We start from the raw sequence: 110,356 nt of genomic DNA on the forward strand, positions 1-110,356 counted from the left end.
TGGGGTGAACAGGTAGAGCAGGGAGCTCAGCCCCACCCCCAGCCGCTCGCCGTAGGCATCCCACGCCGCCAGGGCCTCCGGGTCACCGGCATCGGCACGGCGGCAGAGCTCGTGCGGCTCCAGGGCGCTCAGGCGGGCCAGGCCGGCGATGCTGCAGTAGCTCTCCAGGGAACCGCGGTTGCCGCTGTTGCAGGGGGGGCCATCGGGCTGGAGGCCGATCAGGCCCGGCTCGGCGGCGGCGCCGCGGTGGCCGGTGAACAGCCGCCCGCCCAGGAGCACGGCCCCGCCCACGCCGGTGCCGAGGGTGAGCAGCACCACATCGCCGGCGCCGCGGGCCGCCCCGTGCCAGAGCTCACCGATGGCCGCGCAGTTGGCGTCGTTGGCGCAGGTGACGCGGCGCTCCAGCAGCGCCTCCAGCCAGTCGGCCAGGGGCACGTCCCGCCACCCCGGCAGGTTGATGGCGATGCGGGCCACGCGGCAGGCACGGTCGCTGGGCCCCGGGTGGCCCACCCCCACCAGCGGCGCCCGGCGGTGCGGATCGAGCCGCTCGACCGCCTCGCTGATGGCCACCACCACCGCTCCGGGCATGGCGGGCCGGGGGGTGGCCACATCCAGGGCCTCCAGCAGCGTGCCGTGGCGGTCGAAGCGGCCGAGCTTGATCGCCGTGCCGCCCAGATCCACGCCGATCACCTGATCCGCCACGCCGGCCACCGTCGCCGCCGCCAACGCCATCTCAGAACCGGAAGAACACCTGCAGCTGGGTCTGCCAGGCGCCTTCGGTGTCCACCGACCCCTGCAGGTTCACCAGGTCGGAGGCGCGCCAGGTGAGGGTGAGCTGGGGGGGGATGTCGGTGCGGTTGGGCGCCGTCAGCACCGAGAAGTTGAACTGCTCGCTCACGTCCACGCCCACCTCGGTCGCCAGCACCAGCTGCGGCGGCACTCTGCCCGAGCGCTGTTCCGACCTCCGGCTCACGGCCGGGTTCACGTAGGTGGGGTAGAGGGCGAAGCTGAGCCGTTGGCCGAACGCCTCCCCCAGGGTGCCGAGCACCGGCGAGAGCAGGGTCTGACCGAGCACGGTGGCCAGGGCGGCCCCGGCGCCGGGCCCGGTGAGGCCGGCCAGGGAGTTGCCGCCGATCAGCGCCAGCAGACGGTCCTCCGGCAACGCCGGGGTGCTGCGCAGGGAGATGCCGTCGGCCAGGCGGTCCGCAGGCCCGCTCACCGACAGGAACACCTGCACCAGATTGAGCTGGTTGAGGGAGCTGAAGCCGTTCTCCAGCTGCGCCAGGGAGGGGGCATAGCTGGAGGTGGCCTGGCTGCCGCTCACCACCCCGCCGGCCGTGATGGTGTCCGACACCCGGCTGCGCAGGGTGATGTCCAGATAGGGCACAAGCCCCAGCGAGGGGGTGAACACCGCCACGTTGGGAGTGTTGCGGTCGAGCACGAAATTGGTGGTGAACAGGCTCAGCCGCCCCCCCTCCAGGCGCACCACGCCGCGGGCCTGGAGGTCGGGACTGAGGGGCCCGTCGAAGCGCAGGCTGCCGACCGTCCTGAAGTCGGCCAGCCGGGGCACCACCACGCGGAAATCGGAGCCCAGGCCGATGCGCAGGGCGTCGAGGCGGATGAAGCGCACGTTCGGGATCAGGGCGCGCAGCTCCTCGCCCGTCTGGCTCTCCAGTTCGGGCCCCAGGAGCACCAGGGGCCGCTGGAAATCCCAGCGCTGCTCGGCCACCTCCTGCACCGTGGCCGCCGTCTCGGTGGCGTTCTCCTCCTCGGCCAGCCGGCCGGGCTGCACATTCAGCGAGCCCTTGGCCATTTCCAGGCTGCCGCCCACCTCCAGGGCGGTGAGGCTGCCGCCCACCTCGAGCTGCCCGTCGATGCTGGCCTGCAGACGGGGCACCCGGAAGGGCAGCTTGTCCACGGAGATGGTCAACCGGGCCGGCTCCCCCTCCGCGCTGGTCTGGGCACGGAAGAGGCCAAGACTGCCGCTGCCGCTGAGCTTGCCGCTGCTGCCGACCCTGGCGCTGAATTCCTGCAGGAACAGCTTCTCGAAGTCGAACAGCACGGTGGCCTGGAGGTCCTCCACCTCCTGCTCCACCAGCCGCAGCTGACCGTCCTGAAGGCGCAGGAAGCCGTTGGCGATCGGCTCCTCGAGGCTGCCGCGCACCAGCAGCTGCAGGTTGGCGCTGCCCTCTTCCCACACCAGCGCCGGCTGGGCCAGGCGGCTGAGGAAGATCAGGCCGTCATCGCGGCTGGTGACGCGCAGTTCGATCCCCTCCTGCGCCGGATCGAGGGGAACGGTGCCGGCCAGTTCGATGCCACTGGCGGCCCCGTCCGCCCGCAGGGCCAGGTCCACCTGCATGGTGTTCTCCACCAGTTCCAGCCGACCCCGCTCGAGCAGCAGTCCGGTCTCCCCCAGACCGGCATCGGTGAGGGCCAGCTCCAGCGCCAGCTCCGGCTGGGCGGCGAGCCGGTAGCGGCCCCGGGAGGCCAGCGTGCCGCGCAGGTCGGCCGGCAGAGGGGTGAACAGCGCCAGCAGGGAGAGGGGCACACCGCTGAGGCCGAAGCTGCCTGACCCCAGCCGCACCGGTCCCTGCAGCGTGGCCCGCAGGGGCTCGCCGGTGAGGGCTTCATCCCGGTCCTGCCCGGGAAACCACAGATGCCCCTCCAGGGAGGCGTCGATGTGGGTGTCCGCCAGGCGCGGGCCGCGCAGCTCGGCCTCGAGATCGAAGCGGGCCGCCACCCGCTCCAGCCGTTCAGCCGGAGTGAGCCGTTCGCGCTGATCCACCAGCGCCTGGCGCAGGCGGGCGCGGGCCTGGTTGAGGGCCAGCAGCTGGCCATCGAGGCTGCCGCCGAAGGTGTCGATGAGCAGGGTCCCGAGATCGGCGGCGCTGCCGGGGTCGATGCCGGGCTCACCGCGCCAGCGGGGCCAGGCCTCCAGCAGGCGCCGCACGAGCCCGTCATCCAGCCCGCGGGCGCTGATGCGGGCCACATAGGCCCCCCGCCACACACCGCTCCAGTCCAGGTCGAGATCGCCGCCGCCGTCGGCCGTCACCTGGCCGGTGGCCTGGTAGCGGCGGTTGCGGTAGCTGCCGTCGAGCTCCACCCGCCGGGCCGTCACCCCCAGCACGGCGGGCCGGTCGAGGTCGACGCGGCCCCGGAAGGCCAGCGGCTGCAGCTCCAGCACGCCCGATCCGGAGAGACCACCCTGCAACGGCTGGAACTGGCCCCTGGGTCCGAGCGCCAGGCTGAGGCCGGCCAGGGCGAAGCCATCGGCGCTCCAGGCGTAGGCCCGCGGCGACCCGTCCAGGCGCAGCACGCCGCCGTCGCGCTCCAGCGTCACCGCCACCGGCACCCAGCTCCGGTCCAGGCGGGCCTCCAGGAGCCCGCGGGGGTCCTCGCCGCGGCTGGCCATGCGCAGCCGGCCGCCGCCGGCCGGGTCGCCGGACCAGTCGCCCTCCCAGGCCTCGGCCAGCAGCAGGGGGCCGGCGCCGGGCTGATCGACACGCAGCCGGAACTCCGGCGTCAGACCGCTGAGCGGACCACGGATCGTGCCGCTGGCGTCCGCCAGGCCCTGCAGTTCCGCCCCCAGCAGCGTCGAGAGCCGCGCGAGCGGGTAGCGGGTCAGCTGCAGACGCAGATCCAGGGGGCCGCTGCGCAGCCCCTGCGGCGCCGTCAGGGCGAGGGGCAGCGACCCCTGGGCGGAGAGGTGGGCGCTGGCGAGACGGTCGAGCAGCAGCCGCTGGTCGCGCCAGCGCAGCTGGGCATCCCAGGGACCCAGCAGGGGGTTGCCGGCCTGACGCAGCTGGGTGAGCAGCTCCGGGCGGCGCCAGGATCCGCCGAGCCGGAAGCTGCCGGTCAGGGCCGAACCGGCCAGCTCGGGCGAGATCGGCCGGTTCACGGGGATGTCAGCCGGCTGCAGCCGCCAGGTGCCGCTGAGGGCAGGGTCTGGACTGACCCGGCCGCTGGCGCGCAGCCAGGAGTCGCGGGAGCTGAGCTCAAGGGTCTCCAGGGCCACCGCGTCCGGCCGCCAGCGGGCCCGCAGACCCAGCTCACCGCGCTGCCGGTCCCAGCGCCAGCCGCTGCGGGCCAGGGTGACGGCGGTGCCGTCGCAGGCCAGCCGCGGACGCTCCAGGATCAACGGCTGCTCACCGGCACGGGGCCGCCAGCCAAGCTGGCGCAGCCGCAGCTCGCCCTGGCAGTCCGGCTCACCCTGGCGCCAGCTGAGCCGCAGCTCGCCGTCGAGGCGGCCGTCGAGCTCGCCGCCGAGCCCCAGCAGCTGCGCCGGCCAGCCCACATCGAGGCTGCGGCTCAGCAGCCGACCCTGCCAGCGGCCGCTGCGCCAGTTGCCGCCTCCGCGCAGCTGCAGCTCGCCGGCCCCGGCCCTGCCCGCCGCCCCTGGACGAAGCTGCAGCAGGGCGGAGGCCTCGCGGCGGTGGGGCTCCAGCATCACGCTGCCGCGCAGCGCCAGATCGCCGTCCAGCGGGGCGATGCGCAAGCGGGCGGGCTGGCCCAGGCGCAGGCGGACGGCCAGGCGGGGCGGCTCCAGGTCCGGATCGAGGCTGGGCAGACGCCAGTAGCTGCCGTCGGCGTTGGGCCGCAGGTCAGCGTCCACCCCCGTCAGGGTCACCTCCAGCACCGGCAGGCGGCGGCGCAGGCTGGCCAGGGGATCGAGACGCAGGCCGATCCCCGCCATCCGCACCCCGGACGGGTCAGAGGGCAGGGGCGTCAGGCGGCTGGGCCCCAGCTGCAGTCCCGACCAGCCCAGCCCGCGGTAGGGCCCGAGTTCGAGCGGATGGCCCAGCACGCTGCCGAGCTGGGCCTCCAGGCGGGGCCGCTGCCGCTCGTAGAGCCCGGCGACCAGGCGGTCGAGGGAGACGAGCGAAGCGGCGGCGCCGGCACCGGCCAGGGACGCGGCGATCAGCGCCGTGCGCACGGCCCGGCCGGAGAAGCGGCCCGCCGGTGGCCTGCCGGGGGGATGGGCCTGGGGAGCGGGGTCCCCGGCGGGGGGCTCAGGGGTTGCCGGTGGCGGGCCCAGGGGTGGCAACTCCGCCATGAACCTGGAGAACCCAGACGCGCCAGGGCCGCAATATAAGGGCCTGGTCCAGGTGCTCAGGCATCCCTGCGCACCCGCACATCAGCGCCCCAGCATCAGCACCCGACCACGACCAAGACCACGACCACGACCACGACCACGACCACCCGAGCATGCGCAGCCAACGATGAGCACCGATCCGATCCTGTTCGTGGCCGGTGAATGGCTGGGGGCCGCCAGCGGCCTGCTGGCGCTGCTCACCCTCGCTGCCTTCCTGCTGGGCTGGGGCACCCGCTTCCGCCTGGTGGGCGTCACCAGCTTCACGGCCCTGCTGGCCATCTCCTGCCTGGCCTTCGCGGTGAGCTATCGGCCTCGGGTCACGGTGGAGGGTGCGCTGAGCGTGCCGGTGGTGTTCGACAACGGCACCGATCTGGTGGTGGCGGCGGCACCGGGGACACTCGACCCAGCCACCGCGGCCGCCAGCGTCAACCAGCTGGCCCTGAATCTCAGCGGCAGCGGCCGCACCACCCCGGACGGTCTGGTGCGGGTGCGGCTGCGCCATGTGGAACGGGTGGGTCCGGGCCTCAGCCGGCCGGTGGTGCTGGCCGAAGCCATCCGCGACTTCGCCACCGACACCGTGACGCTCACGCCGTGAGCCTTCCGGCCTGGCGGCTGCCAGGACACGCCCGCGCCGAGGCGGAGGTGCTGCGCGCCCAGGGCGTGGCCAGCTGGCCGGCCCTGGCCGCTCTGCCGGACGGGCTGGTGCGGCAGCTGGCCGGCTCGACCGGGGCCAGCGAAGCCACCCTGCGACGGCTGCGCGGCCAGGCACGACTGGTGGTGCAGGTGGGTCTGGAACCCGAGCAGGCGGCGTTGCTGCTGCATGCCGGCATCGCCGATGCCCGGGGCCTGGCCCGTGCCGACCCGCAACAGCTCTGGGTGCAGACCGGCCGGCTGCAGCGCCGGCTCACCGGCGAGGCCGTGGCGCCGCCGGATCTGCCCACCCTGCAGCGCTGGATCGCCCGGGCTCGCCGGGCGGCAAACTGACCCCACGACGGCCAGGGGATGGGCGAGCCCATCTGGAATGGAAGCAGACGCGAACAGGTCGTGGCGGCTCACCAGCGATTCCTGACGCCGATCCGGCGCGCAGACCGCAGGCCTGGCGCGCTGCTGCTCTGCGCCCTGGCGGCAGCGGTGGCGCTGCTGCCGGCGGCTGGAACCCTGATGGCGATACCGGCTCCGGCGCTGGCCCAGTCCAACCTGCTGCAGTCGGTGCGACGGGATCCGGCCCGCGCCAAGGCGCTCTGCAACCAGCTGCGTGAGATGAACCGCCAGGGCATGTCCGCCACCAGCAAGGAGGCCACCCGCAGGATCGCCGCCCAGGAAGGGCTCAGTCCGGTGGACGCCGAGGTGCTGATCACCTACGTGGTGGGGATGCACTGCCCGGAGGTGCGCTGACGGCCGCGCCGGTGTCCTGGCGGGATGCCTGGCTCTGCTGCCGCGACGGCGTGCGGCTGATCAGCCGGATCTGGCAACCGCCGGGCGAGGGGCCCTGGCCGGTGCTGCTGATGCGCCAGCCCTACGGCCGGGCGATCGCCTCCACCCCCACCTACGCCCACCCGGGCTGGTATGCCGCCCAGGGATTCCTGGTGGTGGTGCAGGACGTGCGCGGCCAGGGCGATTCGCAGGGCAGCTTCGCCGGCTTTGCCCAGGAGGCCCGCGACAGCACCGACAGCGTGCGCTGGGCCCGGCGGCTGGAGGGCTGCAACGGCCGGGTGGGCCTGTACGGCTTCTCCTACCAGGGCCTCACCCAGCTGCTCAGCGACGCCGGCGACGCGGAGGGGCTGCCCGACTGCCTGGCGCCGGCGATGGCGGGGCTGGATGAGCGCCGGCACTGGGCCGGCAGCGGCGGTGCCCACTGGTGGGCCCTGGGGCTGGGATGGGGTCTGCAGCTGGCGGCGCTGCAGTGCCGCCGCCGCGGCGACCGGGAGGGCTGGCGGCGCATCCGCTGCAGCCTCGATTCGGGCGCCTTTCTGGAGGAGGGGCCGGCGCTGCTGGAGGAGCTGGATCCCGAAGGCATGGGCCTGCGCTGGCTGCGGCAGGATCCCGCGCTGGCGGAGGGCTGGCGGGTGCATGAGCCGCCGGCGCCGCTGTGGCGGCGGCCGATGCTGCTGATCGGCGGCTGGCACGACCCCCATCTCGAGGGCGTGCTGGACCTCTGGCGGCGGGCGCGGGCCGCCGGGGGCAGGCCCCTGCTGCGCATCGGCGCCTGGACCCACCTCAACTGGGGCGACGGGGTGGACGGGCTGCTGGCGCGCTTCTTCCGCCGGCATCTGCAGGATCCACCCGGGGAGGCGTTCGCCGAACCGGAGGTGGCGGTGCAGAGCGGGCGGCAGGGCTCCTGGTGGAGCCTCCCTGCGCCGGCCGCCGATGCCATTGCGGAGCCGACTGGCGACGCCCCGGCAGGGCGACGCTGGTGGCTGCGGGGAGTGGAACTGCTGCCGGCCGGTGGCCCCACGCCGAGCGGGGCGGAGCGGCGCTGGATCGTGCACGATCCCTGGCGGCCGGTGCCGGGGCGGGGCGGGCACCTGGGGCTCGACGCCGGACCCTGCCAGCGAGGAGATCTGGACCAGCGGCGCGACGTGGCCTGTTTCACCAGCGCTCAGCTGGAACGGACGCTGCGCCTGCTGGCCCGTCCCCGCCTGCGGCTGCGGGTGAGCAGCGACCAGCCGGGATTCGACCTCTGCGCCGCCCTGAGCCGGATCACCCCGGACGGCGGCGTGGAGCAGCTCAGCACAGGCGTCAGCCGTCAGCTGGGCGCCGGCTGCCGGGAGCCGGCCTGGCGCGAGGTGCAGCTGCAGCCCCTGCTGCTGGAGCTGCAGCCCGGGGAGCGGCTGCGGCTGTCACTGGCGGCGGCGGCCTGGCCCCAGGTGGCCGTGAATCCGGGCACAGGCGAGCGGCCCTGGGGGGGCAGCGGCCCGGAGCATCGCGTGATCACCCTGGAGCTGGACAGCCAGGACGCGGTGCTGAGCCTGGAGACGGTCGAGGGACTGGATCCTGGGGCAAACTGTGGCCTGCCGTGCCCGCCGCCGTGATGCCACGCTCCGCTCCGCTGCTGCTGGGTCTGTGCGCGGCCCTGACCCTGGGCGGCGCTCCCCAGGGCCTGCGGGCCCAGGGCACGCAGGCCGCCGCAGCCCCCCGGTCCACTCTCACGGTGGCCGAGGCCCGGGCGGCGGCCAACCGCTTCCTGGAGGCAGCGAAGACCCGCGATGCCGACCTCCGCTATGCCCAGTTCTCCCCCGAACTGAAGGCGATCAGCAGCCCGGCGATCGTGGCTGAGCGCATCCGCAACGAACCCGTGCTGCGCGGCTGGACCCTGCTGAGCGTGCGCGGCGGCCTCAGCACCACCACGGTGGAAGCGACGCTGGACACCGCCGAGGGAACCCGCGACCTGTTCATGGTGCTCAACGGCCGGGGGGAACTGGAGGGATACCACTTCGACCTCACCGACGCCGACACCGCCAAGGTGGCCAGGGATTTCGTGGTGGCGCTGAGCGCCGGACAGTTCGTGACCGCGCGCAGCTTCCTCAGCCTGCCCAAGCAGGAGGAGTTCAGCGCCGCCGCGCTGCGCACCAAGTGGCAGGAGCTGCAGCGCCAGACCGGTGCCTTCGTGAAGGTGGGCCGGGTGCTGGAGGTGGACCGGGCCGAGGACACCCGCCTGGTGCTGGTGAGCACCGAGTTCAGGGAGGTCACCGATGCGCTGTTCGTGATCCTCAACACCAACAACGAGATCGTGGCGGTGAACTTCCCGCAGGATCCGGTGCGGCCGCGCAAGTTCTCCCCCAGCTCGCGCTGAATCCACGGCGCCGCACGGGAGGCGGCTGCCACCGGGAACCGCCCTAAGCTCGCGGCGCCCGTGCTGCCTTGCCATGCCCGTCCCCACTCTCGACTGGATGGTGGAGGACGCAACGCGGCTGGCGGAATGCCGCCACGACCATCCCTTCGCGGTGCTCGGCCCCCAGCCCCTCGAGGACGGCCGCTGGGTGTTGCGGGTGTGGATGCCGGAAGCGGAACGCGTGGAGCTGCTGCTCGGCGCTGAGAGCATCGCCACCGCCACGCCCCACCACCCCTGGATCTTCGAGGCGGAACTGGACCACAACCCCGGCAGCGGCTACCGGGTGCGGGTGCTGCGCGGCGGCATCACCCATGAGGCCCACGACCCCTGGGCCTTCCGCCAGGAGTGGATGGGCGAGCTCGACCGCCACCTGTTCGCCGAGGGCAACCATCACCACGTGTGGCGGCGCCTCGGCGCCCACCTCACCGAGCTGGACGGGGTGGCCGGGGTGATGTTCTGCCTCTGGGCCCCCAACGCCCGCAGCGTGGCGCTGCTGGGTCCGTTCAACAGCTGGGACGGCCGCCACCATCCGATGCAGAGCCGCCTCGGCGGCCTCTGGGAACTGTTCATCCCCGGCCTGGAGGCCGGCGCCATCTACAAGTACGAGATCCGCACCCAGGCCGGTCACTGCTACCAGAAGGCCGATCCCTACGGCTTCCGCCACGAGGTGCGGCCGGCCAACGCCTCGATCGTGGAGCCCCTGGGCGGCTACGGCTGGAGCGACCAGGCCTGGATGGCCGAACGCGACAGCCGCAATCCCCTCGACCAGCCGGTGGCGGTGTACGAGATGCACCTGGGCAGCTGGATGCATGCCAGCGCCGATGCGCCCTACATCGAGCCCGACGGCACGGCCCGCCCGCCGGTGCCGGCGGCCGACCTCAAGCCCGGCGCCCGCCTGCTCACCTATCCGGAGCTGGCGGAGCGGCTGATTCCCTACGTGAAGGCCCGCGGCTTCACCCACATCGAGCTGATGCCGGTCTCCGAGCATCCCTTCGACGGCTCCTGGGGGTACCAGGTGACGGGCTGGTATGCCCCCACCAGCCGCTTCGGCACGCCCACGGAATTCCGCGCCTTCGTGGACCGCTGCCACGCCGAGGGCATCGGCGTGATCCTCGACTGGGTGCCCGGCCACTTCCCCAAGGACGCCCACGGCCTGGCCTTCTTCGATGGCGCCCATCTCTACGAGCACGCCGACCCCCGCATCGGCGAGCACAAGGAGTGGGGCACGCTGATCTTCAACTACAGCCGCAACGAGGTGCGCAACTTCCTCGTGGCCAACCTCATCTACTGGTTCGAGGAATTCCACATCGACGGCATCCGCGTCGACGCGGTGGCCTCGATGCTCTACCGCGACTATCTGCGGCCCGACGGCGAGTGGCTGCCCAACGAGCACGGCGGCCGGGAGAACACCGAAGCCGTGCGCTTCCTGCAGCAGGCCAACCACGTGCTGTTCCAGCACTTCCCCGGCGCCCTGTCGATCGCCGAGGAATCCACCACCTGGCCGATGGTCACCCAGCCCACCCACATCGGCGGCCTCGGTTTCAACCTCAAGTGGAACATGGGCTGGATGCACGACATGCTCGATTACTTCGAGCTGGATCCCTGGTTCCGCCAGTTCCACCAGAACAACGTCACGTTCTCGATCTGGTACGCCTACACCGAGAACTTCATGCTCGCCCTCAGCCACGATGAAGTGGTGCACGGCAAGAGCAACCTCCTTCACAAGATGCCGGGCGACGACTGGCAGAAGTTCGCCAACGTGCGGGCCCTGCTGGCCTACATGTGGACCCACCCCGGCAAGAAGACGATCTTCATGGGGATGGAGTTCGGCCAGCGGGCCGAGTGGAACGTATGGGGCGATCTGCAGTGGGATCTGCTTCAGCACGAACCCCACCAGGGACTGCAGCACCTGGTGGACGACCTCAACGCCTTCTACAGAAGCGAGCGGGCGCTCTGGGGTGACGACTTCAGCGAGTTCGGCTTCCAGTGGATCGACTGCAACGACAACCGCCACTCGGTGATCAGCTTCATGCGCCGGGAGAGCACCACGGGGCGCTGGCTGGTGGTGGTGGCCAACTTCACCCCCCAGAGCCACTCCCATTACCGGGTGGGGGTGCCGCTGGAGGGCTTCTACGAGGAGGCCTTCAACACCGATGCGGCCCGCTACGGCGGCAGCAACCTCGGCAACCTGGGCGGCAAGTACACCGACGAGTGGTCGATCCACGGCTACGAACACTCCCTCGATCTCTGCCTGCCGCCGCTCTCGGTGCTGGTGTTCCGCCGCGACGAGAAGCGCAGCCAGGCCCCGCTCTGTGACGAAGGCGCCGCCGCCGCCGCACCGGCGGCCTGATCCCGCGGGGTGGTCGGGTAGGTTCGCCCCTGGCCCGGTTGTCTGCCCTGATGTCCACCTCCGCTCCCCTGCTGCTGCGCGCCGCCCGAGGTGAGCAGGTGGAGCGGCCGCCGGTGTGGATGATGCGCCAGGCGGGCCGTTACATGAAGGTGTACCGCGACCTGCGCGACCGCCATCCCGGCTTCCGGGAGCGCTCGGAGAACCCCGATCTCTCCTACGAGATCTCGATGCAGCCCTTCCACGCCTTCCGGCCCGACGGCGTGATCCTGTTCTCCGACATCCTCACGCCGCTGCCGGGCATGGGGATCGACTTCGACATCATCGAGAGCAAAGGGCCGATCATCGAGCCCGCCATTCGCACCCAGGCCCAGGTGGATGCCCTGCGGCCCCTGGATCCGGCCGCGGCGCTGCCGTTCGTGGGCGAGGTGCTGGGCCGGCTGCGCGCCGACGTGGGCAACGCGGCCGCCGTGCTCGGCTTCGTGGGCGCCCCCTGGACCCTGGCGGCCTACGCCGTGGAGGGCAAAAGCTCCAAGACCTACTCGGTGATCAAGGCCATGGCCTTCCGGGAGCCGGCGCTGCTGCACCAGCTGCTGGGCCACCTGGCCGACTCGATCGCGGCCTACGTGCGCTACCAGATCGATTCGGGTGCCCAGGTGGTGCAGCTGTTCGACTCCTGGGCCGGCCAGCTCAGCCCGATCGACTACGACGTGTTCGCAGCGCCCTACCAGAAGCGGGTGATCGACCAGGTGAAGGCCACCCACCCCGACACCCCTCTGATCCTCTACATCTCCGGCAGCGCCGGGGTGCTGGAGCGCATGGGCCGCACCGGCGTCGACATCGTGTCGCTGGACTGGACCGTGGACATGGCCGACGGCTGCGCCCGCCTGCCCGAGCACGTGGGCGTGCAGGGCAACGTGGACCCCGGCCTGCTGTTCGGCACCCCCGAGGCGATCCGTGAGCGCATCCTCGACACGGTGCGCAAGGCCCGCGGCCGCCGCCACATCCTCAACCTCGGCCACGGCATCCTGCCCGGCACGCCCGAGGACAACGCCCGGGTGTTCTTCGAGACCGGCAAGGCGGTGAACGAGCTGCTGGGGGCCACCGTTTGACGGCTGCCGGCGGACCCGGCGACGGCATCCCCGGCCCAGCCCGGCCCCAGCGGATTCTGATCACCGGCGCCTCGGGCTGCGTCGGCCAGCACATCGCCCATCTGCTCCTGCGCGAGAGCGACGCCGAGCTGCTGCTGCTGCTGCGCGATCCCGCCAGGCTCACGGCCGTGCCGGCCGACCATCCGCGCATCACCCTGCTGGTGGGCGACCTGCGCGATCTCACACCCCATGCCGGCGCCATCGCCACGGCCACCCGAGTGGTGCACACCGCCACCGCCTGGGGGGACCCGGCACGGGCGATGGCCGTGAACGTGGTGGCGGTGAAGCAGCTGCTGGCCTGCTGCAGCCCCGAGAGACTGGAGCAGGTGCTGTATTTCTCCACCGCCTCGATCCTGGACCGCGACCTGCAGCTGCTCCCCGAAGCCCTCAGCGAAGGCACCGAATACATCCAGACCAAGGCCCTCTGCCTGCAGCAGCTGGAGCACCATCCCCTGGCTGAGCGGATCGTGGCCCTCTTCCCCACCCTGGTGTTCGGCGGCCGGGTGGATGGCAGGGGAGTGGATGGAGATGGCCAGTTCCCCACCAGCTACCTCACCGCCGGCCTGAAGGAGGCCTGCCGCTGGCTGTGGCTGGCGACATGGCTGCGGGTGGACGCCAGCTTCCATTTCATCCACGCCGGCGACATCGCCCGGGTGTGCGCACACCTGCTGAGCGAGCCCCACGGGAGCGCAGCCGGACGCCCCAATCCCGAGCCCGGCCAGGGGCGGGTGCGGCGGCTTGTGCTGGGCCAGCCGGCGGTCACCGTGAACGACACGGTGCGGCGGCTGACGCGCTGGCGCGGCGGCTGGATGCCGCCCGTGGGCCTGGCGGTCACCCCTGCGCTGGTGGAGGTGCTGATCAAGCTGCTGCGCCTGGAGGTCACCGCCTGGGACCGCTTCTCGATCCGCCAGCGCCACTTCGTGCACGAGCCGATCAGCCCCCCGGAGCGCTTCGGCCTGGTGAGCCAGGCGCCCACCCTGGAGGCGGTGTTCGAGCAGGCCGGGCTGCCGCGCCGGCGGCCGCTGGCGAAACGGCTGTGGCAATTGTTTCGAAGCTGAGCATCACGGGGCACCGGGGCCCAGGGGGCGCCTACGTTTGCGGGGCTATTGCGTTGCGAAGCGCCTTTCCATGCGCCGTCTCCTTTCCCTCATCGCTCTGTGCCTGGCGTTGGTGCTGGGCGCCGCCCCCAGCTATGCGGCCGACGTGGCCCATGGCGCCCAGATCTTCTCGGCCAACTGCGCCGCCTGCCACATGGGTGGCGGCAACGTGGTGAACGCCGAGCGCACCCTCAAGCAGGATGCCCTGGCGGCCTATCTAGCCGACTACTCCAGCGACCACGAGGCCGCCATCGCCTACCAGGTGACCAACGGCAAAAACGCCATGCCCGCCTTCGGCGGCAAGCTCAGCGCCGGCGACATCGCCGATGTGGCCGCCTACGTGGAGGACATGGCCGGCAAGGGCTGGGCCTGAACTGCTGGCTGGGCCTGATCCACGCCGATCGGCCTTCTCCACCAGCACCCCTGAATCCTTCGACCCCGGCCCCTGGGCCGGGGTTTTTTGCTGCTCAGGCCAGCGCCCGGCGCGCCTCCAGCACCGCCAGGTAGAGCTCCTCAGGCACCTCGCGGATGTCGTACTCGCTGGGCAGCACGCCATGCACGTGGCGGTGCACCGCCAGCCAGCAGTTGCGCTCCGGATCGGCGCCGGTGGCGTCGAACTCGAGCGAGCTCTCCGCCAGCTGCCGCACCAGATCGCCGTCCATCGCTTCGCCCATCGGCCACCACCCTTGCGCGGCCCATCATGGCCAGCGGTCCCGGTCGCTGGGGCGGAGCGCCGTACACGAACGTTCGGCCTGCCGGGGGTGTCAGGGCCGCGAGGGATCCATAGCTTGAGATCAACCCAAACACCGCCGCCGCCGGGAGGTTTCCGCATGCATCCCACCGCCGAACAGTTCACCGAGAAAGCCTGGGGCGCCGTCGTCGCCGCCCAGCAGCTGGCCCAGCAGAAGCGCCAGCAGCAGATGGAGAGCGAGCACCTGTTCGCCGCCCTGCTGGCCCAGCAGGGGCTGGCGGGCCGGATCCTGGAGAAGGCCGGCGTCAACGTGGGCGGCCTCAGCCAGAAGATCGACGCCTTCATCGCCGGCCAGGCCAGCCTCAGCGCGCCCCCCGAGAACGTGTATCTGGGCAAGGGGCTGAACGCGGTGCTCGACCAGGCCAATGAGCTCAAGGGCAGCTTCGGCGACAGCTACATCGCCATCGAGCACCTGCTGCTGGCCCTGGCGATCGATGACCGCTGCGGCAAGCAGCTGCTCAGCCAGGCCGGCACCAACGCCGACAAGCTGCGCCAGGCCGTGGAGGCGGTGCGCGGATCGCAGAAGGTGACGGACCAGAACCCCGAGGGCACCTACGAGTCGCTGGAGAAGTACGGCCGCGACCTCACCCGCGAGGCCCGCGACGGCAAGCTCGATCCAGTGATCGGCCGCGACGAGGAGATCCGCCGCACGATCCAGATCCTCAGCCGCCGCACCAAGAACAACCCGGTGCTGATCGGCGAACCGGGCGTGGGCAAGACGGCGATCGTGGAGGGCCTGGCCCAGCGGATCGTGAACGGCGACGTGCCGGAGGCCCTGCAGAACCGCCAGCTGATCGCGCTGGACATGGGCGCCCTCATCGCCGGGGCCAAGTACCGCGGCGAGTTCGAGGAGCGCCTCAAGGCCGTGCTCAAGGAGGTGACGGCCCCCGAGGGGCAGATCGTGCTGGTCATCGACGAGATCCACACCGTGGTGGGGGCCGGCGCCACCGGCGGCGCCATGGATGCCAGCAACCTGCTCAAGCCGATGCTGGCCCGGGGCGAGCTGCGCTGCATCGGGGCCACCACCCTCGACGAGCACCGCCAGCACATCGAGAAGGATCCGGCCCTGGAGCGGCGCTTCCAGCAGGTGTTCGTGGATCAGCCCACGGTGGAGGACACGGTCTCGATCCTGCGCGGCCTCAAGGAGCGCTACGAGGTGCACCACGGCGTGCGCATCGCCGACAACGCCCTGGTGGCGGCGGCGGTGCTGAGCAGCCGCTACATCGCCGACCGCTTCCTGCCCGACAAGGCGATCGACCTGGTGGATGAATCGGCGGCGCGGCTGAAGATGGAGATCACCTCCAAGCCCGAGGAGATCGATGAGCTCGATCGCCGCATCCTGCAGCTGGAGATGGAGAAGCTGTCGCTGGGCCGGGAATCCGACGCCGCGAGCAAGGACCGGCTGGAGCGGCTGGAGAAGGAACTCGCGGATCTGGGCGAGCAGCAGAGCGCCCTCAACGCCCAGTGGCAGGCGGAGAAGAGCTCGATCGATGAGCTCAGCGGCCTGAAGGAGGAGATCGAGCAGGTGCAGCTGCAGGTGGAGCAGGCCAAGCGCAACTACGACCTCAACAAGGCCGCCGAGCTGGAGTACGGCACGCTGGCGGGGCTGCACAAGAAGCTGGCGGCGAAGGAAGCCGAACTGGCCTCCGGCAATGGCGCCGGCGAGAAGACGCTGCTGCGCGAGGAGGTCACCGAGGACGACATCGCCGAGGTGATCGCCAAGTGGACCGGCATCCCGGTGGCCAAGCTGGTGCAGAGCGAGATGGAGAAACTGCTCCACCTCGAGGAGGAGCTGCACACCCGCGTGGTGGGCCAGGGTCAGGCGGTGACGGCCGTGGCCGATGCCATCCAGCGCTCCCGCGCCGGCCTCAGCGACCCCAACCGGCCGATCGCCAGCTTCCTCTTCCTCGGCCCCACCGGCGTGGGCAAGACGGAGCTGAGCAAGGCCCTGGCCGCCCAGCTGTTCGACAGCGAGGAGGCGATGGTGCGCATCGACATGAGCGAGTACATGGAGAAGCACGCCGTGAGCCGGCTGATCGGCGCGCCTCCGGGCTACGTGGGCTACGAGGAGGGCGGCCAGCTCACCGAAGCGGTGCGGCGCCGGCCCTACGCCGTGATCCTGTTCGACGAGGTGGAGAAGGCCCACCCCGACGTGTTCAACGTGATGCTGCAGATCCTCGATGACGGCCGCGTCACCGACGGGCAGGGCCGCACGGTGGACTTCACCAACACGATCCTGATCCTCACCAGCAACATCGGCAGCGCCTCGATCCTCGATCTGGCCGGTGATCCGGCCCGGCACGGGGAGATGGAGAAGCGGGTGAACGAGGCCCTGCGGGCCCACTTCCGCCCGGAATTCCTGAACCGGCTGGATGAAACGATCATCTTCCACAGCCTCAGGCAGGAGGAACTGCGCGAGATCGTGGAGCTGCAGGTGCAGCGGCTCGCCAGGCGCCTCGAGGAGAAGAAGCTGGCCCTGCAGCTCAACGCCGACGCCCTCGACTGGCTGGCCGGGGTGGGCTACGACCCGGTATATGGCGCCCGGCCGCTCAAGCGCGCCATCCAGCGCGAACTGGAGACGCCGATCGCCAAGGGCATCCTGGCCGGCACCTTCACCCCTGACCACACCATCAGCGTGGATGTGGAGAGCGAAGGCGAGGCGCGCCGCCTGCGCTTCCAGCAGACCGACCCGGCCAAGCTGCCGGTGCTGGTGTGAGCGGCGGGCGGCAACGGTCAGCGGCGATAGGTTGAGGTTGATGGCAGCTGGAGGAATCAGCCATGGATTCCCTCATCCCACTCGGCCACCCCGCTGGCAGCGGCGATCGCGCCCCGTCCCGTCCCGGGGCCGTCCCGGCCCCGCCCCTGCTGCTCTCGGCCGGCGTCGACGCCGACCCCGCCCGGGCCGCTGATGGGGCCCTGGCGGCGCTGCTGGAGTGGCGCCGCGTCCAGCTGCAGCGGATCCTGGGCGAGCGCATCGGCCTGCTGCGCCGCCCCTTCAGAGGGGCTGGCCGCAAGGCCAGGGCCGACGACCGCGAGCAGGTGCACCAGCTGCGCACCGGCCTGCGGCGACTGCGCTCGATGGCCGAAGCCTTCCCCCGCCACTGGCGCGGGCCCTCGGCAAAAAGCCTACGCAAGCTGGCCCGCGCCGCCGGCGAGGTGCGCGACCTGGATGTGCTGCTGGAGACCCTGGAGGAGCACCAGCGCGAGATGGGCGGGGGCGAGCGGCGGCGGTTGGGGCGCCTGATCGACCGGCTGCAGACGGTGCGCTGCCGGGGGCGCCGCCAGCTCAGCCGGCGGCTGCGCCGGCTGCCCAGGGGTCTCGCACCCGCCCCGAAGCCGCCGCAGAGCCCGGAAGCCGCCAGCGACGTCCATCAAGGCGCCCTGCCGCTGCTGCGGGCCGGCCTCATCCGCCAGCTGGCGGAGCTGCGCCTGCATCCGGGCTGGGGGGATGGCCGCCGGCCGGCCCGCGGCAGCCGCCGGGAGCGGGATCAGCACGAACTGCGCAAGGCCTTCAAGCGGCTGCGCTATCAGCTGGAGGTGCTCGAGGCCCTGGAGCCGGCCCTGCGCGACCGGCTGGTGCTGCTCAAGCGCACCCAGGACAGCCTGGGGCTGCTCCAGGACCTGGTGATCTGGCGGCCGCTGCTCAAGCAGCACCTGGAAGGTCGCCTCAAGCGCCGGCTGCCGGCCCTGGCCGCCCGCTGGCGGCGGCAGGCCGATGGCGCCTGGGCCGACTGGCTGGAGCTGCGCCGCCAGTGGCTGGATCCGGCCACCGGCCTGGAGGCCTGGCAGCGCTGGCTGCTGGAGCTGGAGAGCACCGCCGCCTGACCTCGGCCCAGCCACCCCGGAGCGTCCACGAGCAGCATCGGCCCGAGGCTGAACGATCAGTCGAACAGGTCGGGTTCGGTCACGATCACGTCCTCCCAGAGGGTCTGGAAGTTGAGCCAGCCCGCCTGCGGCGTGGCGGTGTGCTCACGGGTGTATTCCGCCCACTCGCGGCGGATCAGCTGGGGCGTGCCGGCGGCTTCGGCCAGCAGCTGGCACTGGCAGGCGCGCTCCATGGCGATGAACCAGTAGGCCGCTTCCTCCACGGTGTGCCCCACCGTGAACAGGCCGTGGTTCTGGTGGATCGCCGCCTTGCCGCGGCTGAAGGCGGCGGCGAAGCGCCGGCCGGCCTCCTCCTCCAGCACCACCTTGCCGCCGTCCTCTCGCACCAGCACGTGGTCCTCGAAGAACATGCAGCTGTCCTGACTGATCGGATCCACCAGCCGCCCCAGGCTGGCGAAGGCCTTGCCGTGGGGCGAGTGGGCGTGGGCGGCGGCCTGCACCTCCGGCCGGCTGGCATGGAGGGCCGCGTGCAGCACGAAGGCCGCCCGGTTCACCGGCCAGTGGCCGATCACCACCTCGCCGGCGTGGTTCACCAGCAGCAGATCGCTCACCTTCAGGCGGCGGAAGCAGCGGGCGAAGGGATTGACCCAGAAGTGATCGGGAAATTCCGGATCGCGCACGGTGATGTGGCCAGCCACCCCCTCGCCGAAGCCCAGCCGGCCGAAGATCCGCAGGGCCGCCACCAGCCGCTCCTGGCGGTGGCGGCGCTCCAGCTCCGGCGTTTCGAACACCGGCGGTGCGAGCGTCTGCAGCGGTTTGGGGGTGAGCGGCACGCCGCCGATGCAGGGAACCGCTGCGGACGGGCCGGCGGCGGCGGAAGGGCTGTTGGCGACGGTCACGGGGCGGCGCTCACCCGGAGGGGCCCATGCTGACAGAGCCGAACCGGCTTGGCAGACCGCCCGCACCGCCACCGATGCTCACAGGGGTTCCATGGTTGTGGCTGACGCTCGGCACCGCCCTCGGTGAAACCGTGCGCGACCTCTGCCTGCGCACGGTGCTGCGCCGCTCCGGCTGGAGCACCCTGCGGGTGATCGGCATCAGCAGCGGCCTGGCGGGCCTGCTGCTGCTGCCGCTGCTGCTCAGCCGGCCGCCGGTGGTCAACCTGCCCGCGTTCGCGGCGGCCCTGCTGCTGGGCGGCAGCCTCAACGCCCTGGCCTTCTGGTGCTACGGCCGGGCCATCGCCCTGGAGGATCTCAGCCTGGTGCTGCCCCTGATCAACCTCTCGCCCCTGGCCCTGCTGCTGGCGGGGTGGTGGGTGCTGGGCGAACGGCCCGGTCCGCTGGCGGTGCTGGGGGTGGCCCTGCTGGTGCTCGGGGCCCTGCTGCTCGGCCAGCCCCGCAGCCGGACGGGAGCGGAGGGCTGGGGCCTGGCGCGTCTCTGGTCCAGTCCCGGCTGCCGCGCCATGCTGCTGGTGGCGTTGCTCTGGGGCATCGGCGCCAGCGTCGACAAGCTGGGGGTGAGGGCCGGCGGCAGCGTCGCCTGGGTGCTGGCCCTGCAGCTGAGCATCGGCAGCAGCCTGCTCGCTCTGTCGCTGCGGGAACCGCGCCGGCCATCCCGGAGCCGCAGGCCGAAGCCGGCGGGGGCAGGCCCCCTGGCCGTGGCGCCGGTGATGGTTGTCGCCCTGGTTCTGGCGGCCCTTGCCCTGGCCGCCGGAACGGTGCTGCAGATGGAGGCGATCCGGCAGACGGCGGTGGTGCACGTGATCGCCATCAAGCGGCTGAGCACGCTGCTGGGCAGCGGCGCCGGCGTGCTGGCCCTGGGCGAGGCCGATGGACTGCGACGCCTCACGGCCGCCGGCCTGATGCTGCTCGGCGCCGCCACGGTGCTGCGGGGCGCGATGGGCTGATCCCCAGCCAGGCTGGAAGGCCCTCTCCCACCACGGACCTCTGCCGCCTGCCATGCCCTCCCTGCCCCGGCCCCGCCGCATCCTGATCACCGGCGCCAGCTCGGGCATCGGCCTGCAGGCGACCGCGCAGCTGATGGTTGCCGGCCACCGGCTGACCCTGCCCTGCCGCGATCCGCAGCGGGCCGCTGCCACCACCGCCCGCCTCATCCCCCGCCTCGCCGACGCAGCCGGCGGCGGCCCCGAGCCCCAGGCGCCGGTGTGCGACCTGGCCGATCTGGAGAGCGTGAACCGCTGCGCCGACGCCCTGCTGCGCAAAGGCGAGCCGATCGACACCCTGGTGCTCAATGCCGGCCTGCAGTACACCGGCGCCCGCGAGCCACAGCGCTCGGCCCAGGGGCATGAGCTCACCATCGCCGTGAACCACCTGGCCCACCAGCTGCTGGCGGTGCGCCTGCTGCCCCTGCTGCAGGGCGGCCGGGAGCCGCGGGTGGTGGTGACGGCCTCGGAGGTGCACGATCCCGTCAGCCCCGGCGGGCGGGTGGGTCGGCCCGCCGGCCTGGGCGACCTGAGCGGCCTGCGCCGGGGGCCCGACTTCGCGATGGTCGATGGGGTGTCGCCCTTCGATGCCGACAAGGCCTACAAGGACAGCAAGCTCTGCAACCTGCTGTTCGCCCGGCGGCTGCAGCAGCGGTTGCAGGAGCAGGGACACCACTGGCCGGTGATCGCCTGGAGCCCGGGCCTGGTGATCCCGCGCGGCAGCGACGGCTTCTTCCGCTACAGCCGCCGGCACAACGAAGCCGGCCAGCGCCTGTTCGCCCTGGTGGCGCGCGATCTGCTGCGGCTCACCGAAACCGTGGAGCGGGCCGGGGCGCTGCTGGCGGGTCTGGCCACCGATCCGGCTCACGCCGAGCCGGGCTTCCGCTACTGGAGCAACCGGGTGCTGGGGCCGGGCCGGCGCCGCTTCGAAGCGGTGGATCCCAGCGCCGAGGCCCGCGACGACGCCCTGGCCGCCAGCCTCTGGGAGCTCAGCGCAGGACTGGTGGGACTGGCCTGAGCCCTCAGCCGGCCAGCTGGTCGATGCGCTGGGCCAGTTGCACGTCGAGGTTGGAGAGACCGCCGGTGTCGTGGGTGGTGAGATCGATCGTCACCCGGTTCCACACATTGCTCCACTCGGGATGGTGGCCCAGGGTCTCGGCCGCCAGGGCCACCTTGGCCATGAACCCGAAGGCCTCGGTGAAGTCGGCGAAGCTGAGCTGCCGGTGCAGCTTGCCCTCCCTGAGGCTCCAGGCTGGCAGGGAGGAGGGCAGCGCGTTGATCTGCTCGGGGGTGAGGGGCGTGGCGGCCATCGTCGGGCGGAACACGGAGCGGCGCCATGGTGGCGCATCCGCCGGCGGGGCTGACCGCGGCTGCCGGCCCGGTGCTCAGAGGCTCGGCCCGAACAGGATCGGCCGGCCGGTGAGCGCCGCATCCTTGGCGGTACTCCAGCGCACCCGGCAGCGGAAGCTGCGCTCAGCAGGCTCCCCCAGCCGCTCGTAGTGCATGGTGGTGACGACGGCGCCGGCCGGCCGCTGAGCCTGGGCCCGGTTGCAGGCATCCACCGGCGAGATCAGGGAGCTGACCTCCACCTCCCCGCTCTGCGCAGCGGGCGCTTCCTCGGCCCGCAGCGGCAGGGGGCTCAGCAGCGACGCGGCACAGATCAGGACGGCAGGCACCGCTGCGGTCCGGGGTGTTGACAGGGGCGGGGAAGCCATCGGCCGGCGGCAGGAAGGCATGACCCTAGGCATAGCGCCTCCGGTGAAGGGCACCTGGGGCCATGGCCAGCCTGGGGCCATGAGAGCGACCACTCCGCGGGCCAGGTCCGTCGGTGGTCGTTCCTGTCGGTGGTCGTTCCTGTCGGTGGTCGTTCCTGCCCTGGCGATCCCTGTCAGGCTGTCTCGCGGATCAGGACAGACGCCCTCTGAGGGCCGGCATGTCACTGCCGAGCACCTCCTCCAGCAGCCCCTGGATGTGGTGCAGGTCGTTGCGCAGGTCGGTCGCCAGATCGCGGATGGAGTCCTCGCTCTCCTCGTCGAGATCGCGGCTGTCAAATCGCTCCACCCTCTGCTGGGCGGTCGCCCTGGCCTGCTCGAGCCGGCGCACGATCTCCTCGAGCAGATCCTGGCTCACGGACGTGGATGACATGGCCGTCGGGGATGGACATCCCTCCACTGTGCCTCGCCCACGGTGTCTGGGCCCACGCTGGCTGGCAGGCCGTTGCTCCGGATTGAGCAGCCCTGCAGCACTGGCTGCAGTCGGCGGGACGTTGACAGCACAGGGGTTTGGGGTATGGCGGAAATAACGGATGCGCTCACGCTTCCGATCCAAATTACACACTGGACCATCACGCTGCGCACCGATCGTCTGTGGCGATCTGCGCATCAATGCTGGACCAGGGAGTGCATCGGGCACCTTCTGATTTCGTCCGGAACCGGATAGCAGGCCCGTTCAAGTCGGACCGTGCCTGGCCGTATCCGCCGTTGTATTGAAACTGTATTCAAGGAGTAACGATCATGAACACCAGCACAGAGATGTCTGTGGCCCGTAGCGAGCAGGAAGAGCTGCGCCGGGCCAATGAACAGCTCCGCCAGGCCATCCTCGACAAGAAAGAGGCGCAGATCCAAGCCTGGTCTGCCCAGATCGAGCAGGTCCAGCAGAGCCTGAACAGCGTTGCCGAAAGCGTTCGCGACGAAACCGGGAAACGACTTGCCGAGCTGCGCCAGGCCCGTGATCAGGCCCGCGCTCAGCTCGACACGCTTCAGCAGGCCTCCCAGGACAGCTGGGCATCCCTGCTTCAGCAGAGCGACGGTTTCTTCCAGGAGCTGTCCAGGCACTTCCACGAGTTTGTGGTCGAGCACACCTGAGAGGGTGCCGAACGCTTTCCAGGTCATCAACATCCAGGTTTTCAACTTCCAAGTCCCGAACACCCGTTTACTCAACACAGGTTCATATCGCCTCGATCAGATATGCATTTAATCCCCATTCAGACTGAACATCATGACAGTGTGTTTGACTGCTACCAGGCCCTGCGCAGTCCATCCACACCCCGTAGTCCGGCCGGCATCACCGAGGCCCTCCTGCCGGAGATCAGCAATTCGTTCTGGCTGCTGGTGACCAGCAATGCGGTGATCGACGCTCAGGACACCCAGGCCCTGCGGATGATCCTTGCTCGGGCGCTCCCCAGGGGCGTCTCGGTGGCTCTGGATGTGACCTGGCAACCGCAGCGCTGGAGCCTGCCCGAGCGGAGCGCACCCACCGCCGAGGTGCTGCGCCGCTTCCGGCCTCTGTCGCAGGCTGCCCAGCTGATCCGCTGCACACGCGGGGAAGCCGAGGCCTTCTTCGGCAGCGACGATCCGGTGCGGGTCCATGAAACCCTGGCCCAGCGGCCGGCCGTGCTCATCAGCGGTCCGGCCGGCGGTCTCGACTGGTGCATCGGCGGACGCCGGGGGCGCCTGGACCCCTCGATGCTGCAGGACCACGCTGTCTTCCTGGCGCGTCTCCTGGACAACCTCTGCACCCAGCCCCAGCTGCTCGGCAGTGCCGGCCCCGGCATCGATGCCGTCGCAGACCCTGACGGACTTGCCGAGCAGCTGCTCATCGCAGCCGGATGCGCCAGCTGAGCCAGGGCCTGCAACCGCTTGGGATGAGGCCCCTGGCCGTCAGGGCGCGGTGAGGGGCGGTTGCTTCCCCTCCCACGTCCTGCGCAATTCGGCACTGGTGACTTGGGCCTCGCGCAGGCGTCCCTGCCCGCGCAGGCTCCTGGCCAACCCATCCAGAGACCAGCCGTTGGCAGGGAAGCGCTTCAGATCCTCACGGAAGATCCGTTCAGCAGCGGCATCCTCACCCACCTCCAGAAGAAAGACACCGAAGTCCTGGCGGACGGGAACCGTCCATTCCGGTGGTTCGCCATAGACCATCCCGTCCTCCAGCGACACCGCATGGATGAAGTGCCTCCTGGCCGAACGGACATCCCCGTCCGCTGCGGCGAGATGGGCCTCCAGCACATCGGCGGCGATGGCCAGCACGGTGCCGGAGGTGTTGAATTCCAGGCGCTGGGCTGACAGCTCGGGATCGCCAGCCAGGGCCCGCAGGTCCGCCAGCCGTCGGCGGGCCTCCTCCAGCTCCCCCCGGGCGATGAGCGCACGACCGCGGGCATAGGCCCAGAGCCCGCGGGCATGTCCGAGGTCTGCCGCAGGGGCCGGTTCGGCCAGGATCGACTCCCATTGCGAGAACCGCACCTTCATCTGCAGATGCCGGGTGCGGTGATGCTGCAGGAAGGTCATGCCCGGGGCGCGCAGCATCTCCTTTGGGGAGAGGGTGCGCATCGTCTCGGTGGCGGCAAGGGCCTGGTCGCGCAGGCCGATCATGCTGGCCGCGAAGGCCAGGAAATCATAATTGTGAGGATAATATCCCGCCAGGTACATTCCGAAGCCAGGCCGTTGATCGCGGATGTAGGTTTCGTCGGCATGGATGGCGTGTTCATTGGCCGTGATCGCATCGCGATACCGCCCTACCCTCACATAGATGTGGCCAGGCATGTGCACGATGTGTCCTGCCCCGGGCATCAAGCCCGCCAGGCGTTCGGCGGCTTGCACGGCCCGTTCGGGATGCACCTCCTCGATGGCATGGATATAGAAGTGATTGGCTCCAGGATGGTTGGGTGCGGTCTGCAGAACGGTCTCGAGTTGCTGCAGGATCTCTCCCGTGGTCTCCCGCGCTGAGCCGTCTTTGTTCCAGTAGTGCCAGGGGCTCAGATTCATCAGCGCCTCCACATGGAGCGTGCGGAGATCCATGTCGTCGGGATACCTGCTGACCAGCTGCCGCAGGGCCTCGGCCCAGGCGGCATCAAGACTGCTCCGTTCCTCCGCAGGATCGGCCACGTAGCGCACGGAGAGGGCCTGGATCAGATCCCGCTCCTTCGCGGAGGCCGACGCCAGCGTCGCGCGTGCCCGCTGCAGGGCGGCCCAGGCCATCAGCCCCGCCTCGCGGTCCATCGGCAGATTGATGTTGGGGCCCCATGCCAGCGCTTCGCCCCAGTGGCAGAGCGCACAGGAGGGGTCGAGGGCGGCGGCATGGCGGAAGGCCCGGATGGCTTCCTGGTGGTTGAACGCGTAGTAGAGACGCAGCCCCTGATCGAAGTAGGCCTGAGCCCGGGGATCCCGGATCGAGAGGGGGTAGTGGTGCGAGCCGAGGTTGTCGTAGAGGGGGGGCTCCTGAACCTGGGCGAGGCTGAAGGGTGCCGCCAGGACGAGTCCCGCCAGCAGGGGCACCAGCGTTCTGAGCGCCACCGGAGGGGCTCCCGTGTTGCCACTCCGCAGGATCTCGTCTCCACTCAGCAGGATTTCTGGCTTTTCTGCGTGCACCTGCATCCTCTGTCCTCCCGAGGCTGCAGGTCACTCCGCAGCTCTCTGCATCCGTCTATGTCTCAAGGCTGCACTTGTCCCTTGAACGGATGCACCTGATGGCTGCAGTGGACAAAAATCTTCACTCCACCGGCTGCCACCCTGATCACGGGGGAGGACTCATGAGGACTCATCTTCTGAGCACTTCTGCTCATGATTCCCTGGGGTGCCGCCTCCGGGCGTGGACACTGGCCGCTCAGGCCTTTCCGGAGGCTTCGAGCCGGCTGGCGACACCCCGGCAGCCGCCCGGCAGGGTGCGGCGGGAACGGGCGCCGCTCCAGGCGGCCAGATAGTGCTGGGCCTGGGGGTCGAGCTGACGCACGCCGCTGAAGTTGGCGTTCTCCACGATCGCGCCGGTGCCGTGACCGCTCTCGTGATCCACCGGGCCTGGGGCCCCGGCCGGACTGGCGGTGGCGACCCGGCCCAGGAAGAACAAGGTGCCATCGAGCAGGGCACCGTCCAGATCGGCACCGGCGAGGTTGGCCCCGGCCAGGTTCGCCTCGCGCAGGTCGGCGCCGGCGAGGTTCGCGCCCCTCAGGTCGGCGCCGTTGAAATCGACGCCGCGCAGGTCGGTGCCCGAGAGGTCGGCTCCCTTGAGCACCTGCTGCAGCCGGATCACGGGAACGCCCTGGCGGCGGTCCTCCTCGTAGTTCCCCTCGCCGTCGAGGATCGCGCGGCCAAGCCGCAGATCCCGGCGCAGCGGGGTGAGCAGGCGGGCATGGGAGAGGAAGCGCAGGATCCGCGCCCGGCCCTCCCGGTCGATGCTGCCCATCACCGCCGCCAGCCGTCCCTCCGCCAGCATCCGCTCCAGGGGCCAGTCCTCCAGCAGGCCCTCCTCGTCGACGATCAGCTCGGAGATCCCGTGGATGAAGCTGTCGATCGTCTGGGCCTGGGTGATGCGGTTCTGCTGACTGGTGAGCCGCTGGTCGATCATCACCTGCCGCCAGGCGATCGCCAGGGCCACCAGCGCCACCAGGATCTGGCCGATGGCACCGATCACCCCCTCGCCGATGGCGCCGATCGCCTCCCAGTTGCGGCTGCGGTAGATCTCCAGCAGCGGGTCCCACCAGCCCAGGGCCAGCGGCACGGCCAGGGCCGCCACCAGCAGGCCCAGCACCGCCAGCACGCGGGTGGTGGGCACGTCGTCCAGACGCCCGGCGAGCACGCGCCAGAACGGAGGCAGCAGCTGCGCCAGGGCCAGGGCGATGGTGACCAGGGCGGCGGGGAGGGCCAGCCAGCGCCAGTGCAGCAGCAGGGCCGCCAGGGTGGTGACGCTGGCGACCAGCAACTGCAGGGAGGCCGACTGGTTGAGACGGCTCAGGCGGCTGCGGGACTGGAAGGGGGGCACCGCAGGCGTGTCGGCCGGGGAGGTCATCCGATGCCAGGAGCCGGGGGCTGCTTGTGAGGGCCGTTCAGCATGATCGAGATGGGCCTAGGCCAGCGCACCGGTCTGGAAGAAGAACCCTGCCGCCAGGATCACGTAGGCGGCCAGCAGCAGGGCCCCCTCGAGCCAGTCGGAGCGTCCGTCGAGGCTCACCAGGTTGCTCACCACCACGGCGGTGATCACCGCCACGAGCTCATAGAGATCGAAGCGCAGATCCAGGGGATGGCCGAGCCAGGGACCCACCAGCACCAGCACCGGCACCACCAGCAGGGCCACCAGCAGGGTGGAGCCAAGCGCCACCGACACCGCCAGATCCATCTTGTCCTTGCGGGCCATCGAGACGGCCGTGAGGTACTCCGCCACGCCGCCCAGCAGCGGCAGCAGGATCACGCCGGTGAACACGGCCGAAAGCCCCAGCCTGCCGGTGACGGTCTCCACCACCCCGACGAACAGCTCCGATTCCACGGCGATGCCCACCGTGGCGCCCGCCAGCACCGCCAGCCAGGGCAGCAGCGGCGGCCGCCGGTGCTCATGCTCCGGGGCCTCCGGCTCCAGGTCCGCTTCCGCCACCTCGTAGAGGGTGCGGTGGGTGCCGAGCGAGAACAGCAGCGTCAGGCCGTACACCACCAGCATCACGCAGGCCACGAACAGCGAGAACTCCTCACGGCCCTCGGCGCCGCCCAGGGTGGCCAGGCTCGGCAGCAGGATCGCCAGCACGGCCAGGGTCATCGCCGATCCGTTCACCCGGGCCACCACCGGCTGGAAGCGCTGCTCGCTGCGGCCGACGCCGCCCACCACCATCGCCAGGCCGAGGGCCAGCAGCAGGTTGGCGGTGATCGTGCCGGTGATGCTCGCCTTGACGATGTCCACCAGGCCGGCTTTGAGGGCCACCAGGGCGATGATCAGTTCGGTGGCGTTGCCGAACACGGCGTTGAGCAGGGCGCCGATCGCAGGACCCAGGGTGATCGCCAGCTCCTCGGTGGCGGTGCTCAGCCACACCGCCAGGGGAACGATGGCGGCCACGGAGGTGAGAAACACGGCCGTTTCTCCCCACTGCAGATGCTCCGCCGCCAGTGACACGGGCACCATCACCAGCAGGCCGATGGCCAGGGCGTTGCGGGCGGACATGCGGGAGCACGGCACTGGCCACCATTGTGAGCCGCGCGGATGAACGGGCCTGCACGGCTGCCCTGCGCCATGCATCACGACTGCATCCCTGAGGTGATCCGATGGGGCCGTGAACGGAGCCGATCCGGCCGGACCCCTCAGGCTCCCATCAGGTGCAGGCTCAGCCGGCGGCGATGGCTGCGGGCCCGGTGCTCCCAGAGGTACACCGCCTGCCAGGTACCGAGCAGCAGCCGCCCGCGCTGGAAGCTCAGCTGCAGGCTGGTGGCGGTGAGGGCGGTGCGGATGTGGGCCGGCATGTCGTCGGGCCCCTCGTCATCGTGGGCATAGCGCTGCCGCTCCCCTTCGCCGCTCAGCGAGCGGAAGCCCTGTGCCGGCACCAGCGCGCGCAGGTAGGCGGCCAGGTCGTGGAGCACACGCGGATCGGCGTTCTCGTTGATGGTGAGGGAGCAGCTGGTGTGCTGGCAGACCAGCGTGGCCACCCCTAGATCCAGCCCGCTGGCTGCGATCTCCCGGTTCAGGGCGGCGGTGAGGTCGGTGAAGCCCTCGGCGGAGGTGGTGACCTCGAGCAGGTGCAGGTTCTGGCACAGCATCGCGACAGCGCGGGCAGCCCCCATGGTGATGCTCCCTAGCATCACTCCAGCGTGTCGTCGGCCCATGCTCTCCATCGCCAACAAGGTCGCTCTCGGCCTCGCCGCCACCGCTCTGTCCCTCATGGCCACCCCGGCCCTGGCCCAGCGGGAGGTGCCCAAGCTCGGCATCATCTGCCCCCTGGGCTACGTGGATCTGCTCAACGGCAAGTGCAGCACCCTGGGGCTGGCGAACTACACCGTGCGGCCCACCTACGGGAAGGCATGCCCCGAGGGCTGGATGAACGTGGGCGGCCGCTACTGCCGCAAGAAATGGTGATCTCCTGCGCCCCGATGCGGCCATGACGCCCCAGCTGCGCATCCTCTACGACGGGGCCTGCCCCCTCTGCCTGCGGGAGGTGCGCGTTCTGCGGGAGCGCGACCAGCGGTTGCACCCGGACACGCCGCAACTGGCGTTCGTGGACATCAACGACCCGGGCTACGACCCGGCGGCCCACGCCGGCGTCGACTACCGCTCCGCCATGGGCCGCATCCACGCCATCAGCGCCGACGGTGAGGTGCTGCGCGATGTGGCCGTCTTCCGCCGCGCCTACGCCCTGATCGGCCTGGGCTGGCTCTATGCCCCCAGCGCCTGGCCCGGTCTGCGCCAGCTCGCCGACTCCGCCTATGGCCTCTGGGCCCGTTGGCGGCTGCGGCTCACCGGCCGGCCCAGCCTGGAGCAGCTCTGCAGCGACCGCTGCCGCCCGCTCCCATGACGCCCACGCCATCCCGCGGCGCCGCCGATCCGGATCTGGTGGTGGTGGGCAGCGGCCTGGGGGGCCTCTGCGCGGCGGCCCTGGCCGCCCGCCACGGGCTGGAGGTGCTGGTGCTGGAAGCCCACGACCAGCCCGGCGGAGCGGCGCACGGCTTCCAGCGGCGCGGCTTCCACTTCGAGTCGGGCCCGTCGCTGTGGTCGGGGCTGGGACGCTGGCCGAGCGGCAACCCCCTGGCCCAGGTGCTGCGGGCCGTGGGCGAGAGCGTGCCGGTGGCCACCTATCAGGAGTGGGGCCTGCTGCTGCCCGAGGGACAGCTCACGGTGGGCGTGGGTCTGGAGCCGTTCCTGGCGGTGGTGCGGGAGCTGCGCGGCGCCGCCGCGGCCGAGGAATGGACGGCCTTCATGGCCTGGCTGCAGCCCTACTGCGAGGCCGCCCGGGCCCTGCCGCTGCTGGCCCTGCGGCCCGGACTGGGCCTGGCCGCCACCCTCGGCCGCCAGGGGCTGGGACTGCTGGGCCAGGCCGGACGGCTGGCGGCCCTGGGCGGCGCCTTCGGGCCGATGGCGCGGCGGCACCTGCGCGATCCCTTCCTGCTGCACTGGGTGGATCTGCTCTGCTTCCTGATCTCCGGCCTGCCGATGGATCAGACCAGCGCCGCCGCCATGGCCACGCTGTTCGGGGAGTGGTTCGAGCCCGGCGCCTGCCTCGACTACCCGATCGGCGGCAGCCCCGCGGTGGTGGCCGCCCTGGTGCGGGCCCTGGAGCGCCAGGGGGGCGCCCTGCGCACCCGCAGCCCGGTGGCGGAGGTGCTGGTGGAGCGCAACCGGGCCGTGGGCGTGCGGCTCGCCGACGGCCGGCGCATCGGCGCCCGCCGCGGCGTGATCGCCAACGTGAGCCCCTGGAGCCTGCCGGAGCTGCTGCCGGAAAGTGCCACACCGGCCCGCTGGCGGCGGCGCCAGGCGGACACGCCGGCCTGCCGCAGCTTCCTGCACTGGCACCTGGCCCTGCGCGGCGACGACCTGCAGCACCTGCCCATCCACCACGTGTGGGTGGGCGACTGGCGGCGGGGCATCGACGCCGAGCGCAACATGGCCGTGCTGTCGATGCCGTCGCTGCTCGATCCTTCCCTGGCCCCGCCCGGCCACCAGGTGCTGCACGGTTACACCCCGGCTAACGAACCCTGGGATCTGTGGCGGGATCTGGAGCGCGGCAGCCCGGCCTACGCTGCCCTCAAGGCCGAGCGCTGCAGCCTGTTCCACCGGGTGCTGGCCCCGCTCATCCCCGACTGGCGCGAGCGGGTGGTGCTGGAGCTGCAGGGCACGCCCCTCACGCACCGGCACTACCTCCGCATGCCCCAGGGCAGCTACGGGCCGGCCTGGCCGGCCGACGCGAGGCCGTTTCCGGGGGGCGGCACACCGATCGACGGGCTGGTGCTCTGCGGTGCCGGCACCTTCCCGGGCATCGGCGTACCGCCGGTGGCGGTGAGCGGCGCCATGGCCGCCCACCGCTTCGTGCCGGCCCGCCAGCAGCGGCAGCTCCTGGAGGAGATCGGTCTGGCGGTCCCCTGACGGGCCTTGGGAGCGGTCCGCGCCCGCGGTGTCGCCGGGCGATCAGAGTGGAACGCCATGGCCCCTCCCCCGGACCGGCGATGACCACCATCTCCTGCCGCTACGACGGCGGCCTGCGCTGCGCCGCTGAGCACGGCCCATCCGGCAGCGTCATCGACACCGACGCTCCGCCGGACAACGCCGGCAAGGGGGAGTGCTTCTCCCCCACCGACCTGGTGGCCACGTCCCTGGCCACCTGCCTGCTCACGGTGATGGGCATCGTGGCCGAGCGCCACGGCTGGCCCCTGCAGGGAGCCGCCGCCCGGGTGGAGAAGACGATGAGCGGCGACCCGCCCCGGCGCATCGCCGCTCTGGAGGTGTGGGTGAGCCTGCCGGCGTCTCTCGATGAGCGCCAGCGGCGGGTGCTGCAGCGGGCGGCCGAGAGCTGTCCCGTGAAGGCCAGCCTGGAGGGAGCCGTTCCCATGACCCTGCACTGGGAGGTGGACTGAAGCAGCCGAGGGTGGTTCGGCTCGTTCATGCAGGTGATCAACCAGGTCAGCCTGCTGTCACAGCTGCTCGACGAAGCGGCGCCGGTGCACCCTGGCCTCAGGAACTCTGCTGGTAGAGCTGCTCAAGCCGCTCGCGGCTGAGATCCACCACCATCACCAGCTCACCGGGTTCGGGCGCTTCCGGATGGCGGCGGGGACCGGCGGCGGAGCGGAAGCCCTGAGCCATCAGCGAGAAGGCCCCCACCAGCAGCAGGACGAAGCAGAGGAGATAGACCGCGGTGAACACCATGGCGCCGGGAGCACAGGACCCTGACCCTAGTGTGAAGAAGTATTAACCGCGACGCGTCGATCAGATCCCCTGCGCCGCAGCAGATGTCACCCGAGGCCGAATCCCAGGACGAGCCTGAAGCGGGCAGATGAGCAGCCCTGTTAACGTTCCGTTACATCCACACCGGGCCAGCGGCCATGACCGTCGGAGAGCTCTTCCTCGAATCGATCGCCACAGGCGTGATCACCCCCGCCGAACTCAACTGGATCACCACCCAGCAGCCCCGCTTCTCGCGGGTGGAGGAGGCCGCGGCCCTGCGCCTCGGCCGCCTGCTCGATCAGGGCGACATCCAGCTGGGCTGCCGCCTGCCGGCGGCCAGGGTTCAGCACGACAGCGTGCGTGAGCACTGGATCGAACCGCTGGGCCGTCGCCGCCGCCGCCGGGGCAGCCCCAACGCGTTCACAATCCTTTAAGATCGCATCACGTTTCGTAACGTCACCTCCATGTCCGACTCCACCTCCCGCTTCGGCTTCGTGGCCTTCGCTGAAACCTGGAACGGCCGCCTGGCCATGATGGGTTTCGTGATCGGCCTGGCCACCGAACTGCTCACCGGCCAGGGCATCCTCAGCCAGATCGGCCTGGGCTGAAACCGCTCCCCGGGGCGTCATTCCGACGATGTCCAAAGCCCTCGGTTTCCAGCCGAGGGCTTTTTGCTGAGGGGGCCTTGCGCCGGCGCTCAGGCACGGGCGGCCACCGCGGATCCCAGGTGCGCCTCCAGCCTCGTCATGCTGGTGCCCAGCACCTCACCCTGTGATGTCCCAGCCGGGAAAGGCTCTCGATCGGCTGCAGAGCCACCTGCACCACACCCGTCTGCTCGGCTCCATCAGCAGCACCCTCTACTACGACCAGAACACCGTGATGCCCCCGGCGGGGGCCGCCTGGCGTGGGGAGCAGCTGGCCCTGCTGGCCAGCCAGCTGCACGAGCGCCAGAGCAGTGAGACCTACGCCGATCTTGTGGCCGCCGCGGAGGCCGAGGTCAGCGCCGACGCGCCCCTCCCCCTGCGCCGCAACCTCCAGCTGCTGCGCCTGGAGCTGGAGCGCCAGCGCTGCCTCGATCCGGCCCTGGTGCAGGCCCTGGCGATGGCCCAGTCGCGCGGCAATGCGGTGTGGCAGCACGCCCGCAGCCGCAACGACTTCCCGGCCTTCGCCCCCGCGCTCGAGGAGCTGATCGATCTGCGCCGCCGCCAGGCGGCCCAGCTGGCGGCGGCCGAGCCGGTGGCCCGCAGCCCCTGGGAGATCCTGGCCCAGCCGTTCGAGCCCGACGTGAGCAAGGCACGGCTGCAGGCGCTCTTCGACCCGCTCGAGGCGGCCATCCCGCCGCTGCTGGAGCGGGTCGCCGCTGCCGAAGAAGCTGGGCCCGCTGGCGCAGTGCCTGCCGGCACGGACGGATCCAGCGACCGCACTGGTTCGCTCGATCTTCCGGAAAGCCTGCAGGAGCAGCTCTGCGCCGAGCTGCTGGAGAGCTGGGGCTACGACGCCAGCCGCTGCCAGCGCTCCCGCTCCGCCCATCCCTTCTCCTGCACGGTGGGGCCGGCCGACTTCCGCATCACCACCCGGGTGGTGCCGAACCAGCCCTTCTCCGCCTTCCTGGCCACCGCCCACGAGTGGGGCCATTCCCTCTACGAACAGGGTCTGCCCCGGGGGGACGACCACTACTTCCCCTGGCCCCTGGGGGAGGCCACCTCGATGGGCGTGCATGAGTCCCAGTCGCTGTTCTGGGAGTGCCGGGTGGCGCGGGGCCGCGCCTTCGCCGAACGCTGGCATCCGCGCTTCAGCGCCGCCCTGGGCCGCGATCCCTGGGGCGGCGCGGCGTCGTTCTGGCGCCAGCTCAACCCCCTGCGGCCCGGACCGATCCGGGTGGAGGCCGACGAGCTCAGCTACTGCCTGCACATCGTGCTGCGCTTCGAGCTGGAACTGGCGCTGCTGGAGCAGGACATGCCGGTGGCAGAGCTCCCGGATGCCTGGAACCGGCGCCTGCAGGAGCTGCTCGGCATCAAGCCGGCCAGCGACGCTGAGGGCTGCCTGCAGGACATCCACTGGGCCGAGGGGTTGTTCGGCTACTTCCCCTCCTATGCCCTCGGTCACCTGATCAGCGCCCAGCTGGCCGAGGCGCTGGAGGCCGGGATCGGCCCCATCGATGGGCACGTGGCCGCCGGCGATGAGGCGGCGCTGCAGGCGTGGCTGGCGCAGCAGGTGTGGCCCCTGGGCCGCAGCGTCAACGGCGAGGAGCTGGTGGAGCGCGTCAGCGGCAGAGCCCTCGGCGCCGGGCCGTTTCTCGCCTATCTGGAGAACAAGGTGGGCCGCCTGCTCGAGGGCGGCTGAAGCCGGCGGCGGCAGGGAAGAAAGCGCGCCGGCGCACTCCTTAGGATGCGCCGCTCCCCACGACCCGCTTCATGGCGAACATCGACCACGCACCAAGCCGCACGATGCTCAATCTGCTGCACGTGCTGCCGGCCTTCGCCGATGAAGCGGACCTGCGGCTGAACGCGATCGTCGAGCTCAACTCGATGACGATCAACAAGTACGAGCTGATCACCGAAACGGGCCACCTCAAGCTCGACCGCGTCGGCTACTCGTCCCTGGCCTACCCCTTCGCCTACGGCTGCATCCCCCGCACCTGGGACGAGGACGGCGACCCCCTCGACATCGAGATCGTGGGCGTGACCGAACCGCTGATCCCCGGCTCCCTGGTGGAGGCACGCATCATCGGCATCATGAAGTTCGACGACGGCGGCGAGGTGGACGACAAGGTGATCGCCGTGCTGGCCGATGACAAGCGCATGGACCACATCACCAGCTACACCCAGCTCGGTGAGCACTGGCTGAAGGAAACCCAGTACTACTGGGAGCACTACAAGGACCTCAAGAAGCCCGGCACCTGCCGCGTGAACGGCCTCTTCGACGCCGACGAGGCCGTGCGGGTGATCAAGACCTGCGAAGCCCGCTACAACAGCGAGATCGACCCCAAGCTGGTCGACGGACCCACCGCCTGAGGCGGCCTTCTCAATCCGATCCCACCCACCAGCAGCGCCATGGCCCGCCGGACCTTCCGCCTCCAGCCCCGTCTGACGCCCCTGATGGCCCTGCTGCTGGGGAGTGCCCTGATGGCCGCGGGACCCGCCGGGCATGCTGCCGACGAACCGGCAGGGGCAGGGGCCGAAACGGCCGCGGCGCCCGCTCCACCGGCGGTGCTCAGCCGGGAGATCGTGCTGGAACTGGGCCGGCGCCAGATCTCCCTGGTGGAGGAGGGGAAGGTGCTGGGCAGCTGGCCCGTGGCCATCGGCGACCCGCGCACCCCCACCCCCACGGGGCGCTTCGTGGTCGAGAACAAGGTGCTGAACCCGATCTACCAGAGCACCTCCAGCGGCAAGGTGAACAACAAGGTGGGTCCCCAGGCCCCCCTCGGTGACCGCTGGATCGGCTTCAAGCAGAGCGGGCTCAATCAATACGGCATTCACGGCACCCCCGACGCCTGGTCCTGGACCGTCACCTCCAGGGCGGCGGTCTCCAACGGCTGCGTGCGCATGCTCACGCCCCACGTGCGCCAGCTGTTCGATCAGGTGGAGGTGGGTACTCCGGTGATCGTCAGACCCTGATCCGGGAGCTGCACCGGGAGCGGATCGCCAAGCCGGTCCTTCCGGTTTGTTTCACAACCCGGAAGACTTCCTGCAGTCCGCCGGCCTGACGGTTGTGGTGGGACCTGCAGCCCTTAGCTTTGCCCCTTCAACGCCCAGCACCGCTCCGGCATGGTCAGCGACCAACCCCACCACCACGAGGGAGCCGCCACGCCCAGCACGGTGCTGAAGTGGTCCAGCGACGGCGAACTCTCCGCCATCGACCTGCAGCGGCTGGTGGATCGGCTGCAGCAGACCGATCCGGTGGCCGAAGCCCTGCTGCATCCCTCCCACTTCGCGGCCCTCAATCCCGGGTCCTGCTGACCCGCCGGGCCAGGGCCCGCGCCAGTCCATCGCGGCTGGCCAGACCGCACAGGGCGCTCACCGGCAGGCCGCCAGCCGGCAGTCCGTGGGGCAGCACCGGCACACCTGCACCGGGGAGATCGAACACCGGCAGCTGGCGCAGACCACTGGGACGCAGCTGATCTTCGAGCTGCACCAGATGGGCGGCCAGGGGCAACCAGATCAGCTCCGAGCGGCGGCAGTCCCCCAGCCGGATGCCGGAGCCGGTTCCGTCGTCGCTCGGCCCGTCGTCCCGGGCCGAGAGCAGGCGCTGCAGATCCGGGAGGGTGACCAGGGCCACCACCCGGGACCCCTCACGCACCAGCAGACAGTGGCCGCGGGCCTCCACCAGGTGGTCGAGGGCTTCCAGAGCGGCGCAGTCGCTGGGCAGCACCAGCGGCTGCTCGGGCTCCAGCGCTTCGGCCAGGGGCACCGCGGCCAGCTGGCGGCGGCGCCGCTCCTCGGCCACGTCGGGACCCAGCAGGCCTGGGTCGCTGAGGCCTTGCCAGCGTTCCACCAGCGCCGCGCTGAGCCCGGCTGCGGCCATCAGCGGCAGCACGATGCGGATGTCGCGGGTGAGCTCGAACAGCAGCAGCAGCGCCGAGAGCGGTGCCCGGGCACTGCCGGCCAGCACCGCCGCCATGCCCACCATGGCGTAGGCGGGCGGTTCCGCCACCGACAGACCCAGGCCGCCGTCCCCCAGCAGCTGGCCGTAGCAGTTGCCCAGCACGGCGCCCAGCACCAGGGCGGGCGCGAAACCGCCGCCCACGAACCCGGTGGCGGAGCTGATGGCGGTGGCCAGCAGTTTGGCGCCGAGCAGCAGCAGCAGCCCCAGCAGCGGCACGCCGCCATCGCGCCCCAGCAGGGCTTCGATGGTGTCGTAGCCCACCCCCAGCACCTGGGGAAAAGCCAGGGCCAGCACGCCCACCACGGCACCACCGAGGGCGGTGCCCACGCCGGCAGGCAGCAGCGCCAGCCAGCGCTGGAAGCGGGCGCTGCGGCCCAGCGCCAGAGCCAGCAGCAGCAGCAGTGAAAGGCCGCTGGCCAGCAGACCGAGCCCCAGGTAGAGCGGCAGCTCCAGGAGGGAGCGCACCTCATAGGCGGGCAGGCGCAGGATGGGCGCATCGCCCAGCAGCAGCTGCGTCACCAGGGTGGCGCTCACGGCCGCCACCAGCACCGCCCGCAGGCTGGGCCGCCCCTGGATCGTGCTGAAGCTGCCTTCGAAGGCGAAGAACACCCCGGCGATCGGGGCCTTGAACCCTGCCGCCAGGCCGGAGGCCACCCCGGCGGCCACCAGGGCCTTCTGGCTCTGGGGGGCCAGACGGGCCCGCTGCGCCAGCCAGAGGCCCACATTGCCGCCGCTCTCCACGCTGGGCCCCTCCGGCCCGAGGGATGCGCCGCTGCCCAGGCTTACCGAGGCGGCCAGCAGGCGCTGGAACGGCAGCCGGGGCGCGGCCGGCGCGGCCCCATCCGCCATCGCCATCAGGCTGGGAAGGCCCGGACCCAGATCAGGGGTCCAGCGGCGCAGCACACCCACCACGAGTCCCCCCAGGGTCGGCACCACCAGCACCGGCCAGAGCTGGAGCCAGTCGGGCAGGCCCGAGGCGGGCGGCGGCAGTTCAGGCAGGGCCGGTGGGGGCGGCAGATAACCCAGACCGCCCAGGCCGATCTGGAGCAGAACCGCCAGTGGTGTGCTGCGCTCCAGCGGCGGCAGCGGGGGCGGAGCGGGGGGGGGCTGCGACTGCCCCAGCGTCAGCAGGGTTTCCACGAACGGCCCGAACAGGGCGCTGTTGATCAGTCCCACCAGCTCGTGGAAGGCGACCACCGCCAGGCCGGTGAGCAGGCCCACGAGCCCGGCCCAGGCCAGCAGGTTCCACTGGAAGGGCAGCCCGGCCGCAGGGGCGGGCGGCTCAGGCCTCGGGCCGGACGCTGGCAAAGATCTCCTCCAGGATCTCCCCGGCGCCCTGCTCCCGCAGCTTGCCGGCCAGGGCGATGCCGATGGCCTCGGGATCGCCCTCGGGGCCCCGGGCCTCGTCGCGGATCAGGCGCAGGCCATCGAGGCTGGCCACCATGCCGGTGAGCACCAGTTCGGCCGTCTCACCCTCGCCGTCGAAGCGGGTGTTCACGCCGATCGGCACCTGGCAGCCGCCCTCCAGCTCGCGCAGGAAGGCGCGCTCCGCCAGGCAGCGGCGGGCGGTGGGGATGTGCTCGAGCACCTTGATCTGTTCCAGCACGGCGGCGTCGCCGTCGCGGCACTCGATGCCCAGGGCACCCTGGCCCACGGCATGCAGGGAGATGGAGGGGTCGATCAGCTCATGAATGCGGTCGCCCAGACCCAGCCGCCCCAGGCCGGCCGCGGCCAGGATCAGGCAGTCGAAGGCGCCGGAATCGAGCTTCTCGAGACGGGTGATCACGTTGCCGCGCACGTCCTTGAAGGTGAGGTGCGGGAAGTGGTGGCGCAGCTGAGCCAGGCGCCGCAGGGAGCTGGTGCCCACCACCGAACCCTCCGGCAGGGTGGCCAGGGTCTTGTCGCTGTGCTTCGCGTGCACCACCAGGGCATCGGCGGGGTCTTCCCGTTCGGTGATGCAGCCCAGCATCAGGCCCTCGGGCAGGTTGGTGGGCAGGTCCTTGAGGCTGTGCACGGCGATGTCAGCCTGATCCACCAGCATCTGGGCCTCCAGCTCCTTGGTGAACAGACCCTTGTCGCCGATCTTGGCCAGGGCCACATCGAGGATCTTGTCGCCCTGGGTGGCCATCGCCTCGATGCTGATCTGCAGGCCGGGGTGGGCCTTGGCCAGTTGGTCGCGCACCCAGTGGGTCTGCACCATGGCCAGCTGGCTGCGGCGGGAGGCGATTCGCAGGGTCGGTGCCATGGCAGGCGATTCACAGCCGGCCAGCCTAAGGAGCCGCTCGCTCATCCCTGGCCGCCGCTGTCACAAAGAGGCGGTGGGCGGGGCGCCGGCCCCGGCGAACAGGTCCAGGGGCAGGGGACCCCAGGTGTCCTCGACATCGGGGTCGGCGGGACTGTGGCCGGTGATCAGCAGACCAACCCCCAGGCCGGTTTCACGCCGCACCAGAAAGCGGCGGGTGGTCTGGTTGCCCTTGAGGAACACCGGTCCCTCGATCGTCTGCAGCGCCTCCCCCGCCGGATCGAGCTGCAGCGGCGCCCAGCCCAGGGCCGTCTCCAGCTGCCGCAGACAGAGCACGGCAGCCTCTGCCGAGGGCGCCATCACCCCCACGGTGAACCAGTCGCAGCGTGCCAGCAGCGGCTGGAGCTCGGCCCGCAGGCCGGCACGGGCGGCGGCATCGAGATCCGGTGCGCTGCGCAGGCCCCGCAGGGCCGCCAGGCCCTGACTCACTTGATGTACTCCTTGAGCACGCCGTTGCGGTTGGGGTGGCGCAGCTTGCGCAGGGCCTTGGCCTCGATCTGGCGGATGCGCTCGCGGGTCACATCGAAGATCTGGCCGATCTCCTCGAGGGTCTTCATGCGGCCGTCATCGAGGCCGTAGCGCAGGCGCAGCACATCGCGCTCGCGGGGGCTGAGGGTGGCCAGCACGCCCTCGAGGTCTTCCCGCAGCAGGTTCTTGGCCACGTCCTGCTCGGGGTTCTCGATGTCTGCCTCGATGAAGTCGCCGAGGCGGGAGTCCTCCTCCTTGCCGATCGGCGTCTCCAGGGAGATCGGCAGCTGGGCGCTCTTGGCGATGAAGCGCAGCTTCTCGATGGTCATCTCCATCGATTCGGCGATCTCCTCCTCGGTGGGCTTGCGGCCGAATTCCTGGGAGAGGGTCTTGGTGGTCTTCTTGATCCGCGAGATCGTCTCGTAGAGGTGCACCGGCAGGCGGATGGTGCGCGACTGGTCGGCGATGGCGCGGGTGATCGCCTGGCGGATCCACCAGGTGGCGTAGGTGGAGAACTTGTAGCCCTTCTCGTGGTCGAACTTCTCGGCGGCGCGGATCAGGCCGAGGCTGCCTTCCTGGATCAGGTCCTGGAAGCTCAGGCCCCGGTTCATGTACTTCTTGGCGATCGACACCACCAGGCGCAGGTTCGACTGCACCATCTTTTCCTTGGCCCGGCGGCCGAGCATCAGGCGGCGGCGGAACTTGATGGTGGGCATCTCCACCAGCGCCGCCCACTCCTTGGTGTCGGGCTGGCGGCCATGGTCGGATTCGAACTGGGCGGCGATCTCCTCGAGCTGCAGCAGGTCGGCGATCTTGCGGGCCAGCTCGATCTCCTCGTCCGGGCGCAGCAGGCGGATGCGGCCGATCTCCTGCAGGTACACCCGGATGGAGTCTTCCGTGTAGACGCCCTTGGGGCCCACCTTGATGCTGGCCAGGGCCTTGGCGGCCTTGTCGTCGTCCTTGGCCGCGGCGCCGCCCACCTCGTCGCCGGCGGTGGGCGCCGCAGCGGCCTGCGCCAGCAACTGATCGGCAGCCTGATCAAGATCGGCCGGCGACCCCGCCGCAGCGTCTGCGGCCTTGGCCCTGGTGGCCCTGGTGGCCTTGGTGGAGGTGCTGGCGGCCTTCGCGGGCTTGGCGCGGCCCGTGGCGGCCTTGCCGGCGGCAGGCTTGGCTTTCGGCGTCACCACAACCTCATCACCGGCCGCCGTGGCCACCTTGAGGATCTCAACAGCGGACTTGGACTTGGTGGCGGCAGGGCTCATCGAAGAAGGAGACAGACGGGGGGACAAAGACGCAGGCGGAGCACGCTCGCTGGCGCAGGGATCGCAGGGTTCGCACCCTGGTCAGAAGCTCAGGCGGTGCGCTGGCTCACGCATTCGCAGGCGGAACTGGGCCGCCCGGAACCGGAGTGTTCTGCCGATCCTGCGCCCGGGACGGTTGCAGAACCCTGGAACAGACGCAGAAAACCTGAGAACGCTGGAGAGCCTGGAGAACGGGACAGGGGGGTGGCGGTGGCCGCGACAGGATCGGCAGGGGTGGTCGCAGACCGGAGATGCTGGACGCCAGCAGAGGCCATGGGCGGCCTGAACCTGACGAATTCTTCGGGTCTTCCCTCTGGACGGAACTCTGTCGGGTTCCGACGGCAGTGATTGAACTGCCCAACGCCCCCATCCTATGAAGCGATGGTGAGCACCGCAAGCACATCCACGCCCGGCTGGCTCCAGATCTGGGTGGAGGCGGGCCGGGAAGGCCAGGTGTTCACCTACGCCAATCCCGCCTGTCTGCCTCTGGCCATCGGCGATCTGGTGGAGGTGGGTCTGCAGGGCAGGCGCCACGCGGGCCTGGTGGTGGACGCGCTCTGCGCATCGCCGCCGGAGATGGCGGGCCGGCGCCTGCAGCCGGTGCACCGGCTGCTGCAGCCGGCCGCCGTGGACGGCAGCTGGCAGCGGCTGATCACGGCCGTGGCGGATCGCTGCCACACCAGCCGCTTCCGGACCCTCAAGAGCGCACTGCCGCCCGGCTGGCTGGGCCAGCGGCGCCCCGGCCATCGCACCGCCCCGGCCCCGATCTGGTACCTGCGGGTCCGTGAACCCCGGCCTGCCGGCAGCGAGGAGCACCTCAGCCAGCGCCAGCGGGATCTGCTGGCGCACCTGCGCCGGGCCGGAGCCCCCCTGCCGCTGCGCAGCGTCTGCGGGCGCGAGGGCTTCAGCCGCTCGGTGCTCCATGCGCTGGAGCGGCGCGGACTGGTGGACCGGGAGCGGGGGCCCGCCGAGCCGGCGGGCGTGGAGGGATGGAGCATCGGCGCCAGGAACGGCAACGCCCTGGCGCCACCACCGCCCCAGCCGGCGGTGCCCCCCCGCCAGCTCACGGCAGCCCAGGAGGAGGCTCTGGCGGCGATCGACAGCGCCCCAGCCGGCCAGGCGCTGCTGCTCTGGGGCGTGACCGGAGCGGGCAAGACGGAGGTGTATCTGCAGGCGGCGGCCCGCAGCCTGGGGCGGGGCCGCAGCGTGCTGATCCTGGCCCCGGAGATCGGGCTGATCCCCCAGCTGCTGGACCGCTGCCGCGAGCGCTTCGGGGCGCGGGTGGTGGAGTTCCACAGCGGCATGGGCGATGGTGCCCGGGTGGCCACCTGGCGGCGCTGCCTGAGCGGCACCCCGCTGCTGGCCGTGGGCACGCGCTCGGCGGTGTTCCTGCCCCTGCCGGCCCTGGATCTGATCGTGCTCGACGAGGAACACGACAGCTCCTACAAGCAGGAGAGCCCCATGCCCTGCTACCACGCCCGCGACGTGGCACGGCTGCGGGCGCGCCTGTGCGGCGCCCGCCTGCTGCTGGGCAGCGCTACCCCCGCACTGGAAACCTGGCTGGCCTGCCGGGACCCGGACGCCGACACGCGCCTGCTGCGCCTGCCCCAGCGCATCGGCGGGCGCCCCCTGCCGCCCGTGCGGGTGGTGGACATGCGTCAGGAGCTGGCCGAGGGACACCGCCGGCTGCTCAGCCGGCCGCTGCTCGATCGTCTCAGCGCCATCCGCGCGCTGGGGGAGCAGGCCGTGGTGCTGGTGCCGCGCCGCGGCTACCACGCCTTTCTGAGCTGCCGCAGCTGCGGCGAGGTGGTGCTCTGCCCCCACTGCGACGTGGCCATGACGGTGCACCGCTCGCGGGGCGGGCGGGAGTGGCTGCGCTGCCACTGGTGCGACCACCGCGCCGAGCTGGGCGAACGCTGCGGCCACTGCGGCTCCACCGCCTTCAAGCCCTTCGGCGCCGGCACCCAGCGGGTGATGGACCAGCTGATGGCGGAGCTGGAGGGCCTGAGGGTGCTGCGCTTCGACCGCGACACCACCCGCGGCCGGGACGGCCACCGCCTGCTGCTGGAGCGCTTCGCCGCCGGTGAAGCGGATGTGCTGGTGGGCACCCAGATGCTGGCCAAGGGGATGGACCTGCCCCGGGTGACGCTGGCGGCGGTGCTGGCGGCCGACGGCCTGCTGCACCGGCCGGACCTGCGGGCCGGCGAGCAGAGCCTGCAGCTGCTGCTGCAGCTGGCGGGCCGGGCCGGCCGGGGCGAGCGGCCCGGAGAGGTGCTGGTGCAGACCTACAGCCCGGAGCATCCGGTGATCCGCCATCTCGTCGATGGCCGCTACGACCGCTTCCTGGCGGAGGAACTGGAACTGAGGCGCCACGGCGGGCTGGTGCCGTTCAGCCGTGCCTGCCTGCTGCGCTTCAGCGGCCCCAGCGCCTCGGCCACGGCCACGGCGGCGGCGTCCGTGGCCGAGAGCATCCTGCCGGCGGCGGGGCGGCAGGGCTGGTGCGTGATCGGACCCGCCCCGGCCCCCGTGGCCCGGGTGGCGGGCCGCAGCCGCTGGCAGCTGCTGCTGCACGGTCCAGCGGCGAGCACCCTGCCGCTGCCGCCGGAGGCGGAGCTGCGGCGGATGCTGCCGGCCTCCGTGGGCCTGGCGATCGACCCCGACCCGCTGGTGCTCTGAGCCGGCTTCAGGCGGGCAGCTCGGGCCAGCCGAAGCCGAGGCGCCTGCGCAGGCCGGCCAGCAGCAGCACCAGGGCAAGACCCAGGCCGATCGCCACGGCCCCCAGACCCAGCGGGCTCCAGCGCCAGCAGCGCAGCTGCAGCTGATTGAGCCGGCCCGGACGCAGTGGCCAGCGCAGCTCCGGACCCGGCTGGTCGCGCACCGCGGGCAGCACCTGCACCGGCTCCGGGACGGCCCACCGCACGGCCTGTCGCCGCAGGGGGCGGAGATCCACGGCCAGGGCCACGCCGGGCACCGCGCCGGCGTCCCGCAGGTCGAACTCCAGCGCCAGCTCCTGGCGGACGCCCACCAGCCAGTTGGTCTCCCGCCACTGCCACAGGGGTGGTGGCAGGGACACACCGGCCAGCCGGGCCGCCGCGGTGGCGCTGGCGGCCAGGGTCTCCAGCGTGTCGGCGGCCGGCTGCATGCGCCCCTCGAGCCGGTCCACGCGGCCCTGCCGCCCGGAGGCCAGGGCCGGCCGCAGTCCCAGCTCCTGCAGCAGCCCGGCGAACTGGCGCTGCCACGGTCCCGGCGACTGCCCCTGCGCGGGGCTCAGCTCTTCCACCAGCTGCAACCGCCCGGGAGCCCCGAACTGCAGCTCGGCCCGCACCTCGACGCAGCCGGCCAGCAGCAGGGTGAGCAGCGTCAGCACCAGCACCACTGCCGCGAGTCCCACCGGAGCCCGGGTGGGGCCCACCGGCGGCGGCGGTGGTGGTGGTGGTGGGCCTGCCGGTCCGGCGCGGCGGGAGCGCTGGCGGAGGGAGCCGGCGATCGGAGCCGTCTCACCGAGCTGCGGCAACGTCAGCGACCACTCCCGCGGCCGCTGGAGGGAGGGTGCCTCGAGCACCTCGAGCAGCTCCCGGGCCTGCAGCCGCAGGGCAGGGTCGGCGCAGCGCCGGGCCTGGTGGCAGCAGGCCAGGGCGGCGGCGCTGTTGCCCTGGCCCATGCAGGCGGTGGCCATCAGCAGCTGCAGCTGGCCGCCCTGGGGGGTGGCCGGCGGATGGCGGCTCACCAGGGGCTCCAGCAACCGCAGCACCGTGCCGTAGTCACCACGGTCGAGGGCCTCGCGGGCGTCGGCGAAGGGGTCGGCGAAGAGATCCGGAGAGGGTTCAGCGGGGGAAGGCTCGAGATTCATCGCGCGCGCACCGGCTCTGCTCAGGTCCGTCTACTCCGTCCCGTCTACTCAGTTCCGCAGCCAGCGTTCACTGCCCACCACCATCGTGCCGATGCCGGCATCGGTGAACACCTCCAGCAGCAGGGCATGGGGCACACGGCCATCCACGATGTGCGCGGCCCCCACCCCCTGGGCCAGGGCACGGATGCAGCACTCGGTCTTGGGGGTCATGCCGCCCTCCACCACCCCCTCGGCGATCAGATCGCGGGCGCCCGCCAGGGTCACCTGGCGGATCAGCGAGGCGGGATCGTGGCGATCGCGCAGGATCCCCGGGGTGTCGGTGAGCAGGATCAGCTTCTCGGCCTGCAGGGCGGCCGCCAGCTCGCCGGCCACCGTGTCGGCGTTGATGTTGTGGGCCTGGCCCTCGCGGTCGGCGGCCACGCTGGAGATCACCGGGATGTAGCCGGCATCCAGCAGCGGGAAGAGCACGGCCGGATCCACGGCCTGCACCTCCCCCACCAGGCCGTGGTTGCCGTCGTCGTAGGTGCGGGCCACCACCAGGGAGCCGTCGCTGCCGCAGAGGCCCACGGCGCGGCCGCCGACGGTGTTGATGCCGTTGACGATGTGCTTGTTGACGCGGCCCACAAGCACCATTTCCACCACGTCCATGGTTTCGGGGGTGGTGACCCGCAGGCCCGCCTTGAACTGGGGCTGGATGTTGAGCCGACCCAGCCAGTCGTTGATCTCCGGACCGCCCCCATGCACCACTACCGGCCGCACCCCCACCGAGGCCAGCAGCACCAGATCCCGGTAGACGGCGTCGCGCAGGTCGGCCCGGGCCATCGCCGCCCCGCCGTATTTCACCACCACCCGGCGGCCCGAGAAGCGCTGGATGTAGGGCAGGGCCTCACTGAGCACCGAGACGCGCAGGGCATCGGTGCGGCTGATGGCGGGATCGGAGCTCAAGGCAGCAGGGGGAATCGGGGGGTGATGGGCCCATGATCGGCCCCGCAGGCCCCGCGGCTCAGCCGGCGGGCGCCGGGACCGGCTGGGGCAGCAGCGTGAGCTGGAGTCCGTCCTCCCCCAGGGGCTCCAGGTCGGCCACCAGGCCGGCACCGAAGAAGCGGCCGAGGCGGTCGCGACGCTCCTGCCAACGCTCGTAGGACACCGCGCCGCAGCGGAAGCGCAGACGCAGGCCATAGCCCCCGTCATGCTCCAGCTCCTCGACGCTGAGCAGCTGGGGAGGGTTGTCCTCGTCCCAGAGCTTGAGCACCTCCAGGGAACTCTCCAGGTGGGCCTTCTGGCCGTAACGCCAGCGCAGCACATCGGCCCGCAGCTTGCGCAGGGGCTCGCTCGCGGGCAGCTCCCGCAGGGTGCGGAAGCGATCGGGGGGCGTGAGCCGCTCGGGTGGGGGCAGTTCGGACGACTTCAGCGCCAGGCCACCGAGCAGGATCGGGATGCCGTAGAAGATCGTCGGCAGGCTGAGATTGGGGTTGCCGCTGGCGTAACCGATCCAGCCGATCACCGAGAGAACCGCACCGGCCAGCGTGACCAGGCTGCCGGGCGAGAGAAGTGCTTGCATGACGTCATCTTCCTGCATGCCCATGGCCGACGCGACCCCACCCGAGGCGACACCTGGGGCCGCCTCCAGCGCGGCGGAGCTGGTGCGCCAGCTGCAGGCCGACCGCCTCTGGCTGCTGCGTCACATCGACAGCGGCGCCTGGCCCCAGTGGCGGCTGGATCTGGCGGCCCTGGAGCGGGAACTGGGCGAACTCCTCGACCGGGTGGGGGAGCATCCCCAGGCGCAGGACTGAACCGTGGCCGGCGCCGCCGCGCGATCAGAAGGGAATCTCGTCCTCACCCTCCGGCAGGTCGGGCACCAGGGGAGCGGCATTCCAGCTGGGGGCGGGGCTGGGACTGGGGCTGGCCAGGGGCTGGGGTGCGGCGGATCTGGCGGGGGCCGGAGCGGTGCCGCCCGCCTGGGCCGCGGCCGTGAATGCCGGCGCGGACAGGGGATGCAGCCGGGCGAGGGTGAACTCGGCCCGCTTCTCCTTGATGCCGTCCGCGCGGGTCACGGTGTTCATGCGCAGACGGCCTTCCAGCACCAGGCGCTGGCCGGGCTGGACGCGGTTCTGGAGGTCCTGGGCCAGGTTGCCCCAGCCCACCACCTTGAGCTGGCCCGGCGGGTCGTCGGGCCGGAGCCCCTCCACCTGCACGAGCATCTCCGCCACCGGCGTCTGGTTGTCCTGGGTGTAGCGGACCTGGGGCGCCTCGAGCACGTCGACTTCCAGAAGACAGTGATTCACGCCCGCTGACCCTCGCAACGCCGCCCATCCTGATGCACGATCCCCCGGCCCGGCCGCAGCCCGGGCGGCTCTGGCTGTTCAGCGGCACGGGAACCGGCCCACCGCTGGCGGCGCGCCTGCTGGCCCTGGGCTGGCGGGTGCGGGTGAGCGTGGTCACCGGCGCCGCCGCCCGGAAGTATCCCGACGATCCGGCCCTGGAGCTGCAGGTGGGGCCGCTGGGCGGAGCCGCCCGGCTGACCGGCGAGCTGCAGCGGGCCCAGGCGCAGGGGCAACCCTTCCGGGTGGTGGTGGACGCCACCCATCCCTTCGCCAGCCGCATCCAGCACGAGCTGGCCGAGGGCAGTGCCGCCGCGGCGGTGCCGCTGCTGCGGCTGGAGCGGGACATGGAGATGGCGGCAGCGGAGCCGGCCGGGCCCCATGGCGGGGACTGCCGGCTGAGCGGCGGGGGAGTGGGCGGTGGAGGCGCGGTTGAGGAGCTCGCCGATCTGGGGGCCCTCAGGGCCGTGCCGCTGGCCGGCAGCCGGCTGCTGCTGGCGATCGGCTCGCGCCACCTCGCCGAGGCCCTGCGCTGCAGCCCCGGCGCCCTGCATCACGCCCGGGTGCTGCCCCATCCGCAGGCCCTGAGGCTGGCCCTCGCAGCCGGCGTGCCCCCCCACCGCCTGGCCCCCCTGCACCCCCGACCGCCCGGCGAGCCGACGGAGCGGGATGAGGGGGGCGTGGAGGCGGCGCTGGTGCGGCGCTGGGGCATCGCGGTGATCCTGGCGCGGGCCTCGGGGCCACCCAGCGAAACCCTCTGGCGCCGGGTGGCAGCCACCGAGGGCTGCCGGCTGCTGCTGCTGCGCAGGCCGCAGCTGCCGCGCACCACACCTGGTCTCGATGCCGAGGCCCTGCTGCGGACCCTGGCAGCCTGGAACGACTGATCCACGCAGCCGTGATGCCTGAGGACGCCGATCTGGTGCTGGTGCTCACCACCGAGGCCGATCAGGAGCGGGCCGAAGCTCTGGCCCGGGCGGTTCTGGAGCGGCGGCTGGCGGCCTGTGTGGCCCTGCAGCCGCTCACCTCGCTTTACCACTGGCAGGGTGAGCTGCAGCGCGGCGCCGAGGTGCAGCTGCTGATCAAGACCCACCCCGCCAGCCTGGAGCCCCTGCGGCAGGCGGTGGTGGCGCTGCACAGCTACACGACACCGGAGTGGATCTACTGGCCGGCGCGCTGCAGCGGCGGCTACGGCGCCTGGCTGGCCGAGGGCTGCTGCCAGCCCAGGTGACGGCAGGCCAGCTCGCGCAGGTCCACCTGGCTGCGGGGGCCGAGCTGGGTGACCACCTGGCCGGCGCAGAGAGAGGCCAGCCGGCCGCAGCTGAGCAGGTCCCTGCCCTGGGTGTAGGCGTGCAGGAAACCGGCGGCGTAGAGGTCACCGGCACCGGTGGTGTCCACCAGGGGGCCCAGCGTCACCGCCTCGATCGGGTGGCTCTCGTCACCGGCGAGCACCAGCGATCCCGCCTCGCTGCGGGTGAGGGCGGCCACCCGGCAGCGGCCGCGCACCTGCTCCACCGCCTCGGCGAAGCTATTGGCGCGGTAGAGGGCGGTGATCTCCATCTCGTTGGCGAACAGCAGGTCAACGTGACCGTCCACCAGCTCCTGGAAGCTCTCGCGGTGCCGCTCCACGCAGAACGCGTCGGACAGGCTCAGGGCCACCTCACCGCCGTGGGCCCGGGCCACCTCGGCGGCCGCGATGAAGGCCCGCTTGGCGGCATCGCTGTCCCAGAGGTAGCCCTCCAGATAGAGCACCCGGGCTCGGGCCACCATCTCCAGATCGAGGTCGGCCGGATCCAGACCCACAGAGGCCCCCAGGTAGGTGCACATGGTGCGCTGGGCATCCGGCGTGACCAGGATCAGGCAGCGGGCCGTGGCGGGGCCGGCCGTGGCGGGCGGGGTGTCGAAGTGGGCTCCGGTCGCGCGGATGTCATGGGCGAAGATTCCGCCCAGCTGATCGTCGCGGACGCGGCCGATGAAGCCGGCCCGGCCGCCCAGCTGGGCGATGCCGGCCAGGGTGTTGGCGGCCGAGCCGCCCGAGGTCTCCAGACCCGGCCCCACGCTCCCGTAGAGCCGCTGGGCCTGCTGCTCGTCCACCAGGGTCATGGTGCCCTTGGTGAGCCCGTGGTCGCCCAGGAAGCGTTCCTCCGCGTGCACGAGCACGTCGACGATGGCGTTGCCGATGCCGACGACGTCCAGGTTTTTGGCGGTCATGGAATGGACTGGGCAGGGTGGATCAGGCGCTGAGCAGGGCCCGCTTGGGTCCGTGGATGGGATCCTCCACCACGATCGTCTGGTCACGGCCAGCGCCCAGCGACACGATCGCGATCGGCACCTCCATGAGCTCGGCGAGGAAGCGCAGGTAGCTCATCGCCGTGGCCGGCAGATCCTCCAGCGCGCGGCAGTCGGCCGTGGAGGACTGCCAACCGGGGAGGGTCTGGTAGATGGGTCGGCAGCGGGCGAAGTCCTCGGCGCTGCTGGGGAAGTGTTCGATGCGGCGGCCATCGAGCTCGTAGGCCACGCACACCTGGATCTCGTCGAGTTCATCGAGCACGTCCAGCTTGGTGATGGCCAGACAGTCCAGACCGTTCACCTCCACCGCATAGCGTCCGATCACACCGTCGAACCAGCCGCAGCGGCGCCGGCGGCCGGTGGTGGTGCCGTACTCGCCGCCCCGGTCACAGAGGTGGTCGTTGAGGCTCCCCTCCAGTTCGGTGGGGAAGGGCCCCTCGCCCACCCGGGTGGTGTAGGCCTTGGCCACGCCGATCACCCGGTCGATCAGGGTGGGGCCCACGCCGGCGCCGATGCAGGCGCCGCCGCTCACCGGGTTGGAGGAGGTGACGTAGGGATAGGTGCCGTGATCGAGGTCCAGGAGGGTGCCCTGGGCGCCTTCGAAGAGGATGTTCTTGCGGGCCCGCGCCGCTTCGTGAATGGCCCGCGTGCAGTCCACCACGTGGGGCGCGAGCCGCTCGCCGTAGCCCACGTACTCCGCCACCACCGCCTCGAAATCGATCGGCTCGAGGCCGTAGAGCTTCTGGAGAATCTCGTTCTTCTCGGCCAGGGGGCCGGCCAGGCGCTCCCGCAGCCGCTGCTCGTCCAGCAGGTCGATGATGCGGATGCCGTTGCGCTCCGACTTGTCGGCATAGGTGGGACCGATGCCGCGGCCGGTGGTGCCGATGCGCCGGGCGCCGCGCCGCTGCTCCATCGCCTGATCCAGCAGGCGGTGGTAGGGCATGGTCACGTGGGCGGTGGAGGCGAGCCTCAGGCCCGTCACCTCGATGCCCAGCTCGAGCAGCATGTCGAGCTCGCTGAGCATCACCCGGGGATCGACCACCGTGCCCGAACCGATCAGGCAGGTGGTGTCGGGGTAGAGGATTCCGGAGGGAATCAGGTGCAGCTTCAGCACCCGGTCGTCCACCACGATCGTGTGGCCGGCGTTGACGCCGCCCTGATAGCGCACGACCACGTCGGCCGAACGACTCAGGAGATCGGTGATCTTGCCCTTGCCCTCGTCACCCCACTGCGCACCGATGACGACGACGTTGGCCAAGGACACGGCGGCCCGAAGCCGCTTGTGAGCACAAGCGAAGAGCCTCTCATCCTGCGGGGGAGTTCGTAAAGGGCGGCGGGATCAGGCCCCGCGCACCACCCCGCGCTCCGCCTTCTGCAGCTCCTTGGTCACCCGTTCGCGCAGGGCCTCGGGGACGGGGCGGTTGGGGTAGTTGGCGTAGTGCCCGGCCAGGGAGTTGAGGGCGGTCTGCATGGTGGTGAACGACGCCAGTCCATTGACCGCCGGCCGGGGGCGGTAGCGGGCCATGTAGTCGTTGATCAGACCACGGGCGCGGGTCTCCGCCTCCCCCCGGCCCGGGTCGTCAGCGCCCAGGGCGATGGTGGCGATCAGGCTGTCGGCGACGGCCACGGTGTCGTCCACGTAGTTGCCGCTCAGGCTGGAGGCACCGCTGCAGGCCCCGAGCAGCAGACAGCCCACCAGCGCCAGGGCCGCCAGGGCCCTCCCCCAGCGCTCACACCACTGCTGGAGCGACAGGGAGAGGGCGGCGGCCATGGCAACGATGCGGGTGCCTGGATCCTAGGGATGGTGCCTGCCGGCGGCCTTGCGGACGGGTCGGCTCAATCCTCGAGCAGGCCGCGCCTCTGGCGCCGGATCCGGGGCAGCAGATGGTCGACCAGGGCGTCGGCCGGCAGATCCAGAGACCCCTCCCCGGCGCGCTCCACCAGTTCGACACGCCCCTCGGCGGCGCCGCGGCCCACCACCACCCGCCAGGGGATGCCGAGCAGGTCGCCATCCTTGAACTTCAGCCCGGCGCGCTCGGGCCGGTCGTCCAGCAGCACCTCGACGCCGGCCTCCTCCAGCCGGGCCTGGAGGTGCTCGGCCAACTCCGCCTGAACCGCATCGGCAGCGTTGGCCGGCACCACCAGCACCTCGAAGGGGGCGATGGCCAGGGGCCAGCAGATGCCGTTGGCGTCGTGATGCTGCTCCACGGCCGCCTGGGCCAGCCGCGACACCCCGATGCCGTAGCAGCCCATCCAGAACGGCTCGCTGCTGCCGGTCTCGGTGGTGAAACAGGCCTCCATGGCGGTGGAGTACTTACGGCCCAGCTGAAAGATGTGGCCCACCTCGATGCCCCGGGTGGCCTCCAGCCTCTGGTCGGCGTCGTGGCAGCAGCGATCCCCGGGCTGGGCCGCCCGCAGGTCGACCACATCGGGCTGCAGCTCCAGGCCGCTCCAGCTGGCCCCCACCAGGTGCTGATCGGTCTGGTTGGCCCCGCAGACGAAGGCCTCGAGCTCCGCGGCCGTGGGATCCACCAGCCGCAGGAAGCCCCGGGCCCAGCTGCGCCCGCCGGCCAGCAGCCGGTCGTCGAGCTGAGGGCCCAGGTAGCCGAAGGGGAGCTGGGGCAGGTCCTGGGCCGCGAGGAGCTCGGGGGTGATGGCAGACAGGTCCAGCAGCGCCCCGTGCTCCGCCCCGAGGCGGGCGCTGACGGCGTTGGCCAGCTTCACGTCGTTGAGCTGCTGATCGCCGCGCAGCGCCACCAGCAGGGGCTGGCCGGCACCGTCCTCGAAGCGCGCCAGCAGCAGCAGCACCTTCACCACCTGGCTGGGATCGAGGCCGTGGCCGGCGCAGAGCTGCTCGATCGTGGCCTCACCGGGGGTGGCCAGGGGCTCGCCGGCGCCGCCGCGGCGCAGACCACCGGGCAGAGGCCGGGCAGCGGTCGGCAGCGACACCGCCCGCTCCTGATTGGCCGCATAGCGGCCATCGGGACTGGCCAGAATCAGATCCTCACCGGCTTCGGCGGTGACCATGAATTCCTGGCTGGCGGAGCCGCCGATCGCGCCGCTGTCGGCTTCCACCGCCACCGCCCGCAGGCCGCAGCGGGCGAAGATGCGACGGTAGGCGCGGTCCATGGCCGCGTAGGCCTCCGCCAGGGAAGCCTCGTCGGCATGGAAGGAATAGGCATCCTTCATGATGAATTCGCGGCCGCGCATCAGCCCGAAGCGAGGGCGGATCTCATCCCTGAATTTGGTCTGAATCTGGTAGAGATTCACCGGCAGCTGCCGGTAGGAGCGCAGCAGATCGGCAGCCAGGGTGGTGATCACCTCCTCGTGGGTGGGCCCCAGGCCGAGCTCCCGTCCCTGACGGTCCTGGAGGTGAAACATGATGCCCTCGCCGGCGGTGTAGCCGGCCCAGCGGCCACTGCGACGCCAGAGGTCGGCCGGCTGCAGCTGGGGCAGCAAGGTTTCCAGAGCGCCGGCGGCGTCCATCTCCTCGCGCACCACCTGCGACACCTTGCGCAGCACCCGCCACATCAGCGGCAGATAGGCATAGATCCCAGGCGCCAGACGGCGGATGTATCCCGCCCTCAGGAGCAGCTTGTGGGAGGGAATCTCGGCTTCCGCCGGATCCTCCCGCAGCGTCACCAGCATCAGGCGGGAGACGCGCATGGGGGGTTGCGGCAACGGAGCGCGGAAGCTACCACTGCCTGGGAACCGGCCTCAGCCGACACCACCGGGAAAGCCCGAGCCTGCTAGGTTCGGACGCTGATCCCAATCGTCTCAATCGCGTCTCATGGCCACCAGCCCAGGCTTCTTCGATCCCCTGGGCCGCTCCCCGCATCTTCAGCCCGTTCCTGGCCAACCCCAATCCGTGCCTACCGCTCCATCCGGCAATGGCCACCAGTCCCCGGCCATCCACGCGGACAACGCCGCTGCATCGGCAGCGCGACCCACGGATGCCGGCACGGAAGGCTTGATCCTGACGCCGTCGGTGACCGCCGGCTCCGGTGAATCGGCCACCAGCCTGCTGGGCATCGATGAGGTGCAGAAGGCACTGAGCCGTTCGCGGGCTTCGGTGTACCGCTACACCAACACCGACCCGCGCAATCTCAACCCGGCGTTCAACCCGCGCAGGCTCAATCCCGAGTACCGCAGCGACCAGAAGGACCCCCTGCTCTTCCACCCCAACGAGGTGGCCCGCTTCGCCCGGGATGTGCTGCGCATCAAGGAGGTCACCGTCGAGGTGCTGAATTCACCCTCCACGGCCACCCAGCAGCTTCTCGGCGCCATTCTCGGCGAACTGCAGGCGATCCGGCTCCGGCTCGACCAGCTCGACCTCGACGCAGAGACCAGGTCCGCCGCCTGAGCCGGCCGGCGCTGCCCGGCCGGCAATCCGATGGTGCAGGCCCAGGTTGCGAGTGGCAGGATGGGTGGGTCTTGATGATCCGGATCCACCGGTTGTCCGGTGCCGCCACGGCCGCCGCCTTCCACGCGGCGCTCAGGCACCCACCCCATGACCATCGCCCTCAACCGAGACCACGCCGTGCCTGAGCGGTGCGGCAGTGATGCCGAGCCAGGCGCGCCTGAGTCACCCAGTGCCCAGACGGAAGACCCTTTCAGTCCGGGCCTGCTTCCCCTCCTGCACGCGCTCGGTGGCCTCATCGGCGTAATCGCCATCGTGCTGCCCTTCGCCACCGTTCTGGCCGCCCGACCTCCGTCCCCGGGACCCCACAGCCTTCATGGATCTGAGCCAGCTGCCGGCATCCCCAGCGCCCGGGCTCGTGAACCTGGTGGTGGAGATTCCGGCGGGCTCGCGCAATAAATACGAATACAACGCCAGCGCCGGTGTGATGGCTCTGGACAGGATCCTGCACTCCTCGGTGCGCTACCCCTTCGACTACGGGTTTGTGCCCAACACCCTGGCCGAGGACGGCTCCCCCCTCGACGCCATGGTGATCATGGAGGAGCCCACGTTCGCCGGCTGCCTGATCCGGGCACGGCCGATCGGCATCCTCGACATGGTGGACAGCGGGGCACGCGACGGCAAACTGCTGTGCGTGCCTGAGGCCGATGTCCTCAACCGGCAGGTGCGCTCGATCCGCCAGATCGGCAACACCCAGCTGGAGGAGGTGGCCGAGTTCTTCCGCACCTACAAGAGCATCGAAGGCCGCGTGATCGAGATTCTCGGCTGGCTGGATGTGGAGGCGGTGCCCGCCCTGCTGGAGCGCTGCGGCGAGGCTGCCACGCGCGACCAGGGCGGCTAGGCGGGCCGCTGCAGCAGGAAGCCCTCGTAGCCCAGGGCCTGGAAGATGCGGGCCGGGTCGCCGAATCCCGCCGCGTTCACCAGCGCCGTGAGCCGGGCCACGCCGATGGGATGCAGACCCTGGCCGAGGGCCGCCTGCCGGCTCGCCTGCTCGCTCAGGCCACTGGCCCGTTGAAAACCAAGCCAGGCAGCCTGCACCTGAGCCTGCAGCGGCGAGCGCTCCGGCGCCATCAGATCCACGAGCACAAGCTGACCTCCCGGCTCGAGGCTGCGGGCCAGGGCGGAGAGAAAGGCCAGCTTGGTGCCGTCATCGGGCAGGGACTGGAGCACCAGCACCGAGAGCGCACCGGCGTAGCAGCCTTCGGCGTGCAGCTCCTCCACGCGCGCCTGCTGCCACTGGATGGTGCCGTCGCCGAGGCGCCGCTGGGCCGCCTGCAGCATCGCCAGGGAGGGGTCGATGGCCGTGATCCGCCAGTCCGGCCTCTGGGCGCGGGCCTCCACCAGCTCGGCGCCGGTGCCGCAGCCCGCCACCAGCACCGCGGCGCCGTCCCGGCCGGCCCGGGGAGATGCCGTCAGCAGGGCCACCGAGAGACGGGCCAGGCTGGCGTACCCGGGGATCAGCTGCTGCACCACCAGGTCGTAGCCCTGGGTGTCGCTGAGCGGCGAATCGATGGCGGCGCCAGGGCTGTCGGGGCCACCGGGGGAGGGGGGCTGGGGCAGCGTCTGGTTCTCTCCCACGGGCTCGCAACAACTGGCGGCGATGCTAGGCATCGCCCCCCCTGAGGGCCTAAGTTTGGCGGCGCGTTCACCCCCCACCGGCCGTGCCCACCATCCGTTTCGAACAGGAAGGCCAGCAGGTCGGTTGCATCGAAGGCGCCAATCTCCGCAAGGCGGCCCTCGATGCCGGCATCAATCCCTACAAGGGTCTCAACAACCTCAACAACTGTGGCGGCCTCGGTCAGTGCGGCACCTGCGTGATGGAGGTGCTCGAGGGCATGCAGAACCTCTCACCCCGCTCTGATGTCGAAGAGGTGTATCTGGCCGATCGTCCCGCCAGCTACCGCCTCAGCTGCCGCACCAGCGTCAACGGCGATGTCACCGTGCGAACCCGGCCCGACGATGGAGTGGGCAAGGGCTCCAACAGCCTGGTGGGCGCCCTCAAGGCCCTGGTCGGACGCAAATGACGCCGGGCCTGGCCGGCCGCTCCTGACCGCTGGCCGTCACAGCCTCCCCTCGAAGCGCCGTTGAAGCTCTACAGCTATCCCCGTTGCGGAACCTGCCGCAAGGCCCTCGCCTGGTTGCGCAACCAGGGGCTATCGGTCGATCCGATCGACATCATCGACATCACCGTCCAGCCGCCTGAGCTCGAGGAGCTGGGCCTGGCACTCCAGCAGCTGGGCCGCCGGCGGCTGTTCAACACCAGCGGCCAGAGCTACCGCGCCCTCGGTGCCGCCGCCGTGCAGGCCATGGATGACGAGCAGGCACTGGCGGCCCTGGCGGCTGACGGCAAGCTGGTCAAGCGCCCCTTCCTGATTCACCGGGACCGGGTGCTCACCGGCTTCGATCCCGAGGAGTGGCAGCAACTGCTGCTGAGCTGAGGCCCGCTTTCAGGTCGACCGCGTGGGCTGACCGTCCGCCTCCATCCCAGCATCCATCCCATCCGCTCCTGCCGGCGGGGCGGCGGCCATGAGCTGGTCGAGTTCGTCGATCAGGGATGTGATGCGGGCCCTGCTGATCTGACTCAGGTAGGTGGACTTGAGGCCTTCGATCAGTGCGCAGACCAGATCCTGGGTGCGCTGCAGGGCAGGGCCGGTCTCCAGCGACAGGGCCAGCTCGTCCCAGAAGCGGTCGATGCAGCGCTGCAGCATCTCCAGCTGCACGTCGTCGGTGCGCGCCAGGCGGGTCCCCGTGCTGCGCGAAAGGTCCAGCAGGCTGTCCACCATCCCTCCGGCCAGCTGGGTGCTCAGACCGGCTTCCACCTGCAGCAGCGGTGCGAGCTGGCGCAGGGGCGGCGGCACCACGGTGCGGTCCAGGCTCTGGCGCAGGCTGTAGGCCAGCAGGGTCTGAAGTTCGGGGGCCAGCCGTGGCGCCACCTCGGAGAGCAGCAGTGGCCCCCAGATGCGCGCCAGTTCCAGCAGCTGACGCTCATCCTCGCTGCGGATCACCGTCTGATGGCTGCGCAGCGAGCGGATGCGCTGGGGCCAGCGGGGCGAACGCACCAGGCCCTGGAACCCGTCCATCAGCTGCAGGGCCAGCACCTCGAACAGCTCCAGGGCCAGCAACCCCACCACGCCCCGGCTCACCACCGCCCGCAGAGGCTCGAAGTTCACCAGGGCGGAGGTCTGCAGCCGCTCCACCACCGGCACGATCCGCAACCAGCGCCAGAAGGGCAGCAGCAGCGGCAGATCGGACCAGCGCCGCAGCAGCGCATCCCGCCAGCGCAGCCCGGGGATGCGGCGGCGCAGGCGGATCAGGCGCTGCAGGATGTCGAGCAGGAACACCCACTGGAACAGCAGCAGGTCGATGCGCCAGGCGTGATCGGTGGGCTGGGCGTTCTCGTCGATCGAGCGCCAGTAGTTGATCTCCACCAGCGGCAGCACCTGCTCGCGCCAGAAGCGGCGCTCCTCCTGCCAGCCGCGCTCGGCTAGCCAGGCGGGGCTGAGCAGCCGGGCGGCGGCCTGCTTGGCCGAATCCTCACCGGCGCGGTCGCGCAGCCGGTTCTTGATCTTCTCGAGCGAGCCGCTGAGGCCCGACCCCTCGAAGGGGTTGGTGTCGATGATCTGCTCGGTGCGCTGAAGCTGCTCCTGCAGCAGGGCCTGCTGGGCAGGGGTGAACGGTGCGGCGGCGCCGCCAAGGGCGGCGTCCAGGCGCTCGAAGTGGTCCAGGAAGGCCTGGGTCTCGCGGTGGGGCTCGATGCCCTTCACCGGGTCCACCCAGGGGGTGATGTCGGGGAGCACCTGCAGGGGCACCGAGAGGGGCACGCCGGGCAGGGGATGGAGGTTGCGCTGCAGCCAGAACGACCGCAGGGGCACATAGCTGAGATCGAAGGCCACCCAGGCCAGGTTGAGCGTGGCCCAGACCGCCACGAAGCGATTCCAGCCGCGCTCCAGGGCACCCCGGGAGGGAACGGGGGGGCGCTGCCAGCGGGGACGGACCATCGGGCCGGGGCGCGGTGGGGGCCTGCCTAATCTGCCCTGGCCGCGGCGCCCGGTTGCGGCGATCCAGGAGGAGACCCCAGTCCTTGAGCGAGCCGAACCCGAAGGGTCACGCCCACCATCCCGACAATCCCTGGGCCTTCTGGCGAAGCGTGGCCATCACCCTGGCCGTGGCCCTCGGCATCCGCCAGGTGGTGGTCGAGGCCCGGTACATCCCCTCCGGCTCGATGCTGCCGGCGCTGCAGATCCAGGACCGGCTGCTGGTGGAGAAGCTCACCTACCGGCGCAGGCCACCGCAGCGCGGCGAGATCGTGGTGTTCCGCTCCCCCCACCGCTTCGATCCGGTGCTCGCCAGCGGCAGCAACGGCAATCCGCTGCGCTGCCTGCTGGTGAACCTGCCGGTGGTGGGCAGCCTGCCGGGCCTGGCCAACCCCGCCTGCGACGCCTACATCAAGCGGGTGGTCGCCCTGCCGGGGGAGCGGGTGGTGGTGGATCCACTGGGTCAGGTGAGCATCAACGGCCGGCGGCTGGACGAGCCCTACGTGCAGAACCTCTGCCCGGTGGACGCCCAGGGGATGGGACCCTGCCGCACCATCAATGCGGTGGTGCCTCCGGATCACGTGCTGGCCCTCGGGGACAACCGCGCCAACAGCTGGGACGGACGCTTCTGGCCGGGAGGCCCCTTCATCCCCACCGACGAGGTCATCGGCCGGGCGTTCTGGCGTTTCTATCCCTTCAACCAGGCAGGCTCCCTGGTGCCGCAGACTCCCCGTCCCACGCCGCGCTGAGCCCGCTGGCCAGCACCCGTCCGCTGATCCGCTCGCCCAGCAGGGGCTGGTTGGCGGCCAGGGAGAGCGACTCGGCCCGTGTCCAGGTCCACGGCGCCCTGGGATCGAACAGCAGCCAGCGCCGGCTGCCGGCCTGCAGACGCTCCGGCGGCAGTCCCAGCAGCCTGGAGCCGCCCCAGCTGAGCAGCTGCCAGAGCTGCTGCAGCGAGCAGCCGCGGCGGTCCACCAGTTCCCGCCAGAGCAGCGGCAGCACCAGGCCATGGCGGGCGCCATGACCGGCGAGGCCGGGACGGCGCTGGTCGAGGGGGAGCAGTTGCTCCTCCGCGTCCAGGGGCAGGTGGTGGACAGCCACGGCGGAGATCAGGCCCTCCACCGCGGCAGAGAGCAGCGCTTCGCGATCGCGGGGAGCGCCGAGGGAGGGCACCAGGCGCCAGCCCACCCGCGCCGGCTCAAGACTGCCGCTGTCGGCGAGCAGGTGCCACCAGCTCACGGTGCAGGGCAGAGGGCTCTCCAGTGCACGCAGCCGCTCCAGCGCGGCCGCCGTGGACAGGTTCATCAGCACCAGCCGGGCTGCGGGTCGGGCGGCCGCCACCGCCAGCAGGGACTGGAGCGGCAGCGTCTCGCTCAGCACCGGATCGGGGGGCCAGCCGGCGCGCAGGGTCTCCACCGCCTCGCGCACGAAGCCACCGGCACAGAGCCCCGCGCTGCGGGGCGACACGAGCACAGGCCGCAGGCCCATCTCCCCCAGCAGCAGCCCCCGCTCCAGCAAGGGCAGCGGCGGGATCTGGTCGCCGGCGCTCAGCCCGATGGCGCCGGCCAGCAGCTGGTCGCGGTGGGGAGCCAGCTCGGCATCGCCACCCTCCGCGCTGAAGCTTCCCCACAGCACCAGCTGCAGGGGATCGGGCCAGGCCATCCCCCGCAGGCGCTCGGGCCGATCCCGCCAGGGACGGGCCCAGGGCAGCAGCGCCACGGTGCCGTAGCCGCCGGCGGCCGCCGAGCGGGCCAGGCTGTCGAGGGTCTCGGCCACGCCGTCCCAGGGCTGTTCCAGCACGCTGTGGGGATCCACCAGCACGGGGGCCAGCAGCCAGCCTTCGGCCGGCACGGGATCGAGCCCCAGCTCCTCGCCCTGCCTCGCGGCCCCCTCGCCCCACACCTGCAGGCGGCCGCGGGCGTCGATCAGGGCATCCTGGTGGCGGGGTGGTTCACCGGGACCGGCGAGCACCTGCACCCGGCGCAGCCAGAGGGGGGTGGCCATGGGGCCTAGAGCGCACCCGCGGCGGTGCGGTCGAGCACCCCGCCGAGGTGGCTGGTGAGGTTCATGGCCGCCACCACGGGGATGCCGCCGGCTCCCTGGGGGTAGTCGACCACGGTCACGCCGCCGTTGCCCTGCTTGATCGTCCAGATGTCCGCCGGCGTGAGCCCCAGGAGATCGCAGAGGATCGTCTTGTTGACGGCGTCGTGGGCGACCACCAGGGCGGTCTCCTGGTCATCGAGGCTGGCGGCGATCGTGGACCAGGTGTTCAGGGAGCGGCTCCACACCTCATGGATGGTTTCGCCTTCGGGCATCTCCACCGTGTGGGGAGCGCGCTTCCAGTCGGCCAGGAGCTGGGGCCAGGATTCGGCGATCTCGCGCTCCAGCCGGCCCTCCCAGAGGCCGTGACCGATCTCCACCAGTCCCCGGGTGGCGGTGAGCGGCACGCCGGGGTGGGCCGCGAGGATCACTTCGGCGGTCTGCCGCGGCCGGGCCATGGAACTGGTGTAGGCCCGGTGGATGCTGGCCGAGGCCAGGAACGAACCGGCGGCCTCGGCCTGGGCCAGCCCGTTGGCGTTCAGGGGGATGTCGATCTGCCCCTGGAAGCGCCCCTGACGGTTCCAGTCGGTCTCGCCGTGGCGCACCAGCAGCAGCCGGGGGCCAGGACCGCGCGGAGGCAGAGGCGCACCCAGGTGGGCGGTGCCGTTGAGCGACTCCACCTGCACGCTCTGAGTGCCGGCCGCAGCACCACTGATGTTGAGCACGGAAATCGAGCCGTTGTCCACCCGCAGACGGCGGAAGCCCTGGGCGTCCAGGCCCAGGAGGGTGAGCACCAGGCAGCGCAGGATGGCGTTGTGGCCCACCAGCAGCACGCTGCTGTCTGCACCGTCCACGGCCGCCGCATGGCTCTCCAGAAGCCGGCGGCAGAACCGGGCCGCCTGCTGCATCAGCTCCGGCAGGGGACGGTAACGGCTGCCGTCCCGACGCTCCAGCTCCAGGCTGTGCGGTGCCGCCCGCCAGACGGCCTCCTGGGCGGGGAAGCGCTCCCGCAGCTCCCGGCGCTGCAGGCCGCTCCAGGGGCCCAGGTCGATCTCCAGCAGGTCCTCGTCGAAGCTGGGGGTGAGCCCGCGGCCGTGGACCTCGAGCAGATGGGCGGCCGTGTCGCTGGCCCGCTGCAGGGGTGAGCTGTAGACCGCGTCGAACCCCACATCGGCCAGCGCCGCACCCGTGGAGCGGGCCTGGGCCACGCCCACGTCGGTGAGGGCGGACAGGTCGTCACGTCCCTGGATCCGGTGCTCGACGTTGAAGCTGCTGAGCCCGTGGCGGACCAGCACAATCCGAAGCGACACGGACCCAGGGCTGCTCGCGGTCATCGTATGGGAGCAGCCCACAGGCGCCGCCCGCCGCCCAGGGGTGGCGCGGCAGGGGGAGAATCCAGGCCATCGCCCAACCGCAGAGGAGCGTTTGACCGTCCCCACCACCCGGCCCGGGCAGCGGCCGGGCCCTCCTCCACCCGCGCCGGCGCCGCCCTGGAAGCTGCTCCTGGCAGCGCTCAGCCTGCTGCTCTGCCTGCTGCTGTGGCTCAACGGACTCCTGGAGAGCCTGAACCGACCGTCGGTGGTCGATGCCCTGGAGCTGCGCCAGCGGCAGCTCCAGGCCCTGGCGGCACCGGCCCTGCCGGAGCGGCTGCGACCCTGGCTGGCGGGGGAGGAGGCGCTGGCGGACCTGGCCGACCAGCTGGAGCAGGGCCTGGCGGACGGCCCCGGTCCCGGCAGCCCCGACCAGCTGCTGCAGCTCACCCTGCTGAGCCGCAGCCAGGGGCATCCACGCACCGCAGCCGTGCTGGCTGAGCTGGGCCGCCAGGTCCCTCCGGAGCGTCGGCCCCTGCTGGAACTGCTGGACAGCGGCAGCAGCGGCATGGCCACGGCGCCGGCGCAGCTCGCGCGGCTCAGCGCCCCCTGGGAGGGAGAGCTGAGTCCGCTCACCAGCCAGCTCCTCTGCCAGGCGCTGGAGCCGGAGCGGCCCGACTGCGGCGATGCCGCCGTGCAGCGCCGGGCCCTGGCGCGCCTGCTGGCCGTGAGCTGGCTGCCGGGGATTCTGCTGCTGCTGGGCGTGGTTCTGCTGGCGCGGGAGGGCTGGCTGCTCTGGCGGCGTCGCGGCACCCCCCTGCCGCCGCTGGTGGGCCCCCAGCTCGACCTGGTGGACGTGACCCTGCTGATCGCCGGAGGGTTCGTGGTGCTGGGGGAACTGAGCGTGCCGCTGGTGCTGGAGCCGGCCCTGCGCCCCCTGCTGGCGCCCCTGCAGTCCACGCCCGTGCGGCAGCAGGGCATGCAGGTGCTGCTCCTCTATCTGGGGCTGATGCTGCCGCCGCTGCTGATCCTCAGGGCCCAGCTGCAGCCCATGGCCGCGCGGCGGCCGCCCGCAGGCTGGCTGCAGTGGCGCTGGAGGCCCCCCGCTTCGGCTCTGCGCGGCGCCCTCGGCCACATGCTGATGGTGTTGCCGGTGGTGGCCTTGACGGGCTGGCTGGTGGACCGGCTGGTGGGTGATCCGGGAGGCAGCAATCCCCTGCTCGAGCTGGTGCTCACCGCCCGCGATCCGGTGGCCCTGAGCTGCTTTGCGCTGACGGCGATGGTGCTCGCGCCTCTGTTCGAGGAAACCCTCTTCCGAGGCGTGCTGCTGCCCGTGCTCGGCAGCCACTGGGGTGGGGCGGCCGGGGTGGTGGCCAGCGCGCTGGTCTTCGGGCTGGCCCACCTGAGCCTGGGCGAGCTGGTGCCCCTGGTGATGCTGGGCCTGGGGCTGGGGTGGCTGCGGCTGCGCAGCGGGCGGCTCGGCCCCTGCGTGCTCATGCACGGCCTCTGGAACGGTTTCACCTTCGCCAATCTGCTGTTGCTGGGGGTTTGAAGGCGCCGCTCACCAGCCTTGCTGCGGGACGGACAGGGTGGTTCACTGGCGAAGCATTCGGCTCCCTTCCGTGGTCGCCTCCAAAACAGCAGGGCGGGCCGCGCGGCGCCTCATCGGCCTCGAGACCAGCGACCGTCCCCGATTCCGCCTGGACACCGCAGCCGCCCCGCTGCAGGTGATCAACGGATCCCTGTCGGGGCGTGCCGGGAGCCATCGCCGACCCTGGCTGCAGAGCCTCCACCGCACCGCAGACGGCACCCTGGCGGGCCTCGGGCTGTGCATGCTCGCCCTGAGCGGCCTCACCCTCCACTGGCAGAACGAGTGGGCGATGAGCTTCCGCAAACTGGAAGCGGCGCAGGTGCTGGAGCACCGTCTGCAGGAGGCCTCCGCTCAGCTGGAACGGCACCACCTCGGCGTGGTGGGCCAACCCGGCCAGCTGGTGCCCACCAGCAGCGACAAGCTGATCTTCGTGGCGCCGCCGCCGCGGCGATCCGGGCCTGCCCGGGCAGCGCTGGTGCCCGCACTGCGCTGGCGGGAGGCAGCGGCCGGCTACTGAGCAGCCCAGGCCCCACCATGGGCCGCCGCTGCCCCATCCCACCCCATCCCTTCCCTCCGCTCCCCTGACCGGCTTCATGGGCACGACCCCGCTGCAACGCTCCCGCCGGCCGGTCGTGCAGCACCGCACGGGATCCGGCCGCGAGCAGCGGGTGGTGCCGCTCCAGCCCCCCAGCAACGGCAGGCTTCTGGCCGTCTACGGCCTGCTCAGCCTCGGTCTGCTGGGCCTGGCGCTGCGCCTGGCCTGGCTGCAGGTCATCGACACCGGCAATCTCCAGGCCAAGGCGCGGGCGATCCAGACCCAATCCCAGCAGCCCCTCGGCAAACGCCGCACGATCGTGGATCGCAACGGCCGTCTGGTGGCGCTCGACGAGGAACGCTTCACGCTCTGGGCCCACCCCCGCTTCTTCAACTTCCCCGGCGACGATCCCCAGAAGCTGCGCAGCCGTGAGGAGGTGGCCGAGCGTCTGGCGGGGGTGCTCGCCCAGCCCGCCCAGGTGCTGCACGAGCGCATGGCAGGCCGCCCCAGTGGCGTGAAGATGGCCACCGAGATCGATCCGGAGACCGCCGAGCGGATCCGCCGTCTCGGCATCAGTGGCCTGGACCTGGAGGCCTATCCCCAGAGGATCTACCCCCAGGGATCCCTGTTCGCCAACGTGGTGGGCTTTCTCAACCTCGAGCGCGTCCCTCAGGCTGGGTTGGAGCAGAGCCGCGACGGCGATCTGCAGCGCCAGGAGACCACCATCACCATGCGCCGCGGTGCCGACGGCACCCCCCTGCCGGAGGGGCTCAAGGCCGGCGCCCTCTACGGGGACGACCTGCGCCTCCAGCTCACCCTCGACGCCCGCCTGCAGCACGTGGCCCAGCAGGCCCTGGCCAGCCAGGTGGCGAAGTGGAAGGCCAAGCGCGCCGCCGCCCTGGTGATGGACGTGCGCAACGGCGAGATGCTCGCCCTGGCCTCCTACCCCACCTACGACCCCAACCAGTTCTGGAAATTCAACCCGGGCCTGTTCCGCGAATGGTCGGTGCAGGATCTCTACGAGCCCGGCTCCACCTTCAAGCCCATCAACCTGGCCATCGCCCTACAGGAGAAGGCGATCGACCCCAAGGGCACGGTGAGTGACCCCGGCCAGCTGACGATCGGCGGCTGGCCGATCTTCAACGCCAACCGCCAGGGCAACGGCGTGATCGACTTCCCCACCGTGCTGGAGGTGTCCAGCAACGTGGGCATGGTCAATGCCATGGCCCAGGTGAAGCGCGAGCGCTTCTGGGAGTGGCTGAACAAGCTCGGCATCGACACCCGGCCGGACACCGATCTGCCGGGCGCGGTGGCGGGAGAGCTGAAGCCCCGCGGGGTGTTCACCGGCCACGCGATCGAGCCGGCGGTGGCGGCCTTCGGCCAGGGCTTCTCCCTCACCCCCCTGAAGCTGGCCCAGCTGCACGCCATGCTCGCCAACGGCGGCCGCCTGGTGAGTCCCCACATCACCCGCGGACTGCGCTCCGGTGACGCCCTCGCCCAGACGCCCGGCAACACCGGCCTCCAGGTGATGGACCCGGCAGTGACGCGCACGGTGCTGGGGTGGATGGAGCAGACGGTGGCGCGCAGCAAGAGCCTGGGGATCCATGTGCCGGGCTACCGCATCGGCGGCAAGACGGGCACGGCCCAGAAAGCCGACCGCGGCGTGTACATCCCCGGTGCCCTGATCACCAGCTTCGTGGCGCTGCTGCCGATCGACGAACCCCGCTACGTGGTGCTGGTGGTGGTGGATGAACCCCAGGGCGGCAATGCCTACGGCTCCACCGTGGCCGCGCCCGTGGCCCGGCAGATCATCGATGGTCTGCTGGTGCTGGAGCAGATCCCTCCCTCCAAGCCCCTGCCGGCTGCGGCCAGGCCGGCGGCCCCGCAGGGCTGATCCCTGGCCGCTCTGTGGCCATTCGCGCAAGCACCGCTGCAGAAGGTGGGGCCCCGCGCCTGCACTGGCTAGCGTTCAGCCAACCGGCTTCCCTGCCAGCCATGGCCAACCTGCTTGACCAACTCGCCGCCATGACCGTGGTGGTGGCCGACACCGGCGACATCGACGCGATCAAGCAGTTCACCCCCCGCGACGCCACCACCAACCCCTCGCTGATCCTGGCGGCGGCGCAGATCCCCACCTATCAGGAGCTGATCGACCGCTCCCTGCGGGAGTCCCGGGAGCTGATCGGCAGCGATGCCGGCGCCGACGCGGTGGTGCGTGAGGCCCTCGACGAGATCTGCGTGACCTTCGGCAAGGAGATCCTCAAGATCGTGCCCGGGCGCGTCTCCACCGAGGTGGACGCCCGCCTCAGCTACGACACCGAAGCCACCATCGCCAAGGCCCGGCGCATCATCGAGCTCTACGGCCAGGCGGGCATCGGCAGGGAGCGGGTGCTGATCAAGGTGGCCTCCACCTGGGAGGGGATCCGCGCCGCCGAGGAACTGGAGAAGGAGGGCATCCACTGCAACCTCACGCTGCTGTTCTCGTTCGCCCAGGCCGTGGCCGCTGCAGAGGCCGGCGTCACCCTGATCTCCCCCTTCGTGGGACGGATCCTGGACTGGTACAAGAAGAGCACCGGCCGTGAGCACTACCCCGGAGCCGAGGATCCGGGGGTGGTCTCGGTGACCCAGATCTTCAATTACTACAAGACCTACGGCTACAAGACCGAGGTGATGGGGGCCAGCTTCCGCAACACCGAGGAGATCATCGAGCTGGCCGGCTGCGACCTCCTCACCATCTCACCGGCCCTGCTCAACGAACTGCGCAGCACCGACGGCGTGCTGGAGCGCAGGCTCAACCCCTTCGATCCGGCGCCCACCGAGGCCCAGATCCATCTCGACGAGGAGCGCTTCCGGGCCATGCTCGCCGCCGATCCGATGGCCACCGAGAAGCTCGACGAGGGCATCCGCGGCTTCTGCAAGGCGATCGAGACCCTCGAGGCCCAGCTGGCCCACCGGCTTGCGGAACTGGAGGGTGGCGCGGCCTTCGGCCACGCCGTGCACGAGATCTTCCTGCTCAACGACCTCGACGGCGACGGCTGCATCACCCGCGAGGAATGGCTGGGCAGCGACGCCGTGTTCGACGCCCTCGACACCGACAAGGACGGCCGGCTGGCCCCGGACGATGTGCGCGGCGGGCTGGGCGCAGCCCTGGCCGTCAGTGCCCCCTGAAGCCCGGCAGGCGCGCCGGCGAAGGCTCTTAATCGCCTCTTGAACTGGGCGTGCGGCGGCTCGTCCACACTGGATCACCGGTCTGACTGATCCCTCTTGCCTGCTGTGAACGCTCTCGACACCATGCGCGCCCTCGCCAGCAGCGGTGAGGTGATCACCGTGGAACCGGGCGAGCTGATCTTCCGATCCGGCGAACCCGGCGACTGCATGTTCGGCCTGCTGGAGGGGGAGGTGCAGCTCAACTGGAACGGCGATGCGGGCCATGAGCAGATCCATGCGGGCGACGTCTTCGGGGCCGGAGCGCTGGTGACCAGCGAGCACCGGCGCTACGGAGATGCCAGGGCGATCACCCCCTGCCGGTTGCTGGTGATGAACCGCGAGAAGTTCCTGTTCGCGGTGCAGGAGTCACCGATGTTCGCCATCGAGCTGCTCGGCTCGATCGATCAGCGGCTGCGCAATCTCAAGGACTGCACCCGCCTTTGAGGGCAGACCCCTTCAGCCGCGCTGAAACAGCAGCCTGCGGATCGCCCGCTGGGCAATGTCGCCATAGCCCATCTCGCCGGAGAGGATCTGGGCGATGCGCTGGGGGGCCGTGGGGCGCTTGATTCCCAGCTGGTAGCCCACCCGCGGCACCCGGTAGAACACGCTGGCGATGCGGCGCCCCCAGGCCATCGACTCCCCCCAGGCGCGGCGGATGCCATCGCTGTAGTGGCTGAGAGCCGCCGCGTCGCCGGACAGCCAGAGGTCCATGGCGGCGGCGGCGCGGCAGCCGCTGAGCAGGGCCGGCCGCAGTCCTTCGGCCAGGAAGGGATCGCACAGGGAAGCGGCGTCGCCGGCCACCACCACCCCCTCGCCGTGCAGGGGATGGTGACCATCCCAGACGCGCAGCCGCGAGGTGGTGCGCTGACCCGCATCGACGGCGAAGCCGAGGCTGGGCAGCAGCCGGGCCAGCACCGCGTCCGCTTCGGCGCGGGCGAGGGCGGGATCGACGGGACGGCCGATGAAGCTGCCCAGGCCGATGCTGTAGCCCCCCTGGCGCGGGAAGGCCCAGCAGAAGCCCTGGGGAACCAGCCCGAAGCCGAAATGGGCCGTGGCGGGATCAGCCACCTCCCCCTCCAGCTCCACCGACACGGTGGTGGCGAACCGGGGCCGCTGCGGCCCCAGCCCCAGGCCAGCCACCAGCCTCGACCCGGAGCCATCGGCGATCACCAGGCCCGGAGCCTCCAGCGATCCACCCCCGGGTAGGGCATCGGCGCCGGCGGCCAGGGTCAGCCGCCAGCGCTCGCCGTGGCGCTGCACCGCCTCCACGGCCGCGCCGCCGAGGAAGCGCGCCCCGGCGGCGGTGGCCTGCTCCAGCAGGAACGCATCGAGCCGGGAGCGGCGCACGATCCAGAACGGCGCTTCCCCGGGCAACTCGGCCACCACCGGATCGCCCAGATCCCAGGTGAAGCGCACCCGTTCGATCACGGCCTCCACCACGGGGGTGAGGTCGCAGGGAAACCAGGCCTGCACGGAGGCGGCCATGCCGCCGCCACAGGGTTTGGCGCGGGGAAAGCGGGCCTGATCGACCACCAGGACGCTGCGGCCGGCCCGGGCGAGGTGAAGGGCGGCCGCCGCACCGGCCGCTCCCGCACCGACGACGATCACATCCCAGGACTGGGGGCCTGAACCACTCAAACCTTGAGGATCTCGGCCTCCTTGTCGGCCAGGTGCTTCTCCAGTTCGGCGATGAAGCGGTCGGTGAGCTTCTGCACCTTCTCCTGCTCGTCGCGGCTCTGATCCTCCGAGAGCTCGCCGTCCTTTTCCTGCTTCTTGATCCGGTCGATGCCGTCGCGGCGGTTGTTGCGCAGCGCCACCTTGCCCTCCTCGGCGTACTTGGCGGCGATCTTGCAGAGCTCCTTGCGGCGGTCCTCGGTGAGGGGCGGAATGTTGATGCGGATCACCTTGCCGTCGTTGTTGCAGGTGAGACCCAGATCACTCATGGCGATGGCCTTCTCGATCAGGCCGATGGCGCCGATGTCGAAGGGCTGGATCTGGATGGTCTGGGAATCGGGCGTGGTGAGACTGGCCAGCGACTTGAGCGGCGTCTCGGCGCCGTAGTACTCCACGCTGATCTTGTCCAGCAGGGAGGTGTTGGCCCGACCGGTGCGGATGGTGTTGAAGTTGCGCAGGGCGGCGTCCACCGACTTGCGCATCGCGGCTTCCAGATCCATGGCGTTGGTATCAGGCTGGGGCTCAGGGGTGAATGCGGGTGCCGATCGGCTCACCGCGCACGGCCCGGCCGATGTTGCCGGGACCGAAGAGATCAAACACCACGATGGGGATGGCGTTGTCCTTGCAGAGGGCGATGGCGGCGCCGTCCATCACCTCCAGTTCGCTGCTGAGCACCTCCAGGAAGGAGAGGGTCTCGTAGCGCCGGGCATCCGGGTAGCGGGCCGGGTCGCGGTCGTACACGCCGTCCACCTTGGTGGCCTTGAACACGACGTCGGCGTTGATCTCGGCGGCGCGCAGGGCAGCGGTGGTATCGGTGGTGAAGAAGGGGTTGCCGGTGCCGGCGGCGAAGATCACCACCCGTCCTTTTTCCATGTGGCGGATCGCCCGGCGGCGGATGTAGGGCTCGGCCACCTCCTGCATCGAGATGGCGCTCTGCACCCGGGTGGGCACGCCGGCCCGCTCCAGACCGTCCTGCAGGGTGATGGCATTCATCACCGTGGCCAGCATGCCCACGTAGTCGGCAGTGGCCCGGTCCATGCCGGCGGCGCTGCCCTTGAGGCCCCGGAAGATGTTGCCGCCGCCCACCACGATGGCCAGCTGGGTGCCGTCGGCCACGCAGGCGGCCACGTCGGCGGCGATCGACTGCACGATCGCTGGATCGATGCCATAGCCCTGCTCGCCCATCAGTGCCTCGCCACTGAGCTTGAGCAGCACGCGCCTGAAACCCATCGCCCCCCGCCGATCTGCGGCACCGTAGCAATGGCCGCAGCGGGCGGCCTCAGAACTCGATGCCGCGCTGGGCCTTCACCCCCTGCTCCCGGAAGGGATGGCGCACCAGCTTCATCTCGGTCACCAGGTCGGCCCGCTCCAGCAGGGCCGGGGGGGCGCCGCGGCCGGTGAGCGCCACATGGGTGAGCTCGGGGCGCAGGGCCAGGCCCTCCAGCACCTGCTCCACCGCCAGGTAGCCGAGCTTCAGGGCCACGTTCACCTCATCGAGCACCACCAGATGGCGGCCGGGATCGGCGAGGTAGGCGCAGGAGCGCTCCCAGGCGGCCTGCACCAGGGCGCGGTCCCGCTCCCGGTCCTGGGTGACCCAGGTGAAGCCCTCCCCCAGGGCATGCCAGGCCAGGGCGTCGCCGAACAGCTCCAGGGCCCTGGCCTCGCCCGGCTGCCAGCCGCCCTTGATGAACTGCACCACCGCCACCCGCTCGCCGTGGCCGAGGCTGCGCAGCACCAGGCCGAGGGCGGCCGTGGTCTTGCCCTTGCCCTCGCCGGTGAACACGAGCACCAGCCCCTTTTCCTGGGACCGTTCACCCACGCGCTGCCGCTGCACCTCCTGGCGCCGGGCCATGCGGCGGCGGTAGGCCTCCCGATCGCGCTCGGGGGCCAGATCGCCCCCCGGTCCAAGTTCGGCGGCCTGCCGGTCAAGGTCCCTCTCCAGGGCTGGATCGAGCTGGCTGTGGGGCATGGCGGGCGGGCGTCACAGGATCGCCACTCTGGCGGCCTCAGGCCACCCGCTGGCCGGTCGGGCGCTGCCGGGCGAGGGCGGCGTCCACCGCCTGCTGCTGGTCGCGGCGGGTGATCCAGTGGTGGTAGGTGCGGGTGTGGATCGCCACCGAGTGACCCATCATCCGCGCCGCCACGGTGTCGGGGAGGCCGATGTGGATGGTGCGCACGGCCCAGGCGTGGCGCAGGTCGTAGGGGGTGATCGGCAGGCCGTAGCGGCGGAACTGCTCGGCCACCCGCCGGCCCACCTGCTGCAGGGTCGTGCGGCCCAGATCGGTGCACACCGGCGGCAGCAGGTCCGGCATCCCCCCCAGCGCCTCGAGGCCGAAGTGCTCCACCCACTCCGGCAGGAACGGCCACACCTGGTGCTCACCGGTCTTGGTGGCGGGCAGCACCCGGATCACCCGGTCGCCGCCGGGGGCCAGGGCCGAGAGGTCGCAGAAGAACACCTCGTGGTTGCGCAGGCCGTAGGTGGCCATCAGGCCGTAGACGAGCCGCCAGGCGCGGCTGGGAATCAGCTCCAGCAGCTGCAGGATCTGGCTGTCGCTGGGCAGCCGGCGGAAGCGGGCCACGTGCAGGCCGTAGCCGGCGGCCCGCTCGCCCCAGTCCGGCGGCAGGGGGATGCCGCCCTGCCGGGCCAGGGCCGCCAGGGCGATGCCGCACTGCTGGCGGCTGCTGCTGGCCGGCTCGTAGCTCTCCAGCACGCGCTCCAGCAGCTGGCTCAGCGCGGCAACCGGCAGGGGGTGTTGCGGTTCCCCCAGCTGCAGCAACCGGCGCAGGTAGGGCCGGTAGGCGGCGGTCCAGGTGGTGCGGCTGCCGGCGGGGTTGCGGCGCCGCTGGTGATCCTGGAAGAAGGCGCGCTCGAACTGTTCCACCAGGGCCGCGGGATCCAGGGCCGCCGGAGCGGCGCCGCCATCCGGGCAGCCATCCGGACTGGAGCCGGTGTCGGCGCCGGCGGCAGGGACGGGGGTGGCGGGCGATCGGCTCCAGCGGTCCCAGCTGAAGTGGTTCTGTTCCAGCTGCCGCAGCACCTCGCGCAGCTGCTCGCGGGCCTGCTCCAGGCCCGTGGCGGTGGCGGGCAGCCCGAGGCTGAGGCGCTGCACGCTGCGGCGCGGACCGCCCCGCCTGCAGGGCAGGGGGCCCCGCAGACCCAGCCTGGCGCCGCGCCGCTCGATCCGCAGGGCAATGCCGATCGCCGCCAGGCGGGCGTTGTGATCGGCCAGGGCGGCATCCAGTGCCTCCCCGGTGCCGGAAGCGGCGGGGCTGGGGGCCACGGCCTTCGGGGCAATGGTCGCCATGAACCTATCGATGCGCCGGCAGGGGCGCTAGGGGAGGGCGGCCAGCGTTACGCTCACCGCGGTGCGCCAGATGGAACGAAGGCATGGCCAAGGTGGGCGGCAAGGTGGGCGTGCTGCTGCTGAACCTCGGAGGTCCGGAACGGATCCAGGACGTCGGCCCTTTTCTCTACAACCTCTTCTCCGACCCTGAGATCATCCGGCTGCCGAATCCGGCCCTGCAGAAACCCCTGGCCTGGCTGATCAGCAGCCTGCGGGCCGGCAAGTCCCAGGAGGCCTACCGCTCCATCGGCGGCGGCTCGCCGCTGCGCCGGATCACCGAGCAGCAGGCTCGCGAGCTGCAGAGCGTGCTGCGCCAGCGGGGCATCGAGGCCACCAGCTACGTGGCCATGCGCTACTGGCATCCCTTCACCGAATCGGCGGTGGCCGACATCAAGGCTGACGCCATCGACGAGGTGGTGGTGCTGCCCCTCTACCCCCACTTCTCGATCAGCACCAGCGGCTCCAGCTTCCGGGAACTGCAGCGTCTGCGCCAGAGCGATCCGGCCTTCGCCGGCCTGCCAATCCGCTGCATCCGCAGCTACTACGACGATCCGGGCTACATCGGCGCGATGGCCGAGCTGATCGCCAGCGAGATTGAGGCCTGCCCCGACCCGCCCCGCGCCCACGTCTTCTTCAGCGCCCACGGCGTGCCCCGCAGTTACGTGGAGGAGGCGGGCGACCCCTACCAGGAGGAGATCGAGACCTGCGCCCGGCTGATCATGGAGCGCCTGGAAAGCGACCTGGGCCACGCCAACCCCTACACCCTGGCCTACCAGAGCCGGGTGGGGCCGGTGGAGTGGCTCAAGCCCTACACCGACGAGGCCCTGGAGGAGCTGGGACACCAGGGTGTGAAGGATCTGGTGGTGGTGCCGATCAGCTTCGTGAGCGAGCACATCGAGACCCTCGAGGAGATCGACATCGAATACCGCGAGCTGGCCACCGAGGCCGGCATCACCAACTTCCGGCGGGTGCCCGCCCTCGACACCACCCCGTCCTTCATCGATGGGCTGGCCCACCTGGTGCAGCAGGCCCTGGAGGGCCCGGAGGTGAACCTCGACCAGGCCGCCGCCCTGCCGAGGAAGGTGAAGCTCTATCCCCAGGACCGCTGGGCCTGGGGCTGGAACAACAGCTCCGAGGTGTGGAACGGGAGGCTGGCGATGCTCGGTTTTTCCGCTTTTCTGCTGGAATTGATCAGTGGCAGGGGACCGCTGCATGCTCTGGGGCTGCTCTGAGATCGCCACCCGCCGTACAGGCGGGAGTGGATTGCCGGCGGTCGCGCGGATGCGCCTCCGGGAGCGTTTCCCGCGGCGCCTTCCCCTGGCGATGGTCACCGCCCTCGGCGCCGTCACGGCCGCTGCGGTGGCCCTGCATGGCGCCCTGCTGCAACTGCAACCCGCCCAGGCCCGCAACATGTGGACCCGGGGGGTGTTTCCGGTGGTGAGCTTCGCCGGCTACACCAGCCATTTCGGCACGCGCACGGGCCCCTGGGGCGCAGCGGAACCCCACTACGGCCTCGACATCGCCGCCCCCATGGGCTCGCCGATCCGCAACTGGTGGGGCGGCGTGGTGGACAGCGTGATCAACGACGGCACCTGCGGCCTGGGGCTGGTGATCCGCTCCGGGGAGTACGAACACATCTATTGCCACCTCTCCGGCTCGGTGTCCGGCGGGGTGTACCGCAGCGGACCGGTGGCGATCCGCGCCGGCCAGGCGGTGCGCACCGGCGAGCTGATCGGCCATGTGGGCGTGACCGGACGCAGCACCGGCCCCCATCTGCACTGGGGCATGCGCTTCCGCGACGCGTGGGTGGATCCGGCCCTGGTGCTGCGGACCATGGCCCGGGCCCGCCAGGGGGCCGTCTGAGGCCGGCGATCCCAGGCCTCAGACGGCCATCCAGCGCCTAGGGTGAGCGCAGTTCTCCACTGGCCAGGTGCTTGGCCGCCGCAGCCGTGACGCTTTCGCCCCTCACCTCTGCCGCCCAGACCAACACCACCGCCAACGAACCGACGCACACCGGCAATGGGGCCGCAGGCAGCCGCGCCCAACGGGTGAGCGGGGGCTACGCGCTCATGGACGCGCTGCACCGCCATGGGGTGAAGCACATCTTCGGCTACCCGGGCGGCGCGATCCTGCCCATCTACGACGAGCTGCACAAGGCCGAGGCGCGCGGCTGGCTGAAGCACATCCTGGTGCGCCATGAGCAGGGCGGCACCCACGCGGCCGACGCCTATGCCCGCGCCACCGGCCAGGTGGGCGTGTGCTTCGGCACCTCCGGGCCCGGCGCCACCAACCTGGTCACCGGCATCGCCACCGCTCACATGGATTCGGTGCCGATGGTGGTGATCACCGGCCAGGTGCCGCGGGCCGCGATCGGCACCGACGCCTTCCAGGAAACGGACATCTTCGGCATCACCCTGCCGATCGTGAAGCACTCCTGGGTGGTGCGCGACCCCCGGGACATCGGCCGGATCGTGGCCGAGGCCTTCCTGATCGCCGCCAGCGGCCGCCCTGGCCCGGTGCTGATCGACGTGCCCAAGGACGTGGGCCTCGAGGAGTTCGACTACGTGCCGGTGGAGCCGGGCACGGCCGTGCCCAAGGGCTTCAGCCTGCCCGCCGCCCCCAGCCCGGAGGCCATCGATGCGGCCCTGGCACTGATCCGGCAGGCGCGCAGGCCCCTGCTCTACGTGGGCGGCGGCGCCATCAGCAGCGGCGCCCACGAGGCCATCCTGAAGCTGTCCGAACGCTTCGGTCTGCCCGTCACCACGACGCTGATGGGCAAGGGCGCCTTCGATGAGAAACACGCCCTGGCCCTGGGCATGCTCGGCATGCACGGCACGGCCTACGCCAACTTCGCCGTCACCGAGTGCGATCTGCTGATCGCCGCCGGCGCCCGCTTCGACGATCGCGTCACCGGCCGGCTGGATGGCTTCGCGCCCCGGGCCCAGGTGATCCACATCGACATCGACGCCGCCGAGGTGGGCAAGACCCGCATCCCGGAGGTGGCCGTGGTGGGCGATGTGCGCCAGGCCGTGGAGGCGCTGCTGGCGGCCAGCGAGGGCGACAGCGCAGAGGGCCGCACCGACGCCTGGCTGGACCGCATCGACACCTGGAAGCACCACTACCCCCTGGTGGTGCCGGCTCCGGAGGGTGACATCGCTCCCCAGGAGGTGGTGGTGGCCCTGCGGGAACTGGCGCCCGACGCCTTCTACACCACCGATGTGGGCCAGCACCAGATGTGGGCCGCCCAGTTCCTGCACAACGGGCCGCGCCGCTGGATCAGTTCCGCCGGCCTGGGCACCATGGGTTTCGGCATGCCCGCCGCCATGGGCGTGCAGACCGCCTTCCCCGGGGAGCAGGTGATCTGCGTGGCCGGCGACGCCAGCATCCTGATGAACATCCAGGAACTGGGCACCCTGGCCCAGTACGACCTGCCCGTGAAGGTGGTGGTGCTCAACAACGGCTGGCAGGGGATGGTGCGCCAGTGGCAGGAGAGCTTCTACGGCGAGCGCTACTCGGCCTCGGAGATGACCGGCGGCATGCCCGACTTCGAGCGTCTCGCCGAGGCCTTCGGCGTGCGCGGGGTGCTGATCACCGAGCGCGCCAGTCTCAGATCCCAGTTGCGCGAAGCCCTGGACCATCCCGGACCGGCCTTCATCGACGTGAAGGTGCGCCGCAACGAGAACTGCTACCCGATGGTGCCCCCCGGCGCCAGCAACGCCCAGATGGTGGGCTTGCCGAGCCATCCCGAACTGGCCATCGACACCACCCGTCAGTGCGGCCACTGCGGCGCCAGCACCGCCAGTGCCCACCTCTTCTGCCCCAGCTGCGGCGCCAAGCTCTGAGCCCCGCCCGCCTGCTGCTGCCGCTGTTGCTCGCCGTGCTGCTGCTGCCGCTGGCCCTCCTGGGCCCCGGCGCCGCCGCGGCCGCTGAGGTGCTGCAGGTGCGCAGCGGCACTCTGCTCCAGGTGGGCGACAGCAACCGCAGCTACGCCGTGGCCCTGGCCTGCGTGGCAGTTGAAGCGGAACAGGAGGAAGCAGCCACCCATTGGCTGCGGGACCGGGCACCGCGGGGAACGCGGGTGAACCTGCGGCCGGTGGGGCAGCGCGATGGTGTGCTCCTGGCCCGGGTGCGGACCCTGGCCGACCGCAGCCATCAGGTGGTGCTCGACCTGGGTGACGATCTGGTGGCCCAGGGGCTGGCACAGCACCTGATCGATGCCGATCCCCAGGCCTGCGGCACCCCATGAGTCTGAACCGCACCGCCAAGGGCATCGTGCTCGTGCCCTCCCTGCTGCTCGGGGGGGCGTTCCTGGCTGCGGCCGTCTGGGGCGGCGATGGGCCCGCCGCCGGGAACCGCACCCTGGCGCTCGTGCTCGGCGGCGTGCTGATGGCTGCAGGACTGCTCGCCCAGCTGCTGCCGGAGCGGAGCCCGGACGGGGACGGATGAACCGAGGCTGAGCCGGAGCCGAGGCTGAGCCGGAAAGGTGCCGGACCGCTGAAGCCCGGTCACCTTCCGATCAGCGGCCCGATCAGCGTCGCTGGCCCTGGCCCTGGCTCTGCACCGCCTTGTTGTACTCGCTGATGATGTTGTCGACGAACTTCTTGTCCGCGGCGTTGAGCTTGTCGTAGCAGCCCTGACGCACCCGGCCGATGATCTGGATGATGCTGCCGTTGGCGATCTGCTCGGGCTGGAGCCTGCCGGCGTTGGCCACCTGGGAGCCGTAGCGATTGGTGACCACGTAGGTCATGGCCTTGGCTGCGGAGAGCACCGTCTTCTCAACGGCCACCTTCTCCTCCACGGCCATCTCGCAGACGCTCACCGCGGCCGCCAGGGCCATGTCGTTCATGGCGTCCTGAGAGATGGGGCGGGCCGCGGCGGCAGGTGCCTGGCCCTGGGCGGAGGCAGGCAGGCCCAGAGCCGTCGCCAGGGTGAATGCAGCCGTAGCGATCCAGGCGTGGGGAGAGCGGAGCACGAGGCGGGGCTGAGGAACAGACGCTCCACTGTGCCACCCATCCGCCGTTCCACCCAGTGCATCGTGCCGTTCACAGTTGCGGCCGCTACCTGGTTGCAGAGCCAGAGTCGGATTGGTCGCCCGCGCACCATGCTTCCAGCCGATCCCCCCCGCGGCCAGCAGGCCGAACCGCTGGTGCTGCCCTTCAGCGCCGTGGGCATCGATGCCGTCGGCCGGGTGGGGGGCAAGAACGCCTCCCTGGGGGAGATGATCCGCGAGCTCGCCAGCCAGGGGGTGCGGGTGCCGGACGGTTTCGCCACCACCGCGGCGGCCTACCGGCACTTCATCGCCAGCGGCGGACTGGGCGATCGGCTGCACGCCCTGCTCGACGATCTGGACAGCAGCGACATCGCCGCCCTGCAGGCCGCCGGTGCGGCCGCCCGCTCCCTGCTGCTGAGCGCGCCGCTGCCGGACGATCTGCAGAGCCAGATCCTGGCTGCCTACCGGCAGCTGGCCAGCGACAGCGGCCTGGGAGCGGCAGCGGAGCTGTCGGTGGCGGTGCGCTCCAGCGCCACCGCCGAAGACCTGCCCGATGCCTCCTTCGCCGGCCAGCAGGAGACCTTCCTCAACGTCCACGGTGAGGCGGCCCTGCTGGCGGCCTGCCGGCGCTGCTTCGCCTCCCTGTTCACCGACCGGGCCATCTCCTACCGGCAGATCAACGGCTTCGACCACTTCGAGGTGGCCCTCTCCATCGGCGTGCAGCGCATGGTGCGCGCCGATCTGGCCGCCTCCGGGGTGATGTTCAGCATCGACACCGAAACCGGCTTCCGCGACGCCGTGCTGCTCAACGCGGCCTGGGGGCTGGGGGAGAACGTCGTCCAGGGAACGGTGAACCCCGACGAGTACCTGATCTTCAAACCCACCCTGGAGCAGGGGTTCGAGCCGATCATCCACCGCCGGCTGGGCAGCAAGGCGATGCGCATGGTCTACGCCGAGACCGGCTCCGGGGCTGGCCGCAACCACGAGCCCGGTACGGGCAGCACCCGCAACGTGCCGGTGCCGCAGGAGGATCGCGACCGCTTCGCCATCAGCGACGCCGAGGCCCTGCAGCTGGCCAGCTGGGCCTGCACGATCGAGCGGCACTACAGCGAGCGGCGGGGCACCCCCACGCCGATGGACATCGAGTGGGCCAAGGACGGCCAGAGCGGCGAGCTGTTCATCCTTCAGGCCCGCCCGGAAACGGTGGAGTCACGGCGCTCGGCCACGGTGCTGCGCAGCTGGCACCTGGATGCCCACCAGGAGGAGCCGATCGTGCGTGGCCGGGCGATCGGCGCCTCGGTGAGCAGCGGCCGGGCGCGGATCATCCGCGACCCGGGCGAGATCCGCCGCTTCAGCCCCGGTGATCTGCTGGTCACCGAGCGCACCGATCCGGACTGGGAACCGATCCTCAAGCTGGCCAGCGGCGTGATCACCAACCAGGGCGGGCGCACCTGCCACGCGGCGATCATCGCCCGCGAGATGGGCATCACCGCCATCGTCGGCAGCGGCGATGCCACCGAGCGGATCGGCGATGGCGAGCTGATCACCGCCAGCTGCTGCGAGGGCGACGAGGGTCGGGTGTACCGCGGCGAGCTGCCGTTCCGGATGGAGGAGCAGGAACTCGGCGACCTGCCCGAAACCCGCACCCGCATCCTGATGAACGTGGGCAACCCGGAGGAGGCCTTCAAGCAGGCCGCCATCCCCTGCGACGGCGTCGGCCTGGCCCGGCTGGAGTTCATCATCGCCAACCACATCCGCGTGCATCCCATGGCCCTGCTGGAGCCGGAGCGGGTGGCCGACGCCGGCGAGCGGCATGCCATCGCCGAACTCACCCGCGGCTACGCCACCCCTGCGGACTACTACGTGGATCTGCTGGCCCAGGGGATGGGGCGGATCGCCGCCGCCTTCTTCCCCAAGCCGGTGATCCTGCGCTTCTCCGACTTCAAGAGCAACGAGTACGCCAAGTTGCTGGGCGGACGCCACTTCGAACCCAGCGAGGAGAATCCGATGATCGGCTGGCGGGGCGCGTCGCGGTATCACGCCCCGGCCTTCCGCGAGGCGTTCGGACTGGAGTGCCAGGCGCTCAGGCGGGTGCGGGAGCGGATGGGGCTCGGCAATGTGATTCCCATGGTGCCGTTCTGCCGCACGCCGGAGGAGGCCGACCGGGTGCTGGCGGAGATGGCCCGCCATGGGCTGGAGCGAGGCAAAGGCGGGCTGGAGGTGTACGTGATGTGCGAACTGCCCAGCAACGTGATCGGCGCCGAGGCCTTCGCCGAACGCTTCGACGGCTTCTCGATCGGCTCCAACGACCTCACTCAGCTCACCCTGGGGCTGGACCGCGATTCGGCCCTGGTGGCCGACCTCTTCGACGAACGCCATCCCACGGTGAAGGCGATGATCGCCATGGCCATCGCCACGGCCCGACGCTGCGGGCGCAAGGTGGGGATCTGCGGCCAGGCCCCCAGTGACCATCCGGAGTTCGCGGCCTTCCTGCTGGCCGAAGGCATCGATTCGATCAGCCTCAATCCGGATGCCGTGATTCCCACGCGGATCGCCGTGGCGGCGCTGGAGGCGGAGCTGGAACGGACAGGCCGGATCGGCACTGAGCACGCATCCGACCAGGCCTGAACCCAGGCGAACAGCCCTTGGGCGCTCCGCCTCTGGCTGCTCGGTCGCCCGGGCACTCAATCCGGCTGGGTTGGCCTCAGCCGCACCTCCAGCGGCGGAGGCTGCACCAGCTGCACGGTGGCGGAGGCGATGCGGGCCCGATCGCCGGCCCGGTCGAACTCCTCGAGAATCCGCGTGTAGATGTGGTCCTTGGTGGAGCGCCGGGCCTTGACGTCGACCACATAGCGGAGGGTGAACTCCATCCAGTTGTCGGTGAGCACCAGAGTGATCTGGGGCTCCACGCCGGCATTCTCGATCAGATACTTCTTCACCATCCGCCCCCAGGCCGATCGCACGCTGGCCGTGAAGGGCTCGGCGGCGATCTCCGCGCCGATCCCCTCCAGAATGCGGCGCACCAGGCGGTGGTCGCTGCCGTACTGCACCGGCAGGGTGAGCTCGTCCCAGAGGAAGGGAAAGTCGCCGGAATAGTTGAACACCGGCTGCTTGAACACGAAGCTGTTGGCGACGCGCACGATGCGGCCGCTGTAGAGGTCCGAGTGCACCCACTCCCCCAGCTCCATCAGGGTGGTGCGCAGGATGCCGATGTCGATCACATCCCCCTTGATGCCGCCCACCTGAACGCGATCACCGGGGCGGTAGAAGCCGCCGAAGGAGATGGCGATCCAGCCGGCCACACTGCCGATCACCTCCTGCAGCGCGAAGGCGATGCCCGCACCGGCCACACCGATCGCCACGGTGAGGCCGCCGAGGCGGTCCTTGAAGATCACCGTGATCCCCACCACCACCAGGAAGTAGCCGCTCAGGGCCACGAGTTTGCGGGCGTAGTAGCGCGTGTCGGCGTCCTTGAGGGAACGGCCGAGCCAGACCTGGCTCACCCGGATCAGCAGGCTCACCGCCACCACCACGGCAGCCGCGGCGATCAGCTTGGCGACCAGGGGATCGCCGCTCCAGGCAGGTGGGCTGGGCAGGGGCAGGGCCATGGCGCGGGGGCCTGGTGGCGACTCAGGCGGAGGGGGCGAGCCGGTAGGTCTCGCCGGGGACCGGATCGATGAAGCGCGGCGGGGCCTGGCCGGGGGCGGCGCCGGCCGTGGCCAGGGAGGCGGCCTGCTCGCTGGAGCCCACCTGGCGCAGGGCGTGGGTGAGCAGACCGGCGAAGCGCACGTCGCCACCGGCGGTGCTGGCCAGCACCGCCGCCGGCTGGAAGCGCTCCAGCAGCTGCGGCAGCACCTGGCGCCCCCGCACGAAGGCTCCCGCCACCGGCAGGGCCAGATCCACCACCGGTGTGATCACGGCGTCGAGCGGATCCGGCGGCAGGTCCGGATCGAGGAAACCATGGGGCTCGAGGTAGAGGCTGCCGGCCGGGTGATCGAGGCGGTAGCCGTTCTCCACCTGGGGCACGGGCGCCCCGGCGGTCGCCCGGATCCGCAGCGCCCCCAGCCGGTGGGTCTCACCCGGTGCCAGGGCCGTGACGTTCCGGAAGCCGAGCTGGCGGACCCGCCGGGCAGCGCTGGCCGAGCCCACCACCGGCAGCTCCGGATCCAGCAGGGTCAGGCTGGGGGGATGGCAGTGGTCGGGCAGACCCTGGGTGAGCAGCAACAGGTCGAGGGCCTCGGGCACGGGCCAGGGGTGGGGCAGGCTGCCGCTGAACAGCCACCGCCCGGGGGGGAACACCAGCTCGCCGCAGAGCCAGGGGTCCACCAGCACGCGCAGGCCGGCGAAGTCGAGCAGCCAGCCGTTGGCGCCGAAATAGGTGGCGCTGATCATCAGGAGAGCCTCAGGGAGAGCCGGAGCCGCGGGAACCCGCCCAGGCCCTGGGCGCTGCCGCGACCGGCCGCCAGCAGCTGCCACAGCAGAACCGCATGGCTCAGCCCGCGCACGGCGCTCAGCACCGCCAGCGCGACGCACAGCGGGCAGTGGGTGATGGACATCGAGCCCGGCAGGCAGGAACCCACACCCTGGCAGAGCCGCTGCGGCAACGGGGACCGCTGGGCAGCACCGGCTGCTGAAATGAAGCCTGCGCCGGAGGTGCGGCCGTGCTGCGGCTGAGCGAGCTGAAGCTGCCCCTCGACCACGACGAGGCCGACCTGCCGGCGGCCATCTGCCGGCGACTGCGCCTGCGGCCGGAGCAGCTGCGGGGCCACCGACTGGTGAAACGCAGCGTCGATGCCCGCAAGGCCGGGGCGATCCGCCTGGTGTACTGCCTCGACCTGGAGCTCGACGCCGCCGTCGAGGCCAGGCTGCGGCAGCGCTTCCGCGGCGACCCCCACCTCAGGGCGACACCGGATGAGCGCCATCGGCTGCCCCTGCAGCTGGCGGCAGGGGAGGCCCCCGAACCCCGGCCGGTGGTGGTGGGCGCCGGTCCGTGCGGCTACTTCGCCGCCCTGATGCTGGCGCGCATGGGCCTGCGGCCGCTGCTGCTGGAGCGGGGGCGGCCGGTGAAGCAGCGCACCGCCGACACCTTCGGCTTCTGGAAGGGCGAGCGTCCCTTCGATCCGGACTCCAACGCCCAGTTCGGCGAGGGCGGAGCCGGCACCTTCTCCGACGGCAAGCTCTACAGCCAGGTGAGCGAGCCGAAGGCCTACGTGCGCCGGGTGCTGGAGGAGCTGGTGGAGGCGGGTGCCAACGCCGAGATCCTCACCCTGCACCGCCCCCACATCGGCACCTTCAAGCTGGCCACGGTGGTGCGCGGGCTGCGCAGCCGGATCGAGAGCCTCGGCGGCGAAGTGCGCTTCCAGTGCCGGGTCAGCGGGCTCGAACTCGATCCGGCCAGCCGCCGGGTGCGGGCCGTGCTGCTCGCCGGCGGCCAGCGCATCGCCACCGAGGCAGTGGTGCTGGCGGTGGGCCACAGCGCCCGCGACACCTTCGCCTGGCTGCAGCAGGCCGGTGTGGCCCTGCAGCCGAAACCGTTCGCGGTGGGCCTGCGCATCGAGCATCCCCAGCCCCTGATCGATCGCGCCCGCTGGGGCGATCAGGCCGGCCATGCGCGCCTGGGGGCCGCCGAATACAAGCTGGTGCACCACTGCCAGGGCGCGGATCTGGCCGGCCGCAGCGTCTACAGCTTCTGCATGTGCCCCGGCGGGCTGGTGGTGGGGGCGGCCTCGGAGGCGCAGGGGGTGGTGACCAACGGCATGAGCCAGCACTCCCGCAACGAGCGCAACGCCAACAGCGGCCTGGTGGTGAACGTGGAGCTGGCGGATCTGGAGCCCTACGGGAGCGGGCCGGGCGATCCCCTGGCCGGCGTCGCCTTCCAGCGGCACTGGGAGCACCGGGCCTTCGAGGCCGGCGGCCGCACACTCCAGGCCCCCGCCCAGCGCCTGGAGGACTTCCTCGCCGGCCGCCCCAGCACCGCCAGCGCAGGACCTGAGCACGTGTCCCCCTCCTATCAACCCGGGGTGGTGTTCACGGATCTGAGCGCCTGCCTGCCCACCTTCGTGGTGGCGGCGATCCGGGAGGCGCTGCCCCAGTTCGAGCGCCGGATCCCGGGCTTCTGCCGGGCCGATGCGGTGCTCACCGGCGTGGAGACGCGAACCTCCTCACCGGTGAGGCTGCCGCGCGACGACGACAGCCTGGAGTCGCTGAACACCCCGGGCCTGTTCCCAGCCGGTGAGGGGGCCGGCTACGCGGGAGGAATCCTCTCGGCCGCCATCGACGGCATCAAGGTGGCGGAACAGGTGGCCGTGCGGATGGCCGATCGGATGGCGGGGCAGATGGCGCACCGGGCCGTGCCGGCCGACCACACTGGAGAGCCCTGAGCGACGGCACGGACGCGTGCAGGTGCTGTGGTTCCGGCGCGACCTGCGCCTCGACGACCACCCGGCCCTGGTGGACGCCTGCCGGCGGGGTCCGGTGCTGCCCCTGTTCATCCTCGATGCCGCCCTGCTCCACCACCCGGAGACGGGGCCGGCGCGGGTGGCCTTCCTGCTGGCCAGCCTGAGAGCGCTGGATCACGACCTGCGCCGCCGCGGCTCCCGGCTGCTGGTGCGCCAGGGCGAGCCTGCCGCGGTGCTGCTGGCGGTCGTGCGGCAGTGCGGCGCCGACGGCGTGGTGGCCCACGTGGACACGGAGCGGCTCGTGGGCCGGGTGCGGGACGCCCGCGTCAGCAGTGCCCTGGCCCGGGCCGGCATCCCCCTGCGCTGGCTGGAGCCTCCGGGCTGCATCCCGCACCTGCTGGCCTACCCAGACTGGCGGCGCAGCTGGCACGGTGAGATGGCCCTGGAGCCCCTGCCGGCGCCGAGCCGCATCTCCACGCCACCGCCGCAGGGCCCGCCCGAGGCGGCGGCCGCGGCCGTGCCCGGCCTGGCGGAGCTGGGGCTGGAGGCCGACGGCAAGCCGATCCCCGCGGCCGGTACCAGCGCCGCCCTGGAGCTGCTGGAGCGATTCCGTGACGGCGGCGCGGCCGAGCGGTACTTCTGGCAGCTGAGCCTGCCCTCGGCCCGTGCCACCACAGGGCTCGGGCCGTATCTCAAGTTCGGCGTGATCAGCCACCGGCAGGTGCTGCACACCATCGCCCCCCTGCGCCAGGGCAGCACTGGCGAGCGGCGCAGCTGGCGCCAGCTGGTGAGCCGCCTGCGCTGGGGCGCCGGCATGGCCCAGCGCTTCCGCTACCTCCCCCAGCTGGAGCTCCGGCCGCTGTGGGACTGCTACGAGGAGGCTTCCCCACTCTCGGCGGAGCAGGAGGAGCTCTATGCCGCCTGGCAGAGCGGCCGTACAGGTTTCCCGCTGGTGGATGCGGCCGCCCGCTGCCTGCTGGCAAGCGGCGGCTGGCTGGACCTCAACTTCCGCAGCCGGGCCATCCACGCCAGCTTCCTCACCAACCTCTGTGGCATCGACTGGCGTTACGGGGCCCTGCATTACATGCGCCACCTGATCGATGGCGACTGCTGCATCGATCACTACCAGTGGGCGATGCAGGCGGGAGTGACGGCGGCGGGCGGCGGCCGCGGCTGGAGCCGCATCTACCACCCGGGCCGGGTGGCCGTGGAGCGCTGCGATCCGCAGGGCCTGTTCATCCGCCGCTGGCTGCCGGAGCTGGCGGACCTCACCAACGACCAGCTGGGCAGCCCGCCGCTGATGGCGAGCTATCCACGGCCCTTGCTCGACTACGAGCAGGCCAGGCGCCGGCGCCTGGGACGCCTGGAACGGCAGCGCCAGCACTGGCGGCCCCATGGCTTCAGCCGGATGCCCGCCGATCTCAGCCCCTTCGGGGCGGAGCGGATCAGCGGCTCGGAGGTGGACTGGGCCAGCCCGCCAGCACCCGAGCTGTCACCGGCAGCCTTGCCGCTGGAGCAGCTCGACCCTGGGGCCCTGGGCGATCTGGCCAGCTGGTTCAGTGCCAGCCGCAGCCTGGCGCTGCCCCCAGCAGGCGCTCAGGGGCAGCGGGGGCAGGGGGGGCCGCGGCGCCGGAGAGGGACGGGCAGCGCTGCCGATGCCATCCAGCTCGAGCTCTGGTGAGCAAGCCCCAGGCCCTGTGGGAGGCCGCAGGCACGGGGCCGCGGTGGCTCAGGCCTGGGAGACGATGCCGCTCCATTGCACCGCCTTCACCTGATCGCGGCGCCAGGAGTGGAACAGGTCCGGCTCGGACACGGTGCACAGGGGGCAGACGCTGATCCGCTCGTCCGCGACCCCAAGCCGGTGCAGCTGCAGGCGGGCGACGGCGCGGATGTCCAGTCGCTCGCGGCCGGGCTCGGGGTCCTCCAGCAGGGCGCCGGCCTCACGCAGGAGGGTGAGGCCGGCCGCGACGGAACCGGCGTCCAGGCCGGCGGCCACCTGCTCGCTCACCGCCCGCTCCACCTGGTAGCGGGCACCGCTGACGGCCGGGCCCAGGGCCACCAGCAGGTCAGCGGGCCGGCTGCCGGCCGCCGCCAGCATCTCCACCGCGGCGGCGAGGATGCGGCCGGCCACGCCGCGCCAGCCCGCATGGCATGCGGCCACGGCGCCCCGCACCGGGTCGGCCAGCAGCACCGGTGTGCAGTCGGCGCCGCACACCCAGAGGCTCTGCCCGCCGGCATCGCTGCAGAGCCCATCGGACTCGGGCCAGGGAGCCTCACGGGCAGCGGAAGCCGTCAGCACCACAGCACTGTGCACCTGGCGGGGCCGGTGGACAGTCACGCCGGCACTGAGATAGCCGGCCAGCACCTCGGGCTCACGGCCCTGCCACTGGCGGGTGAAGAACCCGTGCTCGAACTCGCGCAGCAGCTCGGCCTGCAGGTAGTAGCCGCCGTAGCAGCCCACCCAGGTCCAGCCGGAGAGGTCGTTGAAGCCCACGTCAGGGCGATCGAAGGGAGGATCGACGGCCTCGGCCATGGGCGGGATGGATCAGGCGTCGGGCAGGTCGCGCAGCAGCCAGAACCCCGCGAAGCGCTGCTCGCTCTCGTGACCCTGCACCGCCAGGAACTGCAGCCCACCCGCCTGCTCCCGGGCACGGCGGAAGGCGGCGGCGGCGGCGGCGGCCTCCTCGGGGTCCAGGGAACCCAGCAGCCAGCGGTCCTCCAGGCCGGCCTCCAGCACCAGCCTGGCGGCATCGATCTCCAGGCGCACAGGCTCCAGCCCCGCCAGCCAGCCGGCGATCGCCAGGGCACGGCCGCCCCCGAACAGCCGGATGCCCGGAACCTGGGCCTGGGGATCGGCGCTCTCCGGCAGGGGGATGAGGGAGGCGAAGGCGGCGTCCCACTCGCTGGCACCGGCCAGCACCTCCAGCGGCAGGCTGGCCCAGCTCCAGCTCTCGCCGCGGGCCACCTCGGGCAGGGGCACGGGCACGGGGCGGATCGGAGCCGGGGGCGGGGCCAGGGGCCCGGCCAGATAGCCGGGTTCTGAGGGATACACCTCCCGTTCCCGCTGCTGCAGCCAGCTCACCAGGGCATAGGTGCGGCGGCTGGGCACCAGCTCCAGGCCCAGACCATCGGCCGCGCGCTGCACCATGGTGCGCATCGAGACCCGCCAGCAGCGCAGCCGCCTGGGCGCCCCCAGGCCGGCGTCGGCGGCATCCGCCAGCGCCTGCTCGAGGGCCTCCCGCAGCCAGATCGAATTGACGCTGGCCGCCGGACAGGCCCGCTGCCAGCGGAATTCCGGACCGCTGCAACGCCCGTCAATGCCCACCGCGGGGGTGGAGCAGATCAGCAGCTCCCAGCGCTTCTTGCCGTCGGGATCGAGGATCGGACGGGAATAGAAATCGAGCTCCCAGTCGGGGCTGAGGGCCTGGTCGATCGCGGAGGTGGCGATCATCCGGCCTGCTGCTCCTGCTGGCGCAGCACGGAGCGGGCGCGGTTGGCCCGGTCGCCGGCCTCCGCCATCACCGTCTCGCGATCCACGAGCAGCTCACCGGGCTGGCCCTCCAGCAGGGCGGTGTTGAGGGCGATGCGGCCCCGGCCAGGGTCCAGGTCGGTGACCAGGGCCCGGACGCGGTCACCCTCCCGGAACACCTCGCGCAGGTCGCGCAGCTGGCCGGCGGTGATGCAGCTCTGGTGCAGCAGACCGCTGATGCCGCCCAGATCGATGAACAGGCCGTAGGGCTTCACGGCCGCCACCAGCCCCTCCACCAGCTGACCTACCTCCAGTTCGGAGAAGCGGGCGGCGGTGACCGCCTTGCGCTCCGACAGCACCAGCTTGCGGGTGTCGGGGTTCACCTCCAGGAAGGTCACGCCGATGGTGCGGCCCACCAGCGCTTCATGCTGCTCGCCCTCCACCAGCTGGGAGCGGGGCACGAAGCCGCGCAGCCCCTCCAGATCGCAGGTCACGCCACCGCGGTTGAAGCCGTTGACCTTCACCTGCACCACCTTGCCCTCCTTCTCCAGCTGCCGCACCTTCTCCCAGCTCTGGCGCAGGGCCAGGGCCCGGGCACTCACGGTCACCATGCCGTCGGCGTTCTGCTCACCGGTGACCAGCACCTCCACCTCGGCTCCCCGGGGGAAACGCTCCTTGAGGTTGGTGATCACCCCGAGGCCGCACTCCTTCTTGGGCATGAACCCCGGCGCCTTGCCGCCGATGTCCACGTACACCCCATCACTCTCCAGACCGATCACGGTGCCGCGCACCACCTCACCGGTGCCGCCGACGAAGTCCTGTTCATCCAGGGCGGCCAGAAAGGCCTGCTCGTCGAAGTCGAACTCGTCGACGCTGCGGGGCTCGCCGGCCGCCTTTGCGCCCGGCGCCGCGCCGCCGCGGCGGGGGGAGGAGCCGCGGTCGGACTCCGGCCCCAGCAGGTCGGCCATGGTGAGGCCCTCCTCGGCGAAGCGCGTGTCCTCGTCGGGGACGGGGGACAGCGGGGCCTGAACCGGGGCGGCCGGGGGCTGGACAGGGGCCTGCAGGGCCTGCGGGGGATTGCCGGCGCCGGCGTCGGGCTGGGGGTCGTCCTTGCGGATCATCAGCACCTGGGGCGGCCGGCGCACCGGAGCCGTCGCCTGGGGACGGGGGGAGCCTTGGGGCACGGGGCGGGCGGAGGACGGGGGCGGTTGCTTGCCGGATCCGGCCATCGGCACCTCGGGCTGGGAGCCTCACACTGTAGGGATCGGATCCTGTCGCCATGCCGCCCCAGCGCCGACTCGACCAGCTCGCCTGGCCTCAGGTGCGGCAGGCAGCCCGACGCCGCGGCAGCACCGTGGTGTGGCCGTGGGGCTCGATCGAGCAGCACGGCCCCCATCTGCCCCTGGCCACGGACGCCCTGTTCGCCGAACGGATCCTCGACGCGGCGCTGGCGGATCTGGACGCGGCGCTGCCGGTGTGGCGCCTGCCCCTGCAGGCGATCGGCTTCTCCCCCGAGCACCAGGGATTTGCCGGCACCCTCAGCCTGCCGCCGGAGCTGCTGATCCAGACGGTGTGCAGCGTGGGAGCGCAACTGGCGGCCTGTGGCTTCGAGCGGCTGGTGCTGTTCAACGCCCATGGCGGGCAGATCGCCCTGCTGCAGACCGCGGCGCGTGAGCTGCGCGTGCGCCATCCCGGCCTCGGCGTGCTGCCCTGCTTCCTCTGGAGCGGCATCGAGGGCATCGCCGAGCGGCTGCCGGAAGCGGAACGCGAGGGCGGCCTGCACGCCGGCCTGGCCGAGACAAGCCTGATGCTCCATCTGGAGCCGGCATTGGTGGGCGTGGAACGGCCCCGGGACGGTGCACTCACGCCACCGCCGCCGCCGGGATGGAGCCTGGAGGGAGCGGCGCCCAGCGCCTGGCTGATGGGCGACCTCAGCGCCAGCGGGGTGGTGGGCGATGCCCGCGGCGCCGACCCGGAGCTCGGCGCCACGTTCTGCGCTGCGCTGGTGCAGGGCTGGCGGCGGCGGTTCGAGAGCCTGCTGGGGAGCGACTGGCCGCCTGGACGTGTTCAGGCGGGCGCACCGGCGGCTGAAGACGGATGACGCTGGTTACAGTCACTCCATTCGACCCAGACGTTGCGTTCACCATGGTGATGCTCTCCTCCACCAACCCAGCCACGCCCGTCGCCGACCCGGCAGCCGCTGACGCGGTCGCGGGCCTGCCGGACTTCAGCAGCGAGAGCTACAAGGACGCCTACAGCCGGATCAACGCGATCGTGATCGAAGGCGAGCAGGAAGCCCACGACAACTACATCGCCATCGGCACCCTCATCCCCGAACAGGCCGAGGAGCTCGCCCGGCTGGCACGGATGGAGCTCAAGCACAAGAAAGGCTTCACCGCCTGTGCCAACAATCTGGGCGTCACGGCCGACATGCCCTTTGCGAAGGAGTTCTTCGCCCCCCTGCACACCAACTTCCAGACTGCGCTGGCGGCCGGCAAGGTGACCACCTGCCTGCTGATCCAGGCCATCCTGATCGAGGCCTTCGCGATCTCCGCCTATCACATCTATATCCCTGTCGCCGATCCCTTCGCCCGCAAGATCACCGAAGGGGTCGTCAAGGATGAATACACCCACCTGAACTACGGCCAGGAGTGGCTGAAGGCCAACCTCGAGAACGTGCGCGAGGAACTGATGGAGGCCAACCGCCAGAACCTCCCCCTGGTACGGCGCATGCTGGATCAGGTGGCTGCCGATGCCGCCGTGCTGCACATGGAGCAGGAGGATCTGATGGCCGACTTCCTCAGTTCCTATCAGGAGTCGTTGATGGAGATCGGTCTCAGCAGCCGCGAGATCGCCCGCATGGCCGCCGCCGCGCTCGCCGCCTGAGGGTCTTCGCCTGACGTGGGAGGATGTAGCGTCCGCCACATCCTTCAACCTGCCGCATGTTCGGGCTGATCGGTCACTCCACCAGTTTCGAGGAAGCCCGCACCAAGGCCAGATCCCTCGGCTACGACGCTTTCGCTGACGGTGACCTTGACATGTGGTGCGCCGCTCCGCCCCAGCTTGTGGAGCATGTGGAGGTGACCAGCCGCACGGGCCGCACGATCAAGGGGGCCTACATCGATTCGGTGTTTGTGCCGGAAATGCTGCGCCGCTTCAAGACGGCCAAGCGCAAGGTGATCAAGGCGATGGAGCTCGCCCAGCGCTCCGGCATCGACATCACGGCCCTGGGCGGCTTCACCTCGATCATCTTCGAGGACATGAACCTGCTGCGGGAGCAGCGGGTGAGTGCCGTGGAGCTTGACTGGAGCCGCTTCACCACGGGCAACACCCATACCGCCTGGGTGATCTGCCAGCAGGTGGAAACCAACGCACCGCGCCTCGGCATCGACCTGGCCAGCGCGCGGGTGGCCGTGGTGGGAGCCACGGGGGACATCGGCAGCGCCGTCTGCCGCTGGCTGCAGCGCCGTGGCGTGGCTGAACTGCTGCTGGTGGCCCGGCGGCCCCAGCCGCTCGTCGAGCTCCAGGAGAGCCTCGGCGAGGGCAGGATCCTCAGCCTGCAGGAGGCCCTGCCCGAAGCCGACGTGGTGGTGTGGGTGGCGAGCCTTCCCCAGAGTCTGGAGATCGATGCGGCTCAGCTCCGCAATCCATGCCTGATGATCGACGGTGGCTACCCCAAGAACCTGGACAGCAAGGCTGCCGGTCCCGGGGTGCACGTGCTCAAGGGGGGGATCGTGGAGTTCTGGCAGGACATCGGCTGGCAGATGATGGAAGTGGCCGAAATGGCCGTGCCCCAACGCCAGATGTTCGCCTGCTTCGCCGAGGCGATCCTGCTCGACTTCGAGGAACTGCACACCAATTTCAGCTGGGGACGCAACAACATCACCCTCGAGGCCATGGACCGGATCGGTGAGGCCTCGCTCCGCCACGGCTTCAAGGCCCTGGAGCTGGAGCCGGCCGCAGCGGCCACGGCATCCTCGAATGCTGTGCTGGCCAGTGCCTGAGTCGCCCCGCCCGCCTGATCGGCTCTGACAGGACCTCCGGCCTGCGTCCGGCCCCCAGCCTCCCCTCCAGCCCGCCATCCCCCCGCACCCCTCCACGCCATGGCCCGTCGCGCCCTGCTGGATTTCGAGAAACCCCTGGTCGAACTGGAGGAGCAGATCGAACAGATCCGTCAGCTGGCGCGGGATTCCGAGGTGGACGTGAGCCAGCAGCTGCTGCAGCTGGAGACCCTGGCCACGCGGCGGCGCAAGGAGATCTTCGAAGCCCTCACGCCGGCCCAGAAGATCCAGGTGGCGCGCCACCCCCAGCGACCCAGCACCCTGGATTACATCCAGGTGATCTGCGATGAGTTCATCGAGCTGCACGGCGACCGCCGCGGCTACGACGACCAGGCGCTGGTGGGCGGCATCGGCCGCATCGGCGACCGGGGGGTGATGCTGCTGGGGCAGCAGAAGGGCCGCGACACCAAGGAAAACGTGGCCCGCAACTTCGGCATGGCATCGCCGGGGGGATACCGCAAGGCGATGCGCCTGATGGAGCATGCCGACCGCTTCGGCCTGCCGATCTTCAGCTTCATCGACACCCCCGGTGCCTATGCCGGTGTGCTGGCCGAGGAACAGGGACAGGGAGAGGCGATCGCCGTCAACCTGCGCGAGATGTTCCGCCTGCGCGTGCCGGTGGTGGCCACGGTGATCGGCGAGGGCGGCTCCGGTGGAGCCCTGGGCATCGGCGTGGCCGACCGTCTGCTGATGTTCGAGCACAGCGTCTACACGGTCGCCAGCCCCGAGGCCTGCGCCTCCATCCTCTGGCGGGATGCCGCCAAGGCCTCGGAGGCGGCAGACGCCCTGCGGATCACCGGTGCCGATCTGCTGCAGCTCGGGATCGTCGATCAGGTGCTGCCCGAGCCGTCGGGCGGCAACCACTGGGCTCCCCTGGAGGCCGCCGAGACGCTCAAGGCGGCGCTGCTGCAGGCTCTGCAGGATCTGGAGGCCCAGAGCCGCGAGCAGCTCCTCGAGCACCGCTACCAGAAGTACCGTCGCATCGGACGGTTTCTGGAGGAGGCCCCCACAGACCCGGTGCACACCCCTTAAGGTTTTGCTCGCTCCCGGCATTTCCTCGCCTGGGGCCTCCATTCCGCCCCTGCACCGTTGCCCTCCGCACTGATCACTGGAGCCTCCCGTGGCATCGGTGCCGCCACCGCACGCCGCTTCGCGTCGGCCGGCTACGCGCTGATGCTGGTGGCACGCCCGTCCGCCGCCCTCGATGGACTCACCCAGGAGCTCAGTGATGCCGGCTGCAGCGTGCACGGCGCCGGAATCGACCTGAGCGATCCCGAGGCCATCCCCCCCGCCCTGGAACGTCTCTGCGAGCGGGCCGGCACCCCGGATGTGGTGATCAACAATGCCGGAGCCGCCTACACGGGCAGCCTGGCGGAGATGCCCCTCAGCCAGTGGCTCACCCTGATGCAGCTCAATCTCACAGCGGCGTTCCAGGTGTGCCAGGCGGTGATCCACCGCCTGCGGGCCCGGGGGGGAGGCCACATCATCAACGTCAGCAGCCACGCCGCCCACAACGCCTTCCCCGACTGGGGTGCCTACTGCGTCAGCAAGGCGGCGCTCAGCTCCTTCAGCCGCTGTCTGGCCGCCGAGGAGCGCAGCCACGGGATCCGGGTGAGCACCCTCACCCTCGGTGCGGTGAATACACCACTCTGGGATAGCGAAACGGTCGCCAGTTCCTTTGATCGGCGTGCCATGCTTGATCCCGGGCGCGCTGCCGACGCACTGCTGTTCCTGGCCCAACAACCCGCCACTCAGGTGGTGGAAGATCTCACCCTCATGCCCGCCGCCGGCGTGCTCTGAGCCACTCCATGACGTCCACTCTCCCCTCCAGTTTCAGCTCCGCTGCAGCAACGCCTGACGCAGCACCGCGTCCCGTCAGCCTGCGCATCCGCGAGCGCCTGGAAGCCGCCGGTGTCCCCTACCTCGCCAACGACAACATCTCTGCCCACCTCCTCGAGGGAGAGCTGGAGCAACTCGAGATCGAGGTGGCCGGCAAGGTTCGCGATCTGCTGCGCAGCCTCGTGATCGACATCGAGAACGATCACAACACCGAGGAAACCGCAGAGCGCGTTGCGCGGATGTACCTCCACGAGGTGTTCAAGGGTCGTTACCACCAGCAGCCCAAGATCGCCAGCTTCCCGAACGTGAAGAAGCTGGACGAGATCTACACCGTGGGGCCGATTTCCGTCCGCTCCGCCTGCTCCCACCACCTGGTGCCCATCCTCGGCAATTGCTGGATCGGCATCAAGCCCGGCGAGCGCGTGATCGGTCTGTCGAAATTCTCACGCGTGGCCGACTGGGTGTTCTCCAGGCCTCACATCCAGGAGGAAGCGGTGATGATCCTGGCCGATGAGATCGAGCGGCTGTGCCAGCCCCAGGGTCTGGCGATCCTGGTGAAAGCGCAGCACTACTGTATGAAGTGGCGCGGTGTGAAGGAACCGCAGACCAGCATGGTGAATTCGGTGGTCCGCGGCGATTTCCGTCACGACCCCAGCCTCAAGGCCGAGTTCTTCGAGCTGGTGAAGCAGCAGGAAGCCCTGCTCGCCACCTGAGGCGCGATCTGCGGGTCACGTCTGCTCGGGCCGCAGCTGCCTCAAGCGCTGCGCCCCACCGCCTTGAGCAACGCCTCCACCTTGGCCAGATCCTTCTCCCCCGGTGCCGCCTCCACACCGCTGGAGGCGTCCAGGCCGGTGGGAGAGAGACGGGCGAGCAGCTCGGCCACCCGCTCAGCCCGGATGCCGCCGGCGAGCCACCAGGGCAGGGGTGCAGCCCAGCCCTCCAGCCAGTCGAGCGGGATGGCGTGGCCGGTTCCGCCCAGCTGGTCAGGCACCCAGGCGTCGAGCAGCAGGGCATCGACGGCATCGGCGTAGGCGGCCAGGCTCTGCAGATCGTGCGGCCTGCGCAGACGCAGTGCCTTCCACACCAGGCAACCGCTGCGCTCCCGCAGCTGCCGGCAACGCTGCGGGCTTTCGCTTCCGTGCAGCTGAACCACCCGGTGGCCCCGCTGCGCGTCGAGTTCCGGCAGCTGGTCATCGCCGGGATCGGCCACCACCAGCACCCCCTGGCAACCGGCCGCCCCGGACCGGGCGGCCGCAAACACGGCCTGCCGGGCTTCAGGGGGCACAAACCGCGGCGAGGAGGGCACGGCGATCACGCCGATGGCGTCCGCGCCCAGGGCCGCAACCGCCGCGGCCTGATCCGGGTGGCGCAATCCGCAGATCTTCAGCAGTGGTGGCGGGCTCAGCGGTGATCGTGGCGCTTCGGCGACCTTTCTAGGATCTGAAGCGTGTCGGGCCATGGCCGGGCACCATCCGCCACGGATGCAGATCAACAGGCTGCGGATGCAGCATCAGGGAGAGACGGCGTGGGTGAAGGCTGGCAGCTGCTGAAGATTCGCGGCATCCCCCTGCGCATCCACCCCAGCTGGTTCGTGATCCTGCTGGTGGCCACCCTGGCCTTCCAGCAGCACTACAGGCTCAGCGTCAGCCCGGACCTGCTGCCCGCCGGAGCGGCTGAGCCGGTGCTCTGGGGGCTCGGCCTCACCACGGCGGTGCTGCTGTTCGTGTCCGTCCTGCTGCACGAACTGGGGCATTCGCTGGTGGCCCTCAGCCAGGGGGTGAAGGTGCGCAGCATCACCCTGTTCCTGCTCGGGGGTGTGGCCAGTGTGGAGCGGGAATCGAGCACCGCCATCGGTGCCCTGCTGGTGGCGGCTGCCGGGCCGGCGGTGAGCCTGGCGCTCGGCATCGGCCTGCTGGCGAGCACCCATGCGGCCGACCATCTCTCGCCGCTGCTGGGGGCGATGGTCAAGGAGCTGGGGGTGCTGAACCTGGTGCTCGCCCTGTTCAACCTTCTGCCCGGTCTCCCCCTCGATGGCGGGCTGATCGTCAAGGCCCTCGTCTGGCAGTTCAGCGGCAGCCAGCGGCGCGGCGTGGAGGTGGCCAACGCCTGCGGCAGGCTGCTGGCCTACCTGGCGATCGGCATGGGCACCCTGGTGCTGCTGCGCGGCGGTGGCATGGGGGCGGCCTGGCTGATCCTGCTGGGCTGGTTCGGCCTCGGTGCGGTGCGCAACCAGCAGCAGCTGCTCAGCCTGCAGAGCGCCCTCACCAGCCTGCGTGTGAGGGACGCGGCCGGGCGTCGCTTCCGGGTGCTGGAGGCCAGCGACAGCCTGCGGCACCTGAGCTATGCCCGCCTCAAGGAACCCAGTCCGGTGGGCCCCGCGGACTGGCTGCTGGTGTGCGACCGGGGCCGCTGGCGGGGCGTGATCGACGACGCAGCCCTGCAGGAACTTCCCGTCCAGCGCTGGGACAGCGACCGGGTGGGGGACCACCTGAGGCCGCTCGACAGCCTCACCGCCATCGCCGACGACGCGCCCCTCTGGCAGGCCGTGCAGCGTCTGGAGGACAGCAACAGAGAACGGCTGCTGGTGCTCAGCCCGGCCGGGCTCCCCAGCGGCACGATCGACCGCCCGGACCTCGGTGAAGCCGTGCTCAGCAAACTGGGGCTGAAGCTGCCGCCGCCCCTTCTGGAGACGGCCCGGCGCCACAACACCTACCCGCTGGGTCTGGCGCTGCCTCAGGTGGTGCGCTCGATGCTCGCCGCGGGCGAAGTGAGCGAGCCCGAAACGGCCACGCCCGCAGCTGCGGGCGTGGGCACCAGGCGGAACTGATCCAGCCCGCTGGCGACCGCCGCCAGCTCCTGTGCCCCCAGATGCTCCAGCCTCAGCGGCGGCAGCGGCAGCCATCGCCGGGCGGCGGTGAGCAGCACCTCCTCCAGCCGCTCGCCGGCCACGGGCAAGGAAGGCAGATCCGGCGGATCCGATCCGAACACATCACGCCAGAGACCGCCATCGGCTGCCAGCTGGATCGAGCCGTGCTGCAGCAGGCAGCCCCCGCGCCAGAGCTGGGCACTGCCGATGCGCTTCAACCCCGCCCCCTGCACCAGGTCGGCCGCCGTGTGGGTGGCGAAGCAGCTGGGGGCCGCCAGGGTGGCGCGCTGATTGCCGAAGCGCAGGGGCTGACCCAGGTCCAGGAACGCCTCCTGCAGCCAGCGGCTGGCCCGGCGGTAGGCCTCGAACCGATTGGACGGTGGGTCGGGCCAGACCAGGGCGTAGGTGAGATCGCCTCCGTGCAGCACGGCGCCGCCGCCGCTGGGCCGGCGCACCAGTTCGAGCGTTCCTTGCGCGGCCAACCGCAGCCAGGCGGCCGGGAACCGTCTCTGATGGCGGCCCAGCGACAGGCACGGCCGCTGCCAGCGGTAGAGCCTGAGCGCCGGTCGGTCCTGATCCAGCAGCCAGTCATCGAGAGCCATCTGCCAGGCGCCGCCCAGCTGGAGGGTCGGCAGCAGCCGGGTGCAGGGTCCAGGAGGGCCGGCCGGGGAAGGCGCCTCAGCCACCGCTGGCGTCGACTTGGTCCCAGAAGCTGGCATCGAGCTCCAGACCGAGCATCGCCGCCATCTGAGCGAGGCCCTGGCGGCAGTTCACCCCGTGCCCATGGGCCCAGTGATCGAGCTGGTAGAGCCGGTGGGTGAGCCAGAGCTCCAGGGCCTCGGGCGCGAAGCGGATGCCTTCGCTGCGGCTGAACCCATGGGGCACAAGCATCGCCACATGGCGGGTGAGCTGGCCGCTGGCGCGGTCGATCAGCAGCGGCAGCCAGGGGTAGTGGGCATCGGCACGCAGAGTCCACAGGCGCACTTCCGGGATCTCGGAGAGTTCGCGGGGATCCTCGGCGGAGCGCGGCCAGTCGTACTCGAGCGCGAGACCGCCAGCGGCGCGGATCAGCTCCGCCGGCGGCAGGGCGGCCCAGGGGTCCAGAGGCGCCAGATCGAGATGGCGGATCGCGGCGGCGGGCACCAGGACGGATCCCTGGGACGGGTCCGCGGGGGACCGATCCGCGGGAGATCGGTCCTCGGCTGTGGGGTCTGCGGCTGCGGGATCTGCGGGGGAGGACTCGGGTTCAGCGGACACGGCGGACGCGGGTGGACGCAGGCGGGGCAGGAGCGTCAAGAGCTGTGACAGCGCCCGGCACGGGTGTGGACCGTAGCGGGTGCAGGCCGAAGAATGGTGCCGGTCTTCCTCGCGTTTTCGCCCGCGTTTCTGCCATGGTCACCTCCCTCACCCAGGCCCAGATTCTGATCGCCCTGGTGGTGGCTGCCCACGCCGGCGTGCTGGCGGTGCGTCTGAGCTTCAGCCTCTACAAGGCCTGAGGGAAGCCCGATCCGGCGTCTGCCCCTTGGCAGGGCCCGGCCGGGGAGCTAGAAGCGTGAGCGATCTCCGCCCTTGTTCCCCGTGCGGGCCAGCCAACGGCTACATCCCGGGCCAGGAGGCCTGAGCGGACCGGTGTCTCCCTTCCGCAGCACCACGGCCGCCGCTGCGGCCTCAGCCGTTGCAGGCTCGTTAGCTGAGGCCAGCCCCGCAGGGGAGACGCGGGCGGCAACCCGGCGGCCGGCACTGATCGAGGCCGGAGCCGTCGCCAGCCTTTCTCAGGAGCGCCGCGACCTGGTCTGCGGCGTCATCGGCCTCACCGTGAAGCTCGGCCTGGTGCTGATGGCCGGTGTCAGCCTGGTCAGGCTGGCCGGCGCCTACCAGGAGCGCATGGACCGGCAGGGGGAACTGGCCGCCGTGCTCCAGCTGGAGGAGGCCAAGGTGGCCAAGGCCCGCGAGCGCTTCGACAGCCTGTTCGCGGTGGAGGGCGAGCAGCGACTGATCCGTGAGCAGAACCAGTGGATCGCCCCCAATCGGCTGCGGGTGGTGTGGAACAGGCCCTCGGCCGTAACCGCCGGCTCGGCCACGGACACCGGCCAGCCGGCCCGCACCAGTGCCGCGGTGGAGAGGCCAGCCACCAGCGCGACAGCGCCCTGAGCCCGCCTCGAACCAGCCGATCTATCTATCTGTTGAGTCCCGGCGAGCAGCCGGGGGAAGCGCCCTCGCCACTCCCTAGGTTGTCCGGCAGCCTCAAGGTTCCCGCTCCATGGCCGCATCCGCTTCCAGCGAAGCCTCCGCAGGCACGGTGCTGATCACCGGCACCACCTCAGGGGTTGGGCTCCACGCCACCAAGGCCCTCACGGACCGGGGCTGGACCGTGATCACGGCCAACCGCGACCCGGTGCGGGCCGCCGCCGCCGCCGAGAGCCTGGGCATTCCCCAGGAGCGGCTCCACCATCTGCGCATCGATCTCGGTGATCTCGACAGCGTGCGCACGGGCGTGGAAACCCTGGTGGATTCGATCCCCGGCGGTCTGGATGCCCTGGTGGTGAACGCCGCGGTCTACAAACCCCGGCTGAAACAGCCCGAGCGCTCACCGCAGGGCTACGAGCTGTCGATGGCGACCAACCATCTCGGCCACTTCCTGCTGATCCAGATGCTGCTGCCGAAGATCCAGCAGTCCGGCCATCCCTCCAGGCGCGTGGTGATCCTGGGCACGGTGACCGCCAACTCCAAGGAACTGGGCGGCAAGATCCCCATCCCCGCCCCGGCCGACCTGGGCGATCTCAGCGGCTTCGCGGCCGGATTCAAGCCTCCGATCGCCATGGCCAGCGGCAAATCCTTCAAGCCCGGCAAGGCCTACAAGGACAGCAAGCTCTGCAACATGATCACCACCCAGGAGCTGCACCGCCGACTGCACGAGAGCACGGGGGTCGTGTTCAGCTCCCTCTATCCGGGTTGTGTGGCGGACACGCCCCTGTTCCGCAACACGCCGAAGATCTTCCAGAAGCTGTTCCCCTGGTTCCAGAAGAACATCACCGGGGGCTACGTCACCCAGAGCCTCGCCGGCGAGCGGGTGGCGCAGGTGGTGGCCGACCCGGCGTTCGCCGTCTCCGGCGTGCACTGGAGCTGGGGCAACCGCCAGAAGAAGAACGGCCGGCAGTTCAGCCAGGAACTCTCCGACAAGGCGAGCAACCCCCAGACCGCCGCGAAGGTGTGGGACTACTCGATGCAGCTGGTGGGACTCAGAGACGGCGCCTGAACCCGCCTCCAAGTCCACCCTGGAAGCCGCCGCCGAAGCCGGTGTCCCGCGCATCGGCATCCGCGTCCATGGCGTCGCTGGTGCTCAGCTTCCAGACGTTGCGACTGAGCCGCCGGGCCCGCAGGCCGCCACGCTCCACAACGGCGCTGCCGGGCCTCGCCCCGAGCAGGGCCGTCACCTCGGCCGTGCTCAGCGGAGCCCCGGTCTGGATGGCCAGACGGGTGAGCTCGAGTCGCTGGCGCAGGGCGGCGAGGTCGGCATGGCCGCCATCCTCGGCTTCGCTCCACACCCAGGAAGGCCCGGTTTCGGAGCTGCTCAGCTTCTGCACCAGGCCGAGACCGATCAGGGCCAGGGCCTGCTCGGGCGTGATGCCCTGTGCCGAGGCCTGCGCCAGCCAGTCGGCCATGGGCGACGGCTGATCGTGGGGGAGGGCTTCGGTCGGGACAGAGTCGTGGGGCGGGACCGTGGCGCGGGGAGCGGACGAGCCCGGAGTACGGCTGCCGGCCATGGGACCTCTGCTGTCGTTGCCGGGACGGTACCGGCTCTGGGCTGCGGGGCAAGGGCCTTGGGAACCGGGCGGTAAGATCCGCCCCAGCACCCGACGCGCTCCCCAGCCGCTCCCCGCCGCCCCCTTGCCTTCGCCGAGCCGTTCACGAGAGGACCTGGCGATCCGGCGCCGTCGAGGGATTGAACGGCGGATCGAGCGGGGGATCGAGATGAGGGGACCCGCCATCACGGGAACGGTGGTCGACCCCGGCACCGACGGCGCCAGCTGCGTGATCACCACCGACAGCGAGGGCAGCCGTCTGGCGCGGCTGGACAGCCACGTGCAGTCGATCGAGCTGCGCACCTACGTGTTCCTGGACTCGCTGCAGCCCCAGCTGGCCGCCTACATGGGCACCGTGAGCCAGGGCTTTCTGCCGATCCCCGGCGACGCCTGCCTGTGGCTGGAGGTGTCCCCCGGGATGGCCGTGCACCGGGTCACCGACATCGCCCTCAAGGCCAGCACCGTGCGCCTGGGCCAGATGATCGTGGAGCGGGCCTTCGGCTCCCTGGCGCTCTACCACCGCGACCAGAGCAATGTGCTGCACTCCGGCGATGTGGTGCTGGAGGCGATCGGCAACCGGGTGGAGCAGCGCAGCCGCTGCGATGTGAGCTGGACCGAGATCATCCGGGCGATCACGCCCGACCATGCCGTGCTGATCAACCGCCAGAACCGCCGCGGCTCGATGATCCAGGCCGGCATGAGCATGTTCATCCTCGAAACCGAACCGGCCGGCTATGTGCTGATCGCCGCCAACGAAGCCGAGAAGGCCTCCAACATCACCGTGGTGGATGTGAAGGCCGTGGGAGCCTTCGGCAGGCTGACGCTCGCCGGCCGGGAAGGCGATGTGGAGGAGGCCGCGGCGGCGGCGATGCGGGCCATCCACCACATCAACGCCACCGCTCTCGGCTGAGGGACGCGACCACCAGGGCCGGGGATCAGTCCTCCAGACCCAGCAGCAGCCGCAGGCCGGGGGCCAGCTGGCGGGCGGCCTTGCCACGGCTGCCCAGGCGGTTCCTGAGGTGCTGGCCCATGCGCGCGTAGCTGGTGCCGGCCTCGCGCACATGGAAGATCGGGTCGTAGCCGGCACCGGCACCGTCCGGTTGGCGCAGCACCACGCCATGACACACCCCCTCGGCCTCCAGCACGGTGGTGCCGCTGGGATCGGCCAGGGCCATGGCGGTCACGAAGCGGCCGCCGCGGTAGAGGGAGTCGCCCAGTTCCTGCAGCAGCCGGTGCAGGCGCTCGCGGTCGCTGGGGGCATAGCGGGCCGAGTAGATGCCCGGGGCGCCGCCGAGGGCGTCCACCTCCAGCCCCGAATCGTCGGCCAGGGCCCACTGGCCGGTGAGGGCGGCCACGGTCTCCGCCTTGAGGCGGGCGTTTTCGGCGTAGCTGCGGCCGGTCTCCTCGATCTCCAGACCGTCGGGCTGCTGGCGCACCTCGAGATCGACGGCCTCGAGCATGGCCCCCAGTTCGGCCACCTTGTGGGGATTGCCACTGGCGATCACCAGCACCGGCACGGGCGCTCCGCAGCAGTGGTCATTGTGTCTGAGAGTCGACACAGGCAGGCGCCCAAGTATTGCCTAACGATTTATGAGGCACTGGTCAGCGCTGCTTATGAGTCGCACCGAAAACGGTGATGGTCGTGACAGCCCAGGTGGGTTGACGGGGGGCTAGGCGCCGGACGAGGGTTGCGGGGACCCTCCACCCCCCTCCATCTGGAGCAGGACATGGCTAACGAAACCATGGGCATCGCCCTCGGCATGATCGAGACCCGCGGTCTGGTGCCGGCCATCGAAGCGGCCGACGCCATGACCAAGGCCGCCGAGGTGCGCCTGATCGCCCGCGAGTTCGTCGGCGGCGGCTACGTCACCGTGATGGTGCGTGGCGAGACCGGCGCCGTGAACGCCGCGGTGCGCGCCGGCGCCGATGCCTGCGAGCGCGTGGGCGACGGCCTGGTGGCCGCCCACATCATTGCTCGCCCCCACCGCGAAGTGGAGCCTGCCCTGGGTGGTAGCGCCGGTTTCGTCGGTTCCAAGGACTGAGTCGGCTGACGCCTGAGGCCTGACGCCAGGGCGCAGTTCGCATTCCCCCCCTTTCCCGACCCAACCGGAGAATCCCCATGAGCAAGAAGTACGACGCCGGGGTCAAGGAGTACCGCGACACGTATTGGACTCCTGATTACGTCCCCCTCGACACCGACCTGCTGGCCTGCTTCAAGTGCACCGGCCAGGAAGGTGTGCCCAAGGAAGAAGTGGCCGCCGCCGTGGCCGCCGAGTCCTCCACCGGCACCTGGTCCACCGTGTGGTCCGAGCTCCTCACCGATCTCGACTTCTACAAGGGCCGCTGCTACCGCATCGAAGACGTTCCCGGCGACAAGGAGTCGTTCTACGCCTTCATCGCCTACCCCCTCGACCTGTTCGAGGAGGGCTCCGTCACCAACGTTCTGACCTCCCTGGTCGGCAACGTGTTCGGCTTCAAGGCCCTGCGCCACCTGCGCCTGGAGGACATCCGCTTCCCCCTGGCCTTCATCAAGACCTGCATGGGTCCGCCGAACGGCATCCAGGTCGAGCGTGACCGGATGAACAAGTACGGCCGCCCCCTGCTGGGCTGCACCATCAAGCCGAAGCTCGGCCTGAGCGGCAAGAACTACGGCCGCGTGGTGTACGAGTGCCTGCGCGGCGGTCTCGACTTCACCAAGGACGACGAGAACATCAACTCCCAGCCCTTCCAGCGCTGGCAGAACCGTTTCGAGTTCGTGGCTGAAGCCGTGAGCCTGGCCCAGGAGGAAACCGGCGAGAAGAAGGGGCACTACCTCAACTGCACCGCCGCCACTCCCGAGGAGATGTACGAGCGGGCCGAGTTCGCCAAGGAACTCGGGCAGCCGATCATCATGCACGACTACATCACCGGTGGCTTCACGGCCAACACCGGCCTGGCGAAGTGGTGCCGCAAGAACGGCATGCTGCTGCACATCCACCGCGCCATGCACGCGGTGATCGACCGCCATCCCAAGCACGGCATCCACTTCCGGGTGCTGGCCAAGTGCCTGCGCCTCTCCGGTGGTGACCAGCTGCACACCGGCACGGTGGTGGGCAAGCTCGAGGGCGACCGCCAGACCACCCTCGGCTTCATCGACCAGCTGCGCGAATCCTTCATTCCCGAAGACCGCAGCCGCGGCAACTTCTTCGATCAGGACTGGGGTTCGATGCCCGGCGTGTTCGCCGTCGCCTCCGGCGGTATCCACGTGTGGCACATGCCTGCCCTGGTGGCGATCTTCGGTGACGACTCGGTGCTCCAGTTCGGTGGTGGCACCCACGGCCACCCCTGGGGCTCCGCCGCCGGCGCCGCCGCCAACCGCGTCGCCCTGGAAGCCTGCGTCAAGGCCCGCAACGCCGGCCGCGAGATCGAGAAGGAATCCCGCGACATCCTCACCGAGGCTGCCAAGCACAGCCCCGAACTGGCGATCGCCCTCGAGACCTGGAAGGAGATCAAGTTCGAGTTCGACACCGTCGACAAGCTCGACGTGCAGTGAGATCGGCCGACCGGCTCGGGATGACGGCATGCAGCCGTCGTCCCGGCCGGTGCTGATCCGCACTTTCCCGGCTTCATTCATCCCATCCCACAAGGATCCCCATGCCCTTCAAGAGCACCGTGGGTGACTATCAGACAGTCGCCACCCTGGAGACCTTCGGCTTCCTCCCGCCGATGACCCAGGACGAGATCTACGACCAGATCGCTTACATCATCGCCCAGGGCTGGAGCCCCCTGATCGAGCACGTCCACCCCAGCCGTTCCATGTCGACCTACTGGTCGTACTGGAAGCTTCCCTTCTTCGGCGAGAAGGATCTCGGCGTGATCGTCAGCGAGCTCGAGGCCTGCCACCGCGCCTACCCCGACCACCACGTGCGCCTGGTGGGCTACGACGCCTACACCCAGAGCCAGGGTGCCTGCTTCGTGGTGTTCGAAGGCCGCTGAACCCTGAACAGGACGTTCAGGTTCACCTCCTCCTCGATCAATCACTGATCGCCAAGGGTCCCGGCACTGTCCGGGACCCCTCCTTTCCCACACGATTTCCATTCGACGGGCGCCGATGGCCAGCACATCCAGCCGTGAAGCAGCACTCGAGCGCCGCCGGGCTCTCACCACGGCAGGCAAGAAAGCCGCCAGCCGCTTCAGTTCCGGTCCCGGCAGGGTGCGCAGCGCCGCCGACGCCCGTCCCTCCCGCACCAGGGCGACGCCGGTCCGGACCGACCCGGTCATGACCGGGACGCCGGAACGCCGCCCCACCCCCGCCGCCAGACCGGAGCCGGCCATGAGCCTCGGCCAGCCCACCAGCCGCCCCAGCGGCCAGCGCATCAGCAACCCGAGCCGGGATCTGGTGCTGGCGCGCCGTGAAGCCCTCAGCCGCGGCGGCAAGCGGGCCAACACCTCCCGCGACCGCAACCGCGCCGATGTGGTCCGCAGCAGCACCCCGGCGGCACCCGCAGCGGCGCCCGCCACGACGACGCCCGCCCCCGCCGCCCCCAGCGCAAGGCCCAGCCTCAGCCTGAGCACCGGCGCGGGTGAGGCCTCCCGCGCCATGGAACGGCGCGGCCAGCAGAGACGCACCTCGGCCCAGCACAACCCCAGCCGCTCCCTGGTGCTGGCACGCCGCGAGGCCCTCTCCAAGCGCGGCAAGTCGGCCGCCCTGCCCAGCAACGGCACCGCCGCCTCGGTGGCCCGCCAGAGCCACCCCGACCTCAGCACCCGCGAGCTGGCCCAGAAGCTGCGGGAACTCAAGAGCAAGGTGGGCAGCGCCGGCTGCGCCCGCAACGGCGGCCCCCGTCCCTGCGGCCCCAACCGTCACGGCGCCCGCCAGACGGCCAGCGCCGACGCCCACTGGAAGGTGGGGATGAGCGAGACCACCGGCGGCCAGGTGGTCACCGGCACCCAGGCCAACCGCTCCCAAAAGACCACCGGCAACGAGGCGGCCACCTGCCGGCCGATCACCGGCACCGAATACCTGGGAGCCGAGGTGTTCCAGACCTTCTGCCAGAGCGACGCCCCCACCCGCCAGCCGGCCAAGGTGCGCGTCACCGCCACCAGCCATGGCAACCGGGTCACGGGCAACGAGGTGGGCCGCTCCGAGAAGGTCACCGGCGATGAACCCGGCACCTGCAAGCTGGTGACCGGCACGGAGTACATCTCGGCCAACCAGTCCGCCGCCTACTGCGGCACCGTCGCCAGCACGCCTCGCAAGGTGGGCCGCGGCGAAACCCTCGGCGGTCAGATGGTGTCCGGTGTGATGGTGGGCCGCTCGGAGCGGGTCACCGGCGACGAACCCGGCTCCGGCCTGCAGCTCACCGGCGATCAGTACCTGGGCGCCGAGCCCCAGGCGCCCGGAAGGGCCCCCGCCAAGGTCGCCAGCCTGCAGACCCTGCGCGGCACCGGCATCACCGGCACCCATGTGGGCCGCAGCGATCGGGTCACCGGCGACGAGCCTGGCAGCTGCCGCAACATCACCGGCGACGAGTACATCGGCACCCAGCAGTACGAGAGCTTCTGCGGTGTCAAACCCGCCCCCGAAGCCCCCAAGGTGGGCTTCAGCGTCACCAACCGCGCCCAGGTGGTGAGCGGCACCCGCACCGGCCGCAGCACCAAGGTCACCGGCGATGAGGCGGGCACCTGCAAGGCGGTCACCGGCACCCCCTACGCCGGCCTCGAGCAGGCCTCCGACTACTGCCCCACCCCCGCCGTGCGCTCCATCCGCGCCCGCACGCCGATGCGCGGCGCCAGCCGCATGAGCGGCATCCAGCCCGGCATCGGCGGCGTGATGACCGGCGCCGAGCGCGGCGCCTGCGAGGACGTCACCGGCACGCCCTACGTGGGGGCCGACCAGCAGCAGCTGGCCTGCGGTGCCGCCAGCGTTGAGGATGCCGACTTTCCCCGGCCCCTCGACGGCAGCCAGCCCTGGCAGCAGTTCAGCGTCCAGTCGCCGGCGCGAGCCGCCCAGATCGCCCGCGAGCGCGGCGGCGGGGTCACCGGCACCAGCTACGAGCAGGGCAACCGCATCACCGGTCCGTTCGACCTGGCCGGCGGCAAAGTTACTGGCACCGAGCAGTTCCGCTTCGACCGCCGCGGCTCCCAGATCTCCCGCGGTCCGATCGAGCCCTCCGCGCCGGTGAGCGTGGATGAGGACGCGCGTCCCACCTCACGGGTCACCGGCGAAGGCATCTCCGCCGGTCTGAAGATCACCGGCGATGACTGGGACCGCGGCGAGCGGGTCACCGGCACTGAGGGCCCCTCCGCCCGACGGCGCAATCCCACCCGGCCCGGGCCGATGACGGCCATGCCCGGCTTCCAGCCGAAGCGCAACGAGGACGTGCCCGAGCCCGTGAGCCGCGTCACCGGCTCCAGCGGCAACACCATGGCCGGGTCGCTGATCACGGTGTCGGGCGGAGCCCGCGGCTGATCCGCCGATGCCCCGACGTCCGGCTGCCGCCACTCCACCCCTCGCTCCCACGGCGCCCCGCCGCCGGCCGGGAGCGGCTGCCGACGCCCCGGCACCCGGTGGCGCCACTGAGCCCTCCCCGACCCCAGGCGCCCTGCGTGGCACCCGGGCCCGGGCTGCCTATCAGCAGGCCCGCAGCCTGGGCAGCCCCGGCCCGGCCCGCAACCAGCCCCTGCGCCGTGCCCGCGACGGTGCGGCCGGGCCTGCAGCCACCAGGATTCCCGCCCCGCCCGCGGGAATGCACCCCCTCACCAACACCGCCGCCAACACCGCCCTGCGCACCTACGACCAGGAGGTGAAGCACCGGTTCGATCGCATCGTGCCCGTGCTCAAGCGCATCGCGGCGCTGCAGCACGACGACGGCTTCGTGCAGCAGGCGCAGGCGCTGGCGCTGGCGGAACTGGGCCACGAACTGCCCCTGCCGATCCTCGAGTCGGCCTGGGTGAGCCAGCTCGACATGCGCACCCTGTTCGCCTGGTGCGTGTTCGAGGCCTACGAGCACACCAGTGCCGGCTTCTTCCAGCACGATCCGCTGGGGGGCCAGCCGGCCAGCACCGCCGCGGACGACTTCAACGCCTTCCTGCTGTCCTGCGGCTTCCATCTGCTGGACATCACCCCCTGCGCCGACGGGCGGCTGGCCCATGCGATCGCCTATGCCCTCCGGCTTCCCTACAGCTCGGTGCGCCGCCGCCCCCATGCCGGCGCCCTGTTCGACGTGGAGAACACGGTGAACCGCTGGGTGAAGACCGAGCACGGCCGCTACCGGGAGGGAGTGCCCAACGCCGCCCACGAGCCCACCCGCTACCTGAAGGTGGTGCTGTACCACTTCAGCTCCCTCGACCCCGCCCACGAGGGCTGCGCCGCCCACGGCAGCGATGACGCGCTGGCCGCTTCCTGCGGCCTGGCCCGCCTGCGCGACTTCCAGCAGGCCGTGGAGAACAGCTTCTGCTGCGGTGCCTCGGTGGACCTGCTGCTGATGGGCATCGACACCGACACCGATGCGATTCGCGTTCATGTTCCGGGGCTCGATGGCAGCACCCACCTGGAGCACTGGCTGGATGCCCGCGACGTCTACGACGCCACCCGCGGTCTGGCTCCCGGAGCTGCCCGGGAGCGCATCGAATCCCTGGTGCGCGACCACGCCGCGGCGTCACCCGACCCGGGGATGGTGAAGCTGGTTAGCCGTCTGCTGGAGAACAACATCTCCCAGATCGACTATGTGCGCGACGTTCACGGTGGCCATTACAGCGACGACGGCCATGCCGAGCGTTTCATCGGCGTGGGCATCGGCTTCAAGGAGATCCATCTGCGCAACCTCACCTATTTCGCCTACATGGACACCGTGGAGGAAGGAGCTGCCGACCTGGATGTGGGCGTGAAGATCTTCAAAGGCCTCAACGTGTCACGGGGCCTGCCCGTGCCGGTGGTGGTGCGCTTCGACTACCACGGCCAGGTGCCCGGGGCGCGGGAGCGCGCCGTGCGCCACTGCCAGCGGGTGCAGGCGGCGATCGAAGCCCGCTACGGCGAGCTCTTCCAGCAGGGCCTGCTGCACGCCCTGCTGACGGTGCGGGACCAGGACCGGCACACCCCGGCCGAGACGATAGGTTCCACGATCACGTTCGCGACCGCAGGAGGGCACTGAGAGATGCTGATCTGCAAGGTGGTGAAACCGCTGGTGTCCACGAACCGCATCCCCGATTTCCAGCACAAGCATCTGCAGGTGGTGCTCGACGGCAGCACCCAGAAGGTGGCCGTGGATGCGGTGGGGGCGATCCCCGGGGACTGGGTGATCTGCGTGGGCAGCTCCGCGGCCCGTGAAGCGGCGGGCAGCAAGTCGTATCCCAGCGATCTGACGATCGTGGGCATCATCGATCACTGGGATCCTGACGCCGCCAAGGCCGAAGCCGCCCGGCTGAGCGGAGGCGGCTCCTGATGGAAATCATGCAGGTGGTCGGCTCCCTGGTGTGCACCCAACGGGTGGGTGGCCTCGATCACTCCAATCTGCGGGTGCTGCGCACCCCCAAGGGCAAGTTCAACGTGGCGGTGGATCCCGTGGGCGCATCCCCCGGCAACTGGGTGTTCACGGCCAGCGGGTCCGCCGCCCGCTTCGCCTGCCCCGATCCGAACGTGCTCACCGACCTGACCATCGGCGGAATCATCGATTTCTGGGAACCCGACGGCTAGGGCCCCCGTTGCAGCCAGCCTCCCCCGCTCCTCCCCCAGCTCCCTGACGCCCCACCCCTCTCACCATGGCCGCCACTCCCACTCCCCCCGCCGGCACCACACCTCCTGCGGCAGCCGACCCGGCCCCAGGCCCTGCCCCCCAGCCCGCTCCTGAGCCGGCCGCCGCCGCGCCGACTCCGACACCTGCCGCGCGCTCCACGGCCCGGGCCCTGCCCGCCGCCAGCAGCAGCAGCACCCGCGGCGGCAGCAGCGGCCGCGCCGCCGGCGCCCGGACCGGAACGACCCGTACGGCAGCCTCCCGCGCCACGACCACCCGGCCGGCCACCACCGGCAGCCGGCGCGCCAGCGGCAGCACCAGCGCCGCGAGCACCGCCGCCGCGGGCACCGCGGCCCGGAGCAGCACCTCCCGGAGCAGCGCAGCCCGCAGCTCGACCACGCGCAGCGCAGCCCGCAGCTCGACCACGCGCAGCGCAGCCGGCGCCGGCCGGCGCGCCAGCGGTGGCGGTGCCGGTGGCGGCGGCACCACCCGCTCGGCCGGCGCCAGCCGCGGCGAGTCGCCGGCAGCGCTGCCGGGCATTGCCCTGGGGATGATCGAAACCCGTGGACTGGTACCGGCCATCGAAGCGGCCGACGCGATGACCAAGGCGGCCGAAGTCACCCTGGTGGCCAGGGAATTCGTGGGCGGCGGCTACGTCACCGTGCTGGTGCGTGGTGAGACCGGCGCCGTGAACGCCGCCGTGCGCGCCGGCGCCGATGCCTGCGAGCGTGTGGGTGACGGCCTGGTGGCGGCCCACATCATCGCCAGACCCCACACCGAGGTCGAACCCGCCCTGCGAGGCACCGGCGCCACCCGCCGCCTGTGAACGCCATGGACGCCGTGCATCCACGCGTCCTGGGCTACCTCGGACGCGCCCTCAGCCTCGAACTCACCGCCGTCCAGCAGTACATGACCCAGGCCTCCCTGGCGGAGACCTGGGGCGATGCCGACGCCGCCCAGCGCTTCCGCCAGGAGACGGTGGAGGAGATGCGCCACGCCGAAACGATCGTGCAGCGGATGCTGGCGCTGGACGCGGTGCCGGGCGCCTCCCAGCTGCGCCCCGTGACTCACGCCGGCGACCTGGCAGGACTGCTGCGCCAGAACATGGTGCTGGAGGAGGATCTGGTGAACCTCTACGCCGAGGCCGTGCGCTTCTGCCTGCTGGTGGGCGACGAGCAGAACGAGGCCTTCTTCCGTCAGCTCTGGAGCGACGAACAGCACCACGCCGAGGACCTGGCTACCTGGCTGCGCAGTCTGGGGGTGGTGCAGCAGCGCCACCTGGAACGGGCAACGTTTTAGTGCTGACGGGGGCTGAAGCGGTCCCGGGCCGGGGGCTCACTCCTAGAGTCCGGCCCCGGGGCGACCGCCTCCCGCACCCCTTCCGCCGCTGCCCTTGCCCGCCTCCCTGCCCCTGTCGCTGCAGCTGGCCTGGCTGATTCCGCTGTACGGCTTCAGCGGCCTGGCCCTGGCCCTCCCCTGGATGGCAGGTCTCTTTCCCCGCAACGGCCAGAGGCCGGCGGCCTACATCAACATCCTCGTCACCCTGCTGGCCGTGCTGCACGGCAGCCTGGCCCTGCGTGACGTGGGGCTCACCGGCCCACACCACATCTCCCTGCCGTGGTTCACGGTGGCCGATCTCAACCTGCGCATCGGCCTCGATCTCTCCCCGTACACCCTGGCCGCCCTGGCCCTGGTGACGTTCATGAGCCTGGTGGCGCAGGTGTTCGCCCTGGGCTACCTCGACAAGGAATGGTCGCTGGCCCGCTTCTTCGGGCTGATCGGCTTCTTCGAAGGAGCGCTGTCCGGGCTGGTGCTGAGCAGCAACCTGTTCCTCAGCTATTTCCTGCTGGAGATGCTCACCCTGTCCACCTACCTGCTGGTGGGCTTCTGGTACGCCCAGCCGCTGGTGGTCACCGCCGCCCGTGACGCCTTCCTCACCAAGCGGGTCGGCGACGTGCTGCTGCTGATGAGCGTGGTGGCGCTTGCGGCCTGGTCGGGATCGATGGAATTCACCGACCTCTACAGCTGGGCGGCAGAAGCGAAGCTCAGCGGCAGCATCGGCCCCCTGGCGGGAACCCTGCTGGGTCTGGGCCTGATCGCCGGGCCGATGGGCAAGTGCGCCCAGTTCCCCATGCACCTCTGGCTGGACGAGGCGATGGAGGGTCCCAACCCGGCCTCGATCCTGCGCAACTCGGTGGTGGTGACAGCCGGTGCCCTGGTGCTGATGAAGCTGATGCCGCTGCTGCAGCTGTCGCTGATCGCCAACGACGTGCTGCTGGTGGTGGGCACGATCAGCGCCCTGGCCGGCGCCCTGGTGGCGATGGCCCAGGTGGATCTCAAGCGGGCCTTCTCCTACTCCACCACCTCCTACCTCGGGCTGGTGTTCGTGGCCATCGCCCTGCAGCAACCCGGCATCGCCCTCCTGCTGCTGCTCTGCCATGGGCTGGCCAAGGCACTGCTGTTCATGAGTGTGGGCTGCGTGATCGCCACCACCAACTGCCAGGACCTCACCGAGCTGGGCGGGATCGGCCGGCGCATGCCCGCCACCATGGCCGCCTACCTGGCGGCGGCGGCGGGGTTGGTGGGCCTGCTGCCCATCGGCTGCTACTGGTGCTACGGGCAGGCGGTGGAAGCCATGAGTCATTCGGCGCGGCCCTTCGCCGCCGTGTTCCTGCTCACCAACCTGCTCACGGCCGTGAATCTCACCCGGGTGTTCCGGTCGGTGTTCCTGGGGACGCCCATGCCCAAGACCCGCCGCACGCCGGAGGTGAACTGGCTGATGGCCCTGCCGATGGTGAGCCTCACGGTGGTCGTGCTGCTCACACCGCTGCTGATGCAGCGCATCGATCCGGTGCCCGGCATCGCCTCCTTCTCCCTGCCGGTGGGCCTGGCCGTGACGGCCAGCGGCCTGGCGGGAGCACTGCTGGGGGGACTGATCCCCCTCGACCGGTTCCGCTCCCGTTCGATCGTCGATCCCCTGCGCGGGATGCAGGATCTGCTCGCCCACGACTTCTACACCGAGCGGATCTACCGCGCCACCGTGGTGGCCCTGGTGGCGGCGGCGGCACGCCTCACCAACTGGGTGGATCAACGGCTGGTGAACGGCCTGGTGAACGGCCTCGGCCGGCTGTCGCTGCAGAGTGCCGAGAACCTGCGGCTGAGCGTCAGCGGCCAGTTGCAGTCCTACGTGTTCACCGTGGTGCTGGCGATCGTGGTGCTGCTCTCCTGCATCAGCTGGTGGACGGGGACGCTGGAGGTGCTGCCATGAACCTGGCCGA

At 71.1% G+C, this 110,356-nt stretch carries 114 protein-coding genes (1 of these 114 cut by a window edge); 69 read left to right on the forward strand and 45 right to left on the reverse strand.

Going from position 1 to position 110,356, the window contains the following annotated elements:
- The coding region (locus KBY90_RS09330; RefSeq protein ID WP_254968318.1) for an ROK family protein at nt 1-732 on the reverse strand (732 nt) is incomplete at its 3' end.
- A 1-nt stretch (nt 733) separates the two neighbouring features.
- A complete protein-coding gene (locus tag KBY90_RS09335; protein ID WP_254968319.1) occupies nt 734-5,053 on the reverse strand; it encodes a translocation/assembly module TamB domain-containing protein in 4,320 nt (1,439 codons plus the stop codon).
- A 166-nt stretch (nt 5,054-5,219) separates the two neighbouring features.
- Here KBY90_RS09335 and KBY90_RS09340 point away from each other — a divergent pair, with 166 nt between their 5' ends.
- From KBY90_RS09340 to KBY90_RS09380, 9 genes are all read left to right on the forward strand, one after another.
- Complete coding sequence (locus tag KBY90_RS09340; RefSeq protein WP_254968320.1) at nt 5,220-5,687, forward strand: DUF2518 family protein; 468 nt, start codon at nt 5,220-5,222, stop codon at nt 5,685-5,687.
- Nucleotides 5,684-6,076: a DUF4332 domain-containing protein gene (locus KBY90_RS09345; RefSeq protein WP_254968321.1), complete on the forward strand. Its 393-nt coding sequence runs from the start codon at nt 5,684-5,686 to the stop codon at nt 6,074-6,076. The genes KBY90_RS09340 and KBY90_RS09345 overlap by 4 nt, the downstream gene beginning before the upstream one ends.
- Before the next feature lie 60 nt (nt 6,077-6,136).
- A complete protein-coding gene (locus tag KBY90_RS09350; RefSeq protein ID WP_254968322.1) occupies nt 6,137-6,487 on the forward strand; it encodes a hypothetical protein in 351 nt (116 codons plus the stop codon).
- A gap of 11 nt (nt 6,488-6,498) precedes the next feature.
- Nucleotides 6,499-8,124, forward strand: a complete 1,626-nt coding sequence (locus KBY90_RS09355) for a CocE/NonD family hydrolase (RefSeq protein ID WP_254968323.1) — start codon at nt 6,499-6,501, stop codon at nt 8,122-8,124.
- Nucleotides 8,124-8,885: a DUF3887 domain-containing protein gene (locus KBY90_RS09360; RefSeq protein ID WP_254968324.1), complete on the forward strand. Its 762-nt coding sequence runs from the start codon at nt 8,124-8,126 to the stop codon at nt 8,883-8,885. The genes KBY90_RS09355 and KBY90_RS09360 overlap by 1 nt, the downstream gene beginning before the upstream one ends.
- A 73-nt stretch (nt 8,886-8,958) precedes the next feature.
- Nucleotides 8,959-11,274 carry a 1,4-alpha-glucan branching protein GlgB gene (gene glgB, locus KBY90_RS09365; protein WP_254968325.1) on the forward strand — a complete coding sequence of 772 codons (2,316 nt, stop codon included), beginning with the start codon at nt 8,959-8,961 and terminating at the stop codon, nt 11,272-11,274.
- A 50-nt stretch (nt 11,275-11,324) separates the two neighbouring features.
- Entirely contained in the window at nt 11,325-12,383 is a 1,059-nt protein-coding gene (gene hemE, locus KBY90_RS09370; RefSeq protein WP_254968326.1) for a uroporphyrinogen decarboxylase, read from the forward strand.
- Nucleotides 12,380-13,480, forward strand: coding sequence for an NAD(P)-dependent oxidoreductase (locus tag KBY90_RS09375; protein WP_254968327.1), 1,101 nt, complete (start codon nt 12,380-12,382; stop codon nt 13,478-13,480). The genes hemE and KBY90_RS09375 overlap by 4 nt, the downstream gene beginning before the upstream one ends.
- A gap of 70 nt (nt 13,481-13,550) precedes the next feature.
- A complete protein-coding gene (locus KBY90_RS09380) occupies nt 13,551-13,892 on the forward strand; it encodes a c-type cytochrome (RefSeq protein WP_254968328.1) in 342 nt (113 codons plus the stop codon).
- A gap of 94 nt (nt 13,893-13,986) precedes the next feature.
- Here KBY90_RS09380 and KBY90_RS09385 read toward each other — a convergent pair whose 3' ends face one another.
- Nucleotides 13,987-14,193, reverse strand: coding sequence for a hypothetical protein (locus KBY90_RS09385; protein WP_254968329.1), 207 nt, complete (start codon nt 14,191-14,193; stop codon nt 13,987-13,989).
- A 156-nt stretch (nt 14,194-14,349) separates the two neighbouring features.
- Between KBY90_RS09385 and clpB the strand changes: the two genes are divergently transcribed.
- Both clpB and KBY90_RS09395 read left to right on the forward strand, forming a co-directional pair.
- Complete coding sequence (gene clpB / locus KBY90_RS09390; protein ID WP_254968330.1) at nt 14,350-16,986, forward strand: ATP-dependent chaperone ClpB; 2,637 nt, start codon at nt 14,350-14,352, stop codon at nt 16,984-16,986.
- A gap of 62 nt (nt 16,987-17,048) precedes the next feature.
- Nucleotides 17,049-18,095, forward strand: a complete 1,047-nt coding sequence (locus tag KBY90_RS09395; RefSeq protein ID WP_254968331.1) for a CHAD domain-containing protein — start codon at nt 17,049-17,051, stop codon at nt 18,093-18,095.
- Nucleotides 18,096-18,151: 56 nt separating this feature from the next.
- On the opposite strand, the gene KBY90_RS09400 is transcribed toward KBY90_RS09395, so the two are convergent.
- Entirely contained in the window at nt 18,152-18,994 is an 843-nt protein-coding gene (locus tag KBY90_RS09400) for a class II aldolase/adducin family protein (protein ID WP_254968332.1), read from the reverse strand.
- Between the two features lie 95 nt (nt 18,995-19,089).
- Between KBY90_RS09400 and KBY90_RS09405 the strand changes: the two genes are divergently transcribed.
- Together KBY90_RS09405 and KBY90_RS09410 are read left to right on the forward strand one after the other, a co-directional pair.
- Nucleotides 19,090-20,001 carry an EamA family transporter gene (locus KBY90_RS09405; RefSeq protein WP_254968333.1) on the forward strand — a complete coding sequence of 304 codons (912 nt, stop codon included), beginning with the start codon at nt 19,090-19,092 and terminating at the stop codon, nt 19,999-20,001.
- Nucleotides 20,002-20,053: 52 nt separating this feature from the next.
- Entirely contained in the window at nt 20,054-21,055 is a 1,002-nt protein-coding gene (locus KBY90_RS09410) for an SDR family NAD(P)-dependent oxidoreductase (RefSeq protein ID WP_254968334.1), read from the forward strand.
- A 4-nt stretch (nt 21,056-21,059) separates the two neighbouring features.
- Here the strand turns inward: KBY90_RS09410 and KBY90_RS09415 are convergent, their stop codons facing one another.
- From KBY90_RS09415 to KBY90_RS09425, 3 genes are all read right to left on the reverse strand, one after another.
- Nucleotides 21,060-21,347 (reverse strand): 4a-hydroxytetrahydrobiopterin dehydratase, encoded by a 288-nt coding sequence (locus KBY90_RS09415; RefSeq protein WP_254968335.1) that lies wholly within the window; start codon nt 21,345-21,347, stop codon nt 21,060-21,062.
- A 75-nt stretch (nt 21,348-21,422) separates the two neighbouring features.
- Nucleotides 21,423-21,752 carry a hypothetical protein gene (locus KBY90_RS09420; RefSeq protein WP_254968336.1) on the reverse strand — a complete coding sequence of 110 codons (330 nt, stop codon included), beginning with the start codon at nt 21,750-21,752 and terminating at the stop codon, nt 21,423-21,425.
- A 190-nt stretch (nt 21,753-21,942) separates the two neighbouring features.
- The gene (locus tag KBY90_RS09425; protein WP_254968337.1) at nt 21,943-22,182 is read right to left on the reverse strand and encodes a hypothetical protein; all 240 of its coding nucleotides are present in this window, start codon (nt 22,180-22,182) and stop codon (nt 21,943-21,945) included.
- A gap of 368 nt (nt 22,183-22,550) precedes the next feature.
- Here KBY90_RS09425 and KBY90_RS09430 point away from each other — a divergent pair, with 368 nt between their 5' ends.
- Together KBY90_RS09430 and KBY90_RS09435 are read left to right on the forward strand one after the other, a co-directional pair.
- Nucleotides 22,551-22,901 carry a hypothetical protein gene (locus tag KBY90_RS09430; protein WP_254968338.1) on the forward strand — a complete coding sequence of 117 codons (351 nt, stop codon included), beginning with the start codon at nt 22,551-22,553 and terminating at the stop codon, nt 22,899-22,901.
- A gap of 141 nt (nt 22,902-23,042) precedes the next feature.
- Nucleotides 23,043-23,657 carry a fructokinase gene (locus KBY90_RS09435; RefSeq protein ID WP_254968339.1) on the forward strand — a complete coding sequence of 205 codons (615 nt, stop codon included), beginning with the start codon at nt 23,043-23,045 and terminating at the stop codon, nt 23,655-23,657.
- A gap of 39 nt (nt 23,658-23,696) precedes the next feature.
- Here the strand turns inward: KBY90_RS09435 and KBY90_RS09440 are convergent, their stop codons facing one another.
- The 4 genes from KBY90_RS09440 to KBY90_RS09455 all read right to left on the reverse strand — a co-directional run bounded on the left by KBY90_RS09440 (nt 23,697) and on the right by KBY90_RS09455 (nt 28,541).
- Nucleotides 23,697-25,325: a hypothetical protein gene (locus tag KBY90_RS09440; protein ID WP_254968340.1), complete on the reverse strand. Its 1,629-nt coding sequence runs from the start codon at nt 25,323-25,325 to the stop codon at nt 23,697-23,699.
- A gap of 310 nt (nt 25,326-25,635) precedes the next feature.
- Nucleotides 25,636-26,814, reverse strand: a complete 1,179-nt coding sequence (locus KBY90_RS09445) for a pentapeptide repeat-containing protein (protein WP_254968341.1) — start codon at nt 26,812-26,814, stop codon at nt 25,636-25,638.
- 57 nt (nt 26,815-26,871) lie between these two features.
- Nucleotides 26,872-27,951 (reverse strand): calcium/proton exchanger, encoded by a 1,080-nt coding sequence (gene cax, locus KBY90_RS09450; protein ID WP_254968342.1) that lies wholly within the window; start codon nt 27,949-27,951, stop codon nt 26,872-26,874.
- A gap of 137 nt (nt 27,952-28,088) precedes the next feature.
- Nucleotides 28,089-28,541 carry a secondary thiamine-phosphate synthase enzyme YjbQ gene (locus tag KBY90_RS09455; RefSeq protein ID WP_254968343.1) on the reverse strand — a complete coding sequence of 151 codons (453 nt, stop codon included), beginning with the start codon at nt 28,539-28,541 and terminating at the stop codon, nt 28,089-28,091.
- 64 nt (nt 28,542-28,605) lie between these two features.
- Between KBY90_RS09455 and KBY90_RS09460 the strand changes: the two genes are divergently transcribed.
- The 4 genes from KBY90_RS09460 (at nt 28,606) to KBY90_RS09475 (ending at nt 31,346) form a co-directional block, all read left to right on the forward strand.
- Complete coding sequence (locus KBY90_RS09460) at nt 28,606-28,857, forward strand: hypothetical protein (protein WP_254968344.1); 252 nt, start codon at nt 28,606-28,608, stop codon at nt 28,855-28,857.
- A gap of 22 nt (nt 28,858-28,879) precedes the next feature.
- Entirely contained in the window at nt 28,880-29,293 is a 414-nt protein-coding gene (locus tag KBY90_RS09465; protein WP_254968345.1) for a thiol-disulfide oxidoreductase DCC family protein, read from the forward strand.
- Nucleotides 29,290-30,858 (forward strand): NAD(P)/FAD-dependent oxidoreductase, encoded by a 1,569-nt coding sequence (locus tag KBY90_RS09470; RefSeq protein WP_254968346.1) that lies wholly within the window; start codon nt 29,290-29,292, stop codon nt 30,856-30,858. The genes KBY90_RS09465 and KBY90_RS09470 overlap by 4 nt, the downstream gene beginning before the upstream one ends.
- 80 nt (nt 30,859-30,938) lie before the next feature.
- The gene (locus tag KBY90_RS09475; RefSeq protein WP_254968347.1) at nt 30,939-31,346 is read left to right on the forward strand and encodes an OsmC family protein; all 408 of its coding nucleotides are present in this window, start codon (nt 30,939-30,941) and stop codon (nt 31,344-31,346) included.
- Nucleotides 31,347-31,443: 97 nt separating this feature from the next.
- On the opposite strand, the gene KBY90_RS09480 is transcribed toward KBY90_RS09475, so the two are convergent.
- Entirely contained in the window at nt 31,444-31,635 is a 192-nt protein-coding gene (locus KBY90_RS09480) for a hypothetical protein (RefSeq protein WP_254968348.1), read from the reverse strand.
- 176 nt (nt 31,636-31,811) lie between these two features.
- Between KBY90_RS09480 and KBY90_RS09485 the strand changes: the two genes are divergently transcribed.
- The 6 genes from KBY90_RS09485 to KBY90_RS09510 all read left to right on the forward strand — a co-directional run bounded on the left by KBY90_RS09485 (nt 31,812) and on the right by KBY90_RS09510 (nt 35,612).
- Entirely contained in the window at nt 31,812-32,087 is a 276-nt protein-coding gene (locus KBY90_RS09485; protein WP_254968349.1) for a hypothetical protein, read from the forward strand.
- Between the two features lie 30 nt (nt 32,088-32,117).
- Nucleotides 32,118-32,261 carry a chlorophyll a/b-binding protein gene (locus KBY90_RS09490; protein ID WP_254968350.1) on the forward strand — a complete coding sequence of 48 codons (144 nt, stop codon included), beginning with the start codon at nt 32,118-32,120 and terminating at the stop codon, nt 32,259-32,261.
- Between the two features lie 166 nt (nt 32,262-32,427).
- Nucleotides 32,428-33,996, forward strand: coding sequence for a carboxypeptidase M32 (locus tag KBY90_RS09495; RefSeq protein ID WP_254968352.1), 1,569 nt, complete (start codon nt 32,428-32,430; stop codon nt 33,994-33,996).
- 71 nt (nt 33,997-34,067) lie between these two features.
- A complete protein-coding gene (locus tag KBY90_RS09500; protein WP_254968354.1) occupies nt 34,068-34,667 on the forward strand; it encodes an inorganic diphosphatase in 600 nt (199 codons plus the stop codon).
- 39 nt (nt 34,668-34,706) lie between these two features.
- Nucleotides 34,707-35,270, forward strand: coding sequence for a L,D-transpeptidase (locus tag KBY90_RS09505; RefSeq protein ID WP_254968355.1), 564 nt, complete (start codon nt 34,707-34,709; stop codon nt 35,268-35,270).
- A 150-nt stretch (nt 35,271-35,420) separates the two neighbouring features.
- Nucleotides 35,421-35,612 (forward strand): hypothetical protein, encoded by a 192-nt coding sequence (locus KBY90_RS09510; RefSeq protein ID WP_254968356.1) that lies wholly within the window; start codon nt 35,421-35,423, stop codon nt 35,610-35,612.
- On the opposite strand, the gene KBY90_RS09515 is transcribed toward KBY90_RS09510, so the two are convergent.
- From KBY90_RS09515 to rpoD, 4 genes are read right to left on the reverse strand one after another with little or no spacing between them, the layout of a single operon-like run.
- A complete protein-coding gene (locus KBY90_RS09515; RefSeq protein WP_254968357.1) occupies nt 35,593-37,566 on the reverse strand; it encodes a chloride channel protein in 1,974 nt (657 codons plus the stop codon). The two genes, KBY90_RS09510 and KBY90_RS09515, sit on opposite strands and share 20 nt — an antisense overlap.
- A complete protein-coding gene (hemC, locus tag KBY90_RS09520) occupies nt 37,541-38,503 on the reverse strand; it encodes a hydroxymethylbilane synthase (RefSeq protein ID WP_254968358.1) in 963 nt (320 codons plus the stop codon). The genes KBY90_RS09515 and hemC overlap by 26 nt, the downstream gene beginning before the upstream one ends.
- A gap of 60 nt (nt 38,504-38,563) precedes the next feature.
- Nucleotides 38,564-38,989, reverse strand: coding sequence for a DUF1824 family protein (locus KBY90_RS09525; protein WP_254968359.1), 426 nt, complete (start codon nt 38,987-38,989; stop codon nt 38,564-38,566).
- Nucleotides 38,986-40,290 (reverse strand): RNA polymerase sigma factor RpoD, encoded by a 1,305-nt coding sequence (gene rpoD / locus KBY90_RS09530; RefSeq protein WP_254968360.1) that lies wholly within the window; start codon nt 40,288-40,290, stop codon nt 38,986-38,988. Before rpoD ends, KBY90_RS09525 begins: the two co-directional genes overlap by 4 nt.
- Nucleotides 40,291-40,710: 420 nt before the next feature.
- Between rpoD and priA the strand changes: the two genes are divergently transcribed.
- Nucleotides 40,711-43,005, forward strand: a complete 2,295-nt coding sequence (gene priA / locus KBY90_RS09535; protein ID WP_254968361.1) for a primosomal protein N' — start codon at nt 40,711-40,713, stop codon at nt 43,003-43,005.
- Between the two features lie 7 nt (nt 43,006-43,012).
- On the opposite strand, the gene KBY90_RS09540 is transcribed toward priA, so the two are convergent.
- Genes KBY90_RS09540 through KBY90_RS09550 form a run of 3 tightly spaced genes read right to left on the reverse strand, consistent with a single transcriptional unit; the run spans nt 43,013 to nt 45,740 of the window.
- Nucleotides 43,013-44,179 (reverse strand): DUF3153 domain-containing protein, encoded by a 1,167-nt coding sequence (locus tag KBY90_RS09540; RefSeq protein ID WP_254968362.1) that lies wholly within the window; start codon nt 44,177-44,179, stop codon nt 43,013-43,015.
- Between the two features lie 48 nt (nt 44,180-44,227).
- Complete coding sequence (gene argB, locus KBY90_RS09545) at nt 44,228-45,124, reverse strand: acetylglutamate kinase (protein WP_254968363.1); 897 nt, start codon at nt 45,122-45,124, stop codon at nt 44,228-44,230.
- Between the two features lie 58 nt (nt 45,125-45,182).
- Nucleotides 45,183-45,740 (reverse strand): DUF2854 domain-containing protein, encoded by a 558-nt coding sequence (locus tag KBY90_RS09550; RefSeq protein ID WP_254968364.1) that lies wholly within the window; start codon nt 45,738-45,740, stop codon nt 45,183-45,185.
- A 22-nt stretch (nt 45,741-45,762) separates the two neighbouring features.
- Here KBY90_RS09550 and KBY90_RS09555 point away from each other — a divergent pair, with 22 nt between their 5' ends.
- Nucleotides 45,763-45,972, forward strand: a complete 210-nt coding sequence (locus KBY90_RS09555; protein ID WP_254968365.1) for a hypothetical protein — start codon at nt 45,763-45,765, stop codon at nt 45,970-45,972.
- 24 nt (nt 45,973-45,996) lie between these two features.
- Here KBY90_RS09555 and KBY90_RS09560 read toward each other — a convergent pair whose 3' ends face one another.
- Nucleotides 45,997-46,464, reverse strand: coding sequence for a single-stranded DNA-binding protein (locus tag KBY90_RS09560; protein WP_254968366.1), 468 nt, complete (start codon nt 46,462-46,464; stop codon nt 45,997-45,999).
- A gap of 32 nt (nt 46,465-46,496) precedes the next feature.
- Here KBY90_RS09560 and KBY90_RS09565 point away from each other — a divergent pair, with 32 nt between their 5' ends.
- Nucleotides 46,497-47,384, forward strand: a complete 888-nt coding sequence (locus tag KBY90_RS09565; RefSeq protein WP_254968367.1) for a precorrin-6A/cobalt-precorrin-6A reductase — start codon at nt 46,497-46,499, stop codon at nt 47,382-47,384.
- Between the two features lie 14 nt (nt 47,385-47,398).
- Nucleotides 47,399-47,728, forward strand: a complete 330-nt coding sequence (gene cutA, locus KBY90_RS09570; RefSeq protein WP_254968368.1) for a divalent-cation tolerance protein CutA — start codon at nt 47,399-47,401, stop codon at nt 47,726-47,728.
- Here cutA and KBY90_RS09575 read toward each other — a convergent pair.
- The 4 genes from KBY90_RS09575 to KBY90_RS09590 form a co-directional block, all read right to left on the reverse strand.
- Complete coding sequence (locus KBY90_RS09575) at nt 47,686-48,708, reverse strand: adenosine kinase (protein WP_254968369.1); 1,023 nt, start codon at nt 48,706-48,708, stop codon at nt 47,686-47,688. The two genes, cutA and KBY90_RS09575, sit on opposite strands and share 43 nt — an antisense overlap.
- A 22-nt stretch (nt 48,709-48,730) precedes the next feature.
- Entirely contained in the window at nt 48,731-50,050 is a 1,320-nt protein-coding gene (locus tag KBY90_RS09580; protein ID WP_254968370.1) for an adenylosuccinate synthase, read from the reverse strand.
- Nucleotides 50,051-50,125: 75 nt separating this feature from the next.
- Nucleotides 50,126-50,557: a photosystem II protein Psb27 gene (psb27, locus tag KBY90_RS09585; RefSeq protein ID WP_254968371.1), complete on the reverse strand. Its 432-nt coding sequence runs from the start codon at nt 50,555-50,557 to the stop codon at nt 50,126-50,128.
- A 65-nt stretch (nt 50,558-50,622) separates the two neighbouring features.
- Nucleotides 50,623-52,452, reverse strand: coding sequence for a proline--tRNA ligase (locus KBY90_RS09590; protein ID WP_254968372.1), 1,830 nt, complete (start codon nt 52,450-52,452; stop codon nt 50,623-50,625).
- Nucleotides 52,453-52,759: 307 nt separating this feature from the next.
- Between KBY90_RS09590 and KBY90_RS09595 the strand changes: the two genes are divergently transcribed.
- Both KBY90_RS09595 and KBY90_RS09600 read left to right on the forward strand, forming a co-directional pair.
- The gene (locus KBY90_RS09595) at nt 52,760-53,149 is read left to right on the forward strand and encodes a resolvase (RefSeq protein ID WP_396122562.1); all 390 of its coding nucleotides are present in this window, start codon (nt 52,760-52,762) and stop codon (nt 53,147-53,149) included.
- A gap of 373 nt (nt 53,150-53,522) precedes the next feature.
- Nucleotides 53,523-54,047 (forward strand): inorganic diphosphatase, encoded by a 525-nt coding sequence (locus KBY90_RS09600; protein WP_254968373.1) that lies wholly within the window; start codon nt 53,523-53,525, stop codon nt 54,045-54,047.
- On the opposite strand, the gene KBY90_RS09605 is transcribed toward KBY90_RS09600, so the two are convergent.
- Nucleotides 54,044-54,784 carry a class I SAM-dependent methyltransferase gene (locus KBY90_RS09605; RefSeq protein WP_254968374.1) on the reverse strand — a complete coding sequence of 247 codons (741 nt, stop codon included), beginning with the start codon at nt 54,782-54,784 and terminating at the stop codon, nt 54,044-54,046. The two genes, KBY90_RS09600 and KBY90_RS09605, sit on opposite strands and share 4 nt — an antisense overlap.
- An 83-nt stretch (nt 54,785-54,867) precedes the next feature.
- Here KBY90_RS09605 and KBY90_RS09610 point away from each other — a divergent pair, with 83 nt between their 5' ends.
- Together KBY90_RS09610 and KBY90_RS09615 are read left to right on the forward strand one after the other, a co-directional pair.
- Nucleotides 54,868-55,230 (forward strand): 2Fe-2S iron-sulfur cluster-binding protein, encoded by a 363-nt coding sequence (locus KBY90_RS09610; protein ID WP_254968375.1) that lies wholly within the window; start codon nt 54,868-54,870, stop codon nt 55,228-55,230.
- A gap of 60 nt (nt 55,231-55,290) precedes the next feature.
- Nucleotides 55,291-55,644 carry an arsenate reductase family protein gene (locus KBY90_RS09615; protein ID WP_254968376.1) on the forward strand — a complete coding sequence of 118 codons (354 nt, stop codon included), beginning with the start codon at nt 55,291-55,293 and terminating at the stop codon, nt 55,642-55,644.
- Nucleotides 55,645-55,653: 9 nt separating this feature from the next.
- On the opposite strand, the gene KBY90_RS09620 is transcribed toward KBY90_RS09615, so the two are convergent.
- On the reverse strand, nt 55,654-57,204 hold the full coding sequence (locus tag KBY90_RS09620; RefSeq protein ID WP_254968377.1) for a hypothetical protein: 1,551 nt from the start codon (nt 57,202-57,204) through the stop codon (nt 55,654-55,656).
- A gap of 83 nt (nt 57,205-57,287) precedes the next feature.
- Here KBY90_RS09620 and lepB point away from each other — a divergent pair, with 83 nt between their 5' ends.
- The gene (gene lepB, locus KBY90_RS09625) at nt 57,288-57,989 is read left to right on the forward strand and encodes a signal peptidase I (protein WP_261353209.1); all 702 of its coding nucleotides are present in this window, start codon (nt 57,288-57,290) and stop codon (nt 57,987-57,989) included.
- On the opposite strand, the gene KBY90_RS09630 is transcribed toward lepB, so the two are convergent.
- Together KBY90_RS09630 and KBY90_RS09635 are read right to left on the reverse strand one after the other, a co-directional pair.
- Nucleotides 57,937-59,244: a dihydroorotase gene (locus KBY90_RS09630; protein ID WP_254968378.1), complete on the reverse strand. Its 1,308-nt coding sequence runs from the start codon at nt 59,242-59,244 to the stop codon at nt 57,937-57,939. The two genes, lepB and KBY90_RS09630, sit on opposite strands and share 53 nt — an antisense overlap.
- A 5-nt stretch (nt 59,245-59,249) precedes the next feature.
- Nucleotides 59,250-60,590, reverse strand: coding sequence for a histidine phosphatase family protein (locus tag KBY90_RS09635; RefSeq protein ID WP_254968379.1), 1,341 nt, complete (start codon nt 60,588-60,590; stop codon nt 59,250-59,252).
- Between the two features lie 115 nt (nt 60,591-60,705).
- On the opposite strand from KBY90_RS09635, the gene KBY90_RS09640 reads away from it, so the two are divergent.
- The 5 genes from KBY90_RS09640 (at nt 60,706) to KBY90_RS09660 (ending at nt 66,367) form a co-directional block, all read left to right on the forward strand.
- On the forward strand, nt 60,706-62,142 hold the full coding sequence (locus KBY90_RS09640) for a CPBP family intramembrane glutamic endopeptidase (protein WP_254968380.1): 1,437 nt from the start codon (nt 60,706-60,708) through the stop codon (nt 62,140-62,142).
- A 70-nt stretch (nt 62,143-62,212) separates the two neighbouring features.
- Nucleotides 62,213-62,698, forward strand: coding sequence for a hypothetical protein (locus KBY90_RS09645; protein ID WP_254968381.1), 486 nt, complete (start codon nt 62,213-62,215; stop codon nt 62,696-62,698).
- Nucleotides 62,699-62,774: 76 nt separating this feature from the next.
- Nucleotides 62,775-64,610, forward strand: a complete 1,836-nt coding sequence (locus KBY90_RS09650; RefSeq protein ID WP_254968382.1) for a penicillin-binding protein 2 — start codon at nt 62,775-62,777, stop codon at nt 64,608-64,610.
- Between the two features lie 101 nt (nt 64,611-64,711).
- Entirely contained in the window at nt 64,712-65,884 is a 1,173-nt protein-coding gene (locus KBY90_RS09655; RefSeq protein ID WP_254968383.1) for a transaldolase, read from the forward strand.
- A 105-nt stretch (nt 65,885-65,989) separates the two neighbouring features.
- The gene (locus KBY90_RS09660; protein WP_254968453.1) at nt 65,990-66,367 is read left to right on the forward strand and encodes a Crp/Fnr family transcriptional regulator; all 378 of its coding nucleotides are present in this window, start codon (nt 65,990-65,992) and stop codon (nt 66,365-66,367) included.
- Nucleotides 66,368-66,379: 12 nt separating this feature from the next.
- On the opposite strand, the gene KBY90_RS09665 is transcribed toward KBY90_RS09660, so the two are convergent.
- From KBY90_RS09665 to KBY90_RS09685, 5 genes are read right to left on the reverse strand one after another with little or no spacing between them, the layout of a single operon-like run.
- Nucleotides 66,380-67,561, reverse strand: coding sequence for a geranylgeranyl reductase family protein (locus KBY90_RS09665; protein WP_254968384.1), 1,182 nt, complete (start codon nt 67,559-67,561; stop codon nt 66,380-66,382).
- Nucleotides 67,558-68,097: a ribosome recycling factor gene (gene frr / locus KBY90_RS09670; protein ID WP_254968385.1), complete on the reverse strand. Its 540-nt coding sequence runs from the start codon at nt 68,095-68,097 to the stop codon at nt 67,558-67,560. Before frr ends, KBY90_RS09665 begins: the two co-directional genes overlap by 4 nt.
- Nucleotides 68,098-68,119: 22 nt before the next feature.
- Complete coding sequence (gene pyrH, locus KBY90_RS09675; RefSeq protein ID WP_254968386.1) at nt 68,120-68,827, reverse strand: UMP kinase; 708 nt, start codon at nt 68,825-68,827, stop codon at nt 68,120-68,122.
- A gap of 49 nt (nt 68,828-68,876) precedes the next feature.
- Nucleotides 68,877-69,566: a cob(I)yrinic acid a,c-diamide adenosyltransferase gene (gene cobO / locus KBY90_RS09680; RefSeq protein ID WP_254968387.1), complete on the reverse strand. Its 690-nt coding sequence runs from the start codon at nt 69,564-69,566 to the stop codon at nt 68,877-68,879.
- Between the two features lie 37 nt (nt 69,567-69,603).
- Nucleotides 69,604-70,707, reverse strand: a complete 1,104-nt coding sequence (locus KBY90_RS09685) for a site-specific integrase (RefSeq protein WP_396122563.1) — start codon at nt 70,705-70,707, stop codon at nt 69,604-69,606.
- A gap of 278 nt (nt 70,708-70,985) precedes the next feature.
- Between KBY90_RS09685 and hemH the strand changes: the two genes are divergently transcribed.
- The 5 genes from hemH (at nt 70,986) to KBY90_RS09710 (ending at nt 75,387) form a co-directional block, all read left to right on the forward strand.
- Nucleotides 70,986-72,173: a ferrochelatase gene (gene hemH, locus KBY90_RS09690; protein WP_254968389.1), complete on the forward strand. Its 1,188-nt coding sequence runs from the start codon at nt 70,986-70,988 to the stop codon at nt 72,171-72,173.
- 49 nt (nt 72,174-72,222) lie between these two features.
- Entirely contained in the window at nt 72,223-72,804 is a 582-nt protein-coding gene (locus KBY90_RS09695; protein ID WP_254968390.1) for a M23 family metallopeptidase, read from the forward strand.
- Nucleotides 72,805-72,989: 185 nt separating this feature from the next.
- Nucleotides 72,990-74,783, forward strand: a complete 1,794-nt coding sequence (gene ilvB, locus KBY90_RS09700) for a biosynthetic-type acetolactate synthase large subunit (RefSeq protein ID WP_396122564.1) — start codon at nt 72,990-72,992, stop codon at nt 74,781-74,783.
- 35 nt (nt 74,784-74,818) lie between these two features.
- The gene (locus KBY90_RS09705; protein WP_396122565.1) at nt 74,819-75,187 is read left to right on the forward strand and encodes a hypothetical protein; all 369 of its coding nucleotides are present in this window, start codon (nt 74,819-74,821) and stop codon (nt 75,185-75,187) included.
- On the forward strand, nt 75,184-75,387 hold the full coding sequence (locus KBY90_RS09710) for a GIVxVP protein (protein ID WP_254968393.1): 204 nt from the start codon (nt 75,184-75,186) through the stop codon (nt 75,385-75,387). Before KBY90_RS09705 ends, KBY90_RS09710 begins: the two co-directional genes overlap by 4 nt.
- An 82-nt stretch (nt 75,388-75,469) precedes the next feature.
- Here the strand turns inward: KBY90_RS09710 and KBY90_RS09715 are convergent, their stop codons facing one another.
- Nucleotides 75,470-75,913 (reverse strand): hypothetical protein, encoded by a 444-nt coding sequence (locus KBY90_RS09715; RefSeq protein WP_254968394.1) that lies wholly within the window; start codon nt 75,911-75,913, stop codon nt 75,470-75,472.
- Between the two features lie 129 nt (nt 75,914-76,042).
- Between KBY90_RS09715 and ppsA the strand changes: the two genes are divergently transcribed.
- Entirely contained in the window at nt 76,043-78,559 is a 2,517-nt protein-coding gene (ppsA, locus tag KBY90_RS09720; RefSeq protein WP_254968395.1) for a phosphoenolpyruvate synthase, read from the forward strand.
- Nucleotides 78,560-78,615: 56 nt separating this feature from the next.
- Here the strand turns inward: ppsA and KBY90_RS09725 are convergent, their stop codons facing one another.
- From KBY90_RS09725 to KBY90_RS09735, 3 genes are read right to left on the reverse strand one after another with little or no spacing between them, the layout of a single operon-like run.
- Entirely contained in the window at nt 78,616-79,539 is a 924-nt protein-coding gene (locus KBY90_RS09725) for a mechanosensitive ion channel family protein (RefSeq protein WP_254968396.1), read from the reverse strand.
- Between the two features lie 22 nt (nt 79,540-79,561).
- A complete protein-coding gene (locus KBY90_RS09730; RefSeq protein WP_254968454.1) occupies nt 79,562-80,326 on the reverse strand; it encodes an MBL fold metallo-hydrolase in 765 nt (254 codons plus the stop codon).
- Nucleotides 80,323-80,487: a hypothetical protein gene (locus KBY90_RS09735; RefSeq protein ID WP_254968397.1), complete on the reverse strand. Its 165-nt coding sequence runs from the start codon at nt 80,485-80,487 to the stop codon at nt 80,323-80,325. The genes KBY90_RS09730 and KBY90_RS09735 overlap by 4 nt, the downstream gene beginning before the upstream one ends.
- 105 nt (nt 80,488-80,592) lie before the next feature.
- Between KBY90_RS09735 and KBY90_RS09740 the strand changes: the two genes are divergently transcribed.
- Together KBY90_RS09740 and KBY90_RS09745 are read left to right on the forward strand one after the other, a co-directional pair.
- Entirely contained in the window at nt 80,593-82,311 is a 1,719-nt protein-coding gene (locus KBY90_RS09740; protein WP_254968398.1) for an NAD(P)/FAD-dependent oxidoreductase, read from the forward strand.
- Between the two features lie 16 nt (nt 82,312-82,327).
- Nucleotides 82,328-84,010, forward strand: coding sequence for an FAD-binding domain-containing protein (locus KBY90_RS09745; RefSeq protein ID WP_254968399.1), 1,683 nt, complete (start codon nt 82,328-82,330; stop codon nt 84,008-84,010).
- A gap of 48 nt (nt 84,011-84,058) precedes the next feature.
- Here KBY90_RS09745 and pgeF read toward each other — a convergent pair whose 3' ends face one another.
- Genes pgeF through KBY90_RS09760 form a run of 3 tightly spaced genes read right to left on the reverse strand, consistent with a single transcriptional unit; the run spans nt 84,059 to nt 87,027 of the window.
- Nucleotides 84,059-84,862 carry a peptidoglycan editing factor PgeF gene (gene pgeF, locus KBY90_RS09750; protein ID WP_254968400.1) on the reverse strand — a complete coding sequence of 268 codons (804 nt, stop codon included), beginning with the start codon at nt 84,860-84,862 and terminating at the stop codon, nt 84,059-84,061.
- 12 nt (nt 84,863-84,874) lie between these two features.
- Entirely contained in the window at nt 84,875-85,780 is a 906-nt protein-coding gene (locus KBY90_RS09755; RefSeq protein WP_254968401.1) for a Tab2 family RNA-binding protein, read from the reverse strand.
- Nucleotides 85,777-87,027, reverse strand: a complete 1,251-nt coding sequence (locus tag KBY90_RS09760; protein ID WP_254968402.1) for a S1 RNA-binding domain-containing protein — start codon at nt 87,025-87,027, stop codon at nt 85,777-85,779. The genes KBY90_RS09755 and KBY90_RS09760 overlap by 4 nt, the downstream gene beginning before the upstream one ends.
- Before the next feature lie 50 nt (nt 87,028-87,077).
- Between KBY90_RS09760 and KBY90_RS09765 the strand changes: the two genes are divergently transcribed.
- The 6 genes from KBY90_RS09765 to folE all read left to right on the forward strand — a co-directional run bounded on the left by KBY90_RS09765 (nt 87,078) and on the right by folE (nt 92,411).
- Nucleotides 87,078-87,899 carry a creatininase family protein gene (locus KBY90_RS09765; RefSeq protein WP_254968403.1) on the forward strand — a complete coding sequence of 274 codons (822 nt, stop codon included), beginning with the start codon at nt 87,078-87,080 and terminating at the stop codon, nt 87,897-87,899.
- Nucleotides 87,900-87,943: 44 nt separating this feature from the next.
- Nucleotides 87,944-88,684 carry an aldehyde oxygenase (deformylating) gene (locus KBY90_RS09770; protein ID WP_396122566.1) on the forward strand — a complete coding sequence of 247 codons (741 nt, stop codon included), beginning with the start codon at nt 87,944-87,946 and terminating at the stop codon, nt 88,682-88,684.
- Nucleotides 88,685-88,740: 56 nt separating this feature from the next.
- Nucleotides 88,741-89,802 carry a long-chain acyl-[acyl-carrier-protein] reductase gene (locus KBY90_RS09775; protein WP_254968405.1) on the forward strand — a complete coding sequence of 354 codons (1,062 nt, stop codon included), beginning with the start codon at nt 88,741-88,743 and terminating at the stop codon, nt 89,800-89,802.
- Between the two features lie 99 nt (nt 89,803-89,901).
- Nucleotides 89,902-90,891, forward strand: a complete 990-nt coding sequence (locus tag KBY90_RS09780) for an acetyl-CoA carboxylase carboxyltransferase subunit alpha (RefSeq protein ID WP_254968406.1) — start codon at nt 89,902-89,904, stop codon at nt 90,889-90,891.
- Between the two features lie 57 nt (nt 90,892-90,948).
- The gene (locus tag KBY90_RS09785) at nt 90,949-91,659 is read left to right on the forward strand and encodes an SDR family oxidoreductase (protein WP_254968407.1); all 711 of its coding nucleotides are present in this window, start codon (nt 90,949-90,951) and stop codon (nt 91,657-91,659) included.
- A gap of 8 nt (nt 91,660-91,667) precedes the next feature.
- A complete protein-coding gene (gene folE / locus KBY90_RS09790; protein WP_254968408.1) occupies nt 91,668-92,411 on the forward strand; it encodes a GTP cyclohydrolase I in 744 nt (247 codons plus the stop codon).
- A gap of 41 nt (nt 92,412-92,452) precedes the next feature.
- Here folE and KBY90_RS09795 read toward each other — a convergent pair whose 3' ends face one another.
- Nucleotides 92,453-93,070 (reverse strand): phosphoribosylanthranilate isomerase, encoded by a 618-nt coding sequence (locus KBY90_RS09795; protein WP_254968409.1) that lies wholly within the window; start codon nt 93,068-93,070, stop codon nt 92,453-92,455.
- Between the two features lie 153 nt (nt 93,071-93,223).
- On the opposite strand from KBY90_RS09795, the gene KBY90_RS09800 reads away from it, so the two are divergent.
- Nucleotides 93,224-94,525: a site-2 protease family protein gene (locus KBY90_RS09800; protein WP_254968410.1), complete on the forward strand. Its 1,302-nt coding sequence runs from the start codon at nt 93,224-93,226 to the stop codon at nt 94,523-94,525.
- Here KBY90_RS09800 and KBY90_RS09805 read toward each other — a convergent pair.
- Together KBY90_RS09805 and KBY90_RS09810 are read right to left on the reverse strand one after the other, a co-directional pair.
- Complete coding sequence (locus KBY90_RS09805; RefSeq protein WP_254968411.1) at nt 94,432-95,283, reverse strand: lipoate--protein ligase family protein; 852 nt, start codon at nt 95,281-95,283, stop codon at nt 94,432-94,434. The genes KBY90_RS09800 and KBY90_RS09805 overlap by 94 nt on opposite strands.
- Nucleotides 95,243-95,707, reverse strand: coding sequence for a CRR6 family NdhI maturation factor (locus tag KBY90_RS09810; protein WP_254968412.1), 465 nt, complete (start codon nt 95,705-95,707; stop codon nt 95,243-95,245). The genes KBY90_RS09805 and KBY90_RS09810 overlap by 41 nt, the downstream gene beginning before the upstream one ends.
- 248 nt (nt 95,708-95,955) lie before the next feature.
- On the opposite strand from KBY90_RS09810, the gene psaM reads away from it, so the two are divergent.
- From psaM to KBY90_RS09825, 3 genes are all read left to right on the forward strand, one after another.
- Complete coding sequence (psaM, locus tag KBY90_RS09815; RefSeq protein WP_254968413.1) at nt 95,956-96,060, forward strand: photosystem I reaction center subunit XII; 105 nt, start codon at nt 95,956-95,958, stop codon at nt 96,058-96,060.
- Nucleotides 96,061-96,193: 133 nt separating this feature from the next.
- A complete protein-coding gene (locus tag KBY90_RS09820) occupies nt 96,194-96,715 on the forward strand; it encodes a hypothetical protein (RefSeq protein ID WP_254968414.1) in 522 nt (173 codons plus the stop codon).
- A gap of 109 nt (nt 96,716-96,824) precedes the next feature.
- Complete coding sequence (locus KBY90_RS09825) at nt 96,825-97,820, forward strand: protochlorophyllide reductase (protein WP_254968415.1); 996 nt, start codon at nt 96,825-96,827, stop codon at nt 97,818-97,820.
- On the opposite strand, the gene KBY90_RS09830 is transcribed toward KBY90_RS09825, so the two are convergent.
- Complete coding sequence (locus KBY90_RS09830) at nt 97,804-98,226, reverse strand: hypothetical protein (RefSeq protein ID WP_254968416.1); 423 nt, start codon at nt 98,224-98,226, stop codon at nt 97,804-97,806. The two genes, KBY90_RS09825 and KBY90_RS09830, sit on opposite strands and share 17 nt — an antisense overlap.
- A 310-nt stretch (nt 98,227-98,536) precedes the next feature.
- Here KBY90_RS09830 and KBY90_RS09835 point away from each other — a divergent pair, with 310 nt between their 5' ends.
- Nucleotides 98,537-99,277, forward strand: a complete 741-nt coding sequence (locus KBY90_RS09835; RefSeq protein ID WP_254968417.1) for a BMC domain-containing protein — start codon at nt 98,537-98,539, stop codon at nt 99,275-99,277.
- A 25-nt stretch (nt 99,278-99,302) separates the two neighbouring features.
- Here the strand turns inward: KBY90_RS09835 and KBY90_RS09840 are convergent, their stop codons facing one another.
- Entirely contained in the window at nt 99,303-99,884 is a 582-nt protein-coding gene (locus KBY90_RS09840) for a non-canonical purine NTP pyrophosphatase (RefSeq protein ID WP_254968418.1), read from the reverse strand.
- Nucleotides 99,885-100,094: 210 nt separating this feature from the next.
- Here KBY90_RS09840 and KBY90_RS09845 point away from each other — a divergent pair, with 210 nt between their 5' ends.
- The 11 genes from KBY90_RS09845 to KBY90_RS09895 all read left to right on the forward strand — a co-directional run.
- A complete protein-coding gene (locus tag KBY90_RS09845; protein WP_213202650.1) occupies nt 100,095-100,409 on the forward strand; it encodes a BMC domain-containing protein in 315 nt (104 codons plus the stop codon).
- A 77-nt stretch (nt 100,410-100,486) separates the two neighbouring features.
- Nucleotides 100,487-101,899 (forward strand): form I ribulose bisphosphate carboxylase large subunit, encoded by a 1,413-nt coding sequence (locus tag KBY90_RS09850; RefSeq protein WP_254968420.1) that lies wholly within the window; start codon nt 100,487-100,489, stop codon nt 101,897-101,899.
- A gap of 101 nt (nt 101,900-102,000) precedes the next feature.
- Nucleotides 102,001-102,342, forward strand: a complete 342-nt coding sequence (locus KBY90_RS09855) for a ribulose bisphosphate carboxylase small subunit (protein WP_254968421.1) — start codon at nt 102,001-102,003, stop codon at nt 102,340-102,342.
- Nucleotides 102,343-102,457: 115 nt separating this feature from the next.
- Complete coding sequence (locus tag KBY90_RS09860) at nt 102,458-104,818, forward strand: CsoS2 family carboxysome shell protein (RefSeq protein ID WP_254968423.1); 2,361 nt, start codon at nt 102,458-102,460, stop codon at nt 104,816-104,818.
- Nucleotides 104,819-104,825: 7 nt separating this feature from the next.
- On the forward strand, nt 104,826-106,499 hold the full coding sequence (locus tag KBY90_RS09865; protein WP_254968424.1) for a carboxysome shell carbonic anhydrase: 1,674 nt from the start codon (nt 104,826-104,828) through the stop codon (nt 106,497-106,499).
- Between the two features lie 3 nt (nt 106,500-106,502).
- Nucleotides 106,503-106,790, forward strand: a complete 288-nt coding sequence (locus tag KBY90_RS09870; protein WP_254968425.1) for a carboxysome peptide A — start codon at nt 106,503-106,505, stop codon at nt 106,788-106,790.
- On the forward strand, nt 106,790-107,041 hold the full coding sequence (locus KBY90_RS09875; protein ID WP_254968426.1) for a carboxysome peptide B: 252 nt from the start codon (nt 106,790-106,792) through the stop codon (nt 107,039-107,041). Before KBY90_RS09870 ends, KBY90_RS09875 begins: the two co-directional genes overlap by 1 nt.
- Before the next feature lie 65 nt (nt 107,042-107,106).
- On the forward strand, nt 107,107-107,904 hold the full coding sequence (locus KBY90_RS15100; RefSeq protein ID WP_396122560.1) for a BMC domain-containing protein: 798 nt from the start codon (nt 107,107-107,109) through the stop codon (nt 107,902-107,904).
- A gap of 5 nt (nt 107,905-107,909) precedes the next feature.
- A complete protein-coding gene (locus tag KBY90_RS09885; RefSeq protein WP_254968427.1) occupies nt 107,910-108,377 on the forward strand; it encodes a ferritin-like domain-containing protein in 468 nt (155 codons plus the stop codon).
- A 94-nt stretch (nt 108,378-108,471) separates the two neighbouring features.
- Nucleotides 108,472-110,346, forward strand: coding sequence for an NAD(P)H-quinone oxidoreductase subunit F (locus KBY90_RS09890; RefSeq protein ID WP_254968428.1), 1,875 nt, complete (start codon nt 108,472-108,474; stop codon nt 110,344-110,346).
- Nucleotides 110,343-110,356: the beginning of an NADH-quinone oxidoreductase subunit M gene (locus KBY90_RS09895; protein WP_254968429.1), read on the forward strand. It continues 1,534 nt past the right edge of the window; the window shows 14 of its 1,548 coding nt (coding positions 1-14); it begins with the start codon at nt 110,343-110,345; its stop codon lies off the right edge, out of view. Before KBY90_RS09890 ends, KBY90_RS09895 begins: the two co-directional genes overlap by 4 nt.

Origin of the sequence: Cyanobium sp. CH-040 (assembly GCF_024346135.1) — a bacterium.
Taxonomy (GTDB): Bacteria; Cyanobacteriota; Cyanobacteriia; order PCC-6307; family Cyanobiaceae; genus NIES-981.

Bases quoted from the DNA above. Each gene is read 5' to 3' on its own strand.
- KBY90_RS09335 (WP_254968319.1), bottom strand. From the start codon at position 5,053: ATGGCGGAGTTGCCACCCCTGGGCCCGCCACCGGCAACCCCTGAGCCC.
- KBY90_RS09340 (WP_254968320.1), top strand. From the start codon at position 5,220: ATGAGCACCGATCCGATCCTGTTCGTGGCCGGTGAATGGCTGGGGGCC.
- KBY90_RS09360 (WP_254968324.1), top strand. From the start codon at position 8,124: ATGCCACGCTCCGCTCCGCTGCTGCTGGGTCTGTGCGCGGCCCTGACC.
- glgB (WP_254968325.1), top strand. From the start codon at position 8,959: ATGCCCGTCCCCACTCTCGACTGGATGGTGGAGGACGCAACGCGGCTG.
- hemE (WP_254968326.1), top strand. From the start codon at position 11,325: ATGTCCACCTCCGCTCCCCTGCTGCTGCGCGCCGCCCGAGGTGAGCAG.
- KBY90_RS09380 (WP_254968328.1), top strand. From the start codon at position 13,551: ATGCGCCGTCTCCTTTCCCTCATCGCTCTGTGCCTGGCGTTGGTGCTG.
- KBY90_RS09385 (WP_254968329.1), bottom strand. From the start codon at position 14,193: ATGGGCGAAGCGATGGACGGCGATCTGGTGCGGCAGCTGGCGGAGAGC.
- clpB (WP_254968330.1), top strand. From the start codon at position 14,350: ATGCATCCCACCGCCGAACAGTTCACCGAGAAAGCCTGGGGCGCCGTC.
- KBY90_RS09395 (WP_254968331.1), top strand. From the start codon at position 17,049: ATGGATTCCCTCATCCCACTCGGCCACCCCGCTGGCAGCGGCGATCGC.
- KBY90_RS09410 (WP_254968334.1), top strand. From the start codon at position 20,054: ATGCCCTCCCTGCCCCGGCCCCGCCGCATCCTGATCACCGGCGCCAGC.
- KBY90_RS09415 (WP_254968335.1), bottom strand. From the start codon at position 21,347: ATGGCCGCCACGCCCCTCACCCCCGAGCAGATCAACGCGCTGCCCTCC.
- KBY90_RS09420 (WP_254968336.1), bottom strand. From the start codon at position 21,752: ATGGCTTCCCCGCCCCTGTCAACACCCCGGACCGCAGCGGTGCCTGCC.
- KBY90_RS09425 (WP_254968337.1), bottom strand. From the start codon at position 22,182: ATGTCATCCACGTCCGTGAGCCAGGATCTGCTCGAGGAGATCGTGCGC.
- KBY90_RS09430 (WP_254968338.1), top strand. From the start codon at position 22,551: ATGAACACCAGCACAGAGATGTCTGTGGCCCGTAGCGAGCAGGAAGAG.
- KBY90_RS09445 (WP_254968341.1), bottom strand. From the start codon at position 26,814: ATGACCTCCCCGGCCGACACGCCTGCGGTGCCCCCCTTCCAGTCCCGC.
- cax (WP_254968342.1), bottom strand. From the start codon at position 27,951: ATGTCCGCCCGCAACGCCCTGGCCATCGGCCTGCTGGTGATGGTGCCC.
- KBY90_RS09455 (WP_254968343.1), bottom strand. From the start codon at position 28,541: ATGCTGTGCCAGAACCTGCACCTGCTCGAGGTCACCACCTCCGCCGAG.
- KBY90_RS09460 (WP_254968344.1), top strand. From the start codon at position 28,606: ATGCTCTCCATCGCCAACAAGGTCGCTCTCGGCCTCGCCGCCACCGCT.
- KBY90_RS09465 (WP_254968345.1), top strand. From the start codon at position 28,880: ATGACGCCCCAGCTGCGCATCCTCTACGACGGGGCCTGCCCCCTCTGC.
- KBY90_RS09470 (WP_254968346.1), top strand. From the start codon at position 29,290: ATGACGCCCACGCCATCCCGCGGCGCCGCCGATCCGGATCTGGTGGTG.
- KBY90_RS09475 (WP_254968347.1), top strand. From the start codon at position 30,939: ATGACCACCATCTCCTGCCGCTACGACGGCGGCCTGCGCTGCGCCGCT.
- KBY90_RS09480 (WP_254968348.1), bottom strand. From the start codon at position 31,635: ATGGTGTTCACCGCGGTCTATCTCCTCTGCTTCGTCCTGCTGCTGGTG.
- KBY90_RS09485 (WP_254968349.1), top strand. From the start codon at position 31,812: ATGACCGTCGGAGAGCTCTTCCTCGAATCGATCGCCACAGGCGTGATC.
- KBY90_RS09490 (WP_254968350.1), top strand. From the start codon at position 32,118: ATGTCCGACTCCACCTCCCGCTTCGGCTTCGTGGCCTTCGCTGAAACC.
- KBY90_RS09495 (WP_254968352.1), top strand. From the start codon at position 32,428: ATGTCCCAGCCGGGAAAGGCTCTCGATCGGCTGCAGAGCCACCTGCAC.
- KBY90_RS09500 (WP_254968354.1), top strand. From the start codon at position 34,068: ATGGCGAACATCGACCACGCACCAAGCCGCACGATGCTCAATCTGCTG.
- KBY90_RS09505 (WP_254968355.1), top strand. From the start codon at position 34,707: ATGGCCCGCCGGACCTTCCGCCTCCAGCCCCGTCTGACGCCCCTGATG.
- KBY90_RS09510 (WP_254968356.1), top strand. From the start codon at position 35,421: ATGGTCAGCGACCAACCCCACCACCACGAGGGAGCCGCCACGCCCAGC.
- hemC (WP_254968358.1), bottom strand. From the start codon at position 38,503: ATGGCACCGACCCTGCGAATCGCCTCCCGCCGCAGCCAGCTGGCCATG.
- rpoD (WP_254968360.1), bottom strand. From the start codon at position 40,290: ATGAGCCCTGCCGCCACCAAGTCCAAGTCCGCTGTTGAGATCCTCAAG.
- priA (WP_254968361.1), top strand. From the start codon at position 40,711: ATGGTGAGCACCGCAAGCACATCCACGCCCGGCTGGCTCCAGATCTGG.
- KBY90_RS09540 (WP_254968362.1), bottom strand. From the start codon at position 44,179: ATGAATCTCGAGCCTTCCCCCGCTGAACCCTCTCCGGATCTCTTCGCC.
- KBY90_RS09550 (WP_254968364.1), bottom strand. From the start codon at position 45,740: ATGCAAGCACTTCTCTCGCCCGGCAGCCTGGTCACGCTGGCCGGTGCG.
- KBY90_RS09555 (WP_254968365.1), top strand. From the start codon at position 45,763: ATGGCCGACGCGACCCCACCCGAGGCGACACCTGGGGCCGCCTCCAGC.
- KBY90_RS09565 (WP_254968367.1), top strand. From the start codon at position 46,497: ATGCACGATCCCCCGGCCCGGCCGCAGCCCGGGCGGCTCTGGCTGTTC.
- cutA (WP_254968368.1), top strand. From the start codon at position 47,399: ATGCCTGAGGACGCCGATCTGGTGCTGGTGCTCACCACCGAGGCCGAT.
- KBY90_RS09575 (WP_254968369.1), bottom strand. From the start codon at position 48,708: ATGACCGCCAAAAACCTGGACGTCGTCGGCATCGGCAACGCCATCGTC.
- psb27 (WP_254968371.1), bottom strand. From the start codon at position 50,557: ATGGCCGCCGCCCTCTCCCTGTCGCTCCAGCAGTGGTGTGAGCGCTGG.
- KBY90_RS09590 (WP_254968372.1), bottom strand. From the start codon at position 52,452: ATGCGCGTCTCCCGCCTGATGCTGGTGACGCTGCGGGAGGATCCGGCG.
- KBY90_RS09600 (WP_254968373.1), top strand. From the start codon at position 53,523: ATGGATCTGAGCCAGCTGCCGGCATCCCCAGCGCCCGGGCTCGTGAAC.
- KBY90_RS09620 (WP_254968377.1), bottom strand. From the start codon at position 57,204: ATGGTCCGTCCCCGCTGGCAGCGCCCCCCCGTTCCCTCCCGGGGTGCC.
- KBY90_RS09630 (WP_254968378.1), bottom strand. From the start codon at position 59,244: ATGGCCACCCCCCTCTGGCTGCGCCGGGTGCAGGTGCTCGCCGGTCCC.
- KBY90_RS09650 (WP_254968382.1), top strand. From the start codon at position 62,775: ATGGGCACGACCCCGCTGCAACGCTCCCGCCGGCCGGTCGTGCAGCAC.
- KBY90_RS09655 (WP_254968383.1), top strand. From the start codon at position 64,712: ATGGCCAACCTGCTTGACCAACTCGCCGCCATGACCGTGGTGGTGGCC.
- frr (WP_254968385.1), bottom strand. From the start codon at position 68,097: ATGGATCTGGAAGCCGCGATGCGCAAGTCGGTGGACGCCGCCCTGCGC.
- pyrH (WP_254968386.1), bottom strand. From the start codon at position 68,827: ATGGGTTTCAGGCGCGTGCTGCTCAAGCTCAGTGGCGAGGCACTGATG.
- cobO (WP_254968387.1), bottom strand. From the start codon at position 69,566: ATGCCCCACAGCCAGCTCGATCCAGCCCTGGAGAGGGACCTTGACCGG.
- hemH (WP_254968389.1), top strand. From the start codon at position 70,986: ATGGCCAAGGTGGGCGGCAAGGTGGGCGTGCTGCTGCTGAACCTCGGA.
- KBY90_RS09695 (WP_254968390.1), top strand. From the start codon at position 72,223: ATGCGCCTCCGGGAGCGTTTCCCGCGGCGCCTTCCCCTGGCGATGGTC.
- KBY90_RS09710 (WP_254968393.1), top strand. From the start codon at position 75,184: ATGAGTCTGAACCGCACCGCCAAGGGCATCGTGCTCGTGCCCTCCCTG.
- ppsA (WP_254968395.1), top strand. From the start codon at position 76,043: ATGCTTCCAGCCGATCCCCCCCGCGGCCAGCAGGCCGAACCGCTGGTG.
- KBY90_RS09725 (WP_254968396.1), bottom strand. From the start codon at position 79,539: ATGGCCCTGCCCCTGCCCAGCCCACCTGCCTGGAGCGGCGATCCCCTG.
- KBY90_RS09735 (WP_254968397.1), bottom strand. From the start codon at position 80,487: ATGTCCATCACCCACTGCCCGCTGTGCGTCGCGCTGGCGGTGCTGAGC.
- pgeF (WP_254968400.1), bottom strand. From the start codon at position 84,862: ATGGCCGAGGCCGTCGATCCTCCCTTCGATCGCCCTGACGTGGGCTTC.
- KBY90_RS09755 (WP_254968401.1), bottom strand. From the start codon at position 85,780: ATGATCGCCACCTCCGCGATCGACCAGGCCCTCAGCCCCGACTGGGAG.
- KBY90_RS09760 (WP_254968402.1), bottom strand. From the start codon at position 87,027: ATGGCCGGATCCGGCAAGCAACCGCCCCCGTCCTCCGCCCGCCCCGTG.
- KBY90_RS09765 (WP_254968403.1), top strand. From the start codon at position 87,078: ATGCCGCCCCAGCGCCGACTCGACCAGCTCGCCTGGCCTCAGGTGCGG.
- KBY90_RS09770 (WP_396122566.1), top strand. From the start codon at position 87,944: ATGGTGATGCTCTCCTCCACCAACCCAGCCACGCCCGTCGCCGACCCG.
- KBY90_RS09775 (WP_254968405.1), top strand. From the start codon at position 88,741: ATGTTCGGGCTGATCGGTCACTCCACCAGTTTCGAGGAAGCCCGCACC.
- KBY90_RS09780 (WP_254968406.1), top strand. From the start codon at position 89,902: ATGGCCCGTCGCGCCCTGCTGGATTTCGAGAAACCCCTGGTCGAACTG.
- folE (WP_254968408.1), top strand. From the start codon at position 91,668: ATGACGTCCACTCTCCCCTCCAGTTTCAGCTCCGCTGCAGCAACGCCT.
- KBY90_RS09805 (WP_254968411.1), bottom strand. From the start codon at position 95,283: ATGCCAGCTTCTGGGACCAAGTCGACGCCAGCGGTGGCTGAGGCGCCT.
- psaM (WP_254968413.1), top strand. From the start codon at position 95,956: ATGGTCACCTCCCTCACCCAGGCCCAGATTCTGATCGCCCTGGTGGTG.
- KBY90_RS09825 (WP_254968415.1), top strand. From the start codon at position 96,825: ATGGCCGCATCCGCTTCCAGCGAAGCCTCCGCAGGCACGGTGCTGATC.
- KBY90_RS09830 (WP_254968416.1), bottom strand. From the start codon at position 98,226: ATGGCCGACTGGCTGGCGCAGGCCTCGGCACAGGGCATCACGCCCGAG.
- KBY90_RS09835 (WP_254968417.1), top strand. From the start codon at position 98,537: ATGAGGGGACCCGCCATCACGGGAACGGTGGTCGACCCCGGCACCGAC.
- KBY90_RS09845 (WP_213202650.1), top strand. From the start codon at position 100,095: ATGGCTAACGAAACCATGGGCATCGCCCTCGGCATGATCGAGACCCGC.
- KBY90_RS09850 (WP_254968420.1), top strand. From the start codon at position 100,487: ATGAGCAAGAAGTACGACGCCGGGGTCAAGGAGTACCGCGACACGTAT.
- KBY90_RS09855 (WP_254968421.1), top strand. From the start codon at position 102,001: ATGCCCTTCAAGAGCACCGTGGGTGACTATCAGACAGTCGCCACCCTG.
- KBY90_RS09860 (WP_254968423.1), top strand. From the start codon at position 102,458: ATGGCCAGCACATCCAGCCGTGAAGCAGCACTCGAGCGCCGCCGGGCT.
- KBY90_RS09865 (WP_254968424.1), top strand. From the start codon at position 104,826: ATGCCCCGACGTCCGGCTGCCGCCACTCCACCCCTCGCTCCCACGGCG.
- KBY90_RS09870 (WP_254968425.1), top strand. From the start codon at position 106,503: ATGCTGATCTGCAAGGTGGTGAAACCGCTGGTGTCCACGAACCGCATC.
- KBY90_RS09875 (WP_254968426.1), top strand. From the start codon at position 106,790: ATGGAAATCATGCAGGTGGTCGGCTCCCTGGTGTGCACCCAACGGGTG.
- KBY90_RS15100 (WP_396122560.1), top strand. From the start codon at position 107,107: ATGGCCGCCACTCCCACTCCCCCCGCCGGCACCACACCTCCTGCGGCA.
- KBY90_RS09885 (WP_254968427.1), top strand. From the start codon at position 107,910: ATGGACGCCGTGCATCCACGCGTCCTGGGCTACCTCGGACGCGCCCTC.